General features: G+C 68.2%; 111 protein-coding genes (2 of these 111 cut by a window edge). 53 read left to right on the top strand and 58 right to left on the bottom strand.

The features are described 5' to 3' along the window. The 3 genes in view from ACP7AI_RS13560 to ACP7AI_RS13550 are tightly spaced (at most 54 nt apart) and all read left to right on the top strand, a layout consistent with a single transcriptional unit that may run on beyond the window. Positions 1–49, top strand: the end of a protein-coding gene (locus ACP7AI_RS13560; RefSeq protein WP_426168363.1) for a PQQ-dependent sugar dehydrogenase. It extends 1,286 nt beyond the left edge of the window; 49 of the gene's 1,335 nt are visible here — the last part of the coding sequence; its start codon lies off the left edge, out of view; it ends in the stop codon at positions 47–49. A gap of 52 nt (positions 50–101) precedes the next feature. Beyond that, positions 102–1,322, top strand: coding sequence for an acyl-CoA dehydrogenase (locus ACP7AI_RS13555; RefSeq protein WP_426168224.1), 1,221 nt, complete (start codon positions 102–104; stop codon positions 1,320–1,322). A 54-nt stretch (positions 1,323–1,376) separates the two neighbouring features. Beyond that, positions 1,377–3,059 (top strand): ATP-binding protein, encoded by a 1,683-nt coding sequence (locus ACP7AI_RS13550; RefSeq protein WP_426168221.1) that lies wholly within the window; start codon positions 1,377–1,379, stop codon positions 3,057–3,059. 30 nt (positions 3,060–3,089) lie between these two features. Here the strand turns inward: ACP7AI_RS13550 and ACP7AI_RS13545 are convergent, their stop codons facing one another. From ACP7AI_RS13545 to ACP7AI_RS13520, 6 genes are read right to left on the bottom strand one after another with little or no spacing between them, the layout of a single operon-like run. Then, positions 3,090–3,584 carry a DUF3598 domain-containing protein gene (locus ACP7AI_RS13545; protein WP_426168218.1) on the bottom strand — a complete coding sequence of 165 codons (495 nt, stop codon included), beginning with the start codon at positions 3,582–3,584 and terminating at the stop codon, positions 3,090–3,092. 2 nt (positions 3,585–3,586) lie between these two features. Next, positions 3,587–5,002: an alpha/beta fold hydrolase gene (locus tag ACP7AI_RS13540; RefSeq protein WP_426168216.1), complete on the bottom strand. Its 1,416-nt coding sequence runs from the start codon at positions 5,000–5,002 to the stop codon at positions 3,587–3,589. Further along, a complete protein-coding gene (locus tag ACP7AI_RS13535) occupies positions 4,999–5,907 on the bottom strand; it encodes a VOC family protein (protein WP_426168213.1) in 909 nt (302 codons plus the stop codon). The genes ACP7AI_RS13540 and ACP7AI_RS13535 overlap by 4 nt, the downstream gene beginning before the upstream one ends. Before the next feature lie 50 nt (positions 5,908–5,957). Further along, positions 5,958–6,482, bottom strand: a complete 525-nt coding sequence (locus ACP7AI_RS13530) for an LptA/OstA family protein (protein WP_426168210.1) — start codon at positions 6,480–6,482, stop codon at positions 5,958–5,960. A gap of 5 nt (positions 6,483–6,487) precedes the next feature. Next, on the bottom strand, positions 6,488–7,120 hold the full coding sequence (gene lptC / locus ACP7AI_RS13525) for an LPS export ABC transporter periplasmic protein LptC (protein WP_426168207.1): 633 nt from the start codon (positions 7,118–7,120) through the stop codon (positions 6,488–6,490). Between the two features lie 11 nt (positions 7,121–7,131). Then, on the bottom strand, positions 7,132–7,746 hold the full coding sequence (locus ACP7AI_RS13520; RefSeq protein WP_426168205.1) for a ribonuclease D: 615 nt from the start codon (positions 7,744–7,746) through the stop codon (positions 7,132–7,134). 205 nt (positions 7,747–7,951) lie between these two features. Between ACP7AI_RS13520 and ACP7AI_RS13515 the strand changes: the two genes are divergently transcribed. After that, positions 7,952–8,290, top strand: a complete 339-nt coding sequence (locus tag ACP7AI_RS13515; protein ID WP_426168202.1) for a hypothetical protein — start codon at positions 7,952–7,954, stop codon at positions 8,288–8,290. 89 nt (positions 8,291–8,379) lie between these two features. Beyond that, a complete protein-coding gene (locus tag ACP7AI_RS13510) occupies positions 8,380–8,736 on the top strand; it encodes a ribose-phosphate pyrophosphokinase (RefSeq protein WP_426168200.1) in 357 nt (118 codons plus the stop codon). Between the two features lies 1 nt (position 8,737). Here ACP7AI_RS13510 and radC read toward each other — a convergent pair whose 3' ends face one another. Continuing rightward, a complete protein-coding gene (gene radC / locus ACP7AI_RS13505) occupies positions 8,738–9,421 on the bottom strand; it encodes a RadC family protein (RefSeq protein ID WP_426168198.1) in 684 nt (227 codons plus the stop codon). A gap of 95 nt (positions 9,422–9,516) precedes the next feature. Between radC and ACP7AI_RS13500 the strand changes: the two genes are divergently transcribed. Continuing rightward, complete coding sequence (locus ACP7AI_RS13500; RefSeq protein ID WP_426168195.1) at positions 9,517–9,891, top strand: hypothetical protein; 375 nt, start codon at positions 9,517–9,519, stop codon at positions 9,889–9,891. Here the strand turns inward: ACP7AI_RS13500 and map are convergent. After that, a complete protein-coding gene (gene map, locus ACP7AI_RS13495; protein ID WP_426168361.1) occupies positions 9,879–10,712 on the bottom strand; it encodes a type I methionyl aminopeptidase in 834 nt (277 codons plus the stop codon). The genes ACP7AI_RS13500 and map overlap by 13 nt on opposite strands. Positions 10,713–10,805: 93 nt before the next feature. On the opposite strand from map, the gene ACP7AI_RS13490 reads away from it, so the two are divergent. The 8 genes from ACP7AI_RS13490 to ACP7AI_RS13455 all read left to right on the top strand — a co-directional run bounded on the left by ACP7AI_RS13490 (position 10,806) and on the right by ACP7AI_RS13455 (position 17,645). Further along, the gene (locus ACP7AI_RS13490; protein ID WP_426168193.1) at positions 10,806–11,570 is read left to right on the top strand and encodes a competence/damage-inducible protein A; all 765 of its coding nucleotides are present in this window, start codon (positions 10,806–10,808) and stop codon (positions 11,568–11,570) included. A gap of 68 nt (positions 11,571–11,638) precedes the next feature. Beyond that, on the top strand, positions 11,639–11,935 hold the full coding sequence (locus ACP7AI_RS13485; protein ID WP_426168191.1) for a hypothetical protein: 297 nt from the start codon (positions 11,639–11,641) through the stop codon (positions 11,933–11,935). Next, positions 11,932–12,612 carry an orotidine-5'-phosphate decarboxylase gene (gene pyrF, locus ACP7AI_RS13480; protein WP_426168188.1) on the top strand — a complete coding sequence of 227 codons (681 nt, stop codon included), beginning with the start codon at positions 11,932–11,934 and terminating at the stop codon, positions 12,610–12,612. Before ACP7AI_RS13485 ends, pyrF begins: the two co-directional genes overlap by 4 nt. Before the next feature lie 121 nt (positions 12,613–12,733). Beyond that, positions 12,734–13,369 (top strand): phosphoribosylanthranilate isomerase, encoded by a 636-nt coding sequence (locus tag ACP7AI_RS13475; RefSeq protein WP_426168185.1) that lies wholly within the window; start codon positions 12,734–12,736, stop codon positions 13,367–13,369. Further along, the gene (trpB, locus tag ACP7AI_RS13470; RefSeq protein ID WP_426168183.1) at positions 13,366–14,580 is read left to right on the top strand and encodes a tryptophan synthase subunit beta; all 1,215 of its coding nucleotides are present in this window, start codon (positions 13,366–13,368) and stop codon (positions 14,578–14,580) included. Before ACP7AI_RS13475 ends, trpB begins: the two co-directional genes overlap by 4 nt. Then, positions 14,577–15,410, top strand: a complete 834-nt coding sequence (trpA, locus tag ACP7AI_RS13465) for a tryptophan synthase subunit alpha (protein ID WP_426168180.1) — start codon at positions 14,577–14,579, stop codon at positions 15,408–15,410. Before trpB ends, trpA begins: the two co-directional genes overlap by 4 nt. Further along, positions 15,407–16,267 carry an acetyl-CoA carboxylase, carboxyltransferase subunit beta gene (gene accD / locus ACP7AI_RS13460; RefSeq protein WP_426168177.1) on the top strand — a complete coding sequence of 287 codons (861 nt, stop codon included), beginning with the start codon at positions 15,407–15,409 and terminating at the stop codon, positions 16,265–16,267. Before trpA ends, accD begins: the two co-directional genes overlap by 4 nt. A gap of 46 nt (positions 16,268–16,313) precedes the next feature. Further along, entirely contained in the window at positions 16,314–17,645 is a 1,332-nt protein-coding gene (locus ACP7AI_RS13455; protein ID WP_426168358.1) for a bifunctional folylpolyglutamate synthase/dihydrofolate synthase, read from the top strand. A gap of 116 nt (positions 17,646–17,761) precedes the next feature. Here the strand turns inward: ACP7AI_RS13455 and ACP7AI_RS13450 are convergent, their stop codons facing one another. From ACP7AI_RS13450 to ACP7AI_RS13440, 3 genes are all read right to left on the bottom strand, one after another. After that, positions 17,762–18,511 (bottom strand): PEPxxWA-CTERM sorting domain-containing protein, encoded by a 750-nt coding sequence (locus ACP7AI_RS13450; protein WP_426168175.1) that lies wholly within the window; start codon positions 18,509–18,511, stop codon positions 17,762–17,764. A gap of 253 nt (positions 18,512–18,764) precedes the next feature. After that, positions 18,765–20,975, bottom strand: coding sequence for a ribonuclease R family protein (locus ACP7AI_RS13445; RefSeq protein WP_426168173.1), 2,211 nt, complete (start codon positions 20,973–20,975; stop codon positions 18,765–18,767). A 58-nt stretch (positions 20,976–21,033) separates the two neighbouring features. Further along, positions 21,034–21,231, bottom strand: coding sequence for a hypothetical protein (locus ACP7AI_RS13440; protein WP_426168170.1), 198 nt, complete (start codon positions 21,229–21,231; stop codon positions 21,034–21,036). 106 nt (positions 21,232–21,337) lie between these two features. Between ACP7AI_RS13440 and ACP7AI_RS13435 the strand changes: the two genes are divergently transcribed. After that, on the top strand, positions 21,338–23,161 hold the full coding sequence (locus tag ACP7AI_RS13435; RefSeq protein WP_426168167.1) for an ABCB family ABC transporter ATP-binding protein/permease: 1,824 nt from the start codon (positions 21,338–21,340) through the stop codon (positions 23,159–23,161). 56 nt (positions 23,162–23,217) lie between these two features. On the opposite strand, the gene ACP7AI_RS13430 is transcribed toward ACP7AI_RS13435, so the two are convergent. The 4 genes from ACP7AI_RS13430 to ACP7AI_RS13415 form a co-directional block, all read right to left on the bottom strand. Beyond that, entirely contained in the window at positions 23,218–23,865 is a 648-nt protein-coding gene (locus ACP7AI_RS13430; protein ID WP_426168164.1) for a DsbA family oxidoreductase, read from the bottom strand. Between the two features lie 168 nt (positions 23,866–24,033). Beyond that, positions 24,034–24,873 (bottom strand): GNAT family N-acetyltransferase, encoded by an 840-nt coding sequence (locus ACP7AI_RS13425; protein WP_426168161.1) that lies wholly within the window; start codon positions 24,871–24,873, stop codon positions 24,034–24,036. Positions 24,874–24,940: 67 nt separating this feature from the next. Continuing rightward, positions 24,941–26,263, bottom strand: a complete 1,323-nt coding sequence (locus ACP7AI_RS13420) for an AmpG family muropeptide MFS transporter (protein ID WP_426168158.1) — start codon at positions 26,261–26,263, stop codon at positions 24,941–24,943. Then, positions 26,260–27,354 carry a sensor histidine kinase gene (locus ACP7AI_RS13415; protein WP_426168156.1) on the bottom strand — a complete coding sequence of 365 codons (1,095 nt, stop codon included), beginning with the start codon at positions 27,352–27,354 and terminating at the stop codon, positions 26,260–26,262. Before ACP7AI_RS13415 ends, ACP7AI_RS13420 begins: the two co-directional genes overlap by 4 nt. A gap of 231 nt (positions 27,355–27,585) precedes the next feature. On the opposite strand from ACP7AI_RS13415, the gene ACP7AI_RS13410 reads away from it, so the two are divergent. The 4 genes from ACP7AI_RS13410 (at position 27,586) to ACP7AI_RS13395 (ending at position 31,667) form a co-directional block, all read left to right on the top strand. Then, entirely contained in the window at positions 27,586–28,743 is a 1,158-nt protein-coding gene (locus tag ACP7AI_RS13410) for an aromatic ring-hydroxylating oxygenase subunit alpha (RefSeq protein ID WP_426168154.1), read from the top strand. Positions 28,744–28,856: 113 nt separating this feature from the next. Next, complete coding sequence (locus ACP7AI_RS13405) at positions 28,857–29,705, top strand: transglutaminase-like domain-containing protein (RefSeq protein ID WP_426168152.1); 849 nt, start codon at positions 28,857–28,859, stop codon at positions 29,703–29,705. A gap of 29 nt (positions 29,706–29,734) precedes the next feature. Then, positions 29,735–30,943, top strand: coding sequence for a toxic anion resistance protein (locus tag ACP7AI_RS13400; protein WP_426168149.1), 1,209 nt, complete (start codon positions 29,735–29,737; stop codon positions 30,941–30,943). A gap of 1 nt (position 30,944) precedes the next feature. After that, positions 30,945–31,667, top strand: coding sequence for a hypothetical protein (locus tag ACP7AI_RS13395; protein ID WP_426168146.1), 723 nt, complete (start codon positions 30,945–30,947; stop codon positions 31,665–31,667). A gap of 22 nt (positions 31,668–31,689) precedes the next feature. Here ACP7AI_RS13395 and dapE read toward each other — a convergent pair whose 3' ends face one another. From dapE to ACP7AI_RS13345, 10 genes are all read right to left on the bottom strand, one after another. Continuing rightward, positions 31,690–32,841, bottom strand: a complete 1,152-nt coding sequence (gene dapE / locus ACP7AI_RS13390; RefSeq protein ID WP_426168143.1) for a succinyl-diaminopimelate desuccinylase — start codon at positions 32,839–32,841, stop codon at positions 31,690–31,692. Next, positions 32,838–33,554, bottom strand: a complete 717-nt coding sequence (locus ACP7AI_RS13385) for a DUF1499 domain-containing protein (protein ID WP_426168141.1) — start codon at positions 33,552–33,554, stop codon at positions 32,838–32,840. The genes dapE and ACP7AI_RS13385 overlap by 4 nt, the downstream gene beginning before the upstream one ends. Then, positions 33,551–35,170 carry a M28 family metallopeptidase gene (locus tag ACP7AI_RS13380; protein WP_426168138.1) on the bottom strand — a complete coding sequence of 540 codons (1,620 nt, stop codon included), beginning with the start codon at positions 35,168–35,170 and terminating at the stop codon, positions 33,551–33,553. The genes ACP7AI_RS13385 and ACP7AI_RS13380 overlap by 4 nt, the downstream gene beginning before the upstream one ends. 55 nt (positions 35,171–35,225) lie before the next feature. After that, entirely contained in the window at positions 35,226–35,897 is a 672-nt protein-coding gene (locus tag ACP7AI_RS13375) for a glutathione S-transferase (protein WP_426168136.1), read from the bottom strand. Between the two features lie 163 nt (positions 35,898–36,060). Further along, on the bottom strand, positions 36,061–36,732 hold the full coding sequence (yihA, locus tag ACP7AI_RS13370; protein WP_426168133.1) for a ribosome biogenesis GTP-binding protein YihA/YsxC: 672 nt from the start codon (positions 36,730–36,732) through the stop codon (positions 36,061–36,063). Next, positions 36,729–38,519, bottom strand: a complete 1,791-nt coding sequence (gene yidC / locus ACP7AI_RS13365) for a membrane protein insertase YidC (protein WP_426168130.1) — start codon at positions 38,517–38,519, stop codon at positions 36,729–36,731. The genes yihA and yidC overlap by 4 nt, the downstream gene beginning before the upstream one ends. 71 nt (positions 38,520–38,590) lie before the next feature. Beyond that, positions 38,591–38,806, bottom strand: a complete 216-nt coding sequence (yidD, locus tag ACP7AI_RS13360; protein ID WP_426168128.1) for a membrane protein insertion efficiency factor YidD — start codon at positions 38,804–38,806, stop codon at positions 38,591–38,593. Further along, the gene (gene rnpA, locus ACP7AI_RS13355; protein WP_426168126.1) at positions 38,803–39,072 is read right to left on the bottom strand and encodes a ribonuclease P protein component; all 270 of its coding nucleotides are present in this window, start codon (positions 39,070–39,072) and stop codon (positions 38,803–38,805) included. Before rnpA ends, yidD begins: the two co-directional genes overlap by 4 nt. Before the next feature lie 163 nt (positions 39,073–39,235). Beyond that, positions 39,236–39,370, bottom strand: coding sequence for a 50S ribosomal protein L34 (gene rpmH, locus ACP7AI_RS13350; RefSeq protein WP_152577135.1), 135 nt, complete (start codon positions 39,368–39,370; stop codon positions 39,236–39,238). A gap of 107 nt (positions 39,371–39,477) precedes the next feature. Next, positions 39,478–40,557 carry a L,D-transpeptidase family protein gene (locus ACP7AI_RS13345; protein WP_426168124.1) on the bottom strand — a complete coding sequence of 360 codons (1,080 nt, stop codon included), beginning with the start codon at positions 40,555–40,557 and terminating at the stop codon, positions 39,478–39,480. A 64-nt stretch (positions 40,558–40,621) separates the two neighbouring features. Between ACP7AI_RS13345 and ACP7AI_RS13340 the strand changes: the two genes are divergently transcribed. Next, complete coding sequence (locus ACP7AI_RS13340; RefSeq protein ID WP_426168356.1) at positions 40,622–41,518, top strand: D-alanyl-D-alanine carboxypeptidase family protein; 897 nt, start codon at positions 40,622–40,624, stop codon at positions 41,516–41,518. After that, positions 41,515–42,735 carry a bifunctional glutamate N-acetyltransferase/amino-acid acetyltransferase ArgJ gene (gene argJ, locus ACP7AI_RS13335; protein ID WP_426168122.1) on the top strand — a complete coding sequence of 407 codons (1,221 nt, stop codon included), beginning with the start codon at positions 41,515–41,517 and terminating at the stop codon, positions 42,733–42,735. Before ACP7AI_RS13340 ends, argJ begins: the two co-directional genes overlap by 4 nt. On the opposite strand, the gene ACP7AI_RS13330 is transcribed toward argJ, so the two are convergent. Continuing rightward, positions 42,723–43,688, bottom strand: a complete 966-nt coding sequence (locus ACP7AI_RS13330) for a LysR family transcriptional regulator (protein WP_426168119.1) — start codon at positions 43,686–43,688, stop codon at positions 42,723–42,725. The genes argJ and ACP7AI_RS13330 overlap by 13 nt on opposite strands. A gap of 104 nt (positions 43,689–43,792) precedes the next feature. On the opposite strand from ACP7AI_RS13330, the gene ACP7AI_RS13325 reads away from it, so the two are divergent. Continuing rightward, positions 43,793–44,089, top strand: coding sequence for a hypothetical protein (locus ACP7AI_RS13325; protein ID WP_426168117.1), 297 nt, complete (start codon positions 43,793–43,795; stop codon positions 44,087–44,089). Between the two features lie 28 nt (positions 44,090–44,117). Here ACP7AI_RS13325 and ACP7AI_RS13320 read toward each other — a convergent pair whose 3' ends face one another. Continuing rightward, the gene (locus tag ACP7AI_RS13320; RefSeq protein WP_426168115.1) at positions 44,118–45,548 is read right to left on the bottom strand and encodes an ArnT family glycosyltransferase; all 1,431 of its coding nucleotides are present in this window, start codon (positions 45,546–45,548) and stop codon (positions 44,118–44,120) included. A gap of 121 nt (positions 45,549–45,669) precedes the next feature. Here ACP7AI_RS13320 and ACP7AI_RS13315 point away from each other — a divergent pair, with 121 nt between their 5' ends. The 7 genes from ACP7AI_RS13315 (at position 45,670) to ACP7AI_RS13285 (ending at position 52,509) form a co-directional block, all read left to right on the top strand. After that, positions 45,670–47,187: a hypothetical protein gene (locus ACP7AI_RS13315; protein ID WP_426168113.1), complete on the top strand. Its 1,518-nt coding sequence runs from the start codon at positions 45,670–45,672 to the stop codon at positions 47,185–47,187. Between the two features lie 88 nt (positions 47,188–47,275). Then, positions 47,276–47,965, top strand: a complete 690-nt coding sequence (locus ACP7AI_RS13310; RefSeq protein WP_426168111.1) for a class I SAM-dependent methyltransferase — start codon at positions 47,276–47,278, stop codon at positions 47,963–47,965. Between the two features lie 3 nt (positions 47,966–47,968). Then, positions 47,969–48,340 (top strand): GtrA family protein, encoded by a 372-nt coding sequence (locus ACP7AI_RS13305; RefSeq protein ID WP_426168109.1) that lies wholly within the window; start codon positions 47,969–47,971, stop codon positions 48,338–48,340. Beyond that, on the top strand, positions 48,337–49,302 hold the full coding sequence (locus tag ACP7AI_RS13300; protein WP_426168107.1) for a glycosyltransferase family 2 protein: 966 nt from the start codon (positions 48,337–48,339) through the stop codon (positions 49,300–49,302). The genes ACP7AI_RS13305 and ACP7AI_RS13300 overlap by 4 nt, the downstream gene beginning before the upstream one ends. Beyond that, positions 49,299–50,633 (top strand): hypothetical protein, encoded by a 1,335-nt coding sequence (locus ACP7AI_RS13295; protein ID WP_426168105.1) that lies wholly within the window; start codon positions 49,299–49,301, stop codon positions 50,631–50,633. The genes ACP7AI_RS13300 and ACP7AI_RS13295 overlap by 4 nt, the downstream gene beginning before the upstream one ends. Before the next feature lie 14 nt (positions 50,634–50,647). After that, positions 50,648–51,580, top strand: coding sequence for a glycosyltransferase family 2 protein (locus ACP7AI_RS13290; protein WP_426168103.1), 933 nt, complete (start codon positions 50,648–50,650; stop codon positions 51,578–51,580). A 17-nt stretch (positions 51,581–51,597) separates the two neighbouring features. Beyond that, entirely contained in the window at positions 51,598–52,509 is a 912-nt protein-coding gene (locus ACP7AI_RS13285; RefSeq protein WP_426168101.1) for a glutathione S-transferase family protein, read from the top strand. A gap of 140 nt (positions 52,510–52,649) precedes the next feature. Here the strand turns inward: ACP7AI_RS13285 and trxA are convergent, their stop codons facing one another. From trxA to ACP7AI_RS13245, 8 genes are all read right to left on the bottom strand, one after another. Beyond that, positions 52,650–52,970 carry a thioredoxin gene (gene trxA / locus ACP7AI_RS13280; RefSeq protein WP_426168099.1) on the bottom strand — a complete coding sequence of 107 codons (321 nt, stop codon included), beginning with the start codon at positions 52,968–52,970 and terminating at the stop codon, positions 52,650–52,652. A 14-nt stretch (positions 52,971–52,984) separates the two neighbouring features. Then, positions 52,985–56,413: a double-strand break repair helicase AddA gene (gene addA / locus ACP7AI_RS13275; RefSeq protein ID WP_426168097.1), complete on the bottom strand. Its 3,429-nt coding sequence runs from the start codon at positions 56,411–56,413 to the stop codon at positions 52,985–52,987. Beyond that, positions 56,410–59,370: a double-strand break repair protein AddB gene (gene addB, locus ACP7AI_RS13270; RefSeq protein WP_426168095.1), complete on the bottom strand. Its 2,961-nt coding sequence runs from the start codon at positions 59,368–59,370 to the stop codon at positions 56,410–56,412. The genes addA and addB overlap by 4 nt, the downstream gene beginning before the upstream one ends. Next, positions 59,357–60,127, bottom strand: coding sequence for a nucleotidyltransferase family protein (locus ACP7AI_RS13265; RefSeq protein ID WP_426168093.1), 771 nt, complete (start codon positions 60,125–60,127; stop codon positions 59,357–59,359). The genes addB and ACP7AI_RS13265 overlap by 14 nt, the downstream gene beginning before the upstream one ends. Further along, entirely contained in the window at positions 60,124–61,101 is a 978-nt protein-coding gene (locus tag ACP7AI_RS13260; protein ID WP_426168353.1) for an aminoglycoside phosphotransferase family protein, read from the bottom strand. Before ACP7AI_RS13260 ends, ACP7AI_RS13265 begins: the two co-directional genes overlap by 4 nt. Next, positions 61,098–61,562 (bottom strand): tRNA (adenosine(37)-N6)-threonylcarbamoyltransferase complex ATPase subunit type 1 TsaE, encoded by a 465-nt coding sequence (gene tsaE, locus ACP7AI_RS13255; protein ID WP_426168091.1) that lies wholly within the window; start codon positions 61,560–61,562, stop codon positions 61,098–61,100. Before tsaE ends, ACP7AI_RS13260 begins: the two co-directional genes overlap by 4 nt. A 36-nt stretch (positions 61,563–61,598) precedes the next feature. Then, positions 61,599–63,017 carry an adenosylhomocysteinase gene (ahcY, locus tag ACP7AI_RS13250; RefSeq protein ID WP_426168350.1) on the bottom strand — a complete coding sequence of 473 codons (1,419 nt, stop codon included), beginning with the start codon at positions 63,015–63,017 and terminating at the stop codon, positions 61,599–61,601. A 150-nt stretch (positions 63,018–63,167) separates the two neighbouring features. After that, positions 63,168–63,800: a choice-of-anchor C family protein gene (locus tag ACP7AI_RS13245; protein WP_426168089.1), complete on the bottom strand. Its 633-nt coding sequence runs from the start codon at positions 63,798–63,800 to the stop codon at positions 63,168–63,170. A 263-nt stretch (positions 63,801–64,063) separates the two neighbouring features. Here ACP7AI_RS13245 and ACP7AI_RS13240 point away from each other — a divergent pair, with 263 nt between their 5' ends. The 3 genes from ACP7AI_RS13240 (at position 64,064) to ACP7AI_RS13230 (ending at position 69,215) form a co-directional block, all read left to right on the top strand. Next, the gene (locus tag ACP7AI_RS13240; protein ID WP_426168087.1) at positions 64,064–64,891 is read left to right on the top strand and encodes a mechanosensitive ion channel family protein; all 828 of its coding nucleotides are present in this window, start codon (positions 64,064–64,066) and stop codon (positions 64,889–64,891) included. 76 nt (positions 64,892–64,967) lie between these two features. Next, on the top strand, positions 64,968–67,088 hold the full coding sequence (locus tag ACP7AI_RS13235) for a prolyl oligopeptidase family serine peptidase (protein WP_426168085.1): 2,121 nt from the start codon (positions 64,968–64,970) through the stop codon (positions 67,086–67,088). Between the two features lie 21 nt (positions 67,089–67,109). Continuing rightward, positions 67,110–69,215 carry a prolyl oligopeptidase family serine peptidase gene (locus tag ACP7AI_RS13230; protein WP_426168083.1) on the top strand — a complete coding sequence of 702 codons (2,106 nt, stop codon included), beginning with the start codon at positions 67,110–67,112 and terminating at the stop codon, positions 69,213–69,215. 69 nt (positions 69,216–69,284) lie between these two features. Here ACP7AI_RS13230 and ACP7AI_RS13225 read toward each other — a convergent pair whose 3' ends face one another. Genes ACP7AI_RS13225 through ACP7AI_RS13210 form a run of 4 tightly spaced genes read right to left on the bottom strand, consistent with a single transcriptional unit; the run spans position 69,285 to position 73,237 of the window. Next, positions 69,285–69,554 (bottom strand): hypothetical protein, encoded by a 270-nt coding sequence (locus tag ACP7AI_RS13225; protein WP_426168081.1) that lies wholly within the window; start codon positions 69,552–69,554, stop codon positions 69,285–69,287. An 11-nt stretch (positions 69,555–69,565) separates the two neighbouring features. Further along, entirely contained in the window at positions 69,566–70,492 is a 927-nt protein-coding gene (locus ACP7AI_RS13220; RefSeq protein ID WP_426168079.1) for an ATP-grasp domain-containing protein, read from the bottom strand. Further along, the gene (locus tag ACP7AI_RS13215) at positions 70,489–71,283 is read right to left on the bottom strand and encodes a hypothetical protein (RefSeq protein WP_426168077.1); all 795 of its coding nucleotides are present in this window, start codon (positions 71,281–71,283) and stop codon (positions 70,489–70,491) included. Before ACP7AI_RS13215 ends, ACP7AI_RS13220 begins: the two co-directional genes overlap by 4 nt. 19 nt (positions 71,284–71,302) lie before the next feature. Then, positions 71,303–73,237, bottom strand: a complete 1,935-nt coding sequence (locus ACP7AI_RS13210) for a M6 family metalloprotease domain-containing protein (protein WP_426168075.1) — start codon at positions 73,235–73,237, stop codon at positions 71,303–71,305. Positions 73,238–73,596: 359 nt separating this feature from the next. On the opposite strand from ACP7AI_RS13210, the gene ACP7AI_RS13205 reads away from it, so the two are divergent. From ACP7AI_RS13205 to ACP7AI_RS13195, 3 genes are all read left to right on the top strand, one after another. Beyond that, positions 73,597–74,769 (top strand): class I SAM-dependent methyltransferase, encoded by a 1,173-nt coding sequence (locus tag ACP7AI_RS13205; protein ID WP_426168073.1) that lies wholly within the window; start codon positions 73,597–73,599, stop codon positions 74,767–74,769. After that, positions 74,766–75,002, top strand: coding sequence for a hypothetical protein (locus tag ACP7AI_RS13200; protein WP_426168071.1), 237 nt, complete (start codon positions 74,766–74,768; stop codon positions 75,000–75,002). Before ACP7AI_RS13205 ends, ACP7AI_RS13200 begins: the two co-directional genes overlap by 4 nt. Before the next feature lie 281 nt (positions 75,003–75,283). After that, complete coding sequence (locus ACP7AI_RS13195; RefSeq protein WP_426168069.1) at positions 75,284–75,481, top strand: hypothetical protein; 198 nt, start codon at positions 75,284–75,286, stop codon at positions 75,479–75,481. A gap of 209 nt (positions 75,482–75,690) precedes the next feature. Here ACP7AI_RS13195 and ACP7AI_RS13190 read toward each other — a convergent pair whose 3' ends face one another. Then, entirely contained in the window at positions 75,691–76,470 is a 780-nt protein-coding gene (locus ACP7AI_RS13190; RefSeq protein WP_426168067.1) for an inositol monophosphatase family protein, read from the bottom strand. Between the two features lie 40 nt (positions 76,471–76,510). Further along, positions 76,511–77,680, bottom strand: a complete 1,170-nt coding sequence (locus ACP7AI_RS13185; RefSeq protein WP_426168065.1) for a CaiB/BaiF CoA transferase family protein — start codon at positions 77,678–77,680, stop codon at positions 76,511–76,513. Between the two features lie 54 nt (positions 77,681–77,734). Between ACP7AI_RS13185 and ACP7AI_RS13180 the strand changes: the two genes are divergently transcribed. The 5 genes from ACP7AI_RS13180 to ACP7AI_RS13160 all read left to right on the top strand — a co-directional run bounded on the left by ACP7AI_RS13180 (position 77,735) and on the right by ACP7AI_RS13160 (position 82,569). After that, entirely contained in the window at positions 77,735–78,478 is a 744-nt protein-coding gene (locus ACP7AI_RS13180) for a DUF72 domain-containing protein (RefSeq protein ID WP_426168063.1), read from the top strand. Beyond that, positions 78,475–79,200 carry a DUF72 domain-containing protein gene (locus ACP7AI_RS13175; protein WP_426168061.1) on the top strand — a complete coding sequence of 242 codons (726 nt, stop codon included), beginning with the start codon at positions 78,475–78,477 and terminating at the stop codon, positions 79,198–79,200. Before ACP7AI_RS13180 ends, ACP7AI_RS13175 begins: the two co-directional genes overlap by 4 nt. Positions 79,201–79,263: 63 nt before the next feature. Then, a complete protein-coding gene (locus ACP7AI_RS13170) occupies positions 79,264–81,495 on the top strand; it encodes a transferrin receptor-like dimerization domain-containing protein (RefSeq protein WP_426168059.1) in 2,232 nt (743 codons plus the stop codon). Beyond that, positions 81,492–82,073 (top strand): glutathione S-transferase, encoded by a 582-nt coding sequence (locus ACP7AI_RS13165; RefSeq protein ID WP_426168057.1) that lies wholly within the window; start codon positions 81,492–81,494, stop codon positions 82,071–82,073. Before ACP7AI_RS13170 ends, ACP7AI_RS13165 begins: the two co-directional genes overlap by 4 nt. Before the next feature lie 76 nt (positions 82,074–82,149). Further along, entirely contained in the window at positions 82,150–82,569 is a 420-nt protein-coding gene (locus tag ACP7AI_RS13160; protein WP_426168055.1) for a hypothetical protein, read from the top strand. Between the two features lie 298 nt (positions 82,570–82,867). Here ACP7AI_RS13160 and ACP7AI_RS13155 read toward each other — a convergent pair whose 3' ends face one another. The 3 genes from ACP7AI_RS13155 to ACP7AI_RS13145 all read right to left on the bottom strand — a co-directional run bounded on the left by ACP7AI_RS13155 (position 82,868) and on the right by ACP7AI_RS13145 (position 85,402). After that, entirely contained in the window at positions 82,868–83,158 is a 291-nt protein-coding gene (locus tag ACP7AI_RS13155; RefSeq protein ID WP_426168053.1) for a hypothetical protein, read from the bottom strand. 74 nt (positions 83,159–83,232) lie between these two features. Continuing rightward, positions 83,233–84,690, bottom strand: coding sequence for a coniferyl aldehyde dehydrogenase (locus ACP7AI_RS13150; RefSeq protein ID WP_426168051.1), 1,458 nt, complete (start codon positions 84,688–84,690; stop codon positions 83,233–83,235). A gap of 124 nt (positions 84,691–84,814) precedes the next feature. Further along, a complete protein-coding gene (locus ACP7AI_RS13145) occupies positions 84,815–85,402 on the bottom strand; it encodes a TetR/AcrR family transcriptional regulator (protein WP_426168049.1) in 588 nt (195 codons plus the stop codon). Positions 85,403–85,480: 78 nt separating this feature from the next. On the opposite strand from ACP7AI_RS13145, the gene ACP7AI_RS13140 reads away from it, so the two are divergent. Then, positions 85,481–86,386, top strand: a complete 906-nt coding sequence (locus tag ACP7AI_RS13140) for an SDR family NAD(P)-dependent oxidoreductase (RefSeq protein ID WP_426168047.1) — start codon at positions 85,481–85,483, stop codon at positions 86,384–86,386. Here ACP7AI_RS13140 and ACP7AI_RS13135 read toward each other — a convergent pair. Continuing rightward, positions 86,355–87,944, bottom strand: coding sequence for an amidohydrolase (locus tag ACP7AI_RS13135; RefSeq protein ID WP_426168045.1), 1,590 nt, complete (start codon positions 87,942–87,944; stop codon positions 86,355–86,357). The two genes, ACP7AI_RS13140 and ACP7AI_RS13135, sit on opposite strands and share 32 nt — an antisense overlap. A 139-nt stretch (positions 87,945–88,083) precedes the next feature. Here ACP7AI_RS13135 and ACP7AI_RS13130 point away from each other — a divergent pair, with 139 nt between their 5' ends. The 5 genes from ACP7AI_RS13130 (at position 88,084) to ACP7AI_RS13110 (ending at position 94,298) form a co-directional block, all read left to right on the top strand. Beyond that, positions 88,084–89,817, top strand: a complete 1,734-nt coding sequence (locus tag ACP7AI_RS13130; protein WP_426168043.1) for a class I adenylate-forming enzyme family protein — start codon at positions 88,084–88,086, stop codon at positions 89,815–89,817. A gap of 101 nt (positions 89,818–89,918) precedes the next feature. Next, complete coding sequence (locus ACP7AI_RS13125; protein WP_426168041.1) at positions 89,919–91,001, top strand: sensor histidine kinase; 1,083 nt, start codon at positions 89,919–89,921, stop codon at positions 90,999–91,001. Positions 91,002–91,316: 315 nt separating this feature from the next. Then, positions 91,317–92,690 (top strand): glutamine synthetase family protein, encoded by a 1,374-nt coding sequence (locus ACP7AI_RS13120; protein WP_426168039.1) that lies wholly within the window; start codon positions 91,317–91,319, stop codon positions 92,688–92,690. 40 nt (positions 92,691–92,730) lie between these two features. Further along, a complete protein-coding gene (gene fsa / locus ACP7AI_RS13115; RefSeq protein WP_426168348.1) occupies positions 92,731–93,384 on the top strand; it encodes a fructose-6-phosphate aldolase in 654 nt (217 codons plus the stop codon). Further along, complete coding sequence (locus ACP7AI_RS13110; protein ID WP_426168037.1) at positions 93,354–94,298, top strand: tyrosine recombinase XerC; 945 nt, start codon at positions 93,354–93,356, stop codon at positions 94,296–94,298. Before fsa ends, ACP7AI_RS13110 begins: the two co-directional genes overlap by 31 nt. Before the next feature lie 10 nt (positions 94,299–94,308). On the opposite strand, the gene ACP7AI_RS13105 is transcribed toward ACP7AI_RS13110, so the two are convergent. The 6 genes from ACP7AI_RS13105 to ACP7AI_RS13080 form a co-directional block, all read right to left on the bottom strand. Next, on the bottom strand, positions 94,309–94,803 hold the full coding sequence (locus ACP7AI_RS13105; RefSeq protein WP_426168035.1) for a hypothetical protein: 495 nt from the start codon (positions 94,801–94,803) through the stop codon (positions 94,309–94,311). A gap of 2 nt (positions 94,804–94,805) precedes the next feature. Further along, positions 94,806–96,149 (bottom strand): hypothetical protein, encoded by a 1,344-nt coding sequence (locus ACP7AI_RS13100; protein WP_426168033.1) that lies wholly within the window; start codon positions 96,147–96,149, stop codon positions 94,806–94,808. Between the two features lie 35 nt (positions 96,150–96,184). Beyond that, positions 96,185–97,102 (bottom strand): polysaccharide deacetylase family protein, encoded by a 918-nt coding sequence (locus ACP7AI_RS13095; RefSeq protein WP_426168031.1) that lies wholly within the window; start codon positions 97,100–97,102, stop codon positions 96,185–96,187. Beyond that, the gene (locus tag ACP7AI_RS13090) at positions 97,099–97,971 is read right to left on the bottom strand and encodes a polysaccharide deacetylase family protein (RefSeq protein ID WP_426168029.1); all 873 of its coding nucleotides are present in this window, start codon (positions 97,969–97,971) and stop codon (positions 97,099–97,101) included. The genes ACP7AI_RS13095 and ACP7AI_RS13090 overlap by 4 nt, the downstream gene beginning before the upstream one ends. 67 nt (positions 97,972–98,038) lie before the next feature. Then, positions 98,039–98,767, bottom strand: coding sequence for a PEPxxWA-CTERM sorting domain-containing protein (locus ACP7AI_RS13085; RefSeq protein ID WP_426168028.1), 729 nt, complete (start codon positions 98,765–98,767; stop codon positions 98,039–98,041). A gap of 87 nt (positions 98,768–98,854) precedes the next feature. Beyond that, positions 98,855–99,544, bottom strand: a complete 690-nt coding sequence (locus ACP7AI_RS13080; RefSeq protein ID WP_426168026.1) for an isochorismatase family protein — start codon at positions 99,542–99,544, stop codon at positions 98,855–98,857. A gap of 122 nt (positions 99,545–99,666) precedes the next feature. On the opposite strand from ACP7AI_RS13080, the gene ACP7AI_RS13075 reads away from it, so the two are divergent. Next, on the top strand, positions 99,667–100,734 hold the full coding sequence (locus ACP7AI_RS13075; RefSeq protein WP_426168024.1) for an alpha/beta hydrolase family protein: 1,068 nt from the start codon (positions 99,667–99,669) through the stop codon (positions 100,732–100,734). Between the two features lie 12 nt (positions 100,735–100,746). On the opposite strand, the gene ACP7AI_RS13070 is transcribed toward ACP7AI_RS13075, so the two are convergent. From ACP7AI_RS13070 to ACP7AI_RS13050, 5 genes are all read right to left on the bottom strand, one after another. Further along, entirely contained in the window at positions 100,747–101,907 is a 1,161-nt protein-coding gene (locus tag ACP7AI_RS13070; protein WP_426168022.1) for an aromatic ring-hydroxylating oxygenase subunit alpha, read from the bottom strand. Next, positions 101,904–103,271 carry a M20/M25/M40 family metallo-hydrolase gene (locus ACP7AI_RS13065; RefSeq protein WP_426168020.1) on the bottom strand — a complete coding sequence of 456 codons (1,368 nt, stop codon included), beginning with the start codon at positions 103,269–103,271 and terminating at the stop codon, positions 101,904–101,906. The genes ACP7AI_RS13070 and ACP7AI_RS13065 overlap by 4 nt, the downstream gene beginning before the upstream one ends. 69 nt (positions 103,272–103,340) lie before the next feature. After that, positions 103,341–104,405 carry a class I SAM-dependent methyltransferase gene (locus ACP7AI_RS13060; RefSeq protein WP_426168018.1) on the bottom strand — a complete coding sequence of 355 codons (1,065 nt, stop codon included), beginning with the start codon at positions 104,403–104,405 and terminating at the stop codon, positions 103,341–103,343. 97 nt (positions 104,406–104,502) lie between these two features. Further along, entirely contained in the window at positions 104,503–105,276 is a 774-nt protein-coding gene (locus ACP7AI_RS13055; RefSeq protein ID WP_426168016.1) for a molybdopterin-binding protein, read from the bottom strand. Then, positions 105,273–106,130 (bottom strand): cytochrome b/b6 domain-containing protein, encoded by an 858-nt coding sequence (locus ACP7AI_RS13050; RefSeq protein ID WP_426168014.1) that lies wholly within the window; start codon positions 106,128–106,130, stop codon positions 105,273–105,275. The genes ACP7AI_RS13055 and ACP7AI_RS13050 overlap by 4 nt, the downstream gene beginning before the upstream one ends. A 192-nt stretch (positions 106,131–106,322) precedes the next feature. On the opposite strand from ACP7AI_RS13050, the gene ACP7AI_RS13045 reads away from it, so the two are divergent. Next, positions 106,323–107,300 carry a magnesium transporter CorA family protein gene (locus ACP7AI_RS13045; protein WP_426168012.1) on the top strand — a complete coding sequence of 326 codons (978 nt, stop codon included), beginning with the start codon at positions 106,323–106,325 and terminating at the stop codon, positions 107,298–107,300. On the opposite strand, the gene ACP7AI_RS13040 is transcribed toward ACP7AI_RS13045, so the two are convergent. After that, entirely contained in the window at positions 107,297–107,653 is a 357-nt protein-coding gene (locus ACP7AI_RS13040; protein WP_426168010.1) for a hypothetical protein, read from the bottom strand. The genes ACP7AI_RS13045 and ACP7AI_RS13040 overlap by 4 nt on opposite strands. Before the next feature lie 56 nt (positions 107,654–107,709). Between ACP7AI_RS13040 and ACP7AI_RS13035 the strand changes: the two genes are divergently transcribed. Together ACP7AI_RS13035 and ACP7AI_RS13030 are read left to right on the top strand one after the other, a co-directional pair. Further along, positions 107,710–108,810 (top strand): serine hydrolase domain-containing protein, encoded by a 1,101-nt coding sequence (locus tag ACP7AI_RS13035; RefSeq protein ID WP_426168008.1) that lies wholly within the window; start codon positions 107,710–107,712, stop codon positions 108,808–108,810. Beyond that, the gene (locus ACP7AI_RS13030; protein ID WP_426168006.1) at positions 108,807–109,295 is read left to right on the top strand and encodes a UPF0262 family protein; all 489 of its coding nucleotides are present in this window, start codon (positions 108,807–108,809) and stop codon (positions 109,293–109,295) included. The genes ACP7AI_RS13035 and ACP7AI_RS13030 overlap by 4 nt, the downstream gene beginning before the upstream one ends. Here ACP7AI_RS13030 and ACP7AI_RS13025 read toward each other — a convergent pair. Then, positions 109,285–109,680, bottom strand: a complete 396-nt coding sequence (locus ACP7AI_RS13025; protein ID WP_426168004.1) for a hypothetical protein — start codon at positions 109,678–109,680, stop codon at positions 109,285–109,287. The genes ACP7AI_RS13030 and ACP7AI_RS13025 overlap by 11 nt on opposite strands. Before the next feature lie 53 nt (positions 109,681–109,733). On the opposite strand from ACP7AI_RS13025, the gene dcd reads away from it, so the two are divergent. The 3 genes in view from dcd to rarD are tightly spaced (at most 1 nt apart) and all read left to right on the top strand, a layout consistent with a single transcriptional unit that may run on beyond the window. Then, positions 109,734–110,288: a dCTP deaminase gene (gene dcd / locus ACP7AI_RS13020; protein ID WP_426168002.1), complete on the top strand. Its 555-nt coding sequence runs from the start codon at positions 109,734–109,736 to the stop codon at positions 110,286–110,288. A 1-nt stretch (position 110,289) separates the two neighbouring features. After that, positions 110,290–111,327 (top strand): acyltransferase family protein, encoded by a 1,038-nt coding sequence (locus tag ACP7AI_RS13015; protein WP_426168000.1) that lies wholly within the window; start codon positions 110,290–110,292, stop codon positions 111,325–111,327. Continuing rightward, on the top strand, positions 111,317–111,768 hold the 5' portion of the coding sequence (rarD, locus tag ACP7AI_RS13010) for an EamA family transporter RarD (protein WP_426167998.1). Its footprint extends 436 nt past the window's final position; the window shows 452 of its 888 coding nt (coding positions 1–452); the start codon lies at positions 111,317–111,319; the stop codon falls past the right edge of the window. Before ACP7AI_RS13015 ends, rarD begins: the two co-directional genes overlap by 11 nt.

The following is a 111,768-nucleotide window of genomic DNA, read 5'->3' as shown; positions in this document are numbered from 1 at the left end:
CAATGCCATCTGGCGCGTCAAGGCAGCGCAGACGGTGGCTTTGCGCTAGGGGGTGACGCATCGGCGCGGCGGGCGTATTCGAGGGGCACAGGAGTCCCGTCATGAACGTCCATCAACCGATCACCCCCGACACTCAGCATATGGCACCGAAATGGCCGTCGTTCGACTGGCAGGACCCGCTGCTGCTGTCGGCGCAGCTGACCGATGAGGAGCGCATGATCCGCGATGGCGCGCGGGCATTCTGTGAAGCCGAGCTGGTGTCGGCGGTCAAGGAAGCCAACCGCCACGAGCGTTTCGACCCCGGCCTGATGAAGAAGTTCGGCAGCGCCGGGCTGCTCGGCCCGACGATCGAGGGCTATGGCTGCGCCGGCACCTCCTATGTCGCCTATGGGCTGATCGCCCGCGAGGTCGAGCGCGTCGATTCCGCGTACCGTTCGGCGATGAGCGTGCAGTCGAGCCTCGTGATGTACCCGATCTGGGCCTACGGCAGCGAGGCGCAGCGCGAGAAATACCTGCCAGGCCTCGCCTCGGGTGAGCTGATCGGCTGCTTCGGCCTGACCGAACCCGATGCCGGTTCCGACCCCGGCGGCATGAAGACCCGCGCCAAAGCGGTTCCCGGCGGCTATGTCCTCAACGGTGCCAAGATGTGGATCACCAATTCGCCGCTGGCGGATGTCGCCGTCATCTGGGCCAAGTGCGACGATGACCGCATCCGCGGCTTTGTCGTCGAGCGGGGCGATGTCGGTTTCTCGACCCCCAAGATCGAGGGCAAGTTCTCCCTCCGCGCCGGCGTCACCGGAGAGATCGTGCTCGCCGATGTCCATCTGCCCGCCGACCGCATGCTCGCCGGCGTCGATGGCCTGGCCGGGCCGTTCGGCTGCCTCAACAATGCCCGCTATGGCATCGGCTGGGGCGCGATGGGCGCGGCAGAGTTTTGCTGGCACGCGGCGCGGCAGTATACGCTCGATCGCAAGCAGTTCGGCCGGCCGCTGGCGGCGACCCAGCTGGTGCAGAAAAAGCTCGCCGACATGCAGACCGAAATCACGCTCGGCCTGTGCACGGCGCTCGCCGCCGGCCGCCTGATGGACGCCCACCAGCTGGCCCCCGAGGCGATCAGCCTGCTCAAGCGCAACAACTGCGGCAAGGCGCTGGCCATCGCCCGTGAGGCCCGTGACATGCACGGCGGCAACGGCATTTCCGACGAATATGGTGTCATCCGCCACGTGATGAACCTGGAGGCGGTCAACACCTATGAGGGCACCCACGACGTCCATGCGCTGATCCTCGGCCGTGCGCAGACGGGAATTCAAGCTTTCTTCTGATTATGGTATCAGGCGTCGGCGGCGCGGGGGCGCGACCGCGACGCGAGGGGGCCGATGACCAATTTCAACGACGTGCGGGCAGGTGCGGCGAGCGCGGTCGCCATCGGGGTCATCGACGATGTCGGCTTCGGCTCGGCCGTCGCGCGGCTGTCGCTCAACATCATGGACACGCTGCAGGCGGAAACCGACCTGACCAAGCAGCGGTCCGGCAGCATCGGCAGCCATGTCAAGGTTCGCGTCGGGTCGCGCTGGCTGCTCGGCAGCGTCCGCGACATGCGGCGCGACCTCGCCGACAAGATGACGGTTGTCGTCACCATCGACTTCCTCGGCGAAGGCGACGCCGCCGGCGGCCGCAGCTTCGACAATTTTCGTCGCGGCGTGACGGCCTATCCGCGCTCCGGCGATCCAGTCATCGCCGCCGTGCGCGACGACCTTGCCGCCGTGTTCGCCACCGACCAGCGCCCGCATGTCGAGATCGGCACCGTCTATCCGACCACCGATGTGAAGGCCGCGCTGTTCATCGATGCCCTGTTGTCGCGCCATTTCGCCATCGTCGGTTCGACCGGCACCGGCAAGTCGACCGCCACCGCGCTGATCCTGCACCGCATTGTCGCGGCGGCACCACGCGGCCATATCGTCATGCTCGATCCGCATGGCGAATATGCCAAGGCCTTTGCCGCCACCGGTGTCATCTTCAACGTCGACAATCTCGAAATGCCTTATTGGCTGATGAACTTCGAGGAAACCTGCGAGGTCTTCGTCACCGGCGAAGGCGCCCAGCGCGAGGGCGAGAAGGACATCCTCGCCAAATGCCTGCTCGCCGCCCGGGCGCGCAACCCGGTCGCCGCCGGCCTGGCGAACCTGACCGTCGACAGCCCCGTGCCCTATGCCATCGGCGACCTGCTGGGGGAACTTCAACAGCAGATGGGCATGCTGGCGCAGGCCGACGAACTGCCCAAATACCTCCGGCTGAAGCGCAAGATCGAGGATATCCTCCAGGATTCACGCTATAATTTCATGTTCAGCCGCAAGCTGTCGAACGATACGATGGCGACGTTCCTGTCGCGCATCCTGCGACTCGACGGCGATGGCAAGCCGATCTCGATCATCGACCTGTCGGGCGTGCCGTCGGAAGTCGTCAGCGTCGTCGTCGCGCTGCTGTCGCGCATCGTCTTCGATTTCGCGATCTGGACCGACAAGGCCAAGCGCCGTCCGATCCTGCTCGTCTGCGAGGAAGCCCATCGTTATGTTCCGTCGAAGGAAATCGCCGCGGGCAGCGCCGTCCGCCAGATCCTCGAGCGCATCGCCAAGGAAGGCCGCAAATACGGCGTGTCGCTGGGCCTGGTGACCCAGCGCCCGTCCGACGTCGCCGAAGGCACGCTGGCGCAGTGCGGCACCATCATCGCCATGCGGCTGAACAATGCCCGCGACCAGGAATGGGTGCAGGCGGCAATGCCCGAAGGCGCGCGCGGCTTTCTCGATACCATCCCCGCGCTGCGCAACCGCGAGGCGGTGGTCTGCGGCGAAGGGGTCGCGGTGCCGGTGCGCCTGAGCTTCGACAATCTCGCCGAGAGTCGCTGCCCGTCGTCGGACGATCCGTCGTTCAGCCGTCGCTGGGCCAATGACGGCGACACCGCCATCGAGCTCGACCGCATCATTCGCGACTGGCGCAGCCAGACGACCGCGGACCCGGGGCCGGTGCTGCTGCGGCCGGTCTCGGCGCTGCTGCAGGGCTGAGGGGCAACGTCGGTCACGCCGGCGAAGGAGTCAAACCTTGCGCAGGGCCGGATCGAGGCTGCGCCAGTCGCGGGTGACGAAGGTCTCCTGGATCGCCGTCCGCGTTTCCAGCTGGCCGTTCCTGATCCAGTGCCAGGTGCGGCAGCGGTTCTGGCCGTCGTCCGAAATCTGGATCATCTCGTAGAGGTACAGCGACGGGTCGCCGGTGCGCTGCCAATACAGCATCATCGTGCGGCCCTCATGGTCCTGCGGCACTTCCCAGGCCGACCCGATGATCAGGTCGTTGTCCCACCAGATCCGCTTGTCGCGATAGGTCGCCGGGAAATCGCGCACATCAACCCGGCCATCGGGCCAGGTGTAATAGTTGGTCTGGTGATAGGGATGCACCGGATCGTCGCTGAACCGGCAGAACAGCCGCGACGTGTGCCGGTCGACCTCGACCCCGGCGGCGTTGAAATAGGTGTAGCTGCCGTCCCAGACGCCCTCGTGGCGGGCGAGCAGCGGCATGTCGTCGAGAATTCCCATTGTCAGTCTCCGATCAGGGCGAGAAGTTCGGGTACATGCCGCGCCCGCAAGGCCGCCAGGGCCCGGCGGTGCAGGCGGTGCGGTGCCAGCTCGGCGGGGTCGAAGCGCCGGGCATGGGCGGCGCCGGCGGCATCCCAGGGCGAAAAGCAGACCTCGGCGCGTGCCAGCGACCAGGCGCGCGCGAGGTGACTGCCGTGGCGGTCGGGGGTGAGGTCGGGCCAGCCGCCGTGCCGCAGCGACGGCGCCGGATCATGAGTCAGGCCGAGCCGGTTGGCGAGCATCGCCGCAAGCCGCGCCGAGGCGCCCTGCCCCTCGACCCGCGTCACCGGCCAGCGCGCCGCGGCGGCGACGAGGATGTCGACGACGTTGTCGAGCGCGATCGGCGGATCGGCGAGCGCGTCGCTGAGGCCATGGCCGGGCAGGTCGAGCGCCAGCGTGCCGGGCCGGACGACGAGTTCGGCGGCACCGCCCGGGGCGTGCAGCAGCAGCGTTTCGGCGTCGGGATCGCCGAGCCAGTGCAGTTGGCCGAAGCCCGCAACACCGACAAAGCCTTCGTCATCGGGGGCGGCCGGCGACGCGCTGCCCGGCGCCGGGTGGCGAAGCAGCCAGCCGCGCGCCGCCGTCTCCACCTCCGCATCGGTCGCCAGCTTATGCGCCTGCCAGCCCGTCGGCAACGCGCCCAGCCGGTCGATATGCGCCTGCAGCGGGTCGCCGTTGCGGCCCATGACCATCACCGGCGGCGTCGGCGCGCCCGGCGCCGGCAGGTCGCGCGGCGCCTGCAGCATGGCGGCATAGCCGGGGCCATAACTGGTGCCAGCCGCCATGACGTCCAGCACCGTCGCATGGACGACTTGGGGATTGTCATGCGCCATCGGCAGGCGGTGTGCATCGTCGGCGGCGTACCAGGGGAAGAACCAGCTCTGCTCGCGGATGCGGTGCCACAGCCAGGCCAGATGCTCGCCATAGGCGGTCGGTGCGAAGGGCGGTGTGTAGTTGCTGCCGAAATCGGCGCGCTCCGCGTCGGTCCAGACGGCATAGCCGTTGGCGGCGATGGCGCTGAAGCGCTGCGGCGCGCGCTTTGCCGCGGTGATCAGCGTGATCGCGCCGCTGTGCGTGCCATAGGCGCCGGCACTGCCGAGGCCGAGCGCATCCATGAACGCCAGCACCGCGTCGGCGAAATCATCGACATGCGGCTGCGCCATCGGCAGCGCCATCGATTCGCCAAAGCCCGGCGTGTCGGGGGCTAAGCAGGTGAAATCGGCCGCCCAGTCGTCGAGCAGGTGCTGATACTCGGCTGACGAGCGCGGGCTCTGGTGGATCAGCAGCACCGGCGGGCCCGACCCGGCACGCCGATAATGCACCCGCCGCCGGCTGCCATCGGCGTTGCGCACATCGACGACATGCCGCCTGGCGGTCATTGCGCCTCGATCAGCTCGATCAGCTCGCCCGCCGCACCGCGAACCACGGCACTGCGACGACCGGCATAGAGCGCGCCGTCATGGCGAGCCGGTGTGGCGAGGAACGGCGCCGTGACGGCATCGAGGCTGGCGGTGATGAAGCTGACCATCGCATTGCCCGGCGGCAGTTCCCCCGGTGGACCGGCGCGGGGCGTCGCGGCGGCGGGATACTGGTCGATCTCGCAGGCCGGCATGCGGCCGGTGCGGGTCATCGTCATGGCGGTAATGGTGTCGTCGGGCAGGCCGAAGCTGGCATTGATGACGCTGTACGGGATCGACCAGGTTTCGCCGATGGTGAAGCCCAGTGCGTCGCGGTGGAAGGCCAGCGCCGCCTCGCGATCGGGCGCGGCGAGGATGGCGATAAACATGTGGTCGACGGCTGCCGTCGTCATCGGCAGGTCGAGTTCCGCCATGCCCGCCTTCAGCACCTGGTTGAGGTACAGCACCTCGCCGTTGCGCCCGGTGACCTGGAACGGGATGAAATTGTCGAACCCGGGCACCAGCTTGGGCGCGCCGATGACGGTGAAGCCGCTGTCCTGCACGGCCGCGAATAGCGCATCGCAATCGGCGACGGTGTGTTCATAGGCGGCCCAGCCATGGCTGCGCAGCGGGCGATAGCCGGGGGTCGGCGTCGATTCGACGAGGCGGAGAAAGCCCGGCCGGGCATCGGCATGGCGCAACAGCGCACCGCGCCGGCCGGCGAGCGCCGGCGCCCCCCAGGCGGCGGCGAGACCAGCGGCGACCGGGCCTTCCTCGATGACCGACAGGCCCAGCACGCCGGTATAGTCCGCCAGCGTCGCATCATAGTCGGCAGCGGCGATGGTGCCGCACTTGATGCGGCCGGGCGTATCGAAGTCGTTGCTCACCCGGACAGTTTGTCCGGACAACTTTGCCGGCGCAAGAGGGGCCGGCGACTTTAGGGCTTCACCCCGCGCTGCGGCACGACGAAGCGCCCTGTCACCCGGCCAGGCGTCGCGCCCGGCGTCGCCGCCGTGCCGCCGGTGCGCCCGTCGAAACTGGTCTGGCCCGATACCAGGTTGAGCACCAGCCGTTGTCCGTTCAGGCGCGAACCGCCGCGGTCGAGCGTGACATTGCCGACCAGCGTGACGATCTTGCCGTTGACGTCGTAGATGCCGGTATTGCCGGTCGCCGTCTCGCTGGGGCTAATCAACCGCACGTTGCCGCGGGCATCGAGCCGCTGCATCTCGGGTGAACCGGTCGAGCGGGTGTAGAGCACCTTCACGCTGTCGGCCTTCAGCGTCATGCGGCCCTGCTTGATGACGACCGCGCCCGAAAACACCGCCTGGTTGTCGGCATCCTGGATCTCGATCCGCGCCGCATCGACATCGATCGGGGCGCCGGTGTCGAGGCCCTTCAGCGCCGATGTCTGGGCGGCCAAGGGTGCGGCGAGCAGGGCAAGGAACAGGACTGCGGATTTCATTGCGCTCATCTGCCCCTGCGACCATGAATCTGCAAGTGAACGCCGCCGTCGAGAACCAGGCGCCGGCCCTGGATATCGCCGCTCATCCGCGCTGCGTTGAAGTGGCCGATCGGCATTTCGCCGCTTACCGGCGCCACTGTCGAGACCTTGCGGCTGTTGAGATCGATGTCGACGGTCGACGAATCGAGGCTGTAGCCATTGGCCGAATCGAGCCGCACCGGGCCGTTGATCTGCAACCGGTCGGCATCGAGGAAATAGCGACCGGACGGCGCCACCACCGTCGCCGGGCCATCGGCCATGGCCAGCCGCGCCGTCAGCCGCTTCAATTCGACGATCGGCACCGCGCTGCTGCGCTGCACGGCACCGGCGGCGCTGATGTTGAAGGCCTCGCCCTTGGCCGTTTCGCCGCGATAGACCGCCTTGTCGACGCGCAGCCGCTCCTGCGCCATCGCGACCTTCTGCTTGTCGAGAAGGAAACTGAATTCCTGAACCTTGGCCAGCGGCCAGATGACGATCGCGGCAAGAACGATGAAGGCGAGCGCCGGCAACAGCCACTTGAGCAGCCCGAACAGCGTGTCGCGGCCGCTGCCGGGCAGCGCCGCGCGCTGGCGACGCGTCAGCGCCGGTGATGCTGCCACCGCGGCCGCCATCACATGTGCGCGAAAATGTCGGTTTCGTCCCAGCCGGCGAGATCGAGATCGGCGCGGGTCGGCAGGAAATCGAAACAGGCCTGTGCCATGGCGGTCCGCCCCTCTCGTGCCAGGCGTTCGACGAGCACGGCATGAGCGCGGTGCAGGAAGCGAACGTCGGAAGCTGCATAATCCTTCTGCGCTTCCGTCAGTTCCGCGGCGCCCCAGTCCGATGACTGCTGCGCCTTGGAGATGTCGACGCCGACGGTTTCGCGCAGCACATCCTTGAGACCGTGGCGATCGGTATAGGTGCGGACCAGCTTCGACGCGATCTTGGTGCAGAACACCGGCGTCGCGTCGACGCCGAGGTAATGCTTGATGACCGCGAGATCGAAGCGCGCGAAGTGGAACAGCTTCACCCGCGCCGGGTCGGCAAGCACCGATTTCAGAACCGGGGCGTCATACTGGCCCTTGGTGAAGCGCACCAGATGCTCGTCGCCGCGGCCATCGGCGAGTTGCAGCAGGCACAGACGGTCGCGGTGCGGGTGCAGGCCCATGGTTTCGCTGTCGACGGCGATCGGGCCGGGGGCGAAGACGTCGTGCGGCAGGTCGCCTTCGTGAAGATGGATGGTCATGCCATGGGCCTAGCAGGCCGGCGTTGGGCTGTCATCCATGGCGGACATTGCGCCCGGCGCGCTGTTGGTCGCGAAGCGACCCCGGCTGGGCGCGGCTTGACACCTCATTGGGAGCCTTTGCCGGGCCTGCGGGTATGGTCTCCATGCCAGCGTCACACTGCTGGACGTAGATGTTTTCGTACAGAGTTGTTCAGGAGTAGAAGCGATGAAGATGCTCATTGGCGGCCTTGCCGCCGCATTCATGGCGACCGCGGCTCTGGCCCAGACGCCCCCCGCCGACCCGATGGCCGGCAGTCCGTCGACGACGACCGGGCCCACCAATCCCTCGACCAGCCCGATGACTCCGGGGTCGCCCTCGTCGACAATGACGCCGACCGACCCCGCGACGGGCGCGCCCGCCGATTCGATGTCGAGCGCCGGCACGGCCAATACCACGGCCGCGATGGCGCCGAGCCTGACCAAGAAGAATGGCAAGTGGTGGAATGGCGACCGCCGGGCGACCAAGGACGAGATCGCGCAGTACCAGCGCGCCAATCCGCAGTAACGAACGGTTACCCGAAACGGGTCGCAGAAGGGGTCGCAGCCAAGGCTGCGGCCCCTTTTCGTTGGCCGATGTTGCGCTATGGTTCCGGCATGGCCATTGCCGACCTGTCCGACATCGATCACATCGAGGCATTGCTGCAGGCCTCGGCCCGCGCCGGCGCCGCGATGAGCTATTCCGAAATCCTGCTGGCGCTCGGCCATCGCTTCACGCGTCCCAAGATGCGGGCGCTGTGCAACGTGCTCGACGTGGTCGACCGACGCGCTGCGGCGGCGGGACAGCCCGAGCTGGCCGTGCTGGTGGTGCGGGAGGGCGACGGCCTGCCGGGCCAGGGCTGGTGGGTCGGGCGCGATGCGCCGGTGGACAGCTGGACCGGAGCAGCGGCCCGGGCGCTGGTTGCCCAAATCCAGCAGCGGGCGTTCGACTATTGGGGCAAGGCGCCCGCTTAGCTCAGATCAGCCCCTGGGCCCGCATGCTGACATGGCCGCCGCGGCCGATGATGACATGGTCGTGGACGGCGAGGCCCAGGTGCCGCCCGGCCTCGATCACCGCCTTCGTCATCACGATATCGTCGCGCGACGGTTGCGGATCGCCCGACGGATGGTTGTGGACCAGCACCACGCCCGACGCGGCGAGTTCCAACGCGCGCTTGACGATCTCGCGCGGATAGACCGGGGCGGCGTTGACGGTGCCCTGCCCCATCGCCTCGTCACGGATCATCACGTTGCGGTTGTTGAGATAGATGACCCGGAACTCTTCGGTGACGCGATGCGCCATGGCGGCGTGGAGATAGTCGGTCAGCGCCTGCCAGCCGCTGAGCACCGGCCGGTCGAGCGCCGCGGTGCGCAGCGAGCGTAGCGATACCGCCTCGACGAACTTCAGCGCCGCGATGGCGCCGTCGCCGAGCCCGTCGATGCGGCGAAGTTCGAGCGGCGTCGCGGCGAGCAGCACGGGCAGGCTGCCGAATTCGGCAAGCAGTTGCTTGGCCAGCGGCTTGGTATCGCGGCGCGGGATGGCGAGGCCGAGCAGATATTCGAGCAGTTCGTAATCATGGAAGCCGTCGCCACCGCCGGCGAGCAGCCGGGCGCGCAGCCGTTCGCGATGTCCGGCCGAATCCCCTGCGCTGTCGCTCACCTCGTCCCCACCGCTTGCCCCTGGCCCCGAAGCCCGGCAGTTTGCGGCGCTTCGCCGCCGCAAGCAACTGCGCCGGTCGTTCGGGGAGGTTCGCAATGCTCGGCATCGTCGTCGTGCTGATGGTCGGGGCGAATGTCGCCATCGGCGCGTGGCTGGGGCTGCAATATCTGAAAAAGGCGCCGCGCCAGCGCGTGCTGGTGGGGTTTCACCTGATCCTCGGCCTGTCGATGCTGGAGGTGCTGGCGGCGATGCTGCGCGGCACGCCCGACGGGGCGGTGGTCAGCGCGCGGACATTGGCAATCGCCGCGGCCGGGCTGATCGCCGCGGCGGTGCTGTCGGGGCTGGTGGCGCCGCTGGTCGGCCAGGCGAGGCCCAAGGTCATCGGGCCGTCGCTGGCGGTCCATGCGGGGATTGCGACGACGGCATTCGTGACGCTGCTGGCCTGGGCGGTAACCGCCTACAGCGCGTAGGGCGGCGCCGTCAGCCCGGTCGGCGAGGCGGTAAAGATCTCGTTGCCGGTCTCGGTGATGCCGATCGAATGCTCGAACTGGGCGGACAGCGAACGGTCGCGGGTCACCGCCGTCCAGCCGTCATCGAGCAGCTTCACCGCCGGGCCGCCGAGGTTGATCATCGGCTCGATGGTGAAGAACATCCCGGGGCGGAGCAGGACGCCGCGGCCGGGCTTGCCGAGATGGACGACATTCGGTGCATCGTGGAACACCCGGCCGAGCCCGTGGCCGCAGAAGTCGCGGACGACCGACATGCGCTGCTTTTCGGCATGGCTCTGGATGGCATGGCCGACATCGCCGAGGGTATTGCCGGGTTTTGCCATCTCGATGCCGCGCATCAGGCATTCACAGGTGACCTCGACGAGCTTTTTCGCCTTCAGCGGCACGTCGCCGACGAGGTACATGCGGCTGGTGTCGCCGTGCCAGCCATCGACGACGACCGTCACGTCGATGTTGACGATGTCGCCGTCCTTGAGCTTCCGCGCCGACGGGATGCCGTGGCAGACGACATGGTTGACGCTGATGCAGAGGCTGTGGCTGTAGCCGCGATAGAAGATCGTCGCCGAATTCGCCCCCGCCGCCCGCACGAAATCATAGGCCAGCCGATCGAGATCGAGCGTCACCGCATCAGGCACGACATGCGGCGTCAGCATGTCGAGCACCTGCGCCGCCAGCAGGCCGGCCTTGCGCATGCCCGCGAACGCCGCCGGCGTGTGCAGGCGGATGGTGCCCTCCGACGAATCGGCGACGGTTTCGTAATCGAGTGTGGCGGCTTCGGTCATGATGCGGGACAGATAGGCGCTGGTAGCGGTCAAGTCCATGTTGCGGAGTGTCGCCCCCTTCCCGCGCGCTACCGGCTGGGCTAACGCGGGATGATGACCAGCACCCCCGACGCCGATCGCATCTGGACTGCCGCCCTCCTCGTCATCGGTGACGAAATCCTGTCCGGGCGTACCCAGGATGCCAACATCGCCTATCTCGCCAAATGGCTGGGGGTGCAGGGCATCCGGTTGCGCGAAGTCCGCGTCGTCGCCGATGTGATGGACGACATCGGCGAGGCGGTGAACGCGCTGCGCACCAGATACGACTATCTGTTCACCACCGGCGGCATCGGGCCGACGCACGACGACATCACCGTCGATGCCATCGCCGCGGCGCTGGGCGTGCCGGTCATCGTCCACCCCGACGCGCGGGCAATCCTGTCGGGCTATTATGGCGACAAGCTGACGGACGCGCGCCTGCGCATGGCAAGAACCCCGCAAGGGGCAAGCCTGATCGAGAACCCGCGCACCAAGGCGCCCGGCATCCGGGTCGGCAACATCTTCATCATGGCCGGCGTGCCGATGATCACCCAGGGCATGCTGGCGGCGCTGGACGGCCAGTTGCAGGGCGGCGCCCCGGTGCAATCGCGCACCGTTGCCGCCTGGACGCAGGAAAGCGCCGCGGCGGCGACGCTGGCGGCGGTCGAAAAGGCGCATCCCGGCGCCCAGATCGGCAGCTATCCGTTCTGGCGCGAGGGCAAGACCGGAGCGAACTTCGTCATCCGCGCCACCGACACGGCGCTACTGGCGGATGTCGCGGCGGCGCTGATGGACGGGCTGAAGGCGGCCGGCATCGAGCCGGTGGACGGCGAACTGTAGCGCGGAGTCGCTTCGACGCTGTCACTTGTGTAAAGCGAATGCCAAAAATCGGGTTATTCGGAGCCAAAATGTCGATAGTCCGCTGGATTCTGCTGACGGCGCTGGCCGTGGCCTTCCTGCTGCTCGCCGTCGCCAACTGGACGCCGGTGCCGTTCCGATTGCCCGACGGCACGATGATCTTCATCCGCCTGCCGCTGCTGCTCGCCATCGCCTTTGTCGCGGGCTGGCTGCCGACATGGCTGTGGCATCTCGGCAGCAAGGCGACGCTGACCCGCAAGCTGGCCAAGTCCGGTAATGGCGAGGTGCGGACGTCGCCGCTGCCCTCGCAGGCCCAGCCGACCATCGTGCCGCCGGCGGGCGCGTGAGCCACAACCCGGTTTTCGTCGCCATCGACACGCCGCGGGTCGAGGACGCCGCCGCGCTGGTCGGCCGGCTGCTGCCCCATGTCGGCGGGGTCAAGCTGGGGCTGGAGTTCTTTTGCGCCAACGGTCCGGCCGGGGTGGCGATGATCGCGCAGCTGGGCCTGCCGGTGTTCCTCGATCTGAAGCTGCACGACATACCCAATACCGTCGCCGGGGCGCTGCGGTCGCTCGCCGGCCTGGCGCCTGCCATCGTCACCGTCCATGCCACCGGCGGCCCTGCCATGCTGGCGGCGGCGCGGGCGGCGGCACCGGCAGCGACGAAAGTCGTCGCGGTGACGGTGCTGACCAGTCTCGACGACGAGGACCTGGCGGCTGCGGGCGTCGCCGGCGGCGCAGCGGCGCAGGTGCTGCGGCTGGCGGGGGTGGTGCGCGGCGCCGGCCTCGATGGTGTCGTCGCAAGTCCGCACGAGACCGCGGCGGTGCGCGCCGCCTGGCCCGAAGCGACGATCGTGGTGCCCGGGGTGCGGCCGGCGGGCAGCGCCATCGGCGACCAGAAGCGGGTGATGACGCCGCGCCAGGCGCTGGACGCGGGTGCAAGCGTGCTGGTGATCGGGCGGCCGATTACCGGCGCGGATGACCCGGCGGCGGCGGCGGCGGCGATCGTGCGGGAATTGGTGTGATTAGTTCTGTCACCCCGGCGCAGGCCGGGGCCCAAGAATCACACATTTGCCAACCCGAGCAGCCATGTGCCGACAATAGTGGGCCATGGGCCCCGGCCTTCGCCGGGGTGACAGTCAAGCGATGACCGAAATCAAGTTCTGTGGCCTGTCGACGCCCGACAGTGTCGATGCCGCCATCGGGGCCGGGGCGCGCTGGCTGGGATTCGTCTTCTATCCGGCCAGCCCACGCCACCTGACACCGGAGCGCGCCGCCGGGCTGATCGCGCGGGTGCCGCCGGGGATCGGGCGGGTGGCAGTGCTCGTCGATGCCGATGATGCGGCGATCGATGCCGTCCTTGATGCGGGAATCGACACGCTGCAGCTCCACGGCAACGAAACGCCGGACCGCATCGCCACGCTGAAATCGCGCACCGGCAAGGCGGTGTGGCGCGCGACGGGCGTCAAGACGCGCGCCGATATCAGTGCCGCCATCAAGGCCGCCGGGCCCGCTGACCGGTTGCTCCTCGATGCAAAGGCCCCTAGTGATTCAGCGATTCCGGGCGGCAATGGCGTGGCCTTCGACTGGCGGTTGCTGCAGGGAATGGCGATGCCCCTGCCCTGGGGGCTGGGTGGCGGCTTGAACGCCGCGAATGTCGGGGCGGCGCTGGCGGCGGTACGGCCGGCGTTCGTGGATGTATCATCGGGAATAGAGGATCGACCGGGCGTGAAATCGCTGTTGAAGATAACCCAGTTCGCCGCCGCGGTGCGCCGGCCGTGAACATCGCCACGCCCTCGCTGCGCGCCGGCCCCGACGCCAATGGCCATTTCGGCGCCTTTGGCGGTCGCTATGTCGCCGAAACGCTGATGCCGCTGATCCTCGACCTGGAGCGCGCCTATGTCGCCGCCAAGGCGGACCCGGCGTTCAAGGCCGAATTCGACGATCTGCTGACCCATTATGTCGGCCGGCCGAGCCCGATGTATTTCGCCGAGAGCCTGACCAGGCATTTGGGCGGCGCGAAGATCTACCTCAAGCGCGACGAGCTGAACCACACCGGCGCGCACAAGATCAACAATTGCATCGGGCAGATTTTGCTCGCCAAGCGCATGGGCAAGACGCGGATCATCGCCGAGACCGGCGCCGGCCAGCACGGCGTCGCCACCGCCACCGTCGCCGCCCGCTTCGGCCTGCCGTGCGTCATCTACATGGGCGCCCGTGATATCGAGCGGCAGGCGCCCAACGTGTTCCGCATGAAGCTGCTGGGCGCCGAGGTCCGCGCCGTCGAAAGCGGCAGCCGGACGCTTAAGGACGCGATGAACGAGGCGCTGCGGGACTGGGTGACCAACGTCCACGACACCTTCTACATCATCGGTACTGCTGCCGGGCCGCACCCGTACCCGGAGCTGGTGCGCGATTTCCAGAGCGTCATCGGGACCGAGGCACGCGCGCAGATGCTCGAGGCCGAAGGCCGGCTGCCCGATATGCTGGTCGCGGCGATCGGTGGCGGCTCGAACGCCATCGGGCTGTTTCACCCGTTCCTCGACGACGCGTCGGTGAAGATGATCGGCGTCGAGGCGTCGGGCCATGGCCTCACCTCAGGTGCCCATGCCGCGTCGTTGGCGGGGGGGCGCGCCGGCGTCCTCCACGGCAACAAGACCATGCTGTTGCAGGACGAGGACGGCCAGATCGCCGAGGCGCATTCGATCTCGGCGGGGCTCGACTATCCCGGCATCGGGCCGGAGCACGCCTGGCTGCACGCCATCGGCCGCGTCGAATATCAGTCGGCCACCGATGACGAGGCGATGGCGGCGTTCCAGCTGCTGTGCCGCACCGAAGGCATCATTCCGGCGCTGGAACCGGCGCATGCGCTTGCCGCCGTCGCACGGATCGCGCCGACGCTGGCGGCCGACCAGCTGGTGGTGATGAATCTGTGCGGGCGCGGGGACAAGGACATCTTCACCGTGGCGGACGCGCTCGGGGTGACGTTGTGACCGACCGCCTCTCTACCCGTTTCGCCGCCTGCGTCGCCGAGCACCGGGCCGCGCTCGTCACCTTCGTCACCGCCGGTGACCCTGACCTCACGACCTCCGCCGCCATCCTGCGCGCGCTGGTCGCCAATGGCGCCGATATCGTCGAGCTGGGCATGCCGTTCACCGATCCGATGGCCGATGGCGCGGCGATCCAGCTCGGCAATATCCGCAGCCTGACCAGCGGCACGCGGCTGCGCGACCTGCTCGCCATGGTCGCCGATTTCCGCCGCGAGGATGATGCGACGCCGATCATCCTGATGGGCTATTTCAACCCGATCCTGGCCTATGGACCGGCGCGGTTCGCTGCCCATGCGCGGGCAGCCGGCCTCGACGGCACGATCGTCGTCGACCTGCCGCCCGAGGAAGCCACCGAGCTGGTGCCCGACCTGACGGCGCACGGCCTGCACCTGATCCGCCTGGCCACCCCCACCACCGACGCGGCGCGGCTGCCGCGCGTGCTCGATGGCGCCTCGGGCTTCCTCTATTATGTCGCCGTTGCCGGTGTCACCGGTGCCAATGCCGCCACCGCCACCGATGTCGCCGAGGCCGTCGCCCGGTTGAAGCGTTCGACCGACCTGCCGATTGCGGTCGGTTTCGGCGTCCGCACGCCGGAACAGGCCGCCGCCATTGCCGTCACCGCCGATGCCGTCGTTGTCGGATCGGCGATCGTCGACACCATCGGCGCCGCGGCGGCGGAGCGCGCCAATGACATTCCGGCCCGGGTCGGCGCCCTGGTTGCCGGCCTTGCCACCGCCGTCCGCGCCGCCCGCAAACAGGAAATCGCCGCATGAGCTGGTTGACCCGTACCCGCCAACAGTTGACCGGATTCATGTCGCGGCGCGAAACGCCCGACAATCTGTGGACCAAGTGCCGCAACTGCGGCGCCATGGTCTATACCAAGGAATTCGAGGAAAACCTGTCGGTCTGCCCGCGCTGCGACCATCACGAGCGCATCGGGCCCAAGCTGCGCTTCGCCCAGATTTTCGACGGCGAATACGCCACCGTCGCGGTCGCCAAGGTCGCCGAGGATCCGCTGAAATTCCGCGACCAGAAGCGTTATGTCGACCGGCTGCGCGCCGCCAAGGCCGCCACCGGCGAGCCCGAGGCGATGACGGTCGGCGACGGCCAGATCGGCGGCGTCCGCGCCGTCGTCGCCATCCAGAATTTCGCCTTCATGGGCGGATCGATGGGCATGGGCGTGGGAGAGGCCTTCCTGGCCGGGGCCCGGGCCGCCGTGGCGGCGGGCGTTCCCTTTGTCGTCTTCACCGCCGCCGGCGGCGCGCGCATGCAGGAAGGCATCCTCAGCCTGATGCAGATGCCGCGCACCACCGTGGGCATCGCCGAACTGAAGGAGGCACGGCTGCCCTATGTCGTCGTGCTGACCGATCCGACGACCGGCGGCGTCACCGCCAGCTATGCGATGCTTGGCGACGTCCAGATCGCCGAACCCAATGCGCTGATCGGTTTCGCCGGCCAGCGGGTCATCGAGCAGACCATCCGCGAGAAGCTGCCCGAAGGCTTCCAGCGCGCCGAATATCTGCTTGCCCATGGCATGCTCGACATGGTCGTGCATCGCCGCGAGCTGAAGGACACGCTGGCCAGGCTGCTCGCCCTGCTGACCGCGCGCCGCATCACCGAACCCGCCTGATGGCGAAGAACGTGCGATGGGTCGCCTGATGGCGACGACGGGGGCGATGATGCCGCGGGCGCGGTCCGACGATCCGGTGCTCGATGCCCTGCTCGGCGCCGCCTATGCGCTGCACCCGGCCGAAATCGACCTGACGCTCGACCGGCTGACCCGGCTGCTGTCCCGCCTCGGCAATCCGCACAGGAAGCTGCCGCCAGTGTTCCATGTCGCCGGCACCAACGGCAAGGGTTCCACCGTCGCCTTCCTGCGCGCCTGCGTCGAGGCGTCGGGCAAGCGCGTCCATGTCTATACCTCGCCGCACCTGATCCGTTTCAACGAGCGTATCCGGGTTTCCGGCCAGCTGATCACCAACGATGCGCTCGCCGAGCTGCTGCGCGAGATCCTGGCGAAGAACGGCGGCCAGCCGATCACCTTTTTCGAACTGACGACGGCGCTGGCCTTCCTCGCCTTTTCGCGCGAACCCGCCGATGCCGCGATCATCGAGGTCGGGCTGGGCGGCCGCATGGACGCGACCAACGTCATCGAAGCGCCGCTGGTCACCGGCATCGCGCAGTTGGGTCTCGATCACCAGCAATGGCTCGGCGACACCATCCTCGATATCGCCCGCGAAAAGGCCGGCATCGCCAAGCGGGGCGTGCCTCTCGTTGTTTCGCGCTATCCCAAGGCGGTGACGGCGCGCATCGCCGAAGTCGCCGGCGTCGCCGGGGCGGGCTTGCGCATCCGCGGCGATGACTGGGACGCTGCCTTGTACGAAGGCGCGCTGCACTATCGCGACGGCCAGGGCCGGGTGACGCTGCCACTGCCACGGCTGCCCGGCGCGCACCAGCTCGACAATGCAGCGCTCGCCGTTGCGATGCTGCGGGCGCAGACGGCGGTGCCGGTCAGCGACGGGGCGCTGCGGGCCGGCATGGGTTGGGCCGATTGGCCGGCGCGGCTGCAACGGCTGGACGCCGGGCCGCTGACGGCGCAACTGCCCGACGGCAGCGAGTTATGGGTCGATGGCGGCCACAACCCCGCCGCCGGGCGGGCGTTGGCGGACAATTTCAGCAAGTCGGGCAGCGCTGCTACGACCGGCCTGCCGCTCCACATCGTGCTCGGCATGTTGTCGGCCAAGGATGCCGCCGGTTTCATCAAGCCCTTTGCCGGCCGCGTCGCCCATGTCTGGACGGTACCGATCGACGACCATGCCGCGCATAGTCCTGCCGATCTCGCCGACATCGTGGCGGATGCGGGCCTCGCGGCGACGCCGTGCGCGTCGGTGGTCGACGCGCTTGCCGCGATCCGGGCGGCAGCGGGGCCGCCGCCGCTGGTATTGGTAACGGGGTCGCTGTACCTGGCCGGCGCCGTGCTCGCCGAAAACGGCCAGACTGCGGGATAGCAAGACCACGAAAAGAAGTGCCGGCGCACGCCCAGACGGGGGGGGTGCATGAACGTGCGCCGGTCGATCGGCGCGGTGGCGAACGGGGGGTCCCGCAACCGCGCCGAAGAGTCGCGCTAGGCTGTGACGAGCGGCATGCGCCGCCGCCGCAGGACAGCGCCCGTCAGGCCGAAGCCTGCGATGAGCATGGCCCAGCTGCCCGGCTCGGGAACGCCGGGAATGACGACCTGCCCGCGGATGCCGAAGCGCAGGTTGTCGATGGCGAAACCGGCCGGTTCGGAGCCGACGAGATCGAGGAACACGCCGGCGATCTGCGGCGTGCCGTCGGCCGCGACCAGGCCGAGGAACTCGATGCCGGTGCCGAGGTTGCTGACGGTGCCGAGCAGGTTCCCGTTGCGGTCGAAGGCGGTTATGCCGGTGCTGCCGATGGCGTTGAAGAAGCCGCCATCGAAACCGACGCCGACCTGATCGGTGTCGAACAGCACGGCGATCGGGCCATTGAAGGTCGGTGAGCCCGACAGGACCGGCGAGGTCGGATTGGCACCGTCGCCGGTGATGAAGGTTACCGGCGACGCGAGGTCGAGCGACAGCGGTCCGGTGGGGTTGCCGACGACACAGGCGCTGGCCGCAGCACCCGGGCAATCGACGCCGGGCGTGGCGCTGAGCGACTGGCCGGTGAAGAAGCCGGCGAAGCTGACATTGGGCGACCCGGCTCCGCCGCCGTAACTGGCGGGCGTATAGACCGGGTTCTCGGTCCCGCCGGCAAATTCGCTGAAGGTGATGACCCCCGAGCCGGCAATGAAGTCGTCGGCGTCGACACGAACGATTGCGGCCTGGGCAGCACTTGCCAGAAACGCAGCCGACACGGCCAATGCCAAAACAACACGTTGAGCAACCATAACACGCATCCTCACTTGTTACGCTGCCGAGCTATATTTGGCTTTCGGCAACAAATGAGCGACCTATCGGTATCAATGCAAAATTTGGGCCAATCCGTCGGGACAGGTCAAACAACTGAAATTCAAGACTTGAGGATTTAGGCCGTCGCAACGGATGTAAAATATTTCGACAGTATTTAGTTAACCCGGCGTAATGGGCCAACTGCTGGCGATGCGCCGACTACCGCCGCCCGCCACGCCGGACGCCGCTGGGCACGCGCGATTGCCCGGCGCGGCGACCGGTGCGGACCCGATCACGCCGGAACGGCTGCTGGCCTTCGCCGAGCGGCAGCTCGAAGCGCAGCGCGCCGGTAATCGGATTGGCTTCCGCCAGGCGCAACTCCAGCCGCATCCCGGCGGTGTAGCGGGTGCCGGTCTCGATGCCTTCGAGGACGCGCGTCGCATCGTCATAGACGAAGCGTTCGTCGCCCAGCGTCGATACCGGCACCAGGCCATCGCCGCCCAGGCCCACCACCTGGGCGAAGAAGCCGAACTTGGCGACGCCGGTGATACGGGTCGGCAGCACCTCCCCCACCCGCGTCGACAGGAAGGCGGCGACATAACGATCGGTGGTGTCGCGTTCGGCCTCCATGGCGCGGCGCTCGGTCATGCTGACATGGTCGGCGGTCTTGCCCATCGCGGCGGCATCGCCCTCCCCCAGCCCGCCGTCGCCGAGCTTGTAGGCGCTCACCAGCGCGCGGTGGACGACAAGGTCGGCATAGCGGCGGATCGGCGAGGTGAAATGCGCGTAGCTGCCCAGCGACAGGCCGAAATGGCCCTTGTTCTCGGGACTGTAGTAGGCCTGGGTCTGGGTGCGCAGGATCTGCTCCATGACCTGTTCGCTGTATTCCTCACCCTTTACCCGCTCGATCAGGCGGTTGAAGGTGGCGGGCTTGATGACCTGGCCCATGGCGAAGTTCTGGCCGAAGGTTTCCATATAGTCCTTCAACGCGATCAGCTTTTCGCGGCCCGGCGCTTCATGATCGCGGTACATGCACGGCGATTTCTTCACCTCCAGCGCCTTGGCGGCGGCGACATTGGCGGCGATCATGAAATCCTCGATCAACCGGTGCGCCGTCAGGTGCTCGCGCAGCTCGATGGCGGCGATGCGGCCCTCCGCATCGAGGCTGACGCGGCGTTCGGGCAGGTCGAGCGCCAGCGGCTCGCGGGCGTCACGAGCCCTGGCGAGCGCGCCCCAGGCGGCCCATAGGTCGTTGAGGATAGCGAGATAGTCGCCCGACTGGCTGTCGATGCTGGCCTGGGCTTCCTCATAGGCGATGTTGGTGACGCAGCGGATGACGGCGCGGGTGAAGTGCTGGCGCAAGACCTTGCCTTGCGGATCGATGTGCAGGTGGCAGGCAAGCACGCCGCGGTCCTGTGCCTCGACCAGCGAGCAGACGTCGGCCGACAGGGTTTCGGGCAGCATGGGGACGACACGGTCGGGAAAATAGACGCTGTTGCCGCGCTGGCGGGCCGAACGGTCGAGGCTGGTGCCCGGGCGGACGTAGAAGCTGACATCGGCGATGGCGACGATGGCGTTGAAATGCCCCTCGTTGTCGGGGTCCGGTGCCGCCCAGACGGCATCGTCATGGTCGCGGGCATCGGCCGGATCGATGGTCAGGAACGGCAGTGCACGCAGGTCCTCGCGCTCGCCGAGCGGTTGCCGGGCGACGGTTTCGGCCTGTTCGAGGGTGATCTCGTCGAAACGGTGCGGGATGCCCTTGGCGTGGATGGCGATCAGCGAGAAGGATCGCGGCGCGAACGGGTCGCCGAGCACCTCCACGACGCGGGCATATTGGCGCGGCGGGCGGCCGCCGGGTTCGGCGAGCACGAGGTCGCCGGGGGCGGCATCGCCGATTTCGGACACGGCCAGGTCGCTGCGGGCGCGCTTGTCGACGGGAACGAGGCGGTAGCCGAGTGCTTCCTTGCGCAAAATGCCGAGGACGAACTCCTCGGTCTTGGCCAGCGCCTTCATCGGGAAGGCACCATAACCGCTGCCCTGTTCCTCGATGCGGGCCAGCAAGCGGTCGCCGACCCCGAAGGCGGCGCGCTTGCGGGCCTCGATCAGCCGGATGCGCGGCGGCGGCGTCGGCTGGTCCCAGCGGTCGGGAATGGCGATCGGGCCCTCGTCGCCGGCCTCGATGATGCGGATAACGGTGACTTTCGGCAGGCCGCCACCCTTGTGCAGCGTCCGTCCGGGGCCCTGTTCGAGCTCGCCGGCGTCCTGCATTTCCTTGAGCAGGCCCTTCAGCGCGATCTTGTCCTGGGCGTGGAGGCCGAAGGCGCGGGCGATTTCACGCTTGCCGACGCTGGCCGGCTGGCTGCGAATGAAGTCGAGAATGGCCTGGCGGGTGGGCAGGCCGGGGTGCGGTGGTGGCGGGCGACGGGGCATTGGCGGACCATGGGGGGCGCGTGCGGCCGGCGCAAGGCTGGCACGACTCGCCGGGCGGTTAGCGCGAGGCGACCTGCACGCTCGGCTGGGCGGTTTCGCAACGCGCGGCAATCACCGGCCAGTCGACATTGTTCTGCTGGGGCAGCTGCTGCGCCATGGCGGCATTGCAGGCGGCGACGCTGGCATAGGTCGCCGGCAAGGTACCGACGCGCTGGCAGGCCTCGCCATCGTCGGCGCAACCCAGCAAAACCATCACGATCGCACCCGTAAGCATTGCTCGCCCTTTCGTTACCGATATGAACGTGCGGGGTGAGGCATCGGTTCCGATTGCACCGTGGCACCGGCGTCGCCACATTGGCGCGATGCAATCCATGGCCCACAACACGGCGGCGCCGCAGGGCAAGGCCGATTTCGGCACGCTCCGCCGCTTTCTCCCCTATCTCTGGCCGAGGGCGGAGCCGGCGCTGCGGGCGCGGGTGGTCATCGCCATGCTGCTGGTGCTGCTGGCCAAGTCGACATCCCTGGTGATGCCGTTCGCCTTCAAGGGCGCCATCGACCGCATGGCGGCCGGGGTTCCCGACGGTATCCAGATCGCGGTCGCGCTGGTCGCGGCCTATTCGCTGGCGCGGTTCGGCGGGGTGTTGTTCGACAATCTGCGCAATGCGATCTTCGAACGGGTCGGCCAGACCGCGGCGCGGCGGCTTTCGCAGGACGTCTTCGCCCATATCCATCGGCTCAGCTTGCGATTCCACCTCGAACGCCGCACCGGATCGCTGACCCGCGTCGTCGAACGCGGTACCAAGAGCATCGACACGATGCTGTATTTCATCCTGTTCAACATCTTCCCGACGGTGTTCGAGCTGACCGCGGTATGCGTGATCTTCTGGATCAAGCTGGGCCCGCTGATGGTCGGCGCCGTGCTGGTGATGGTCGTCGCCTATATCTGGTACACGCAAAAGGTCACCGACTGGCGGTCGAAGCTGCGCCGCGAGATGGTCGACAGCGACAACAAGGCGGTGGCGCGGGCGGTCGACTCGCTGCTCAACTATGAGACGGTGAAATATTTCAATGCGGAGGCCCACGAGAACCGCAACTATGGCCTCGCCATCAAGCGCTATACCGATGCCGCGACCAAGAACGAGGTGTCGCTGGCCTGGCTGAACATCGGCCAGTCGGTCATCACCAACCTGATGATGGCCGGCGCCATGGGCTATACCGTGTGGGGCTGGCACCAGGGGCGCTTCACCGTCGGTGACGTGGTGCTGGTCAATACCCTGCTGGCGCAGCTGTTCCGGCCGCTCGACATGCTCGGCATGGTCTATCGCGAGATCAAGCAGGGCCTGATCGACATGGAGGCGATGTTCGGGCTGATCGATACGCCGCAGGAAATTGCCGATGTTCCCGATGCGCCGGCGCTGGTGGTGACGGGCGGCCATGTGCGGTTTTCGCATGTCGAGTTCGGCTATGACGCGCGGCGGCAGATCCTCCACGACGTGTCGTTCGAGATTCCGCCGGGGCACAAGCTGGCCGTGGTCGGCCATTCGGGGGCCGGCAAGTCGACGTTGAGCCGGATCCTGTACCGTTTCTACGACATCCAGTCGGGTGCGGTGACCATCGACGGGCAGAATATCGCCGAGGTGACCCAGGATTCGCTGCGCCGGTCGATCGGGATCGTGCCGCAGGATACCGTGCTGTTCAACGACAGCATAGGCTACAACATCGCCTATGGCCGGCCCGGCGCCAGCCAGGACGAGATCGAGGCGGCGGCGCGGGGGGCGGCGATCCATGATTTCATCCTGTCGCTGCCCGATGGCTATGCGACGCAGGTGGGGGAACGCGGCCTGAAACTGTCGGGCGGGGAGAAGCAGCGGGTGGCGATCGCCCGCACCATCCTGAAGGATCCGGCGATATTGATCCTCGACGAGGCGACGAGTGCGCTGGATTCAGCGACGGAGGCGGACATCCAGTCGGCCTTGGGGACGGTTTCGCAGAGCCGGACGACGCTGGTCATCGCGCATCGGCTGTCGACGATCACCGACGCCGAGGAGATATTGGTGATGTCGGCCGGGCGAATCGTCGAGCGCGGGCGCCACGAGGCGCTGCTGCAGGCTGGCGGGGCCTATGCCGAGATGTGGACGCTGCAGCAGGCCGAGGCCGCGGAGGAGCAGGCGCTGGCGGCAGAGTAGGGCAAAGGCGTTGTCGTCATCCCTGCAGGTGGGGATGACGGGTTGGTTGGGGCGGCCTATCCCTCCGCCGCGATGCTGCGGATCGCCTTTTCGAAGGCCGCCACCGGTTGTCCGCCGCTGATCAGATACTTGCCGTCGATGATGATCGCCGGCACCGCGGTGATGCCCTGTTCGCGCCAATGGCGTTCGTCGCGGCGGACATCGTCGATATAGCGACCGGTTTCGAGCACTTCGCGCGCGGTTTCGGGGTCGAGGCCGGCGGCTTGTGCGGCGTCGACCAGCACCTGCGGATCCGAAAGGTCGCGACCTTCGCTGAAATGGATGGTGAACAGCGCCATTTTCAGTTCGGCCTGGTGCCCCTCTTCCCCCGCCCAGTGCAGCAGGCGGTGGCAGTCGAAGGTGTTCCAGATGCGGCTGTCGGGGCCGGTGTTCATGGCGAAACCCAGATTTTCGGCGGTGCTGCGGATGAGATCGCGGGTGCCGCGCGAGCGTTCGGGGTCGGCGCCGTATTTCTGGGCGATATGTTCGGCGACATTCTGGCCGGCGCGGGGCATTTCGGGGTTGAGTTCGAACGGCTGGAAGTGGATTTCCGGGGTGACGACGTCGTTCGCATTGGCCAGCGCCTGCTCGAGCGCCTTGAGGCCGATGACGCACCAGGGGCAGACGACATCGGAGACGAAGTCGATGCGCATGGGTTTGGGCATGGGTTGAGACTCGTGATGTTGCCGGCGCAGTATCGCGCGCCCTGTCCGTCGTGTCATCCCGGCGCAGGCCGGGACCCATGGCCCACCGGCTGTTGGTACCCGGGTGGCCACGGCCGGTGGTTCATGGGCCCCGGCCTGCGCCGGGGTGACAGTCGCTAGAGGTGCGCCTTACACCGCGTCGTTGGCGCCGCCGAAGCGCGCCGCATAGCGGCTGGTGATGCGATCGACCGGCATCACGACGAAAACATCGACGGTGTTGAACTGCCGGTCGACGAAACCGCCGTCGCCGACCATGGCGCCGACGCGCAGATAGCCCTTGATAAGCGGCGGCAGCGCGCGGGCGGCGAGGCGCGGGTCGATCATCGCGGCCGGCAGGCGGTCCATCGGCACGTGATTGCTGTCGTGGGCGCGGGCGCGGAGTTCCGGCGGGGCCAGGTGATGGTGATAAAGATACGACAATTCAGCACTATGCAGTAGCGGATCGGCGCCGTGGAGCGAGGCGCAGCCGAACATGTGGCCGATGCGATGCGCCTGCAGATAGGCGGCGATGCCGCGCCACAGCAGCGTGATGGTGGCATTGTTGCGCCAGGCCGGGGCAACGCAGCTGCGGCCGAGCTCGAGCAATTGCCCGTTTTCGCTTGAGTGCGCGATCAAGCGGGAAAGGTCGTATTCCGCGCCGGAATAGAAGCCGCGGTGCCGTTCCGCCACGTCCTGGCGCAGCAGGCGATAGGTGCCGACGACATGCGGGCGGCCATCGGGGCCATGGTCGACGACGAGAAGATGGTCGCAGACCGCGTCATAATCATCGATGTCGCGGCGCTGCCGGGCCATGGCGGCGGTCGGGGTCGCGCCCATTTCGTCGTAGAAGATCTGGTAGCGCAGCGCCTGGGCGGCGGCGATTTCCTCGTCCGACACCGCCAGCCGGACGTCGAGCTGGCCGACGCGGTGGATGCAGGGGGCGAGCCGATGGGCGGTGACGGCCGTCGGGCGGCTGAGAGCAAGACCCATGAGATACTCCACACGCGCCGGGCTGCGCGTCGCGCCGACCCTTAGCGCCGAAATATTACAGGCGGGATCATGCGGGACGCAACGCCGGCGGCAGCGCATCGTCGACCAGCCCGGCGCGCATCATGTAGAGGAAGATCAGGATGCCGGGCAGCGCCAGCACCGTCGTCAGCAGGTAGAAATCGACATAACCCATCGCCTCGATCAGCCCGCCGGCGGTCGACGCGCTGAACGTCCGCCCGACGACCGACGCCGCCGCCGACACCAGCGCGAATTGCGTCGCGGTGAAGCGATGGTCGCAAAGCGCGGCGAAATAGGCACCGACGGCGACGCCGCCGAACCCGCTGCTGAAATTTTCGAACGCGATGACGGTCGCCATCACGGCATTGGAATGCCCGGCCATGGCCAGCACGGCAAAGCCCAGGTTCGACACCGCCATCAGCACGAGGCTGGCCAGCACCGCCGCCTTCATGCCCATCGCCTTGTAGAGCAGCCCGCCGACGAAGATGCCGACCAGCAGCGCGACAAAGCCGATGCCGACGTCATAGCCGGCGATCTCGTCCTTGCTGAAGCCCAGGTCGGCGAACAGCAGGCGGAGCGACAGGTTGGCGACGGTATCGCCGATCTTGTGGAACAGGATGAACAGCAACGTCAGCCCGGCACCCTGGCGCCGCAGGAAATCGCCGAGCGGCGCCACCACGGCATCCTTGACGGCCGCCCAGCCGCGCTTGGCGGCGCCGACGATCGGCTGGCGCGCCGGTTCGCCGAGCAGCAGTGCCGCCGCCAGCGCCGGCAGGACGAACAGCGTCGCCGTCACATAGGCGGCCGACCAGCCGACGCGGCCGGCGAGCACCAGCACGGTCGAGGCGGCGAGCGCATTGCCGAGCCGCCAGCCATATTGGGTCATGCCCGACCCGGTGCCGAGCTGTTCGGGTGTCAGGTTCTCGATGCGATAGGCATCGATGACGATGTCGAAGCTGGCGCCGGCAAAGCCGACCGCGACCGCCGCCGCGACGACCATGCCGATGTCGACAACCGGATCGGCGACGCCCAGCCAGCTGACCGCCGCCATGACGCCCAGCGCCGTCACCAGCAGCCAGGCGCGACGGTGGCCGACAAGCCGCGCCAGCACCGGCAGCCGCCAGCGATCGATGACCGGTGCCCACAGCAGCTTCAGATTGTACATCAGCAGCGCCAGCGCAAAGGCCGTCACCGTCTTTTTCTCGATGCCGCTTTCCGCAAGCCGCGTCGTCAGCGTGGCGGCGATCATCGCGATCGGGAATCCCGACGCCATGCCGAGTAGCAGGCAGCCGACGGGCCCGGTTTCGAAATAGGGGCGGATCCACCCGGGAAGCGAATTGCGCCAGTCGGCGGCGGCAAGCTGATCGGTCATGCCATCCTTGTAACCGCCGCGCCGAGCCTGTCACGCCCGGTCTCGACGTCGGCCTCGGGGGCATTGTCGGATGCCATCGCCGGCAGCGTGATCCGGGTGACCGTGCCGCCTTCGGCGGCGGTGGCGATGGTGCCGCCGATCTGGCGCACCAGGCCGTCGACGATGCGTATGCCGAGGCCGCTGCTCTGCGACAGGGCAAAGCCATCGGGCAGGCCGACGCCATTGTCGCGGATGACGAACATCACCGCGCCATCGGCGCCGGTTTCGCTGGTGATGGTGATGCGGCCATGATCCCGCCCGGCAAAACCGTGCTTCAGCGAATTGGTGACGGTTTCGGCGACCACGAGCGACAGCGGCAGCAGCTGCGGCAGCGCGATCTGCAGATCGGGGACGTCGACCCGAACCTGGATGTGCGCCATGCCGGTCAGGCCGACGAGTTCATCGCACATCGCCTGAAGATGGCCGCCGAGCGCGCGATTGGCGGCGGCGGGATCATAGAGGCGGCGGTGCACGCGGCTCATCGTCCCGATGCGCTGCACGGCCTCGTCGAAGGCGCTCGCGACGCTGGCCGGCTCCGCGGCGATGCGGCGTTTCTGCAGCCGCAGCAGCCCCGAGATGAAGGCCATGTTGTTGGCGACGCGGTGCTGCAGCTCGGCAAACAGGCTCAATTGCTGGTCATAGAGCCGCGCCGTCAGCCGCCGTTCCTCCGACAGGCGATCGAGCGCGTCCTGCATGATGGCGATGAGCGTGATGTCGATGCCGGCGACGCCGACGAAGAACAGCAGCGGCATCACCGTGCCGTCGACGATCCGGAACGAATAATAGGGCGCGATCAGCACGAACCAGGCCGACAGCAGCGACAGCACCGTCGTCAGGATGCCCGGGCCGACGCCGGCCAGGTAGCTGATGATGATGATCGCCGGAAAGAACGTCAGGAACGGAAAGCCGGCCGGAAAGGCGTCGCCGACCAGGATACGGATACCCAGTGCCAGCACCACCGATGCGACGGCGAGGACATAGCCGACCGGGCGGCCGCGCAGCATGCCCGCCGTCAGCCTGCCGTCGGGGCCGGGATCCTTGGAAAGGTTCATAGGGTGGCGGTTCCGGCGGAAGGAACGGTCGCGCCAGGCGCAATCCGGACAGCGATGGGGATGGACTCCGGCCCCGCAGGGTCGGTCGGTCTTGATCCCCACGAATGCAGCATATGCGCCATTGTAATGCGCCCTTCGCCGATGTGAAGCCTCGTTCGGTTCGGCAACGCGCCGGGCCGGTCCCGATCGTCGGCAGTTTGCCGCGGGGCCAAAACGGCGTAGCATGGCGGCATGGACCTGCACGTCCCCTTCCGTCGGCCGACCCCCGGCCAGCTCGCCCTGGCACGATCGATCCCGGCGGCGGCGCAGCGCCCGGCGCCGGCGCGAACGACGACCCTGCCGGCCAGCGTCTATACGTGCCCCGATCGCTTTGCCCGCGAGCAGGACCGGCTGTTCCGCGTCCATCCGGTGATCCTGGGGCCGTCGGCGCTGCTGCCCGGGCCGAACACCAGCATCACCCATGACGGCTTCGGCATCCCCCTGCTGATCGCCCGTGACGGCAAGGGCGTGGCGCGGGTGTTCCTCAACGTCTGCCGGCATCGCGGCACGCGGCTGGTGGAGGGCTGCGCGCTGGCGCATGGCCCGGCGCTGGTCTGCCCCTATCACGCCTGGACCTATGCGCTGGACGGCCGGCTCAAGGGCCTGCCGCGCGCCGAGACCTTCCCGGGCCTCGACAAGGCAGAACGTGGCCTCGTCGAGATGCCCAGCGTCGAGGCCGGCGGGCTGATCTGGGCCGGGCTCGACCGCAGCCGCAGCTATGATTTCGGGCTCGCCCAGGGCCCGCTGGCGGCCGATTTCGACGCGCTCGATTTCGGCGGCCAGCATCTCTATGCCCGCGCCAGCCACGATGTCGCCGCCAACTGGAAACTGATCGTCGACGCCTTCAGCGAAAGCTACCACGTCGTCCGCCTGCACGCGGCGACGATCGCGCCCTATTTCCAGGATGGGGTCACCAGCGGCGACGAGATCGGCCCGCACAGCCGGTCGCTGGTGGCGCGGCTGTCGGCGCTGGAGGGTGATGTCGACGTGGACAGCATGGCGGAGCTGCGCCGCACCATGACCTTTGCCTATACGCTGGTGCCGGCGACGATCGTCGTCGCGTCGCCCGACTATATCAACATCATGACGCTGATGCCGCGGGCGGTCGATCGGACGATCGTCGAGGATTTCATGCTGATCCCCGAACCGCCGGCGACGCCCAAGGCCGAGGCGCACTGGGCAAAAAGCTGGAAATTGCTCGACCAGGGCGTGTTCGGCGCGGAGGATTTCCGCGCCGCCGCGCTCGGCCAGCAGGGGCTGGCGTCGGGGGCGGTCGACCATGTGCTGCTCGGCGGGTTGGAGCAGGGCGTGAAGCGGTTTCACGATGTCGTGGAGCGGTTGATCGGTTAGGCGTCGCCGGTCCGTCGCGCCACGCGAATATTGTCACCCCCCCGACGCGATTCCATGCGAAACGATCCGCCATCCGGCGCGTTCATAGCGCAGGTGCCAACCAGGAGTTTTGCGTGCGCGTTCAGGTCCAGTCCCGTCTTGCCTATGATTTCCCTGAACCCACTGAAACCATTGCCGCGATTCTTGCCGCCCATGCGCCGGGGCAGATCGTCGAGAGCGAAACCCTGTCCCTGTCGGACGGTATCAGGCTCGCCGAATCGACCGATCCCGTCAGCGGCGCCCGGTTGCTGCGCGGGCCGCTCAATGGCCGGGTGACGCTCGAATACCGCGCCGTCGTCCGCATCGCGCCGCGGCTGGAGCTGCCGCCGACCCTGCAGGTGGCGCCCTGGTCGCAGCTGCCGGTCGCCGTGCTGCCCTATCTGCTGCCCAGCCGCTATTGCCCGGTCGACCAGTTCCTGCGCTTTGCGGCGCGCGAATTCGGCCATCTGCAGCCGGGCGGGGCGCGGGCGCTGGCCATCCTCGACTGGCTGCACGTCAACCTCGACTATGTCCATGGCGTGTCGACCGGCACCACCAGCGCCGCCGATACCTTCATCGATCGCGCCGGCGTCTGCCGCGATTTCACCCATCTCGGGCTGACGCTGTGCCGCGCCGCCGGGATTCCGGCGCGCGCCGTCGCCGCCTATGCGCTGGCGCTCGACCCGCCCGATTTCCATGCCGTGTTCGAGGTCTTCCTCGACGGCGGCTGGTGGCTGGTCGATCCGACCCGGCTGGCACCGATCGGCGGCATGGTCCGCATCGCCCATGGCCGCGACGCCGCCGACATCGCCTTCCTGACCACCGCCGGCATGGTCACCCAGACCGAGATGTGCGTCACCGTCACCGATCTCGACGTGAAGCCACCCCTTGATAAAGCGTCCCAGCATCCTAACACAGTGGAGGAAGCGGCAGTGACCTGCTAAGGATGGCAGACCTGCGAAAAGGGACGAAGATGGCTGGCAAACCGACGATGACTGCAACCGAACCGGCAATTACGCTGGAGGCGCCGGCACCGGTCGCCGCAATCGCCCCGGCCAAGGCCGCCGGGCTGGTACCGCTGAAGACCGAACAGGTCAGTGAACTGGAGGCCCGCGTCGACAGCTATATCGACAAGTTGCTTGCCCAGGATGCGTCGAGCCCCGAGTTCGGCAAGGAGATCGACAAGCTGGCCAATCTCGGCGCCACGGAGATCGCGTCGGCGGCCGGGCAATCCAATCGCTTCCTCGACCGCCCGGTGCGCGCGATGGACAAGGAAAGCGGCATCGGCGCCGACCTGACCGCGCTGCGCGCCACCATCGAGGACCTCGACCCGTCGCGGCGCGGCGACATGACGACCAAGAAAAAGCTGTTCGGGCTGATCCCGTTCGGCGGCAACAAGCTGCGCGGCTATTTCGACAGCTACAAGTCGGCGCAGACGCATATCTCGGCGATCCTCGGCCGGTTGAAGGACGGCAAGGACGAGCTGCTGCACGACAATGCCGCGATCGACCAGGAGCGGGCGAATTTGTGGAACGCCATGGGCAAGCTGGAGCAGATGGTCCATGTCTCCAAGACGCTGGATTCCCGCCTGGAAGTGAAGGCGCAGGAGCTCGACTACAGCGACCCCGCCAAGGCTAAGGCGATCCGCGAATCGGCACTGTTCCATGTCCGCCAGCGCACCACCGACCTGCTGACGCAACAGGCGGTCAGCGTGCAGGGCTATCTGGCGCTCGACCTTGTGAAGAAGAACAATATCGAGCTGGTGAAGGGCGTCGACCGCGCCAGCACCACGACCGTCGCCGCGCTGCGCACCGCCGTGACGGTGGCCGAGGCGATGACCAACCAGAAGATGGTGCTCGAACAGATCGGTGCGCTGAACACCACCACCGCCAACATGATCGATTCGACGGGCGAATTGCTGAAGACCAACACCGCCGCCATTCACAGCCAGGCCGCGAGCAGCACCATCCCGATCGAGACGCTGCAGCGCGCCTTCCAGAACGTCTACCAGACCATGGACGCCATCGACACGTTCAAGCTGCAGGCGCTCGAATCGATGAAGACGACGGTCAACACGCTGACGACGGAAGTCGAGAAGAGCCGCGGCTACATCGCGCGCGCCGAAGGCGCCAACCAGGCCAAGCTGGAGAACAGCGCGTCGCCGTTCGAGGCGCTGAGCTAAGGTGGCGGACCCCGGCGAGATCATCGCGCGCAACGAGGAACGGCTGGCGCGGCTGTCGGCCGGCGAGGCGGCGCAGCGCGTACGTGCCCGTCGGCGCCAGCGCACCGCGGAACGGTTCGGCCGGCGGGTGAAACGGGCCACGTTGACCGCGGCGCTGATCATCGTGTCGCTGATCACCTGGGGCCTGATCAGCGGCGGCATCGGCACAACGGTGCTGATCCTCGCCATCCTGTTCGGCAGCATGGCGGTGATGGCGGCGGCGATTTCGGTCGGCGAGCCGCCCGAGCCGCGCAACCTGACCGACGCCCCGGCGGCGGCACTGCCCGCCGTCACCGAGCGCTGGCTCGACCGCCGGCGCAACGACCTGCCGCGCCTGGCGGCACCGCAGGTCGACGCCATCGCCGCCAAGCTGGCGACGCTGGAGGGCCAGCTGGCGCAGGTCGGCCCGGCCGACCCGGTGGCGCAGGACCTGTCGCGGCTGCTCGGCAAGCATCTGCCCGAGCTCGTCGAACGCTACACCCGCATCCCCGCCGACCAGCGCGCCCGCACGATCGACAGCGACGGGCGGACGATCGAGACCACGCTGATCGAGGGGTTGAAGGTCGTCGAGGCCGAACTGGGCCGGGCGTCGGACGAGCTGGCATCGGCGGACCGCGATGCGCTGCTGGTTCAGGGGAAATTCCTCGAGAACCGCTACCAGGGGGATGCGCTGCCGCCGGCGTGAGGCTTTCGGGCCCCTGGCCCCGTCAGTTCGGCAGCACCCTTTCCAGCACCCCGGCATAGATGTCGGCGAGCGCGGCGAGGTCTGCGACCGCGACGCTCTCGTCGGTCTTGTGCATCGTCGCGCCGGGCAGGCCGAATTCGACCACCGGGCACAGCCGCCGGATGAAGCGCGCGTCGGACGTGCCGCCGCTGGTCGACAATTCGGGGACCAGGCCGGTCACCGCCGTCACCGCCGCGGCGATATCGGCGGAAAAGGCGCCGGGTTCGGTCAGGAAGGCTTCACCCGAGATCTTCACCACCACATCGGCGGCCGGCGCATGGGCGGCGACGGTGGCGCGAATCCAGGCCTCGAGCGCCGCGCCGCTATGGCCGTCGTTGAAGCGGATGTTGAGCCGGGCATGGGCCTGGGCCGGGATCATGTTGGTCGCCGGATTGCCGACGGCGATGTCGGTGACTTCGAGGTTCGACGCGTCGAACCAGTCGGTGCCATGGTCGAGGCCGCGCGATTTCAGCTCGGCAAGGATGGCGACCAGACGGGTGACCGGATTGTCGGCGCGGTGCGGATAGGCGACATGGCCCTGGGCGCCGTTGACGGTGATCCAGGCGTTGAGCGAGCCACGGCGGCCGACCTTGATCATGTCGCCGAGCCGCTGGGCCGAGGTCGGTTCGCCGACGAGGCAGAGGTCGGGGACGAGGCCGGTATCCTCCAGCCAGTCGAGCATCTTCACCGTGCCCCAGGTCGCCGGCCCCTCCTCGTCGCCGGTGATGACCAGCGACAGGCGGCCGGTGAAGCCGCGCGCGACATGACGGCCGGCGGCGGTGACGAAGGCGGCGATGGCACCCTTCATGTCGTTGGCGCCGCGCCCGACCAGCCGGCCGTCGGCGACATGGCCGGCGAAGGGGTCGACGCTCCAGCCCGTCGCATCGCCCACCGGCACGACATCGGTATGGCCGGCAAAGGCGAAATGCGGGTGGCCGCTGCCGATGGTGGCGAACAGATTGTCGACAGGGCCATCGGGGGCATCGCCGAAGCGCAGGCGATGGACGGTGAAGCCGAGGCCCGCCAGCGCCGCCGCCAGCACGTCCTGTGCGCCGGCGTCGGCGGGGGTCACGCTGGCGCAGCGGATCAGCGCGTGCGCCAGCGCCAGGGTGTCCGGCGCAATCGTATCGGTCACTGCCCGCCGATCTTGGCGTAATAGTCGCCGATGCGCTTGGCGTTGACGCCGAGATCGCCCTTGCCCACGCGCGATTTCGACCGCACGTCGATGCGGGTGCCGGCGTCGGCGGGGGTCAGGCGCACGACGATATCGTCGTGGAAACCCCACCACGGCACGGTGTCGGTCGCCTCGATGCGGCCGCTGGCGGCGTCGCTGGCGATGATCGCCCAACCCATCGCCCTGGCGGCGCCGAGCGCCTTGTCGAAGGCGGCGTCGGGGGCATCAGTGACGGTCAGCGCCTGCAGCCGTGGATAGCCGGCCGCCTGCAGCGCGGCAAAGCTGGGGTCATAGGCCAGCGGCGCGGTGCCGGGGCCGCGCATCGCGGCGGTGATCGCCTCGAACGCCGGCGGGTTGGCGGTATCGGTGGTAATGTCGTTGATCGGCGGCACGCGGCGGCCCTCAGCGACGATCGCCGCCGGGATGACGATGGCGGCAAGGCCGGCGGCGGCCGCCAGCACCGTCAGCACATTGCCGCGGCGGCGGACCAGCATGACCAGGCAGAAGATGCCGCCCAGCCCGGCGAGCAATGCCGCCAGGACGAACAGGCCGAGGCCCGCCTGCCAGCCGAGCACGCCGAACTTGATGAACGGCCCGGCCAGCAGCACCAGCGCCGCCGCCACGATCGTCGCCCGGGCGATGCCGCGGGTCCATTTGCCGGTCGCCATCGTCATTTGCCCCCGCTGCGTGGTGCCTTTGGCGCGTTCGGCGCAAAGGTCGCGCCGAAATAATCGCCCTGGTACCAGCGCGGCCGGTCGGCACCGTCGGCGATCTGGCGGGCGATGAGGTAGTTGACGCGGGCGAACTTGGCGCCGGCGGCCCAGTCGATCGGCAGCTTCATGTCGTCGCTGGGCTGGTGATAGTCGGTCCTGAGGAAGCTTTCCCAGATCTTGTCGCCGCCATTGCCGAAGCCGGTGGCGAGCATGATCGCCGGCACGCCGCGCTTGACGAAGGCATAGTGATCCGACCGCACGAAGATGGTTTCGGCGGGCATCGGGTCGGGCGACAGGCTGACGCCGGCGGCCTTGACCGCGTCGGCAATGACCGGGCCCATCGTCGTGTGGTCGCCGCCAAAGGCGATGACATCGGAGAAATTGTAGAGCAGCAGCGGCATGTCGAGATCGACGGCGGCGACGATCCTTTCGGCCGGGATGCCCGGATCGGCGGCAAAGCCCTCGGCGCCGAGCAGGCCCTTTTCTTCCGCCGTATTGGCGACGAACAGCATCGACCGCTTCGGCGCGCCACTGGTCTGGAAGGCGCGCGCCACCTCCAGCATCACCGCGACGCCGGCGGCATTGTCGAGCGCGCCGTTGTTGATCTTGTCGCCCTTCTTGTCGGCCGAGGTGCCGATATGGTCGAGGTGGGCCATCAGCACGACATGTTCGGCGGCCAGCGCCGGGTCGCTGCCGGGCAGGCGCCCGACGACCTGGGGGCTGGTGATGCGCGACTCGGTCGATCGCGATTCGATGCGGGCGCTGGTGGCGAGGGCAAAGCCCCTGGGCCGGCCGCCCATCGTGTCGGCGAGCGCCAGCACGGCGGCGAGCGATTGTTTTGCGCCGGCAAAGATGCGTTCCGCGGCCGCCGGGCTGGCCATGGCGCGGCCACGCAAGGCGGCGCCGTCGTCGAACGGCTTGCCGTCGGACTGCAGCCAGGTCAGGTCGGGTTCGTTGGCGGTTTCGAGCCGGCGCGCCCAGCCGTACTGACGGATGCCGCGCAGCGTGTTGACCGCGATGACGCCGACGGCGCCGCGCGCCACCGCCATCGCCGATTTCTGCCGCGCCAGATGCGCCAGCACCTCGTTGGGCGGGCCGTTGGGGATGCCGTTGAGCATGACGACGATCTTGCCGCGGACATCGAGGCCCTTGTAGTCGTCGAAGCCCTGTTTCGGCGCGTCGATGCCGAAGCCGACGAAGACCAAAGGCGCGGTAACCTCGCCGGTCGGGTGGGCGAGCAGCGGATAGACGATGGTTTCGCCGCCATGGGCGAAATCCGCCGGGGCACCGCCGCCGGTGATGGTGACCTTGCCCGAGGCGAGCCGCGCGGCGGGGAAGGTCAGGGGCGTATACCAGCCGTTCCTGCCGGCGGGCTGCAACCCGGCCTTGGCGAATTCGGCGGCGACGAAGGCAGCGGCGATCTCGTGGCCGCGGCTGCCGGTGTCGCGACCTTCGAGCAGGTCATCGGCCATGAAGCCGACATCGGCCTTCAGCCGGTCGGCGGAGAACTGCGGCTCGGCCGCCATGGCCGGGACCGCGGCCAGCAAGATGGCGGCAGCGCAAAGCAAGGATCGCATCAAGGTCTCCGGTTTCGTTGCGGCGGACGCTAATGCGTCGCAGCGGGACGTCAAGTTACGCCGGCACGCCGCCCGGCACGGGGTAGAGGTCGTAGCGCAGCGTTTCCAGATGCGCGTCGGCGTTCCATTCCTGCAGCCAGGGGTGCGCCAGCATCGCATCGACATAGGCGCGCGCCGTCGGCGATACGGCCAGGTGATAGTGATGGATGCGATACACCACCGGCGCGAACATGATGTCGGCGGCGCCGAACGGCCCGAACAGCCAGGGCAGGTCGGTATCGCTGCCGAAGCGTTCCCGCGCGTCGGTCCACAGCGCGTCGATGCGGGCGACATCGGCCTTGACCGCGTCGCTCGCCTCGAAATCCGGAAACGCCGACTGCAGGTTCATCGGGCAGGCCTGGCGCAGCGCCGGGAAGCCCGAGTGCATTTCCGCCGTCATCGCATAGGCCAGCGCCCGTGCCGGCCATTCGCGCGGCCAGTAGCGATCATGGCCGCCCTTGTCCGACAGCCACAGGATGATCGCCATGCTGTCCCATACGGGCGTCGTGCCGTCGATGAGCAGCGGCACCTTGCCCGAGGGCAGGTCCTTTTTCGCCTCGCCACCCTGCCATTCGGGCGTGTCCATCTCGCGGCATTCGACGGCGAAGGGCAGCCCCGACTGTTTCGCCGCCAGCCAGCCGCGCAGCGACCAGGACGACAGGGTGCGGGTTCCGATGATGAGTTTCATGGGGGTGCGGCCTCCTTGGTTGCGGAGGGTGTATAGGCGCAGCGGCGCAAAGGGAACCGTCGTGGGCTGGAGCAAGTGTGGGCCGGGGTCTTTTGCGGCGACATGGATCGACCCCCACCCGCTCGGCCGCGCCGAGTCGCCTACCCCCTGAGGGGGAGGAGGGTTAGCGCTCTGCCGCCGTCAGCACCGCGGCCCGGAGTTCGGGGATGCCCCGGCCGGTTTCGGCGGAGGTGGCGAGGACCTCCGGGTAGGCGGCGACATGGGTTTTCGCGATCGCCTCGACGCCGGCGAGCGTTGCCACCAGCGCGGTCGGCTTGATCTTGTCGGCTTTGGTCAGCACCAGCTGGTAGCTGACGGCGGCCTGGTCGAGCATGGTCATGATCTCCTGGTCGACGGCCTTCAGCCCGTGCCGGGCGTCGACCAGCACCAGCACCCGTTTCAAGACGGCGCGGCCGCGCAGATAGTCGAAGATCAGCCGTTTCCAGCGCGCCACCAGGTCCTTGGGTGCCTCGGCATAGCCATAGCCTGGCATGTCGACGAGGCGGAACACCCGCGGTTCGCCGACATCGAAGAAGTTGAGCTCCTGCGTCCGGCCCGGCGTGTTCGACGCGCGCGCCAACCCCTGCCGCCCGGTCAGCGCATTGAGCAGCGACGACTTGCCGACGTTGGAGCGGCCGGCAAAGGCGATTTCCGACACGTCGGGGTCGGGGAGGTACTGCAGCGCCGGCGCCGACAGGCGGAACTCCACCGGCCCGGTGAAGCGCCGGCGCGCGTCCTCGATCAGCCAGTCGCGCGCCTTGGCGGCGGCGACGGGGTCGAGCTCGGTATCGCTCACTTGACGGCCCTGGGGGGCGTCTTCTTCGGCCCCACCGTCTTGGCCGTCGGCGTCACCGTGATCGGTTCGGGCGGCGTCGCCGGCATCGGGAACTTCTTCAGCATCCACCATTGCTGCCCGATCGAGATGATGTTGTTCGTCGTCCAATAGAGCTGCAGCCCGGCGGCGAACGGCGCCATGATGAACATGAACATCCACGGCATGATGGCGAACACCTGCTTCTGCACGGGGTCCATCGGCGTCGGGTTCATCTTCTGCTGCAGCCACATGGTGACGCCGAGCAGGATCGGCAGCACGCCCAGCGCAATCATCGCCGGCGGCTGCCAGTCGATGGCGCCGAACAGGTTGAGCGGGGTCAGCGGATCGGGCGCCGACAGGTCGCGCAGCCACAGCACGAACGGCTGGTGGCGCATCTCGATCGACACCATCAGCGTCTTGTAGAGGGCATAGAAGATCGGGATCTGCAGCACCAGCGGCAGGCAGCCGGCGATCGGGTTGACCTTTTCGGTCTTGTAAAGGTTCATCACCTCCTGCTGCTGGCGGACCTTGTCGTCCTTGTAGCGTTCCTGGATCGCCTTCATCTTGGGCCCGACGATCCGCATCTTGGCCATGGATTCATATTGCTTGTTGGCGATCGGGAACAAGGCGGCGCGGACGATGATGGTCAGCCCGATGATGGCCAGGCCGAAATTGTTGGTCAGCTTGAACAGCCAGTCGAGCAGGTGGAAGATCGGCTGGGCGATGATGATGAACCAGCCCCAGCTGACCGCCAGGTCGAAATGCGGGATGTTCAGCGAGGTCATGTAGCTGTCGAGGAGATTGATCTCCTTGGCGCCGGCAAAGAAGCGCGCGGTGGTTTCGACCATGCGGCCCGGCGCGACCGTGACGCCGCCGCCGAGATAGTCGGCCTGGTACTGATCGCCGGACGCCGCGGCAAAGCGGGTTTCGATACGCTGCTTCTGGTCGGGAACGAGCGCCGCCAGCCAGTATTTGTCGGTAAAGCCGATCCAGCCGCCGGTGCTGGCAAAGCGCTTGGCGCCATCGTCGCGCAGCGTTTCATAGTTGAGCTCGCGATCGTGCAGCGTGCCGTCGATGACGCCGACCGGGCCGACATGGAGGTTGTAGCTGTTGGCGTCGGGCCCGGTGCCGAGACGGGAGACCAGCCCCCAGGGCTGCACCGTCAGCGGCGTTGCGCCGAGGTTGCGCACCCGCTGCCGGACGGTGAACATGAAGTCCTTGTCGACGGCGACCACCTGTTCGAACACGGCGCCGGTCGGCGATGTCCAGTTGAGCGTCACCGGCGCCTCCGGCGTCAGCCGCGGCGCGCTCGCCGTCCACAGCGCATCGGCCGGGGGCGCGCCGGCGCCGGTCCAGCCGAACTGGCCGAAATAGGCATCCTTGCTGCCGCTCGGGCTGAGCAGGCGCACCGGCGGCGACGCCTTGTCGATGGTCTCGCGATAGGTCGGCAGCACCAGATCGTCGAAACGGGCGCCGCGCAGGTTGATGGAGCCCTGCAGGCGCGGCGTGACGATGACGAGGCGGGGCGAGGCGCCGAGCACGCGGCCGCGGTCGGCGACCGTTGCCGCGGCGGCGATGCCGGGCACGGCACCGCCGGCTGCTGTCGTTGCGACGGGTGCGATCTCCGGCGTCACAGTCGTGCTCGCCGTCACCGCCGGCCGCACGACCTTGGGCTGCGGGAAATAGCGGTCGCTGATGAGGGTCCAGCCGAGCAGCACGAGGGCCGACAGGACGACGGCCATGACCATGTTGCGGGTGTCTTGGTTCACGAAGGCTCTTCTTTGAATCGAGGCGGCGACGCCGGGCTTGCCGGGCCTATACCCGGAAAATCCGCAAAGTGTTAGGGGACCGGGTCATGGCCAGAGCCGCCCCAGGGATGGCAGCGGCAGATGCGCCGCAGCGCCAGCCAGCCACCCTTAACGACGCCATGCCTGCCCAGCGCCTCCACGGCATAATGCGAGCAGGTCGGGGTGAAGCGGCACGACGGCGGCAGCAGCGGGGAAAGGAAACGCTGGTAACCCCGGATCGGCACGATCAGTATGCCTGCGAGGCTCATCGCGCCGCCTTGGCCAGCGCCTTTTCGAGCTCGGCGTGCAGCGTGGCGAAATCGCGCTCGATGCCGGCTTCGCGGCCGATCAGGATATGATCGGCGCCGTCGATGCCGGCCTTGGGCAAAAGGTCGCGGGCGAGCGCGCGCAGCCGGCGCTTCATGCGGTTGCGAACCACCGCGTTGCCGATCTTCTTGGTGACGGTAAAGCCGGCGCGAGTCGCCCCGCCCGGCTCGTTTTGCTGCACCAGCAGGATGAAACCGGGTGTGACCACCCGCCGCCCTTTGTTGGCGGCAAGGAAATCGCGCCGTTGCCGGATGATTTCCATTCGCTATCGCAGTCGCGGTACCGGCCCGCGCCCCCGCCCGGCAACCCACTCAGGATAGTCCCGTTGGGTGGCCGGGCGGGGGCGCGGGCCGGTACCGCAGCCCAGCAAATTACGCAGACAGCTTCTTGCGGCCCTGCGCGCGGCGGTTGCGGATGACGTTGCGGCCACCGACGGTCGCCATGCGGGCGCGGAAGCCGTGGCGACGGGCGCGGACGAGCTTCGAAGGCTGATAGGTACGCTTCATGTTCAGTTCCAGCTGGCAGAGTTCGGACAGGGGGCCACGCGCGGCCCGAAATTCAAGAGGCGGCGCATAGGGGGAGTTGGGTCAGGAGTCAATCCGGCCGAAGAATCCTATGCCTTGCCCTTGGGCGTTGCGGCCCCGGTGAACGTCACCTTGGCGCCCTTGACCACCGCGGCGCCCAGTTCCTGCGCGTCCCAGTTGGTCAGGCGCACGCAGCCGTGGCTGGCGACCTTGCCGACAAGGCTGGGATCGGGGGCACCGTGGATGCCATAGGTATCACGGGTGAGGTCGATCCAGGTCGATCCGACCGGGTTGTTGGGGCCCGGCGGCACGGTCAGCTTGGCCCGCTTGGCACCTTTCGTCTTGAAGGTCAGCCGGCTCGAATCGAAGGTATAGCTCGGCCGCGGCGCGACGACGCGCACCGCCCAGACACCCGACGGCGCCGGCCGCTCGCTGCTGCCGACCGTCGCCGGATAGGCGGCGATCACCGTGCCGGCGGCATTGAGCGCGCGCAATTCGCCGATCGCCTTGTCGACGATGATCGACGCCACCGGTGCCAGCGGCGGGCGGGCGGTGTCGGCGATCAGGATCACGGTGCCGGCCTTCGTGAGGTCGGCGCCGGGGTTGAGCGTCTTGACCAGCGTCTCGTGCATGTGCGCCCGCTCGGCCAGGGCCTCCAGCGGTGAGGTCCAGGTCATCGTCTTGCGCTTCGACATCTGGATATAGTCGCCCGGCGTCACCGGATCGGCGAACGGCCCGGCGACGTCGTCGGCGGTGATCGTGTAGGTGCGCATGACCGCCGTGTTGTCGGCACCGACCAGCGCGTCCCAGGTTTTCTGATCGAGCGCGCCGGTGACGGCCATGCCCTGCGCACCCTGGAAGGCGCGGATCGCCAGCCGCATGTTGTCGCCGGCCTGGCCATCGATGACGCCGGGCGAGAAATGCCGGCGGTCGAGCAGCACCTGCGCCCGGGTCAGCACGCGCAGGCGAACCTGGGCATCTTCCGAAACCGCGAAATCCTGGCCGTTGATGGCCGTCGCCATCGGCGTTGCCTGGCCGTCGACGGGGGCCGGGACGGGCCTGGCAGCCTTGGGTGCCGCCTGGGGTGCAGCTTGGGGCGCCGATTGCGCGTTGGCCCCCGCCGATGCCATCGTCAGGGCCAGCGCAACGACGAGAGACGATTGCGACATGAATATTGTGCGATTTGAAACCATATCGGCAAAAGCCGCCAACCGTGGGGAAGTTCCGTTGCGGGTGTATATCTTTCTGGTCGCCTTCGCCGTGCCGGGCGCTGCTGCCCACGCCGCCGATTGCAGCGCCGGGCCGGCGGCGTCCGCCACCGCCAATGCCACGAGCATCGAGACCCTGGCCTTTGCCCCGTTCCACCGGCCCGAAATCGGCTGGGCGACCTATGCGCCCCACATTGCCGTCACCATCGGCAGCGCCTGCCCGTTCGTCTCGCCGGGCTTTGCCGCGGCGCTGGCGCGCTGGCAGGCGGCGCACAAGCTGCCGGCGACCGGCGTCGTCGATGTGGAGAGCTTTGCCGCGATGAACGGCGGCTGGACGCTGGCGCGCCCGTTCGTCCGCGCCACCCGCGACGGAGCCTGCCCGGAGCCGCCGGGCCCCGAGGCGCTGGCCACCGTCGCGCCGGGCGAAAGCTATGGCGGCAAGACGATCCAGCTGCGCCGCGATGCGCTCGACGCCTGGCGCGCCATGGTCACCGCGGCGCGCCGGGCGGTGCCGGCGGCAACCGCGAAGTCCGACTGGCTGCGCATCTATTCGGGCTTTCGCGCGCCGATCGACGATGATCTGCGCTGCGCCATCGAGAACAACTGCAGCGGGGTCGCCCGCGCCACCTGCTCGGCGCACCGCACCGGCACCGCCATCGATGCCTATGTCGGCCACGCCCCCGGCCTGCCGCCCGATTCGAGCGACGCTGCCAACCGCCGCGCCATGAGCCGCACCGCCGCCTATCGCTGGCTGGTCGCCAACGCCCGGCGCTTTGGCTTTGCCAACTATGTGTTCGAGCCCTGGCACTGGGAATATGTCGGACCGGCGCGCGCGCCGGGGACGCGGACGACCATAACGCGCACCACCGTCACCCGCACCACCTCGACTCGGCCGCCGGCGCGCGGCATGACGCCGGAATGATATCCCCGCTCGCCCGCCCCTTCCCCACCCTGCCCGCCATCGGCGGCGTCCGCATCGGCACCGCCACCGCGGGCTACAAGGCCTGGGTCCGCGCCGATGTCACGCTGGTCGAATTCAGCCCCGGCACCGCCGTTGCCGGCGTGCTGACCCGGTCGCGCTGTCCCTCGCCCGAGGTCGAGCTGTGCCGCGCCCGGCTGCCCGGCGGCCGTGCCCGCGGGCTGGTGGTGAACGCCGGCAACAGCAATGCCTTCACGGGGCTCACCGGCCGCGAGGCCGCTGCCGCCCAGACGGCGGCCGCGGCGACGCTGCTCGGCTGCGCGGCGGACGCGGTGTTCGCGGCGTCGACCGGCGTCATCGGCGTGCCGCTGCCGCGGGACAAGGCCGTCGCCGGGGTCCATGCCGCCCATGCCGTGCTGGGCCGCGCCGATTTCGAGGCGGCAACGGTCGCCATCGGCACCACCGACACCTTTCCCAAGGCGGCGACCACAGCGGCGATGATCGGCGAGACCCGGGTGACGCTTACGGGCATCATCAAGGGTTCGGGCATGATCGCACCCGACATGGCGACGATGCTCGGCTTCATCTTCACCGATGCGGCGGTCGCGCCGGCGTTCCTGCAGGACGTCCTGTCCGCCGCCAATGCGCGGACATTCTCGTGCATCACCGTCGATGGCGACACCTCCACCTCCGACACCGTGCTGGCCTTTGCCACCGGTGCCGCCGGGCACCCGGAGCTGACCGGCTGGGACAGCCCCGGCGCCGATGCCTTTGCCGCGGCGCTGGCCGACCTGTGCCGCCAGCTGGCGCAACTGGTCGTCCGCGACGGCGAGGGCGCGACCAAGTTCATCGCCATCACTGTCACCGGCGCCGAGGACGATCGTGCCGCGCATGTGATCGCGATGAGCATCGCCAATTCGCCGCTGGTGAAGACCGCGATCGCCGGCGGCGACGCGAATTGGGGCCGCGTCGTGATGGCGGTCGGCAAGGCCGGCGAGCGCGCCGAGCGCGACCTGCTGTCGATCCGTTTCGGCACCACCGAAGTCGCCGCCGGCGGCGCCGTGGTGCCGGGCTATGACGAGGCGCCGGTCGCCGCGCACCTGGCCGGCGAGGATGTGAGCATCGCGGTCGACATGGGCCTGGCGGATGGCCGCGCCACCGTGTGGACCTGCGACCTGACCCATGGCTACATCAGCATCAACGCCGATTATCGCAGCTGACCGACCGACGCCCGCCGGTCGAGGCCGGTAAGGGCGCCGGAGGCCACGGCCTCCTTCACATGGTCGATGAAGGCGCGCAGTTTCGGCGACATCTGGGCGTGGCCGGGATAGTGGAGGAACAGCCCGGGGCTGGTCGGCGCATAGGCATCGAGCACGCTTTCGAGCCGGCCGTCGGCCAGCTGGGCGACGACGAGCGGCTCGCTGATCTGGGCGAGGCCGAGCCCGCGTTCGGCAAGCGCCACCGCGACGAGATTGTCGTTGACGATGACCCGGCCGCGGCTCGCCACCTCGATGCTGCGCGTGCCGTCGGTCAGTCGCCAGGGCAGCAGCAGCCCCGAGCTGCTGATCCGCTGGCGCACGCAACTGTGCACCTTGAGGTCGGCCGGGACCTGCGGACGGCCATGGTCGCGGAAATAATCGGGGGCGCCGACAACGATGAAGCGGAACGGCGCGGACAGGCGGACGCTGATCATGTCGGCCTCCAGCAACTCGCCGATGCGGATGCCGGCATCATGGCCGCTGGCGGCCAGGTCGATGATCGCATCCTCGCCGATGATGTCGACATCGACATCGGGATAGCGCCGGCAGAAATCGGCGATGATCGGCTCGATGAGCACGGGCACGACGGCGCGCGGCATGTTCAGCCGCAGCAACCCGGTCGGGCGCTCGCCCAGGTTGCGGGCACTGTCCCAGCCGGCGACCAGCCCGGCCCAGGCCGGCGCCGCGCCGGCGTGGAACAGCGCGCCGGCCTCGGTCAGGCCAACGGCGCGGGTGGTGCGGATGAACAGCGGCACGCCGATCCGCGCCTCGAGCTGGCGCACCGCCTGGCTGACGGCGGACGGCGACACGCCGAGATCATCGGCGGCGCCGCGGAACGATTGCCGCGCCGCCACGCGGAGAAAGGCCTCCACGCCGTCGAGCAGGTTCCTCGGGATTGTGTAGTCAGGCTTCATGCACCGCCAACTATTGAAGTGATTATCTTTGGTCTGAGTGTCACTTAAAACAGCGGCATCGGCAAGGCACATCCTGCCCCGCCGAAACGCAAAGGACCCGAACCATGATCCGCCGCCTCAACATCGATCACATGACCCTGATCACCCTGGCGATGTTCGCCGCCATGCCGTTCATGGCCGCGACCCCGGCCGCCGCCGCCACCGCCGACTGCGAAGCGCGGTTCGAGACGGTTCGCGTCGAAGCCGCCACCGCCGAGCCCAAGGCCGCGGCCAAGGCGCTGCGCACCGCCCGGGTGGCGGTGAAGATCTGCGCCGAAGGCAATCATGTCGAGGCCGCCCGCAAGTTCGACGTGGCGCAGCAGCAGCTCGGCGACAAGCTGCAGGTCGCGGCGCGGAACTGATCCGCGTGTTCTGCCTGTCGGGCCGGGACTAGCGCCCGACGAGGACGCAGCCGCGGCCCGACCACAGCAGCGTGCCGCTGGCCGCGACGGCGACACGCAGGCCCGGATCGCACGATCCGACCAGCGGCCGGGCGGCGGCGGCGGCGACCGTCGCCAGTTGTTCGATCCGCCGGCCCGCGCGCGCCGCGCGCAGGATTTCGAAGCGCAGGACGGGCGCGTAATGCGCCGGGCCGGCCGCCAGCGCGACGCCGCCGTCGACGACCGCCAGCGCGGCCCCGGGCCGCAGGCGCGCCGACGCCGCCGTCAGATCGTCGAAAGCACGCGGCGGCGTCAGCGGCACCCAGGGTCGCACATAGCGGACGCGGACGGCATTGGCGGCGAGGCCGACGGGCAGGACGGCGTACAGCGACACCAGCAGCGCCGGCGTAATCCGGTACGCCGCCGATGCCCGATGGCGCCACACGGCAAAACCGGCGAGCGCAAGGCCGAGCGCCAGCCACGGATAGGCCGGCATCGCGTACCAGAAATATTTGGTCGCCGCCGACGAATAGACGGTGACGATGACCGCCACCTGCAGCACGGCAAGCCCGCCCAGCCGGCGCAGGCGCCCCGGCGGCAGCAGCAGCAGCGCGACGAGCAGCGGCGCCAGCATGCCGATCGGCTGCCGGGCGATCGAGCCGACATAGTAAAGCGGCCCGAACTCTGGCCCCAGGACATTGTTGTAGCGGCCGTGGAGCTCGTTGCCGGCGACCGCGGCGAGATAGGCCGGGTCGAGCGCACTGCGCAGCAGGTAGAAGCCGCCGCCGAGCGCGATTCCGATCACCACCGCCAGCGCATGGTCGGGCCAGTTGCGGATCAGGCGGCGCGGTGTCGGCACGATGGCGAATAGCGCGATGCCGACGCCGGGTACCAGGCCGGCGACACCCTTGGTCAGGATGGCGAGGCCGATGGCGAGGCCGGCCAGCACGGCGACACCGGGACGCCGCCGATCGCTGTCGAGCAGGGTGAACAGCGCAAGGCCATAGCCGGTGGTGAACAGCGTCAGCAGCGCATCGTAGTCGCCGGTCTGGCCGCCGTGATAACCGTAGAAGCCTTGCGCCGAAGCGAGGATGACGCCGGCGGCGATGCCCGTCCACCGCGACCGCGTCGTGCGTGCCGTGAACCACGCCAGCAGCACGACGGTGGCCGCCATGGCCAGCGCCGACGGCAGGCGCAGCGCGAAATAGCTGGGGCCGAGCAGCTGCATGGCGGTCGCCATCAGGTTGACCATCAGGGGTGGCTTGGTATTCCACAGGTCGGGGACGAAGCCATAGGTCGGGACCAGCCGGTTGCCGTTCGCCAGCATTTCGATGGCGTTGACCGCCAGTCGCGATTCGTCCCAGGTGTTGAGGTCGAGCCAGATGATGTCCGCAAGTACGAAAGCAAACAGTGCCACCAGTGACAGAACCGGGACCAGCATAGGCCGCAGCCGCGGCAATACGCCGGGCACCGTCATCGCGACGCTATGTTGATCGACCCCCATCGAGTCAAAAGTTAACGCAAGCTTTCACTTTGTTGCGGCGCTGTTAGGACCATTTTCGATGCGGCGAACGAGAACTGCCACCAATTCGGACATCGATCCTGGCCATCCGTCGGCCGGGCGGCTGGTCATCGCCGTGCTGGCGGCGGCGGTCATCGCCAATCTCGTCCGCGGCTTCCTGCATCTCGGTACCGAAAGCTTCATTCTCGACGAGCTGTTCACGGCCTGGGTCATCGGCCCTGGCGGCGACGCCGGTGCGATGTTCGGGCGTGCCCTCGCCGATACCCATCCGCCACTCTATTACACGCTGCTGTTCGGCTATGCGGAGCTTGCCGGGCGGTCGGAGGCGGCGTTGCGCAGCCTCAGCGCCATCATCGGCGTCGCCACCATGCTACTGTTCTGGCTCGGCACCCGGCGCTGGTTCTCACCCGCCGCGCGGCTGTTCGCCATGGTGCTCGCCACGGGTTCCGAATATTGGCTGTACCAGATGCAGACGGCGCGATCCTATGCGCTGCTGTTCCTGCTGGCGACGGCGCTGCTGGTGCTGGCGCTGGCGCTGTTCGCCGCCGAAGAGGATGGCGACACCCGCCGGGCGCGACGCTGCTTTGCCGCGCTGGTGGGCATCAGCCTGGTCGCCGGCTTCACGCACTTTTACGGCATGCTGACCGCCATCGCGGTGTTCGGCACATTGTTCTACGGCCTGCCGCGCTGGCGCTGGCCGGCGCTGGCGGTGGCGGTGGGCCTCGCCGGCGTGCTGCTCGCCTATGTCGTGCTGGTGATGCGGCCGTCGACCGAGTTCGCCACCACCGGCAGCTGGATCCTCAACACGCCGGCCTGGTATTACGCCCAGTCACGCATCGCCCTGGCGCGGCCGCTGTGGCCCGGCGCCGTGCTGGCGCTGGTCGTGCTCGCGGGACTGGCATTGTGGCGGCGGCCGCGGCTGGCCGGTCTGTGGCCACAACGGTTCGAGCCGCGGCTGATCACCGTCACCGTACCGGTGTTGCTGGCGCTGGCGGCGGTCGCCTCCTCGCTGCTCGTCTCGCCGAGCTTCACGGCGCGCAACATCCTTGTCGCGCTGCCTTTTGCCTGGGGGGCGGCGGCGCTGCTGTTCGACAGCGCCCGCATCGGCGACCGGCGGCGGCTGGCGCTGTTCGCCACCCTGTTCGCCGCGACCGCGTTGTGGAACCAGTGGCAGCCGCGGCCGCCGATGAAGACGCCGTTCCGCCAGAGCGCGCGCTGGCTGGCAACCGAGAGTGGCTGCGCCGGGCGTACCCTGCCGGTGCTCGTCGACGCGCCGATCTTCCGCACCCCGGCGATCGCCGCGCGCCAGGCCGAGGCCGACTATGGCCATTATCTGGGCGACGCGATCGACGTCCGCGGCTTCGCCCTCGCCGATGTGCTGGCGCGGCGCCCGGTGCCGGCCAGCGGCTGCCGCGTCATCGCCTGGGGGGCACATTACGTTACGCGCGCCAATGTCGGCGCGGTGGCGACGGCGCTGGCGGCGACCCAGGGCGGCACGGTGACGACGCTGACCTTTGGCGACCGCGCGCCGGCCTATGTGTTCCTGTCGGCGCCGTGACGGGACCGCGCCTTGTCGGGCGGCGGCGCGGCTGTTAGTCAGGCGCCGATTGGTCCGGTGTCACGGCGCCATGGACGGGAGTTGAGCGATGGACCGGGCCGAATTCGATCAGTTCGCTGACGAATATCTGTCGCAGCACCGCAACAACATCGCGGTGACCGGCGAAGACCCCGAATTCTTTGCCGAATACAAGATCGCCGTGGTTAGGAAGCTGCTCGATGCCGCCGCCGTCGTGCCGCGCCGGATCGTCGATTTCGGATCGGGCATCGGTGCGTCCATGCCGTTCTTCGGCAAATATTTCCCGTCGGCCGCGCTGACCTGTGCCGATGCCTCGCCGCGCAGCCTGGAACTGGCGGCGGCGCGTTTCCCCGACGGCGCCTTTGCCGAAGTCGCCGACAATCGCGTGCCCGCCGCCGACGGCAGCTTCGACCTGGCGTTCTCGGCCTGCGTCTTTCACCACATCGACCATGCCGAGCATGTCCATTGGCTCGGCGAGCTCAACCGTGTCACCGCACCCGGCGGCCGGCTCGCCATCTTCGAGCATAATCCGTACAATCCGCTGACGGTGCGCGCCGTCAACACCTGCCCGTTCGACATCAATGCCCGGCTGATCCGCGCGTCGAACCTCGTCAAGGCGGCAAAGGCGGCCGGCTGGAAGTCGCCGGAAATCCGCTATCACATCTTTTTCCCGCGGGCGCTGGCGGCGCTGCGCGGGTTGGAGCCGAGCCTGTCCTGGCTGCCGCTGGGCGGCCAATATTCGTTGCTGGCGCACAAATAGCCGATGCGCTTCGTGCGTTTCCTGATCGTCGGGGTGCTCAACAGCGCGGTCGGGCTGGCGCTGATCTATGCGGCGATGGCGCTGGGCGCCGATTATCGCGTCGCCAATGCCATCGGCTATGCCGGCGGCATCCTGATTTCCTTCGTCGTCAACCGCGGCTGGACCTTTGCGCACGATGGCGACTGGCGCGCCAGCTTCGCGCGCTGGCTGGTCGTCGTCGGCGTCGCCTATGCGGCGCAGTTCGCGGCTGTCGTCTGGCTGCACGGCCTGGGGGTCGACGCCCGCATCGCCCAGGCGCTCGGCGTGCCGATCTATACCGTGCTGGCGTTCCTCGGCGCCCGGCGCTTTGCCTTTCCCGACCGGGCTGCCGGATGAGCCTGCGCCCGCCGCCGAGTCTCGGCCTGGTCCTGCCCTGCTACAACGAGGCCGAGGTGCTGCCCGAAACGGCGCGGCAGCTGGCGGTGCTGCTCGATGCGTTGCAGGCCGAGGGGCGCATCGCCTCGGCGCGGGTCTATTTCGTCGATGATGGCTCGCGCGATGCGACCTGGTCGCTGATCGAGGACGTGGCCCGCGCCGACCCGCGCTTTTCGGGGCTGAAGCTGTCGCGCAACCGCGGCCACCAGAATGCGCTGATGGCCGGGCTGGCGACGGCGCGGCAGGATGCGGTCATCAGCCTCGATGCCGATCTGCAGGACGATCCGAACGTCATCGGTGCCATGGTCGACGCCTATCGCGGCGGCGCCGAGATCGTGCTCGGCGTGCGCAACGACCGGACTAGCGACAGCGTGTTCAAGCGGTCGACGGCGCGCGGCTATTACCGGTTCCTCCACGGGCTGGGCGTCGACATCGTTGCCGACCATGCCGATTACCGGTTGATGAGCGCCCGGGCGCTGCAGGCGCTGGCCGGCTATACCGAGGTCAACCTTTTCCTGCGCGCACTGGTGCCGCAATTGGGCTTCAGCGTCGCCACCGTGCCCTATCGCCGGGCCGAACGCTTTGCGGGGGAATCGAAATATCCGCTCCGGAAGATGCTCGGTTTTGCCTTCGAAGGGGTGACGTCGTTCTCGACGCGGCCGCTGCGGCTGATCACCATGATCGGCATCGCGGTGTCGAGCGTGTCGTTCTTCCTGGCGCTGTGGGCGCTGGTCACCGCGGTGTTCATGCGCTCGACGGTGCCGGGCTGGGCGTCCACCGTGGTGCCGATCTACTTCATCTGCGGGGTGCAATTGCTCTGCGTCGGCATCATCGGCGAATATGTCGGCAAGATCTATCTGGAGACCAAGCGCCGGCCGCGCTTCATCGTCGATCGCAACCTCGACGATGGCCCCGGGGCATGACGCGGCTCGAACGCTGGCTGGCGGCGCGCGAGACGCTGGCGCTGTGGAGCATCCTGGTTGTCGGCTTCGTCTTCCGCCTCGGCTGGCTGTTCCTGCGGCCGGAGGAGCGGCTGCGCCCGCATGAATCCGAAATGTGGCGCGTCGCGGTCGCCTTTGCCCGGACCGGCACGCTCGCCGACGCCTATCGCCCGGGCAGCGGCATCAGCAGCCATGTCGGGCCGTTCAACACCATCCTCGCCGGAATGGTCTATCGCGTCTTCGGCGTCGGCACGCTGCCGTCCGAGCTGATCATGGCGGTCGGCGCGGCGGCGGTGGCGGCGGCGCTGTTCTGGGCGCTGTACCGGGTCGCCGCGGAGCTGGGCATTCCCATCGTGCCGCGGCTGGCGGCGCTCGCCTTCCTCAGCCTGCTGCCGCTGAATTTCTATTTCGAGGTCGTCGACTTCCGCATCCGCGAGGCGGCGTTCGGCGCGATGATCGCCGCGGTCGGCCTGTTGTGGCTGCTGCGCATCGACAAGGCCTGCGCCGCCGGCGTGCCGCTGACGATGCGGTGGCTGGCGATATTCGCGCTGCTCGCCGCCTTTGCCTTCCTGATCAATCCCGGCCTGTCGCTGGGGCTGTATGCCGGCATCGCGATCGTCGCGCTGCGCCACTTGGCCGTGCGCGACTGGCTGCCCGGCGTCGCTGTCGGCCTGGCTGCGCTGGTCGTCATCAACGGCGCCTGGGTGATCCGCAACTGGGAGGTCTATCACCGCATCATGCCGTCGCGCGGCAATTTCGGGCTGGAACTGGCCATCGGCAACCACCCGGCCGCGGTCACCCCCGCCGATGCCCGCGCCGTGTTCAATGCGCGGATGCAGGCGATCCATCCGGCGTTCGGCGCCGGGGCGCTGGCCCGGCTGAAGAGCTATCCCAGCGACGTCGCCTATTTCGACGTCGTCGGCGCCGAGGCCAAGGCCTGGATCGCCGACCACCCCGGCGATTTCGCGCGGCTGTCGCTGCGCCATCTGCGCGAGCTGTATTTCCCGCCGGCCTGGCAATGGAACCTTTATGCCGACAGCCCGGCGCGCGGCGTCGTCGTCAAGCAGGCGCTGAAATGGGCGATCGCCGCGCTCGGGCTGGCGATGCTGCTCGTCGGGCTGTTCGAACGGCCGCGGCAATGGCTGTTCGTCGCCTTTGCGCTGGCCTTTCCGACGGCGCTCTACATGATCGTGCAGCCGACATTGCGCTATCGCTATGTGCTGGAGGGGCTGCTGGTGTTTCTCGCCGCCGCACTGGTCTGGCGCCTGGTGTCGGTGCTGGTCACGCGGCTTGCGCCGGCGCGGGCGGCGTGACATCGCATCATCCCATGTTGCGTATCGCCGTCATCATCCCCTGCTATAACGAGGAAGCGGCGATCGCCCGGACGGTGACGGATTTCCGCGCCGCGCTGCCCGATGCCGAGGTCTATGTCTATGACAACAACTCGTCGGACCGCACCCGCGAGGTTGCCGCCGCCGCCGGTGCCGTCGTCAGGACCGAACGTCAGCAGGGCAAAGGCGCCGTCGTCCGCCGCATGTTTGCCGATATCGATGCCGATATCTATGTGATGACCGACGGCGATGCGACCTATGAGGCCGCCGCCGCGCCGCGCCTGGTGCAATTGCTCATCGACGAGCGGCTCGACATGGTCGTGGGTGCCCGGCAGACCGACGCCGACGCCGCCTATCGCCGTGGCCACCAGTTCGGCAACAAGCTGCTGACCGGGCTGCTGACGCGGATGTTCGGCCGCTCGTTCAGCGATATCCTGACCGGTTACCGGGTATTTTCGCGGCGTTTCGTCAAGAGCTTCCCGATCCTCACCGCCGGCTTCGAGATCGAGACCGAGATCAGCGCCCATGCGCTCGAACTCGCCATGCCGACCGCCGAATTGCCGACAGCCTATGGCGCCCGGCCCGAAGGATCGGTGTCAAAGCTGAACACCTATGCCGATGGCTGGCGCATCCTCAACACCATGGTGACGATGTACCGCGCCGAGCGGCCGGTGATCTTTTTCGGCATCATCGCCGGGCTGCTGCTGGCGGCGGCGGTGATCCTCGCGGTGCCGCTGGTGACGACCTATCTGGCGACCGGGCTGGTGCCGCGCTTCCCGACGGCGATCCTTGTCACCGGCATCGTCATCGTCGCGGTGCTGGCGTTCTTTGCCGGGCTGATCCTCGACACGGTGACGCGCGGCCGGCGCGAGATGAAGCGCCTGGTCTATCTGCAGCAGCCGGCCCCCGGTGACCCGGCGCCGCGCTGAACGAAGGCGATATCCCGATGACCCCGATCCTTCACCATTACGCCGCCTCGCCCTTTGCCGAGCTGGTGCGCGTCGGTTTCGGCGTGAAGGCCATGGCCTGGCAATCGGTCATCGTATCGAACATCCTGCCCAAGCCCGGCCAGGCCGAGCTGACCGGCGGCTATGTCCGCACGCCGGTGCTGCAGATCGGCGCCGACATCTATTGCGACACCGCCGCCATCCTGCCGGCGCTGGAGGGGCTGCAGCCCGACCCCAGCTTTTACCCGGCGCCGCTGGGCACGCTGCACAAGGTCATCGCCAGCTGGGCCGGCGGGCCGCAGTTCATGGCGCACGTCGGCGCGGCGATGGGGTCGATGCCGGCCGGCGCGATGGGGGAAGGCTTCATCGAAGACCGCAAGCGGCGCTTCGGCCTCGACATGGCGCAGCTCGGCAAGGCGACGCCGCACCTGACTGCACAGGCAATGACGGCGGCGTGCTGGCTCGACGCGACGTTGTCGGATGGCCGGGCCTTTGTCGGCGGCGACGCGCCGGGCCATGCCGACCTCGCCCTTTACGCCAACATCTGGTTCGTCCGCGCCATTCCCTTTGCCCGGGACGCTGCCGACGGCATGTTCGCGCTGCCGGCGCTGGCCGCCTGGTTCGCGCGCGTCGAAGCCATCGGCCATGGCACGCGCACCGAGATTTCCGAAGACGACGCCATTGCGATCGCGGCGGCGGCCGAACCGATGCCGGTCAGTGGCCGGATCGATGCGCCGTTCACGGCGGGCCAGACTGTGCTGGTCAAGACCGATGGCTCGGGCGACCCGCCGGTGGCCGGGCGACTGGCACGGCTCGACCCGACGGGCATCGTCGTGCTGCGCGAAGGCGCCCAGTGCGGCACGGTCGCGGTGCATTTCCCGCGGCTGGGGCAGATGGTGCTGCCGGGTTAGCGCGGGGGCGAAGCTGGCATTCTAGACCTGCTACCCCGGCGTAGGCCGGGGTGACGGTGTCGAGAGTGTGCGCCCTTGCGGGCAAGGCAACCATCACGCTGCCTGCGCGACGCCCTGGCAGCACGCAGGCCGCCCGCCTGTCAGCCCAGTTCGCCCTCGAGCCAGCTCTTCAGCTGCGATTTCGGCGCGGCGCCGACCTTGGTGGCCACCGGTGCGCCGTTCTTGAACAGGATCATCGTCGGGATACCGCGCACGCCATAGCGGGTCGGCGCATCGGGATTGTCGTCGATGTTCAGCTTGACGATCTCGACGCCATCGAGTTCGGCGTTGATCTCCTCCAGCGCCGGGCCGATCTGGCGGCAGGGGCCGCACCATTCGGCCCAGAAATCGACGAGCACCGGCTTGTCGGCGCTGATGACATCGGCGTGGAAGCTGGCGTCGGTGATCTGCTTGGCGGCCATTGGGGAATCCTCTTCTATTCCGGTGAAATAGGCGCGGCGTCGGCGCCGTTCAACACAACATCGCCTTGGGGCGCGTGAAGCGCAACCATCGCATCGGGCAATTCGATCAGCGCCGGGCCTTCGGTATAGAGCAGCGCGGCGCGCACCGGCTTGCCCGGGAACACCCGCTGCAGCGCCGCGACATAGGCCGCCATCTGCTTCAGATGGTAAGGTTCGACCGCTTGTGCATCGGCCGGCACGCGGCGGCCGGTCTTGAAATCGACGACCAGCACATCATCGCCGATGACCAGCCGGTCGACGGTGCCGGCGATGACGGTGCCGCCGACAACCGCGGCGATCGGCGCCTCGGCCAGCGCGTCGGCGGCGAACACCGGGGCAAAGCGCGGATCGGCCATGATGCCGAGCACGGTGCCGGTCAGCTCGGCAGCGTCGAGTTCGGGCACGCTCATCCGGCACCAGGCTTCGCCGGCCATGCGGCGGCGATCGGCGGCGATTTCGGGCAGGCGTTCGAACAATGCGTGCAGCGCCTGGCCGCGGCGGGCGGCGGCGCGCGCCGCGGGTCCGGTCGGCGGCGCGGCGACATCGTCGGCGGCGATGGCCGACGGCGACAATGGCCGCGGCGGGCGGGCCTCCTGCGGTGCCGGCGCCACGGCCCAGTCGGGCAGGCTGCGGGCGTCGTCGGGGGTGATGACAGGCGTCACCGTCATGCGCGGTGCCGGGCGCCCCCGGGCATGGACCAGCGACGGCCCGTCCCAGGGGTCGAGATCGTCCTCGGTGGCGCCCAGCGTCTCCATCGCCGCCTTGATGTGGTGGTACCAGCTGTCCTCGGACGGCTCGGTCTGCTTGCCCGACAGCGCGCCGCCGACATACAGCAGGTCCTCCGCCCGGGTCAGCGCGACGTAGAGCAGCCGGCAATGCTCGCGCTCGGCGTCCTCGTCTTGCGCGTCGACGGCCGCGGCGAGCCGGCCGGTCAGATTCTTCCGGTCGGCGAGGAACACCGGCAGCGGCGGGCCGCGATCAAAGCTCATCATGACAGGCGCCTCGCGTTCCTTGCGGCGCGGCTTGCAGGTATCGGCGAGGATGACGACGGGCGCCTGCAGCCCCTTGGCGCCATGGACGGTCATCAGCCGCACCGCATCCAGCGGCGCATCGGGATCGCGCTTGATGTCGATGTCGTCGGCCTCCACCCAGGCGAGAAAGCCCTGCAGCGACGGCGCATTGGCGCTTTCGAAGGCCAGCGCCTGGTCGAGCACGGCGTCAATGGCGTCGCGCGCCTCCTCCCCCAGCCGTGCCAGCAGTTTCTGCCGTCCCTGCAGCGGCCCGGAAAGGATGCGTTCGAAAAATTCATAGGGCGCGGTGAAATCGGCGAGGCCGAGCACCTGGCCCAGCCATTCGGCGGCGGCGACCACCTGCGGATCGGCGCTGTCGCGAACCCGGTCCCACAGCGGCCCGGTGCGGCCATCGGCGAGCGCGAACAGTCGGTCATGGTCGAGCGCGACAAAGGGCGAGACCAGCAGCGTCGCCAGCGTCAGGTCGTCGCCCGGCTGCAGCGCGAAGCGGGCCAGCGCCAGCAGGTCGGCGACGGCGAGCGGATCGGTCAGCTTCAGCCGGTCGACACCGGCCACCGGCACGTCATGTTCGTGAAGCGCGGCAACGAGCGCGCCTGAAAAGGCGCTGCGGCTGCGCACCAGCACCAGGATATCCTGTGGGCCGACAGGCTTGCCGGTCGACGGCACCAGCATCGGCGCTGCCGGATCGAGCCAGCCGGCGATGGCGGCGGCGACATTGTGCGCCATGGTGATTTCCGCCTTCGGCGCCGGGCCGGACTCATCGTCGTCACCCTCCTCGTCGCCGGCCGGCAGCACCGGCGGCCACAGCGTCACGCGCCCGGCCTGGTTCTCGCGGTGCGGCTTGTGCGGCAGCACGCCGGCGCTGTCGAACGCCTCGGCCCCCAGCGTTTCGATAACGCCGTCGACGACATCGAGGACGGCGGCGACCGAGCGGAAATTGATGCTGAGGTCGACGATTTCCAGCATGTCGCCGGCGTCGGTGGCGAGGAGGCCGAAATCGTCGCGCTTGTCGCGGTAGACGGTCGGGTCGGCGCCCTGGAAGCCGAAGATCGATTGCTTGTAGTCGCCGACGACGAACAGCGTCCGCCGCGTGTCGCGGGCGCCGACGCCGGCAAAAAATTCGCCGATCAGCGCACGGACGATCTCCCATTGCCGCGAATTGGTGTCCTGCGCCTCATCGACCAGCACATGGTCGATGCGCTGGTCGAGCTTGTAGCGCACCCAGTCGGCGGCACCCGGGGCCAGCAGCAGGCGCTGGGCGGCGACGATCATGTCGTCGTAATCGACGACGCCTAGCCGCGCCTTGGCGACCTGCCAGTCCGCCGCCAGCCGTTTCCCGACGCGCAGGTGGCGGGCGGCATGGGCAGCGGCGGCATAGAGGCGCTGTTCGGCGCGGATGGCGATCAATTGGATTGCGAACTCAGTGTAGAAATCGTCAGCCCATGGGTCGCGGAGTGCCGCTTCCTTGCCCGGCATCTTGTCGCGAACGGTCTCCTTCTGGGTGAGGAATACATCGACCAGCGTATCGAGCGACGCGACCTTGTCGGTAGAACCCAGCCAAGCGAGCAACGAGACGAGCTTTGTAGTGGCGTTCTTGTGCCCATGCTCCATTGCGCCGGCCAGCCGGACCAGCCCGGCCATGTCGAAGCCCGCGACATGCGCCGCCAGCGCCGCCGCGCCATCGCCATCGGTCGGCAGGCCGAAACCCCTTCGCAGCATCGGCTCCATGCCCGGCGTCGCCAAACCGGCAAGCGCCTCGCCATGGCCCATCAGGCGGGCGGCAACCGCGCCCATGCGCTGTTCGCCGCCGGCGATGCTGATCTCGGCAAGGTCGGCGAGGAACGCGTCGTCGCCGTCGCGTGCCGCCGCTTCGATGGCCTCCGCCAGCAGCCGCCGGCGCAGCGCCATGCCGCCGCGATCGTCGAGGGTCGCAAAGCCCGGCGCCACCCCCGATTCGACCGGGAAGCCGGCGATCAGCCCCTGGGCAAAGGCGTGGATGGTCTGCACCGCCAGCCCGGCCGGGGCATCGAGCACCTGGGCGAACAACCGCCGGGCGCGGGCGACGGTGGCGTCGTCGGTGGCGGCACCGAGCGCGGCCAGGTCGCTCGCCAGCCCGTCGGCGTCGCAGCGCGCCCAGCGCGCCAGCCGGTCGAGGACGCGCTTCTGCATCTCGGCGGCGGCGAGTTTCGTAAAGGTCAGGCACAGGATCGCGTGCGGCGGCGTGCCGAGCAGCAGCAGGCGCAGCACCCGCGCCGACAGCACCTGGGTCTTGCCGGTGCCCGCCGACGCCGCGACCCAGGCGTGCAGGTCCGGCGTCGCGCCCAGCGCCTGTTCGCGTTTCAATGGCAGCAGTGCCTTGACGGGGCCGCTCATCGCCGCCGCCTCGGCCGGTCCTGCCATTCACGGACGCGCGCCAGATGGTCGAAATCGGTCCAGCCCATGCCGGGCACCACCTTGGGCCGGAAGGGGGTTTCGGCGAGCAGCAGCTCGGTCGTCAGCCGCTCGGCACCGTCCAGCACGAAGTCCTTGAACTGTTCGGCCGACATCGGCGGCTTGCCCTTCAGCGGGTCGACGATCTTGCCCGGGTCCTTGCCGCCCGACAGCTTCCAATAGGCGACCTCCTGCGGGTGACCCTTCACGACGCGGGTGCCGTCTTTCGTCCCCAGCCAGCCGCCGGCCGCCATCGCCAGCAGCAACCCCAGCTGGCTGGCAAAGCCGCCCTTCACCTCGGCGGCGGTCGGGGTCCGCCCGGTCTTGTAGTCGATGACGGCGAGGCCGTTGTCGTCGTGGCGGTCGATGCGATCGGCGCGACCCTTCAGCTCGATGCCGTTGGGCAGCGGCATGGTGCCGGCCGCCTCCGCCGCCGCCGGATACCAGCCCTCCGCCTCCCGCGCATGGACGGCAACGCCGGCCCAGAGCAGTCCGCGCCGGGCGCGCGGCGCCCACAGCGCGCGCAGCAGCGGGAACTGCTTCCCCTCCGCATCAAGCATCGCATCGGCGAGGCGTTCCAGCCGTTCGAGGCTGCCGCCGCCGCTCTTGATCCAGTCCTCCATGACGTCGTGGATGCGGTTGCCGCGCGTCGCCGCGGTCGGATCCTGGTCGAGCGGATCGAGCGGCTGCAGCCCGAGCATGCGCCGCGCATAAAAGGCGAAGGGATCACCCCTCAGCGTATCGACCTCGGTGACGCTGAGGCGGTGCGGGCGCCGGGCCAGCGGCGGGTTGGGCGCCGGCGCCTCGATGCGGGTGCGGACGCCGCGACTGTCGAGCCGGCGCGCCAGCAGCAGAAGGCGATCGTCGGCAGCGATTTCGGCAAAGGCGGTGAGCCGCAGCCAGAAGCGCGAGGCGACCAGCGGCGCGCTGGCGTCGCGGCGGGCGCGGGTCAGCAACACCTGCGCGGCGCCGAGCGCGCCGGTGAAATCCTGCGCCGCCAGGCCGATGGAGCGCGCCAGCCCGGGCAGGCCGAGCCGGTTGCGGATCGCCGGCGCCAGCCACGGGTCTGGCGACGGCCGGCCGGGCCAGGTGCCTTCGTTGAGGCCGCCGAGAATCATCAGGTCGGCGCGCTGCAACCGCGCCTCCAATGGCCCCAGGATGGCAAGGCGCGGATGGCCGCCATAGGCCGGGCGGACGGCGATGTCGGACAGCAGCGCGGCGACCAGTGCCGGGGCATCGTCGACCGGGAAGCGCCCGAAGCTGGCGCCGCCGCTTTCCAGCGCCTCCACCAAAGTCGCCAGCGCGCGCCCGTCGGTGCCCGCCCACAGCCGGTCGCCGCACAGCGCGTCGCCGACCTGGCGCAAGGCGCCGGCGAGCAGCGGCAGGTCGATCTCCGCCCGGTCGGCCAGCACCGCCAGCGGTTCAAGTTGCGTCGCCGCATCCTCCCACCAGGCGTTCAGCGCCGGGGCATCGTCGCGGCGGGTGTCGGCGAGCCAGCGGTCGAGCTGTTCCCCGATCGCCTCCAGCCCCGGCGGCGGCCGCACGCCGCGCACCGCCCGGTCGAGCAGTCGCACCGACCGCAGCCAGGGCAATCGCGGGTCGCCACTGTGGACCAGCGGGTGTTTCAGCACAGCCAGCAGTGCGACGGGGGCAAAGCCCTGCGCCATCGCCTCCACCAGCGCCAGCGCCAGCGCGCCGGGCGGGGTGATGCGCAGCGGCGTGCCGGCCGAATCATCGACCATCATGCCCCAGCGCCGGCAATGCGCCGCCACGCGCCGGGCGAGGCCGCGATCCGGGGTGACGAGCGCTGCGGTCTTGCCGGGCGTCGCCAGCGCCTCGCGCAGCGCAAGCGCGATGACCTGGGCTTCCTCCGCCGGCGTCGCCGCCTCGACGGCGCGGACAGTTTCGAAACCCGTGGTGGCGGTGCCGCCTGACCAGCCGTCGCCGGCATCGGCGGGTGCCATCGCCGCCATCACCTGGGGGGTGCGTGCCGCCGGCCCATCATTGCCGCTGGCGACACCCCAGTCGCGGACATCGGCGCGTTCCAGCGCCAGCCGCGCCAGCAGCGCCTTCAGCGCATATTGCGGATGCTCCTCGCTCTCCCGACCCTCATCGCCGGTGGCGCGGCAGCGGATCGCCGCCCAACGATCCTCGGCCGCCTCGGACAGGTCCATGTCGAGGCCGGGCAACACGATCATTCCGGCAGGCAGGCGCAGCACCGCGGCCAGCAGGCGCACCAGCGGCGGCGAGCTGCCGGTGACACCGGCGGCGACGACTAGCCCCGTGGGCGGCGTCGTGGCCCAGCGCGCCACCAGCGCATCGATCATCGCCGCGACGCGCGTGCCGCCATCGCTGCCGCCCACGGCATCGCGCGCCGGCGGCCAGTGGGTGATGACAAGATCGAGGAAGGCCAGGGTTTCCTGCCAATGGGTCGCCAGATCGGCATCCTCGACGACGGTGCGCAGCCGCTCGGGATCGATTTCCTCGGACAGCAGCGCGTCGAGCGTCTCGCACAGCGCATCGCCGAGGCGCAGCGCCTCCACCGCGCTGCGACCGATCTCGCGGCCGCCGGGCATGGCGCGGACGAGGCGCGCCAGCTCCAGCCGCCGCTGCAGCGGCGGCACCGCAGGCGCGATCGGGGTCTCGCCGCTGGCGAAGCGATCGAAGCTGTCGTCGCCGATGTCGCCAACCGGCGTCATGCGCGGCAACAATATGCCGCCATCCCCCGACAGGCGCACGAACGCATCGGTCAGCGCGCGGGCGGCCCGGCGGTTGGGGAGCAGCACATGGGTGCGGGCCAGCGCCAGCGGATCACCGGCGCAACGTGTCAGCAACCCCCGGGCCAGCGCGTCGACGAACGCGACGTGCGGGGGAATGGCAAAGATTTCAGGCTGTCGCAAGCAGCCCTTCCGTCTCGCCGACGCTGGCCGGCGTGCCGACATGGAACCACAGGCCCTGGTGGACGGCGCCGTACAGGCGATCCTGGGCCAGCGCCTTGTTCCAGGCGCGCCACACCGAGAAGGGCTCGGCGGGTTCGCCGTCGAAGAGGTGCTTCGCGATCAGCTGGATGCCCGAATAGACGAAGGGCGCGATGCGGAATTCGCCGCGCGGGCTGACGACGCCGGCCGGATCGAGATGGAAATCGCCGCGGCCGTCATAGCCGGTGGCGCGCGCCAGCGGCACCAGCAGCAGCAGCGCGTCCATCGCCGCCGGGTCCCAGCGCTGCGCCAGCAGGCGCAGCGTGTCGGCCGAACCGTCGATCCACATGTTGTCGGCGTTGATGACGAAGAACGGATCGGCATCGATCAGCGGCAGCGCCTTGACGACGCCGCCACCGGTTTCGAGCAGTTGCGCGCGCTCATCGGAGACGCGGATCGACAGCGGCCCTGGGCGAGCAGCGACCGCGGCGTCGATCTGGTCGGCGAAATAATGGGCGTTGACGACGGCCTGGGGAATGCCCGCCGCCTCCACCCGGTCGAGGGCGCGATCGAGCAGCGTGCGGCCGGCGACCTCCACCAGCGGCTTGGGCCGGGTCGCGGTCAGCGGTCGCATGCGCTTGCCGAGGCCGGCGGCCAGCACCATCGCGCTGCCCGGCATGGCGACATCGATGCGCGGGCGGATCGCCAAAGGAATCCTGGGCGGAACCCGCGTCGTCATGCGGCCACCTGGACACCATGGCGCGCCGACGGCGGCACATGGGCGGCGAACCACTCGGCGACCGGAACCAGCGCCGGACGTGACAGGTTGCGCGTCACCAGTTCCCACAGCCGCGGGTGGAAGGCGGGATAACCGGCCTTGCCGTCGCGCACGTACAGCCGGGTGAAGACGCCGAGGATCTTGATGTTCCGCTGGGCGCCGAGAATGTCATAGGCGGTGCGAAAGGCGGCTTCGTCGAGTTCCGGTCGCGCCGCGAGATAGCGGTCGAGCATCGCGGCCTCCAGTTCCGGCGACACGATGCGGCGAATGTCCTGCAGCAGCGAGGCCAGGTCATAGGCCGGGTGGCCAGCGAGCGCATCCTGGTAATCGAGCAGCCCCAGGCCACGCAGGCCGGGCCGGTCGATGACCATCAGGTTATCGGCGTGATAGTCGCGCAGTGTCAGCACGCGCGGGCCGGCGAGCACCGCCGGCCACAGCGATGCCCAGGCATCGTCATAGCCAGGCGCTTCACCCTCCTCGACGGCGGGCAGATACCAGTCCGGAAACAGCCGCGCCTCGCGCAGCAGTTCGGCCTCGTCATAGGGCGCCACGTCGACGGCGGGGTGGCGGTGCAGCGCGGCGAGGATATCGACCGCGGTTTCATAGACGGCGCGTTCGCGCGCCGGCGCGCGCGCCAGCAGCGGCGCGGCACGGTCGTCGCCGAAATCCTCAAGCAGGATCAGGCCCTGGTCGAGGTCGGTAGCGATGGGCTGGGGCGCCGAAAAGCCCAACGTGTCGAGCTGCTTGCCGATGGCGAGGAAGGGCCGCGAATCCTCCTTGTCGGGCGGGGCGTCCATCAGCACGGCGGTGCCGCCATCGGCGCCATGGACGCGGAAATAGCGCCGGAACGAGGCATCGCCGGCGAGCGGCGCGATGCGCGCACCGCCCCAGCCGTGCCGGGCCAGGAAGGCCGGTGCGGTTTCGGGCGGGATCATCTTGGGAGGGGTGGTGGCCACCGGCCCTCCCAAGCCTTGGGGGCGTTCCAAGTCAAGTGGCGAACAGCATCACCGCTGCCCGAAATGTGCAGCCGCAGCGCCTCGGCAGGCAGTCGGGCGCCCAGCCGCTCGGGCCATTCGATGACCAGCGCCGCATCGGTTTCGAACAGCCCGAGCGCGTCCGCATCGTCCGGGCCGTCGAGCCGGTACAGGTCGACATGCCAGACCGGCACCCGCACATCGGGTGGATCATAGCTTTGGACGAGCGTGTAGGTCGGTGACGGCACCTCCCCCGGCCAGCCGAGCGCCGCGATCAGCGCGCGGGCAAAGGTGGTTTTTCCGGCGCCGAGGTCACCGGAGAGCGCGACGACGTCGCCGGGGCGGAGCGCCTCCGCACATGAAAACGCCAGCGCGGCCATGGCGGCCTCGCTGGCGATGATCATTTCGGCATTGCTGGACATCCGCCCCGCCTATCTCGGCGGCGGGGCCGAGACAACTCAGTAGCGATAGTGATCCGGCTTGAACGGGCCGGTGGTGGGCACGCCGATGTAGCCGGCCTGCTTTTCGCTGAGCTTGGTCAGCTTCACGCCGAGCTTTTCGAGGTGGAGCATCGCGACCTTTTCGTCGAGATGCTTGGGCAGGACATAGACTTCGTTCTTGTAGTTCTCGCCCTTGGTCCACAGCTCGATCTGGGCCAGCACCTGGTTGGTGAAGCTGGCCGACATCACGAACGACGGGTGGCCGGTGGCGCAGCCGAGATTCACCAGGCGGCCCTTGGCGAGGACGATGATCTGGTTGCCGTCGGGGAATTCGACGATGTCGGTGCCCGGCTTCACTTCGGTCCATTTGTAGTTCGACAGCGCCGAAATCTGGATCTCGCTGTCGAAGTGCCCGATGTTGCAGACGATGGCATTGGGCTTCATGTGCATCATGTGCTCGGCGGTGATCACATCGGCGTTGCCGGTAGCCGTGCAGAAGATGTCGGCGCGGCTCACGGCGTCCTCCATGGTGACGACTTCAAAGCCCTCCATCGCCGCCTGCAGCGCGCAGATCGGGTCGATTTCGGTGACCATGACGCGGGCGCCGCCGTTGCGGAGCGACTGGGCGCTGCCCTTGCCGACATCGCCGAAGCCGGCGACGCAGGCGACCTTGCCGGCCAGCATGACATCGGTGGCGCGGCGGATGGCGTCGACCAGCGATTCCTTGCAGCCGTACAGGTTGTCGAACTTCGACTTGGTGACGCTGTCGTTGACGTTGATCGCCGGGAACGGCAGTTCGCCCTTCTTGGCGATCTCGTACAGGCGGTGGACGCCCGTGGTGGTTTCTTCCGAAACGCCCTTCAGATTCTTGACGGTGTCGGTCAGATAGCCGGGGCGCGCCTTGATGAACGCCTTGAGCGCGCGCTGGAATTCGACTTCTTCCTCGTTTTCCGGCTCGCCGAGCTGGTGGCCGGCCTCGAGCTTGGCGCCCCACAGCGCGAACATGGTGGCGTCGCCGCCGTCGTCGAGGATGATGTTGGCGGTCTCGTCACCCCAGTCGAAGATGCGGCCGACATAATCCCAATAGTCGGCCAGGCTCTCGCCCTTGATGGCGAAAACCGGGATGTTCGACGCGGCGATCGCGGCGGCGGCATGATCCTGCGTCGAAAAGATGTTGCAGGTCGCCCAGCGCACGTCGGCGCCCAATGCGGTCAGCGTTTCGATCAGCACGGCGGTCTGGATCGTCATGTGCAGCGAGCCGGTGATGCGCGCGCCCTTCAGCGGCTGCGACGCGCCGAATTCCGAACGCAGGGCCATCAGGCCGGGCATTTCGGTTTCGGCGATCTGGATCTCGCGGCGGCCGAAACCGGCAAGCGCCAGGTCGGCGACGACATAATCGTTGAAATCGGTCTTGGTCTGGGTGGCCACGGCGCACATCCTGTCGATGGGGGGAGTGGCCGTGACATAGGCGGCGGCACCCGCCGGGGCAAGCATAAAGATATCTTTATATGATTGCGGCGGCTTTGGCCGGATCATCTTGGCGGCTTTGGCCGGCGGGGACGGGGGGCGCCCCGCCGGCCATGGGGCTCAGGCCGCGGCGGTTCGCTGCCGACGCCGCGAACTGACCCCGACCAGGACCATGCCGACGAGCAGCATCGCCCAGGTTTCAGGCTCCGGGACGGCTGCGATCGTGACATCGTCGATTGCCGGGCCAAAGGCGGTGCTGGTGCCGCTCGCAAAGGCCAGGTTCGACGTCGTGTCGAAGGCCGTGAAGCGATAGCTGAAACGTTGCCACAGCATGGTGGCGCGGCTGTTGGCGGCACCGACAGGATATGTAAAGTTCGCCGGGATGCCGTCGGAGACCGACACGATCGCCGACTTTGTCCCCAGGCCGCCATCGGGATTGCCGGACAGCGAGAAGTACACCTTGTAGTCGCGGCCAGCCTCGGTCGCGATCGTTTGCGACACGCTGCCCGGGCCACCGCCCGACAGGTCGACCGAGCGCGTGCCGGCAGCGGCCTGCCAATAGGTGCCGATGTAATCGACGCCTGCGCCGCCGACCGTCCAGCCGGCGATTGTGAAGGTATTGCCCGTGGCGACCGTGCGGAAACCGCCGGGCGCGATCTCTTGCCCGGTTTCGAAACTGCCGTTGGTGATCGTTACCGCCGATGCCGACGTCGCGACACAGCAGGCCAGGATTGCCGAAAGAAACGTCTTCATGCTCGCCCTCCGCTGGCTGCCGGGGCCCGGCAGCACGCCATATCGCCCGCGGCGATATCGACACCGGACAGTAACAAACCCGGGTCGGCAGGGCATCGGCGCATAAGTTTAGACGAATCCGGGACATGGAACCCTCCTTTCGGGTGCCACGACTGCCAAACGGACGGGGGGCAGCCAGTCGCGATTACAAAATCGACGAAAATCGGATATTTGGAGTTGGGGCCGCATGCGATGCGGCAAGGCACGGGAGGGGACCTGATATCATGGACATCAACAACTGGTGGGTGACCGCCGTGCCGATCGTGACCGCGGTGGGCCTCAAGATCATCGGTGCCATCGTCCTGTACATGGTCGGCCGCTGGCTGATCTCCTTTGCGGTCAGCCTGATGTCGCGGGTGCTGACAGCGCGCAACTTCGATCCGACACTGCAGCGTTACCTGGCCAACATCGTCGGCGTGCTGCTCAACATTGTCCTCGTCGTCGCCATCCTGGGTTATTTCGGCGTCGAGACCACCAGCTTTGCGGCGCTGCTTGCCGGTGTCGGCCTCGCCATCGGGGCGGCCTGGTCGGGGCTGCTCGGCAATTTCGCCGCCGGCGCCTTTCTGATCATCTTCCGCCCCTACAAGGTCGGCGATTATGTCGTCGCCGGCGGGGTGGAGGGCACGGTGACAGAAATCGGCCTGTTCAACACCGTCATCACCAGCCCCGACAATGTCGTCACCATCGTCGGCAACGGCAAGGTTTCGGGCGACACCATCAAGAACTTCAGCGCCCATAACTACCGCCGGGTGGATCGCACGGCGCAGCTCGCCTTCGGCGTCGATCCGCTCGATGCCATTGCCCGGCTGAAACCGCTGCTTGCCGGTATCCCCAATGTGGTCACCGAGCCGGCCCCCGATGTGGAGATCATCGATTTCAACGAGCGCGGCACGCTGCTCGCGGTGCGGCCCTATTGCCATACCAGCCATTACTGGCAGGTCACTTTCGACACCAACAAGCTGATCGCCGCGACGTTCGGCGCCGCCGGTTTCCCGCCGCCGTTCACCGTGGAGCGCCGGACGCTGGGCGAGGATGGCGCGCCGGCGGCATAGGGGTACGGCCCCGGGCTTCCCTTGCGGCGCGAACATCGTAAGGTGCGCGCCGCACATCCCTGCCCTTTGGAGCCCCATGCGTATCCCCCATGTTGTCGCTGCTGCCATGGTCACCTTGACGCCGGGGGTCGCCGCCGCCGCACCGCCTGCCACCGCCGGGCCCTACCCCGTCACCGCCACCGTCGCGCAGAGCGATGTGCTGCATGGGCAGACGGTGAAGGACCCGTATCGCTGGCTGGAAAACGACGTCCGTACCGATCCCAGGGTGGCGGACTGGGTGGCGGCGCAGAACCAGGTGACCGATGCCTATCTGGCGACGCTGCCCGGGCGCGACGCGATCAAGGCGCGGCTGACGCAATTGTGGAATTACGAGCGCTTCGGCATCCCTCGCCTGCGGGGCACGCGGCAGTTCTACACGCGCAATTCGGGCCTGCAGAACCAGGCCGTGCTGTATGTGGTCGAGGGCGATGCGGCGCCCAAGGTGCTGGTCGACCCCAATCCCTGGTCCAAGGACGGCGCCACGGCGCTGGCGGAATGGGAGCCATCCAACGACGGCAGGTATCTGCTCTATGGCGTTCAGGACGGCGGCACCGACTGGCGGACGCTGAAGGTTCGCGATGTCACCACCGGCCAGGACCTGCCCGACAGCATCGAATGGGCGAAATCGACGGCACTGGCGTGGCGGCACGACGGCTCGGGCTTCTTCTATTCGCGTTTTCCGGCGCCCGCCGATGGCCAGAAATATCAGTCGGTCAGCCTCAACCAGCAGCTGTTCTTCCATAAACTGGGCACGCCGCAGAGCGCCGATACGCTGGTGTTCGCGACGCCGGAGCACCCCAAGCGCGGCCATTATGGCCAGGTCACCGACGACGGCCGCTGGTTGCTGATCGTCTCGTCGGAGGGCACCGACGACCGGTATGAGGTGCATATCGCCGACCTGGCCAAGGGCGAGGCACCGCGCACCCTGGTCAAGGGGCTGGAGCATAGCTGGGATCTCGCCGGCAGCGACGGCCAGACGCTGTATTTCGTCACCGACAAGGACGCCCCGCGCTATCGCCTCGTCGCCATGGACGCGCTTTCGGGCGCGCTGACCGAGGTGGTGCGGGAGGGCAAGGACACCATCACCGGCGCGGCATTGGTCGGCGATCGCTTCGTCGTCGAGACGCTCGCCGACGCCAAATCGGCCGACCTGCTTTACGAACGCTCCGGCAAGCTGGTCGGCGCGGTGCCGCTGCCGGGCATCGGTACGGCCGCGGGCTTTGAAAGCGGCACCAGCCCGGTGACCTATTTCAGCTATTCGAGCTTTGCGACGCCGGGTTCGATCTGGTCCTATGACAGCCGCACCAACCAGGCGACGCAGGTGCGCGCCGCCAAGGTGGCGTTCTATCCCGACGACTACGTCGTGAAACAGGTGTTCTTTAACTCGAAGGACGGCACGAAAGTGCCGATGTTCGTCAGCCACCGGAAGGATCTCGACCCCAAGCAGCCGCATCCGACGCTGCTGTACGGCTATGGCGGCTTCAACATCTCGCTGACGCCCGGGTTTTCGCCGCGCTGGCTCGGCTGGATGGACATGGGCGGGGTGTTCGTGTCGGCGAATCTGCGCGGCGGCGGCGAATATGGCGCCGCCTGGCACGATGCCGGCCGGCTCGCGAACAAGCAGAATGTGTTCGACGACTTCATCGCGGCGGGCGAGGCGCTGGTGAAATCGGGCGTCACCACGCCGCAGATGCTGGCGATCAACGGCGGTTCCAACGGCGGTTTGCTGGTCGGCGCCGTCGTCAACCAGCGGCCGGACCTGTTCGCCGCGGCGCTGCCGGCGGTTGGCGTGATGGACATGCTGCGCTTCAACCGCTTCACCGCCGGGCGCTATTGGGTCGACGACTATGGCGACCCGGGCAAGGCGGCGGATTTCAAGGTGCAGTATGGCTATTCGCCGTATCACAATATCACGTCGGGCAAGGCCTATCCGCCGATTTTGGTCAGCACCGCGGACACCGACGACCGCGTCGTGCCGGGCCACAGCTTCAAATACACCGCGGCGCTGCAGGCGGCGGATGTCGGCGACAAGCCGCATCTGATCACCATCGAGACGCGCGCCGGCCATGGCAGCGGCAAACCGACCGACAAGCAGATCGCCGAAACCGCCGATGCCTGGGCCTTTGCCGGGTACTGGACCGGCCTAACTCGTAAATAGGCCCCGCAAGTAAGGACCAAGATGCACCGCCCGATCACGTTCCTCGCAGCCCTGGCAATCCCCGTCATGACCGCCGCCGCCCCGATTATCTACCCGCCGACCGCCACCGTGCCGCAGGCCGACACCAGCTTCGGCACGGTGGTGCAGGACCCGTACCGCTGGCTGGAGGGTGACGTGCGCACCCAAAAGCCGGTCGCCGACTGGGTGGCGGCGCAAAACCGGGTGACGCAAGCCTATCTGGCGACGCTGCCCGGCCGCGACGCCATCAAGGCGCGGCTGACGCAATTGTTCGATTACGAGCGGGTGACCTTGCCCGAAGCGCGCGGCAACCGGGTGTTTTTTCGCAAAAACTCGGGTTTGCAGAACCAGTCGGTGCTGATGGTGCAGGACGGCAACGCCCCGCCGCGGCCGCTGATCGACCCCAATACATGGGCCAGGGACGGCGCCACGGCGCTCGCCGAATGGAGCGCGTCGGAGGATGGCAGCAAGGTCGCCTATGCCATCCAGGACGGCGGCAGCGACTGGCGCACCATCAAGGTGCTCGATGTCGCCAGCGGGACGGTGCTTTCGGACGATCTCGACTGGGTGAAGTTCTCGAAAATCGCCTGGAAGGGCGACAACAGCGGCTTCTTTTACAGCCGCCACCCGGCGACGCCCAAGGGAAAGGACTTTGTTTCAGCGGTTTATGACCATGAAGTCCATTTCCACCGCATCGGCACGCCGCAGTCCGAGGACGTGCTGGTATACACGTCATCGCCGGCAAAACGCGGCTATTACAACGAAGCGGAGACGAGTTCCGACGGAAACTGGTTGATCGTGCGATCAAGCACGGGCAGCGACGATACCTACGAGATCCGCGTGCAGAAGCTCGCCGATCCCGCAGCGAAGCTCACCACTTTGGTGTCCGATCGCAAGTTCGACTGGCGCTTCGCCGGCGCCAGCGGCACGACGCTCTACTTCGTCACCAACGCCGGGGCGCCGCGCTATCGCGTCGTGGCATTCGACAATGCAAGCGGCAGCCCCCGCGAGGTGGTGCCGGAAGGCCAGGCCACCCTCACCGGCGCCAGCATCATCGGTGACCGGCTGGTCGTCGCCACCCTGCAGGACGCGCGATCGGTGGTGCGGCGCTACACGCTGACGGGCAAGGCCGATGGCGAGATCGCTCTGCCCGGCCTCGGCACTGCCGCCGGCTTCGAGGCGGTGCCCGGCACGACGACGACCTATTACAGCTTCACCAGCTACAATGTGCCGACGACGCTCTATCGCTATGACGCCGCGACCAACACCAGCACGGTGTTCAGCGCGCCGAAAGTGGCGTTCAACCCCGCCGATTTCGTCGTCGAGCAGAAGTTCTTCACGTCGAAGGACGGCACCAGGGTGCCGATGTTCGTGGCGCACAAGAAGGGCCTGAAGACCCCGGCGCCGACGCTGATGTACGGCTATGGCGGTTTCAACATCAACGTGCTGCCGGCGTTCCAGGTCGATGCGCTGGCCTGGATGGAGATGGGCGGCATCTATGCCGAGGTGACGCTGCGCGGCGGCGGCGAATATGGCGCCGCCTGGCACGACGCCGGACGCCGGCTGAACAAGCAGAATGTCTTCGATGATTTCATCGCCGGCGGCGAATATCTGATCAAGTCGGGGCTGACCCCCAGGGGTGGCCTCGCCATCCAGGGCGGTTCCAACGGTGGGCTATTGGTGGGCGCCGTCGTCAATCAGCGGCCCGACCTGTTCGCCGCGGCGCTGCCGGCGGTCGGCGTCATGGACATGCTGCGCTTCCCGCTGTTCACCGAAGGCCGGACCTGGACCGACGACTACGGCGACCCGGCCGACGAGGCGCAGTTCAAGAACCTGCTCGGCTATTCGCCCTATCACAACATCAAGAGCGGCAAGGACTATCCGGCGATCCTGGCGACGACGGCGGACACCGATGATCGGGTGGTGCCCGGGCATAGTTTCAAATATGCGGCGGCGCTGCAGGCGGCGCAGATCGGCGACAAGCCGCACCTGATCCGCATCGAGACCCGCGCCGGCCATGGCAGCGGCAAGCCGACATCGAAGCAGATCGAGGAGACGGCGGACCTGTGGAGCTTCATCGGCTATTGGACCGGGTTGACGCGGAAGTAGCCGGGGATCCCAACGCTGCCCGTCACCCCGGCGTAGGCCGGGGTGACGGGCTTGATCGACGAGGGCGCTCTACTCCTCCGCGAAACTCCGGCCCGGGCCGACCTTCTTCACCCGCAGCCGCACATTGGCCGACTCCGCCGTTGCGGCGGCGCTGTCGTTGCGGGCGTGGACGCTGATCGTCTGGCCGATATCGTGGCAGAACAGGTTCGGCGAATTGCCGACGTCATGGGCATCGTCGACCCTGATGGTCAGCACGACAAAGCCCGGCAGCGCCGGATCGGGGGCGCTGCCGATGATGGTGCCCGAGATTTCGGCGTGATTTTCGATGATCTGGACCATTGCCTGCTCCATCATGGGTCGCCCGCCAGCAGCCGCGCCAGCGCCCACGACATCGGCTGGCCGGCCATCTCCTCGAAATAACTATACGCCGGCGACGGGTTGACCTCAAAGCAATACCAGTCGCCGTCGGGCGTGCGCTTCAGGTCGATGCCCGCCATGGCGAGGCCGAGCGATTTCGTCAGCGCGACGCAGCGGGCGGCGATGTCGGGCGGCAGCTCGGTCGGCATCATTTCGGTGTCCCGGCCCTGCCGGTCGGCATAGCGATAGTCGATGGCGTCGGACGTGATGGCGCTGGCGAACACCTCCTCGCCGACGACATGGGTGCGGATGTCGGTGCCCGGCACCAGCGCCTGGAACTGGGTCGGCAGGCGGGCGACGGCGGACAGGTCGGTGCCCGGCCGAAGCTCCTGCACGATCGAGCGTACCGCCGAGATCGATTTGTAGACGACGCGGCCGTGCTCGGCCTGGAAGGCACGGATGGCGTCGGGCTCGTTGCTGACCAATGTGGGCGGGGTCTTCAGGCCATGAGCGGTGATCAATTGCGCCTGGCCGGGCTTCGACATGTTGCTGCCCATCGCCGACGGCCGGTTGACGACGGTGCCGGGGAACACCTCGAGCAGGTCGTCGAACAGGCCGCACATCGCCGTGGCGCGGGCCAGCGCCGCCGGATCGGGCGGGGTGCGGCCGCGGGCACGGTGCTCGGGCAGCACGCCGACATCGGCCATGCGGGCGTAGATGCCGGTGATGGCGCCGAGGTCGATCGGCGAGCCGCCGAGCGCGATGGCGCCCGAAAGGCCGCCGGCGCCCCATTCGAGGCGCAGCTGGCAATGGGCGGCGTGGCGCTGGTTGAAGACGATGTGCGGTAGCCTGAGCGTTTCCGCGGCGGCGATGGCGAGCGCGATCGGCGCCTCCGACGGGATGCCGGCGAACAGGATCATGCGGCGCGGGCCGCGATGAGCGCGGCCAGGGCATGCAGCGGTGCGCCGTCGGTGACCAGCGGCGCCGGGTCGGCGGCGACGAAGCGCCAGGGGCCGGAACCGGCCTGCGCCAGTGTCAGCGCCAGGACCGGCGTGCTGCGCGCCGCCGACAGCGCCAGGCAGGCGGCGCGGGTGGCGGCACCGGGGTCGATGGCGCCATGGACGGCATCGCCGATGACGAGCAGATCGCAGGTGGCGGTGACGGCGGCGGCATAGCCCGTCGGCGGGTCGGCAAGGCCGGGCGGCATCGGCGCGACCAGCCCGGCCTGGGCGACCGCGCCGCGCGGCGCCGGAAGCAGCCGCGGGCTGGTCGTGGCGCCGGCGGGGTGGACGCCGAGCCCCGCCGCGGCGGCCGCCGCCTGCCACAGCCAGGGTCGATCGGCGGGGCCGCAGAGGTCGCTGCCGGACGGCGCGCCGACGACGCGGCGGCCCAGCGCGCTCAGCCAGCTGACCAGCAGCGCCAGCCATTCGGCCTGGCCATAGCCGCGGTCGACCGCCGACCAGCCGCGAAAGGCCAGCGCCTGCACCGGGCCCAGCCGGTTGAACACCACATCGGGCGCCCCGATGGCGATGCCGTCGCTGTCGACCTGCGTCGTCACGCTGCCGTCGGCGGCGAGCCGGTGCTGCCAGCGCGCCGCCGCCAGGCCGGTGATGTCGCGGCGGACGACCTGGCAGCCGCCGCGCCGATCCAGCGCGGCGGCGACGGCATTGGCGGTCGGGTCGAGCCGGTGGCCGAGGACCAGCGCCAGCATGGCGGGTCCCGCGGCGCGCTCAGCCGTGCCCGCTGTCGAACAGGCGCTTGGCCTGGCCCGATCCGGCGGCCATGGCGGCGTTCAGCCCGCTGGCATCGTCCTCCGCCGACAGTGCACCTTCGCTGAGATCGGGGCGGAGCTCGCTGCCGATGAAGGGCCCGCCCTGCTGGCCGTGGCCGTCGTTGCCGCCGACAGCCGCCTCCAGCGCGGCGATGCGGGCGAGCAGTTCGCCGACGACACCCTGGCCCGGATTGCCGCCGCCAAGGCCGCCGCCCAGGCCGCCACCCAAGCCGCCGGGCCGGCCCTCGCTGAACTTGCCGTCGCCCAGCTTGTTGTCGGACAGCTTGTTCTCGATCAGGCCCTTGTCGGGCAGCCGCTTCTCGTTGAGCTGCTTCTCGATTTCCTTGAATTCCTTTATTTCCTTGATCTCCTTGAACTCCTTGCCTTCCTTCTCCTTGAATTCCTTGCCTTCCTTGAAATCCTTGGTCAGCTCCTTGCGGATTTCCTTGTCCTTGATGACGTCCTTCTTCAGTTCCTTGGCGGTCGCCTTGCCGCATTTGACCTGCAGCGTCGCCGTCATCGTCGCCGCCGATGCCGAAATGCCGGTCACCGCCACGCAGGTCGTGGCACCGGCATAGGATTTCGAATTGGGTGTCGACGTGGCGTTGAACGCCGTGTTGTTGGCGGTGCCCGGCCAGCAGTCGCCGCCATCGCCGCGATTGTGGTTGAGCTCCAGGTCGCGCTTGCCGTCGGCCTGCATCAGCGCGACCCAATAATGGTTCTCGTCGCGGTTGTTGGTCATGTTTTCGTCGACATGCCAGATCAGCAGGCCCGAGGCCGGGATGGAGCCGTCGAACGGCCCGGTCTTCTGGCGGTTCTCGACGAGGAAATATTCCTTGCCCGGGGCGCCGTCCTTCCACATCCGGTAGACGGTGTGGCTGGTCTTCACATCGGGGATCGAGATGGTGGCATTGGTCGTCCGGTTGTCGATCGTCACCCAGCCCTGGTTGGCCTTGCACCAGGCGCTGGGATGGGTCGGCGCGTCGCCGCCGCCGCCCCAGCTGCCGCTGGCCATCAGGCACCAGTTGCCGATGCCTTCGGAGCTGTTGTCGGTGTCGTAAAGGTCGGGAAAGCCGAACAGCAGGTGGCCGAGCTCGTGGGCGCAGACGCCGATCTTGCAGTCTTCGGGCACGGTCAGATAGGCGAACACCTTGGTGGCATCGACGGTCTGGGCGCCGCCTTCGACGACCCACTTGTGCGACCAGATATCGCCGGGGTTGCTGTTGGTCTCCGCGCCGGTGCCGGCATGGACGACGATGAAGGCATCGACGAAGCCGTTGCCGTCATTGTCATAGGGGGTGAAATTGACCGTCGGGTTGGCGGCGTTGAGCGCATGGCGCGCCATCGTCTGGGCGTTCGGCGAGGCTGCGCCAAGGCCCGAGGCACCGTTGGCATATTCCGACAGCTTCTTCGGCAGGCGGAACGGGCCGACGACATCGCCCTGGATGTCGACAAGGCCGTTGGTGACCTCCTTGAAATAATCGCGGACGCTTTTCTTGGGGCCGCCCAGCTTGAAGAACAGGTCGCGGAAATGGGCCTGGGTGGCGGTCATCGGCTTGTCGCTGAAATCGGCGAGGACGACGATGACGCGCAGCGTGCCGTGCAGCGGCGCCCGGTCGGCGGCGGCCGACTTGATGACGCTGGGCGAGGTGCCGAGCGGAAACTCCTCGGGCGGGAAGATGACGCCGTCGTTGAGGCCGAGCGCCCGCGGCTCTGCCATGCGGAATGAAAAACCCTCGTTGTTGCCTAGGCTTTCCTGCGCCGCCTTCAACGCTTCGTTGAAGCGTTCGCGCGCGTCGGGCGCCATCGAGACGGCGCAACGGTGGCCGTCGTCGCTCTCGCGGGCGGCGGCGAAGATCTTGAGGGTGTTCTCGAGAAAGGTCTGATCGGTCACGGCAATTCTCCCCAGGAAGAAACTGTGGCGCGACTCGTTTTCTTTTCAGGCTAGGACCGGGGACGGGTGCGAGTCAATGTCGCATCCGTTACATTTTCCGCATATATTGCCATGATACTTGCAATTTTGTTAAGATCTAGGATGTCCGGCACATTTTTACTGTCAACCCGGCAAAGGCGGGGGCCCATGAACTGCAAATTTCGTCAAGGATGGACCAGCGCTGTCTCGGTGGCTTCAAAGCTGGCGGTGTATTGGCCCCGGCCTGCGCCGGGGTGACGGCTGGTGGGCACCGATAATTTGTCCGGACAGATTGCGCCGCGCGCCGTTATTGCCATGATAGCCGCAGGAGGATCGCTATCATGACCCGTCTCGTCACCCATGACCTTGCCGTGCGGCCGACGCGCGACGAGCTTGCCGCCCAGGATTTCACCTCGTCGCTGCGCGGCCATGTCCTCAACCACATGGCGGCGACGATGAAGGCGCGGTTCGAGACCGAGATCGCGCCGCGGTTGCCGGAACCGCCCGCCGATGGTCGCGCCGTCCATGCCGCGATCCGGCCCGACCCCTATTTCCGTTTTTATTCGGCGCTGCGCGTCGGCGCGCAGGAAATGGTTTGGGCCAGCGTCAATGCCGCCGTCGATCGCGATGCACCGCGGCTGGCGGAAACCGCGCGGGCGCTGGCGGCGACGGGTGGCGGCCAGCTGACGCTCGATCCGACACTTCAGGTGCCGCGCAACGTCGCGGCGATCGATGTCCACCACATGCCCGGCAGCTATGCCGCCGAAGCCGGCGCCGACGACCTGACTGCCGGCGCCACCTATGAAAATGGCCTGTCGGTGTTCTCGTTCGGGCTGATGGGCCGGAACCTCGACGATATCGGGGAATCGAGCGCCTTCTGGCTGCGCCATCGCCACCCCGAATTCGCACCCGCGGCCATTCTCGATCTCGGCTGTTCGGTCGGTCACCAGACGCTGCCGTGGAAGCGCGCCTATCCGGATGCCCATGTCACCGGCATCGATGTCGCGGCGCCGTGCCTGCGCTATGCCCATGGCCGGGCGCAGTCGCTGGGCGTCGACGCGGATTTCGTCCAGGCCAATGCGACGGCGCTGCCGTGGCCCGATGCCAGCTTCGACCTCGTCTATTCCTCGATGTTCCTCCACGAATTGCCGCTGAAGGACATCAAGGCGGTGTTCGCCGAGATCCGCCGCGTGCTGAAGCCGGGCGGGCTGATGCTGCATTACGAGCTGCCGCCCAACAACCAGCTGTCGGCGTACGACGGCTTCTATCTCGACTGGGACTGCTGGTACAACAACGAGCCCTATTACAAGGGCTATCGCGACCAGGACCCGGCGACACTGTGTGCGGAGGCCGGTTTCGCCCCCGACGGTTATTTCCAGACCGTGGTGCCGTCGCTGGCCTGGTATGGCGAGGCGGCGGTGGCCGCGGCGCTGCAGGGCCCGGCGCAGATCGGCGGCAACACCGGGCGGCTGGCCGATGGCGTGCAGTGGTTCGTCTATGGCAGCTGGGCGTGAGCGAGGCGCGCGGTACCAGGCCGCAACTGTTCGACGATCCGGCGATCGACGCGCTGGTCAAGATGCTGCTCGAACTCGCCAGCGAGACTTGGGTCACCCGCGCGCGCCTGGCTGCGCTGGAGGCAAAGCTGGGTCCGGTCGAGGATTATGTGCTGCCGCCGGAAATCGAGGCGCGACTTGCGGCCGATCGCGATGCCTTTGTGCGCAAACTGTTCGGCGTACTCGAGCGCTAGTCGTTGCGTTCGTGCATCGAGTATCGGCAACTAGTGATGCTCCCGATATGAAATCGATAGCGATACGGGAAGATCGATCATTGCGATAATACAATGACAACGCATTCCGGGATTTGAAGAGAATTGTTAAATCAATTAAGCGGCCTGATGAATCCGATTGCCATCAGCCACATGGCGTATATTATTTAGGTCATTGCGTGTACAGTTCCGTACACTCACCTAACGACCACATGGAGCGGGGGCAGTTACTCCTTGTGGTCGGGTAGACGGGGGATCTGACGATGGAACATCTGAGCATCTGGGCGGGCGTCATTCAGGTCAACCGTCAATACGGCCGGCAGGCGCTGGAGATCGCGTCGATGCGCTGCGAAACGCTGCTCGCCGAACAGGACCATGAGGGCTATGCGATCTGGCGGCAGATCCATGAAAAGTTGTCGATGCTCGGCCAGCCCGGGCCGACGCCACCGTCGATTCACTAGGCTCGCTTCGCTGATCGTCATGCTGGCCAGCGCCAGCATCCCCGGTCGGGCAAAGGACCAACAGGGGAACGATGGGTCACCCCGGCGTAGGCCGGGGCCCATGGACCACGATCTTCGGCGCGCCGGTGCTCAGATTGCCAAATCTGTGGTTCATGGGCCCCGGCCTACGCCGGGGTGACAACGAATTAAGGCCGCCGCAAGCCGCCGGTTCAGCCCAGCAATTCCTGCACTGCCGCGGCAACCCGCGCATCACCGGCCGCGATCACCCGGCCATCGCTGCCGCCGCCGTCACTGTCGCGGCGCAGCGCCTTCCCGGCCCAGTCGGTCATCACGCCGCCGGCGCCGGTGACGACGGGCACCAGCGCCGCCCAGTCATGGACCTTCAGCCAGGATTCGACGACCAGGTCGAGATGGCCCGAGGCGACCAGGCCGTAATTGTGGCAGTCGCCGCCGTACAGGCTGTCGGCGACGGCAGCGCGCAGGGCATCGACCCGCGCCAGGTCGGCAGCGTCGAACAGGAACGGCCCGGTGGTGCCGAGTCGCGCCGCATCCAGGCTGTCGCAGTCGCGAACATGGGCGCGGCGGCCGTTGAGGGTGGTCGGTTGGTCGCGGCCGCCGATCCAGCGATCACCGATGATGCACTGGTCGATCAGCCCGAGCACCGGCACGCCGTCCTCCATCAGCGCGATCAGCGTGCCGAACAGCGGCCGCCCGGCGACGAAGGCGCGCGTGCCGTCGATGGGATCGAGCACCCAGACGCGCGACCGGTCGGCCCGGTCGTCGCCATATTCCTCGCCGATGACCCCGTCGTCGGGGCGGTGTTCGGCGAGCAAGGCGCGGATGGCGGCCTCCGCCTCGCGATCGGCGATGGTGACCGGGGAAAAGTCTTCCTTGGTCTCGACGAGGAAAGGCCGGCGGAACCAGGGCCGGATCGCAGCGCCGGCCGCGTCGGCGAGGATATGGGCAAGGGCGATGTCGTCGGGGGTCACGAGAAAACCACCCCTTTAAGTGGGAGGAAAAAATTACCCTTCACAACCCCAGTTCCTTCAGGATCGCAGCCCGATCCGCATCCAGCGCCGGCGCGGCGGCGCGGACTGTCGGGTCGGCATGGCCCGACAGCTTGACCGGGTTACCGGCCGCCAGCAGCGGCGTGCCATCGGGAAACGCCGTCTCGATGACCATGTTCCGCGCCCGCACCTGCGGATAGGCCAGCGCCTGGGCGACGTCGTGGAGGGGGCCGCAGGGGACGCCGGCGGCCTCGAGCTTCGCCAGCCAGTGCGCCGGCGGGGCGCCGGCCAGCCGCGCCTCCAACAGTTCGGCGAGCGCCTCGGCATGGTCGGTGCGCGACGCGTTGCTGGCAAAGCGCGGATCCGACAGCAGCGCCGGCAGCTCCAGCGCCGCGGCCAGCGCGCCGAACAGCGCGTCGTTGCCGGCGGCGATCACCACATGCCCGCCTTCGCAGGCATAGGCGGCGAACGGCGTGATACTCGGGTGGCGGGCGCCCAATGGCCCCGGCGCGACGCCACTGACGGCATAGCGCGCCACGGCATTTTCGAGGATGGCGATCTGGCCGTCGAGCATGGCGACATCGACGAACTGGCCCTGCCCTGTCCGCGCCCGATCGTGCAGCGCGCTCAATATCCCGATGACCGTGAACAACCCCGCGGTGATGTCGCCGACCGACGTGCCGACGCGGGTCGGCTTGCCGCCGGGCCAGCCGGTGACGCTCATGATGCCGCCCATCGCCTGGACGACCATGTCGTACGCCGCCTTGTGCGCATCGGGGCCGGTCTGGCCGAAGCCGCTGGCGGCGGCATAGATCAGCCGCGGGTGGCGGGCGTGCAGCACGTCCCAGCCCAGCCCGAGCCGCGCCATCGCGCCGGGGCGGTAGTTTTCGACGAGCACATCGGCGCGGGCGAGCAGCGCATCGAAGATCACCCGGTCGCCGGCGTCCTTCAGGTCGAGCGCGATCGATTGCTTGCCGCGGTTGATGCTGGCGAAATAGGCGCTCTGGTCGCCCCCCGAATCGCTCGACCTGAAAGGGCCGATGTGGCGGCTGTCGTCGCCGAGGCCGGGCCGTTCGACCTTCACCACCCGGGCGCCCAGGTCGGCCATCACCATCGTCGCATAGGGGCCGGCGAGCACCCGCGACAGATCGACGATCAGCAGGTCGTCGAGCGGGCCGGGCATATTGGTCATCGGACAAGCGATAGCCGCTGGCTTGCGTCCCGCCAACCGGGCTAGGTTCGCGGCATGGCAAAAGGCAGCATCCGCGTCGGCATCGGTGGCTGGGATTTCGATCCCTGGCGCGGCACCTTCTATCCCGATGGGCTGGCCAAGACGAAGCAGCTCGACCATGCCGCCCGCCACCTGACCGCCATCGAGGTCAATGCGACCTTCTACAGCCGGCAGAAGCCGGCGACCTTTGCCAAATGGGCGGCGGCGGTGCCCGACGGCTTCAAGTTCAGCCTCAAGGCCTCGCGCTATTCGGTCGCGCGCAAGAAACTGGCGGAGGGCGAGGCATCGATCGCGACCTTCCTCGACCAAGGCTTTACCGAGCTTGGCGACCGGCTGGGGCCGATATTGTGGCAGTTCGCGGCAACCAAGGTGTTCGATCCCGACGACATCGCCGCGTTCCTGCAATTGCTTCCGGCGACCAAGGACGGGCTCCCCCTGCGCCACGCGCTGGAGCCGCGGCACGAGAGCTTTCGGGATCCGGCGTTCCTGGCGCTGGCCAAGGCGGCCAATGCCGCGGTGGTGTTCGCCGATGCCGAAGATTATCCCTGTATCGACGCCGACACCGCCGATTTCCGCTACGCCCGGCTGCAGCGCGCCGTCGAGGATTGCGCGACGGGCTATGACGACAAGGCGCTCGACGACTGGGCAAGGGCAGCGCGCGGCTGGGCAAAGGCCGGCGACGCCTATGTGTTTTTCATCTCGGGGGCCAAGGTGCGCAATCCGGCCGCGGCAACGGCGCTGATCGCGCGGCTGGGTTGACCGCCGGTGTGTACGTCGGCACCGCGGCCTGGGCCGTGCCGCGGCCGCTTGCCGACCGCTTCCCGGCCGAAGGCAGCCAGCTCGAACGCTATGCCGCCCGGCTCGGTGCCGCCGAGATCAACTCGTCCTTCTATCGCCCGCATCGGCGGCAGACCTATAAACGCTGGGCGGCGAGCGTGCCGGAGGCGTTCCGATTTGCGGTGAAGCTGCCCAAGGCGATCTCGCATGCGCCTTCGCTCGCCGGCCACGATGCAGCGATCACGGCCTTTGCCGAACAGGTGACGGGCCTCGGCGACAAGCTCGGGGCGCTGCTCGTGCAGTTTGCGCCGCGCCGCGCCTTCGCTGCCGACGCCGATGCGCTGTTCGACCGGCTTGCCACCCTGCCCTGCCCAATCGCCTGCGAGCCGCGCCACGCCAGCTGGTTCACGCCCGATGTCGACGCCTGGCTGGCGGCACGGCGCATTGCCCGCGTCGCCGCCGATCCCGCCCGGGTGCCCGGCGCCGACGTGCCCGGCGGCTGGCCGGGCCTGCGCTATTTCCGGCTGCACGGATCGCCGCAGATCTACCGGTCCGACTATGACGATGCGGCGCTGGCGGCGTGGCAGGCGGCGGTCGCCGTGGCCGCTGCCGGCGCCCCGACCTGGTGCATCTTCGACAACACCACGGCCTATGCCGCCACCGGCAATGCCCTTTCGCTCGCGGCGGCCCTCGCTATCAAATAGCGGCTTTCAGGCCCGGCCCGTCTTGTGCCACGGTGGTTGCACTTTCTTTCAGGGGTTCGGCACATGACATTTCGCACTCTGGCGCTGGCCGCGCTGCTGGCCAGTTCGGCCATGGTTTCCGCCCAGGTTTCGCCGCAACACGCCGCCCGCGAAAAGACCTTCGATGCCAGCATCAGCAGTGCCGATCAGATGGCCTGGCTGAAGCAGATGGCGTCCGCCCCCAACCATGTCGGCGCGCCGCACAACAAGGCCAATGCCGAGTTCATCCTCGCCCGGTTCAAGGCCTGGGGCTGGGATGCGAAGATCGAGGAGTTCGAGGTGCTGTACCCGACGCCGATCTCGACCACGCTCGAACTGCTCGGCGGGACGCCGGTGACGCTGGGCGGCCAGGAGCCCGGAATTCTGGAGGACAGCACCAGCAACAATCTCGCCGGCGCGCTGCCGCCGTACGTGGCCTTCCAGGGTGACGGCGATGTCACCGCCGATGTCGTTTATGTGAACTATGGCCTGCCCGCCGATTATGCGGCGCTGGCGCGGCGCGGCATCTCGGTGAAGGGAAAGATCGTCCTCGCCCGCTACGGCGGCGGCTGGCGCGGGCTGAAACCCAAACTGGCGCAGGAACAGGGTGCCGCCGGCTGCCTCATCTATTCCGATCCGGCCAACGACGGCTATGCCACCGCCGCCACCTATCCCGATGGCGGCGCGCGGCCGCCGGCCGGGGTGCAGCGCGGCTCGGTCGCCGACATGACGACCTATCCGGGTGATCCGACGACGCCGGGCTATGGCTCGGTGAAGGGCGCCAGGCATCTGGCCCGCAAGGATGCAGTGACGATCCTGAAGATCCCGACGTTGCCGATCTCCTATGCCGATGCGACGAAGATCTTTGCCCGGATGGGTGGCCCGATCGTGCCCGATGGCTTTCGCGGCGCGCTGCCGATCACCTATCGCACCGGCGGCGATGGCAAGGTGCGGCTGCGCCTGGCGGTCAAGTCCGACTGGTCGCTGAAGCCGCTGTACAATGTCATCGCCACGATGAAGGGCAAGGACCGCCCCGACGAATGGGTGGTGCGCGGCAACCACCATGACGGCTGGGTGTTCGGCGCCGCCGATCCGCTGTCGGGCGATGTCGCCATGCTGTCCGAAGCCAAGGCGTTGGGCGAACTCGCCAAGACCGGCTGGCGGCCGTCGCGGACCATCGTCTATGCCAGCTGGGACGGCGAGGAGCCGATGCTGCTGGGCAGCACCGAATGGGCCGAGACGCACATGGCCGAGCTGCAGAAAAAGGCGGTCATCTACATCAACACCGACGGCAACGGCCGCGGCTTCCTGGGGGCAGAGGGAAGCCACCAGTACCAGCATCTGGTCAATCAGGTTGCCGGCGACGTCACCGATCCGCAGACCGGCGCCAGCGTGCTCGACCGCGGCCGGGCCAAGGTTCGCGCCGACGCATTCGACGGCGGGCGCACCGATGAAAACGACCTGAAGGCGGCGGAGGCCGGGGGCGACCTGCCGCTGGGGCCGCTCGGATCGGGCTCCGATTATTCGTCGTTCCTGCAGCATCTCGGCGTGCCGTCGCTCAACCTGGGGTTCGGTGGCGAAGGGGAATCGAACGGGTCGTACCATTCGATCTACGACAGCTATGACCATTTCGTCCGCTTCGACGATCCGGGGCTGGTCTATGGCGCGGTGCTGTCGAAGGTTGTCGGCCGGGTGGTGCTGCGCATCGCCGATGCCGACACGCCGCCGGTGCGCTTCGGCGACCTCGCCACCACGGTGCGGAGCTATCTGGGCGAGGTGAAGACGCTGGTCGATACCCGGCGCAAGCAGGACGACAAGCGCGCCGCGCTGCTCGGCGGCAATGCCTTCACGCTGGCAAGCGACCCCAAGGCGCCTGTCGCGGCCCCCCTGCCCGAGGCCCCGACCCCGGTCATCGAGCTGGCGGCGCTTGAAAATGCCGTCGGCAAGCTGGAGGCGAGCGCCAAGGCCTATGATGCCGCCTATGCGGCGAAGGGGGCGGCGCTCGATACGGCCAAGCGCGCCCGGCTGAACGCCGCGCTGATGGGCATCGACCAGGCGCTGCTGATCCCCGAAGGCCTGCCCGGCCGCGACTGGTACAGGCATTCGCTCTACGCCCCCGGCCGCTTCACCGGCTATGGCGCCAAGACACTGCCGGGGGTGCGCGAAGCGGTGGAGGAGCGGCGGTTTGCCGATGCGAACCTGTATGCAAGCCGAACTGCCGCGGCGATCGAGCGGCTCGCGGCGCGGCTGGACGCGGCGGCGAAGATCATCGGGTGAAGCTCCTCGCCTCGCTGACCTCGCCCTATGCCCGCAAGCTCAGGGTGCTGGCGCATGAACTGGCGCTGCCGGTGACGCTGGTGGAGACGGCGCCGATGGAGGATGGGCCTGCGCTGCTGGCGGCCAATCCGCTCGGCAAGGTGCCGGTGCTGGTGCTCGACGACGGCAGCAGCATCGTCGATTCGCGGGTCATTGCGGCGTATCTGCTGGCGCAGGCACCGGGCCAGACACTGCTGGCGACGGCCGGTCCGGCGCATTGGCACGGCCTGACGACCGAGGCGATTGCCGACGGCATCCTCGATGCGGCGATCAACCTGCGCTTCAACGCAGGCCAGGGGGTGACCGAAGGCGCCTGGCCCGACCGCCAGCGCCGCGCCATCGCCCGGGCGCTGGCGGCGCTGGCCGGGCGGATCGGCGCCGAGCCCGGCTATCCCGAAATCTGCATCGTCATCGCCTGCGAATATCTCGATCTGCGGTTTCCGGACATCGACTGGCGGGCGCATGGCGCGTTGCGGGGGCTGCAGGCGGCGCTCACCGACCGGTCATCGCTCGCGGCGACGCGGCCGCCGCAGGCATAGCCCGCGCGATTAAGAAGCGTGATGATGGATATTAGCGGACATTGCCAATCATCCTCCACCCGCCCAACCTGCGGCCATGCATTCCAAAACCGTTCCGCCGCTGTCCTTGATCGTTGGCAGTTCGCTAACCGCCGTCGTGGCGTGTGAGTTCGACTGGGCCTTCGATTTCACGGGCGGCTTTAACATTGTAGCCGAGAGCAGCCACTGGCGGCTTCGTCGCGAACACAGGGTCATCATCACCGACGAAGATCATGGGCAGATTTTTGGGCACAAGGCGCCTGTGGATGCCGGGGCGGTCGTTCGGGGACAGCTCCAAGAGGCGGCGATCACAGGTGCCGAGCTTTCGATTGTATCGGATCTTTTGCCGTCGTTCGCCGGCGGCTGCGTCCTTGAACTACTCGTTAGCTCGAGCGGCTATGAAAACTGGCATGTATATGGCCATGACAGTTCCCATACCTGTGCGACAGGGGGTGGTGAGGTCTGCCAGTTGGGATGAATGTCGCAACTGGGCGAAAGCGACCCTTCCTCCCCCTCCCCCCACCGCCGCAGGCGGTAGAGTGGGAGGGTTGGGGTGGGGGTCGTCTTGCCGGCAGGTCTGCTCGTTGCTTTCACGACCCCCACCCCGACCCTCCCCACTCTATGTCCGCTACGCTCACATGGGGGGAGGGAGCAGACGGACCGCCACCCGCCTGAGCCGTCGCGCCCGCGCGGCAGCCGCACGGCGCCGGCCGGAGCGGCAACCCAAGGGTGGCGGCTGTCCTCCAAGACCGCGCCGCAATGGCAGCGGGCGGCGGTCATGCCGGCACGGGCCGGAATGCCAGCCACGCGACCAGGACGAGCGGCAGCAAGCCGACCAGATCGGCAATGGCGATCGTGCGCAACGCCGGCGGCCGTCCGGCCTGGGCATAAAGCACCAGAAAACCCACCATGCTGATCGCTGTCGCGACAGCAGCGAGGCGCCTGACAGCCGGATCGGCAATCGCCCAGCAACAGATCACCACGACAACGAGAAACAGCGCAGCGCGATGGTGAAGCAGCAGGAAACCGCTACCGCCCGGCGCCACACCGTAAAGCCGGGTGATCATCGCCGGCCGCAGCAGGGCCAGCGCCGGCAGCGCGTGGATCGCCGCCAGCAGCAGTCAGGCGAGACGTTCCAGCATCAGGCCTTCAATTCCCGCGCCAGCGCCTTCCTTGTCTTGTCGCCATAGGGCGGCTTGAAACCCGCCAGCCCGGCGAGGTCGATCTTGGGCTGGGTGTAGATCGCCTTGGCGTGGCTGAATTCCTTGAAGCCGTCATGGCCGTGGTACGACCCCATGCCGGCGTTGCCGATGCCGCCGAAGGGCAGTTCCTCCGCCGAGACATGGAAGATCACGTCGTTCACCGTCACACCGCCCGAGATGGTGCGATCGAGCACGCGGCGCTGTTCGGCATCGTCCTGGCCGAACCAGTAGAGGCCGAGCGGCCGGTCGCGGCGGTTGACCTCGTCGATGGCGCCATCGGTGGTCGCATAAGTGCGGATCGGCAGCAGCGGCCCGAAGATTTCCTCCTGCATCACCGTCATCTCGTCGGTCGGGTTGCGGATCAGGTGCAGCGGCATCTTGTTGGTGTTCGCCCGCGAAAAGTCCTCGTTGGCCGGGTTGATCACCTCGATGGTGGCGCCCTTGGCGCGGGCGTCCTCGACATGGGCCTCCAGTCGCTCGCGGTGGCGCGCGCCGAGCACCGAGGTATAGTCGGGGTTCGCCAGCAGCGTCGGGTACATTTTCGCGGTCGCGGCCTTCAGCCCTTCGACGACGGCGCCCTCGCTCTCCTCCGGCACCAGCAGGTAATCCGGCGCCAGGCAGATCTGGCCGGCGTTCATCATCTTGCCCATGGTGATGCGTTCGGTGGCGACGCCGATGTCGGCGCTGCGGCTGATGATGGTCGGCGACTTGCCGCCGAGCTCGAGCGTCAACGGCACCAGGTTCTTCGCCGCCGCCATCATGACATGGCGCGCGATGCCGGTGCCGCCGGTGAAAACCAGGTGATCGAAGGGCAGTTCCGAAAACGCCTTGCCGGCCTCCGCCCCGCCGGTGATGACGGCGATCTCGGTGGCGTCGAAGGCGGCCTCCAGTATTTCCTTCATCAATTGCGACGTGACGGGGGTGAACTCGCTCGGCTTGATCATCGCGCGGTTGCCCGCCGCCAACACGCCGGCGAGCGGCGCGAAGGTCAGGTTCACCGGGAAGTTCCAGGGGCTGATGATGCCGATGACGCCCTTGGGCTGGAATTCGACCCGGGCGCGGGCGCCGAGCAGCTTCATCGGGAAATCCAATGGCCGGCTTTCGGGCTTCATCCAGGCATCGAGATGCTTGATCGCGTGCTTCAGCGGCTTGACCGAACCCATGATGTCGGTGACCAGCGACATCTCGTTGGACCGATGGCCGAAATCTTCGGACAACGCCGCGACCAGCCGGTCTTTGTTGTCGAGCACCACGGCGAGGGCGCGTTGCAGACGCGCCTTGCGGGTGGCGGCGGTGACCGGCAGCTCGGCGGTGAAGGCGGCGCGCTGGCGGTGCAGGATGTCGAGCATGGCCGCGGCGTCACGGGCGTCCCAGGCGGTGGTGGCAGTGCTGGCCATGTCGTTGTCCCCATCGTGTTCGGCGTGCAGATTTGAGCGCACCTTAGATGTTGTTGCGGCGCCTTAGAAGCGTTTCGTGGGTAGCGGCGGTGGGGACAGGTCTGTCACCGGATACCGAAAAGTGCTAGGCTGCGAACCCGGCCAGCAGCGCCGCGGCGCCGACGCCGGCGAGGTGCAGGGTCCGCTCCCGGCCGCCGCCATAGCCGTCGATGGCGAGGATGCCGAGGCCGTGGGAGAAGCTCCACAGGCTGTGGGCGGCAGCCTCGGGGGAGACCGACAGCGGGCCGAGCGCGGCGATGAGTTCGGCGAGCTTGGCGGCGGGCAGCGCGGCGGCGGCGGCGAGGCCCGGATGGGCGGCGCGGTCGGCGAGCTCGGGGCCCTTCATCAGGCGATAGAGCTCGGGATTGTCGAGGATGAAGCCGACATAGGCGCGGGTGCCGGCGACCAGCGCCTCAGCAGCGTCAGCGCCGGTGCCGGCCAGTGCCGCCAGCTTTACGGTGTACAGCCGCTCGAAACCGCGTTGCGCGACGGCGGCGACCAGCGCGGCGCGATCGGCAAAGTGGTGATAGGGCGCCATCGGACTGACGCCGGCGGCACGGGCAACGGCGCGCAGGGTCAACGCCGCGGCGCCTTCGGCCTCCACCAGCGCCAGCGCCGCATCGACAAGGGTGCTGCCGAGGTCGCCATGGTGATAGCGGGCGGTACTGGCCATGGGGCGATGTTAGCTTGACCAAGGCCGGCAAGGCAAATTATACGGTGTAAACTTACACTGTACAGATTGGGGCCGGCGATGACGGTGATCGTGATGACCGGGGCGACGACCGGGATCGGCGCAGCGGCGGTGGCGCATTTCGGCGATGCCCGGCTGATCGTCGGCGCGCGTGGTGGGCAGGTGCCGGGGGCGACGATGCTGCCGCTCGATCTCGCCAGCCTGGCCAGCGTGCGCGGCTTTGCCGAGGCGGTGGTTGCGGCGCTGGACGGGGCGCGTATCGATGCGCTGGTGCTCAACGCCGGTGGCCAGCGGCCCGACGTGGCGGCGCGATCGGCGGACGGGCATGAGCTGACCTTTGCCGTCAATCACCTCGCCCATTATTTGCTGGCGCGGCTGCTGCTGCCGCAGCTGGCGCCGGGCGCGCGCATCGTCATCACCAGCAGCGGCACCCATGATCCCGCCGAAAGGACGCCGGTGCCACCGCCCCGCCATGCCGATGCGGCGTGGCTCGCCAACCCCGACGCCGACCCGCACCGCGACGCCGGCGCCACGACCGCGGGCATGCGCGCCTATTCGGCGTCGAAACTGTGCAATTTGATGACGGCGCGCAGCCTGGCCGCCCTGCCCGAGGCGGCCGCCAATGGCTGGATCGTGACCGCCTATGATCCGGGGCTGACGCCGGGAACCGGGCTGGTGCGCCACCAGATGTGGCCGGTGCGGGCGCTGGTCTGGCCGCTGCTGCCGCTGCTGGTGCGGTTCCGGCCCGGCATGAACAGCCTGGCCGATGCCGGCGCCGGGCTGGCGGTGCTGACGACGACCGCGCTGCCGCCGGCGGGCCGGGTCTATGCGTCGCTGCGCAAGGGCGTGCTGACCTGGCCGGAGCCATCGGTGCTGGCGCGCGACGATGCGGCGGCGGCGAAGCTGTGGGCCGACAGCGCGGCGCTGGTGGGCCTTATTTCCCCACCGGCACCGAGGGCCATTTGATGCCGAGCTGTTCCAGATAGGTCCCGTATTTCGCCGGGTCGTAGTAGAATTTGGCCATCGCCGGCCGAAACTCCGCCATCTTGTCGGCGTTGATCTGGATCTGCGGCTTGTCGGTTGCCGACAGCACCGGCTGATATTTCTGGTCCTTGGTCTGGACGTCCTTGAAGTACGCTCGGGCGGCTTTCAGCAATTCCGGCTTCATCAGCAGGTCAACGAGCGTCATCGCCTCGACCTTGGCGCCGGCGATGATGCCCTTGTGGGCGATCGGCGTTGCCATCGCGATGGCATTGGCCCAGTTGTGGCCCGGCAGGCCCGGGATATTGGCCGGATAGCGGATGGTGATCGTTGGCATGATCCAGCTGATGTCGCCGATGTCGTCGCTGCCGCCGCTTTCGGGCTTTTCCTTGGGCGGCTTCATGCCCTCGATCTTCGTCGCCAGCCCGTCCTGCTTGTCGGACTTGATCGACAACTGGACGGCGCGGGCGAGCGTTTGGTCGGCGGCGTCCCATATCGGCAGGCCGACGGCGGCGATGTTGGCGGCGGCGGCCTCGGCCATCGGCTTGTTGAAATGCTGCGGGGCGGCGGTGCCGATGATGTCGCGGTCGACGGTCGTGTCGGTCATCATCGCCGCGGCGTCGGCCATCTTGTTGCCGATGGCGAAATTGGCGGCGATCCGGTCAAAGCTCTGTTCGCGGAAGAAATACCAGACGCTGGCTTCCGACGGCACGACATTGGGCTGGTCGCCGCCGTCGGTGATGACATAGTGCGATCGCTGTTCGGGGCGCAGATGCTCGCGGCGGAAATTCCAGCCGACGTTCATCAACTCGACGGCATCCAAGGCACTGCGGCCGACCCAGGGCTTGCCGGCGCTGTGCGCGGACGAGCCATGGAAGCGATAGCGGACCGAGACATTGCCGGTGCCGTCGGGCTGGCCATAGCCGACCGACAGATTGTCCGCGACATGGGTGAAGATCGTCGCGTCGACGCCGGCAAAGACCTTGTCGCGGACCATGTACGCCTTGCCGGCGACGAGTTCCTCGGCGACGCCGGGCCACAGCACCAGCGTGCCGGCGATCTTGTGCTTCGCCATCAGGTCCTTCAGCGCCAGCGCCGCGACGATGTTAAGCGCCTGGCCGCTGTTGTGGCCCTCGCCATGGCCGGGGGCGCCGGGCACGATCGGGTCGCGGGTGGGGACGCCGGGTTTCTGCGACGCCTTGGGGATGCAGTCGATGTCGCTGCCCAGCGCGATGACCGGGCCCCCGGTGCCTTGCGTCCATTTCGCCGTCCAGCCGGTCGGCAGCCCGGCGACGCCGCGGGTGACGGTGAAGCCGGCTTTTTCGAGCACATCGGTCAGATATTTTGACGTCTCGACCTCCTGGAAGGCCAGTTCGCCGAAGCTGAACACCATGTCGTTGATGACCTGGGCCTGCTTGGCCCGCGCGGCGACGCCGGCGACGGCCTCGGCCTTCAGCGCGGCGATGCGGGGGTCGTCGGCGGCGAGGGCCGGGGCCGCCAAAAAGGTGCCCGCCAGCGCGGCGGCGATTGCAGTGCGTGTCATCGATCGGCCCCTTGTTTTCGCGGCCAGCCTAGCAGCGGGGGAACCGCCTGCAAGTGTGTGATTGCGGGGGGCTGGCGCGGGGCGGCATCTTGGGCTTTCATGGCGCACAAGCAAAAATCACAAGCCCGGGGACCGATCGATGACGCTGCCTGCCGATTTTCCAGCGATGAGCATTGCCCAGGCCCATGCGCTGCTGACGGCGCCGGGATCGGTGCTGGAGATGGAGACGGTGACCATCCGCGGCCGGCCGACGCGGACCTGGAAGAATGCGCCGCCGACGCTGCGCGACGTGTTCCTGGCCGGGCGGGCGCATGGCGACAAGATCTTCATCGTCCATGAGGATGAACGGGTCAGCTTCGACGCGTTCGGCCGCGCCGTGCTGCGGCTGGCGGCGCAGCTGGTCGCCGATGGCGTGCAGAAGGGCGACCGTGTCGCCATCGTCATGCGCAACCTGCCCGAATGGCCGGTGGCGTTCTTTGCCGCGACGCTGACCGGTGCCATCGTCACGCCGCTCAACGCCTGGTGGACCGGCGGCGAGCTGGAATACGGCCTGTCCGACAGCGGCACCAAGGTGCTGCTCTGCGACAACGAGCGGCTGGCGCGCATCGCGCCGCATCTGCCCGAGCTGCCCGAAATCGAGCGCATCTATGTGACGCGCAGCACCGAGGAACCGATGGGCGACCCGCGCGAGGTGCAGCTGGAATCGATCATCGGCCACCCGAACAGCTGGGCGAGCATCGCCGATCGCGCGCTGCCGGTGGCCGAGATCGGCCCGGAGGACGACGCGACGATCTTCTACACCAGCGGCACCACCGGCAAGCCCAAGGGCGCGCTCGGCACGCATCGCAACATCGTTTCCAACATCATGGCATCGGGCTTTGCCGCGGCACGGTCCTATCTGCGCCGGGGCGAGATGCCGCCGGCGCCGGACCCGCAGGCGCCGCAGAAGGCGACATTGCTCAGCGTGCCGTTCTTCCACGCCACCGGCTGCCATGCCGTGCTGTCGCCGTCGCTGTTCGCCGGCGCGAAGCTCGTGCTGATGCGCAAATGGGACGTCGTCGAGGCGATGGGCCTGATCGAACGCGAGCGCATCACCGGCTGCGGAGGCGTGCCGACCATCGCCTGGCAGATCATCGAGCATCCCGAGCGCGGCAAATACGACCTGTCGAGCCTGGAGACCGTCAGCTATGGCGGCGCGCCGTCGGCGCCCGAGCTCGTCCGCCAGATCAAGAAGGTGTTCGGCAAGGCCCAGCCCGGCAACGGCTGGGGCATGACCGAGACCAGCGCCACCTTCACCAGCCATGTCGGCGAGGATTATGAACTTCGCCCCGACAGCTGCGGCCCGGCGTGCGCGGTCTGCGACCTGCAGGTCCGCGACCCCGACGGCAAGGTGCTGGCACCGGGCGAAGTGGGCGAACTCTATGGCTTCGGCCCCAATGTCGTGAAGGAGTATTGGCGCAAGCCCGAGGCGACGGCGGCGACCTTCATCGACGGCTGGGTCCGCACCGGCGACCTGGCGCGCATCGACGAGGAAGGCTTTTGCTTCATCATCGACCGCGCCAAGGACATGCTTATCCGCGGCGGCGAGAACATCTATTGCGTCGAGGTCGAGAACGCCCTGTACGAGCACCCGGCGATCATGGACGCGGCGCTGGTCGGCCGGCCGCACAAGACATTGGGCGAGGAACCGGTGGCGTTCGTTACGCTGAAGCCCGGCGCCGAGGCCGGGGAGGATGAACTGCGCAGTTTCGTGGCCGCCCGGCTGGCGGCGTTCAAGGTGCCGGTGGCGGTGACATTCTCCAACGAGCCGCTGGTGCGCAACGCCAATGGCAAGATATTGAAGACCGAGTTGAAGAAGCTGGTTGGCGCATAACAACGCGTTGCCGGCGGCGCCCACCGGCCGATGTTTGCCAAGGCGCGGCCGCCTGCTGTATGGCGACGGGCCGCGCTCTGGACGCCCGGCAGGAACAGTGCATGGCCAATGACACCGACGGTCGCCTCGACGCCCCGATCGACGCGGCAGCAATTGCCGGCGTGATGGAGGAGGACCGCTTCAAGCAGTTCCTCGACAATATTCCCGTCGCCGTCGCCGTTTCCGAGCTGAAGCCGTCGGAAGTCGTCACCTATGCCAATCTGGAGTTCCAGCGGCTGACCGGCCGCAACGCGTCGGACATCACCGGCAAGAGCTGGCGCGCGCTGCCGGGCATGGCGACCGACGACGGCGACGAGCGACTGCTGCGCGACGCGGTGCAGGACGATTCGGAATATATCGGCGTGTTCACCATCGCTCGCGAGGACGACAGCATCGATGTCGATGTCTGGTCGAACACCATCGAGAACGAGGACGGCGAGCCGATCTATCGCCTGGTCGCGATGAGCCGGGCGCTGCAAGAGGAAGGCGACGCGCGCAGCGCCGCCGCTGTCGCATTGCGGGAAAAGGAAATCCTGCTGAAAGAGCTGCAGCACCGGGTCAAGAACAACCTGCAGATGATCACCTCCCTGATCCGCATGGAGGCGCGCAACGTTGCCGGCGACGAACAGGCCGAGGGCTTTGCCCGGCTGGCCGGCCGCATCAATGCGCTGGCGACCCTGTACGACGCGCTCTCGCGCGACGAGAGCGACAACCAGGTCGATCTCGGCGCCTATCTCGGGCAGATCGCGGCGGCGGTGATGCAGGCCCATGCCGTGGAGGGCATCCGGCTCGACACCCGGATCGACACCTGGCCGGTGTCGGTCAACGTCGCCATGCCGGCGGGGCTGGTCGTCAACGAGGTGCTGACCAACGCGCTGAAGCACGGCTTTGCCGGCCGCGACCGCGGCGTGATCCGGCTGGAGAGCCTGATCGACGACGACGGCTGCCACATCACCGTCGCCGATGACGGCGTCGGCCTTCCCGACGGCGCAAAGTGGCCGCAGCCGGGCCGCCTCAGCGCCATCATCGTGCAGTCGCTGAAACAGAATGCCGGCGCCCGTATTTCGGTCGAGACCGACCCCGGCAAGGGGGTTGCGGTGACCATCTCCTTTGCGAGGCCGACGCCTGCACGCGCCGCCGCCTGAACCGGGCCGTTCGTTAACCGGCGGGAACCCCCTGCCTGTCCAGTGGTTGTGGCACCTGCACAACGACAAGGACATCATCATGGGCAAGGGCTGTATTCTCTGGGCGATCGGGATCCCCTTGCCGATCATCATCCTGCTGTATCTGTTCAACGTGCTTTAGGGTCCCGGCTTCTCCCGTCGATGCTGGTTTTGTCTATACCCTCCGTGGTCGCCTTGCGTAGTGGTGCCAACGAATCCGCAACCGGCTCTATTGGCGACTCGGCTCGCATCCCCTGACGCCTTGCGGCGGCCAATGCGCCGCGCTAACCCCTGCCGATGAAGCGTCCCGCCACCGCCGCCGACCCGGCCGAACTCGCGGCCTTCCTCGTCGCCAACCCGGGTATCGCCTTCCTCGACGTCTATTACACCAACCTCGCCGGCGTGCCGCGCGGCAAACGGCTGCGCGCGCACGAATTTCTGTCCGCGTTCGAGACCGGGCGCTACCTGCCGGGATCGGTGCTGGTCGTCGATATCACCGGGCTCGACGTCGAGGAATCGGGGATGGTGTGGGAGGATGGCGACGCCGACCGTGTCGCCTGGCCGGTGCCGGGCACGCTGACGCCGGCGCGCTGGCTGGGTGACGACAGCGCCGAAGTCATGCTCGCCATGCACGAGACCGATGGCCGCGCCTGCGACCTCGATCCGCGCCGGGTGCTCGCCAATGTCATCGATCGCTTCACCGCCGACGGGCTGACCCCGGTGTTGGCCTGCGAGCTGGAATTCTACCTCGTCGATGCGCGACGGACGCCGGACGGCGGCATCAGCGTGGCCGCCGGCGCCGACGGCCGGGTGCCGGCGCACCGCCAGGTCTATGGCCTCGACAGCGCCGATCTCGATGGCGATTACCTGCGCGCGCTGTGGGCGGCGTGCGATGCGCTGGGGCTGCCGACCGGCGCCGCGATCGGCGAATATGCGGCAGGGCAATATGAGGTGACGCTGGCGCACAAGCCCGATGCGCTGGCCGCCGCCGACGACGCGGTGCGCTTCAAGCGGGCGGCCAAGGGCGTGGCCGACACGCGCGGGCGAACGGCGACGTTCATGGCCAAGCCCTTTGCCGAGCTGTCGGGTTCCGGGCTGCACATCCATGTCTCGGTCAACGACGAGCGCGGCCGCAACATCTTTGCCGATACTCGTCCGCAGGGATCGGTGGCGCTGGGCCATGCCATCGGCGGCTGCGCCAATCTGATGCCGTCGAGCATCGCCGTGTTCGCGCCCAACGCCAACAGCTATCGCCGCTTTCGGCCCAACAGCTATGCCCCGGTACGCGCCGGCTGGGGCGTCAACAATCGCACTGTGCCGCTACGCGTCCCCATCGGGCCACCGGCGTCGCGGCATCTCGAGCATCGCCTGTCGGGCGCCGACGCCAATCCGTATCTGGCGGTCGCCGCGGTGCTGGCCGGCGTCCATCACGGGCTGACGCACGCCATCGACCCGGGCCCGGCGGTGACCGGCGACGGCTATGCCACCGGCGAGCGGCTGCCGACCGACTGGTCGCACGCGCTGGCGCTGTTCGAGGGTTCGCGCTTGCTCAGCGATTACTGGGGCGGCCGCGCGGCGGAAATGTTCGCGACGGTGAAGCGGGTGGAGCAGGAACGCTACAACAGCGTCGTCACGCCGCTGGACTATGATTGGGTGCTGCGTTCGGCGTGAGCTTCCGGTAAGGGCGGTGAAACTCCACGAAAGCCGCGCCATGAAATTCTTTGCCGACACCGCCGATACCGCCGAAATCGAATCGCTGGCAGCGACCGGGCTGTTGGATGGCGTCACCACCAACCCGTCGTTGATCGCCAAGTCGGGCCGCAATTTCCTGGAGGTGATCCGCGAGATCGCCGCGCTGACGCCGGGCCCGGTGTCGGCCGAAGTCGTCGCCAGCACCGCCGCCGACATGCTGCGCGAGGCCGAGGTGCTGAAGAAACTGGGCGACAATATCTGCATCAAGCTGCCGCTGACGCTGGATGGGCTGAAGGCGTGCAAGGCGCTGAGCGACGAAGGCACGATGACCAATGTCACCCTGTGCTTTTCGGCCAACCAGGCGCTGCTGGCGGCCAAGGCGGGGGCGACCTTCATCTCGCCGTTCGTCGGCCGTCTCGACGATGTCGGTTACGACGGCATGCAGCTCATCGAAGACATCAAGATGATCTATGACAATTATGCCTTCGAAACCGAGATCCTGGTCGCCAGCGTGCGGCATCCGGTCCACGTCCTGCAGGCGGCAAAGCTGGGTGCCGATGTCGCGACGATGCCGCCGGCGGTGATCCGCGCGCTGGCCAGCCACCCGCTGACCGACAAGGGCCTCGCGGCGTTCACGGCGGATTGGGCGAAGACCGGGCAGAGCATCCTCTGAGCGCACCCGCCAGCCTTTCCGCCCTTACTCGCCTCTGGCTCGCCAGCCTCGAAAATGCCCGGCGACTGTCGCCCCACACCGTCCGAGCCTATGCGGCGACGCTGGAGCGTTTCGATGACTTCCTCGTGCCCCACATCGGCGGCACCGCCACGCCCGCCGCTCTCGCCGCGCTGACGCTCGCCGATTTCCGCGCCTTTCTCAGCCAGCGGCGCGGCGATGGGCTCGCCAACGTCTCGGTGGCGCGCGAGGTGTCGGCGCTGAAGACCTTCTTCGCCTGGGCCCGCCGCCACCACGGCATCACCTGCGACGGCATCGCCGGGCTGAAGTCGCCCAAGGTGCCGCGCCGGGTGCCGCGGCCGGTGTCGCCCGCCGATGCCGCCGGGCTGATCGCCGCGGTCGGCGACGATGCCCGCCGACCCTGGACAGCGGCGCGCGACACGGCGGTGCTGCTGCTGCTGTACGGCGCCGGCCTGCGTATCGCCGAGGCGCTGTCGCTGTCGGGCGCGGTGCTGCCGCTGGGCAACACGATCACCGTTACCGGCAAGCGCAACAAGACCCGCGCGGTGCCGCTGCTGCCAGTCGTTGCCGAGGCGATCATGGCGTATGTCGCGCTGGCGCCGTGGCCGCCCGACCGCGAGGCGCCGCTGTTTCGCGGTATCCGCGGCGGGCCATTGGATCCCGGCATCGTGCGCAGCGCCATTCGCGCCGCCCGCCCGGCGCTGGGCCTGCCCGATACCGCGACCCCGCACGCGCTGCGCCACAGTTTCGCGACGCATTTGCTGGCCCGCGGCGCCGACCTGCGATCGATCCAGGAACTGCTCGGCCACGCCAGCCTGTCGTCGACGCAGATCTATACGGCGATCGATGCGGCGCAGCTGCTCGATGTGTACCGCAACGCCCATCCGCGGGCGTGATCCGGGGCGGTCAGGCCGATATGTCGGGCGCGAACAGCGTGGCCATTTCAAGCCGGCCCTCGGCCGACAGTTGCAGATGCAGGGTCGCATCCCCGACCGGATATTTGAGCCAGCGCGGTATCGGGCGTTTCAGCACGGCGCTCATGCCGCCGCCGCCGCTGCTGGCCGGGGGCCCGAGCTTTGCCACGATATCAGCCTCGGCATCGCCCAGCGCGATCCCGCCCGGCAGGTCGCCCTTGAAGCCGGCATAGCCTTCATGGCCTTCGCCATGCAGGTGAAAGGCCGAAACATGGAGTTCCTGCGCGTCGGCGACCTCCTGTGCAGGAATCAACCATGGCGCTTCCTTAAACACCGCCTCGACACCATCGACCTTGTATTCCAGCGAGCCATAATATTCGTCGCGCGTTATCCTGGCGATGTCGGTGCCGAAATAGTCCTGCACGACAACATCGTTGACCGATCGGCGCAGCACGCTCGCCATGTCGCCGATAGTGAATTCAGGCACCGTCAATTGCCTCCTGCGGCTCTGCGTATCGCGGCTGCTGCTGCTTCGGCGGCCGCCCGATCGGCAGAGCTTGCACCATTAATCATCGCCTGTGAATCGCGCAAAGCTGCGGCACCCGGATTTGCTGCATCCGCCCTGATCCGGGCGACGGTATTCCTGCCGCCGAATGTCGGGCTTTGGGTTCGATGCCAGTTTTCGGGGACGGCAACCACCATGCCTTCGTCGCGAACCAGCGCACGCTCGGCTGCCGTCAGCGGACGGCCGAGTTCCGCCTCGGCGCGCGCCAGGTTCGACGCACTCGACGGCTGGTGGTCGAGATCGAGCCGGTCGCCCGTCAGGGACCGCTGGCGCAGCTCGCGATAGGTGCCGACTTCATAGGGCGCTACGCCACCTTGTGCCGCTGCGCCCGCCGCGGGGCGGTTCGCGGCCGCCTGCGTACGATCGTTGAGATAGCGATCGTTTCGCGACGCCTGCCGATTGGTCGCCGCAGGTTCCGACGCCCCCCGCCCGCCGCCACTCGACTGGCCACCGCCACCCCCGGTGTTCCGTTCCCTGATGATCCGCCGCGCCAGCCAGGCCATGAAGACCGCACCCCCCAGGCCGACGAACGCCTTGGCATATTGTTCCCCGGCACGGTCGAGATCGGCGTCGGACTTGGCGTCGATCACCGCCAGGGTCGTGGTGACCAGCAGGCCCAGCGCCTCGATGCCGGCGCTGCCGGCGAGGTAGAAAACCATGATCAGCATCGCACTGTCGAACACCGCCGCCGACAGCGGATTGGTGTTTGCCAGCGCGCCGGCGATGATGAAGGCAGCCATGACCTTCAGATTGTCGAGAGTGAACAGCTGCAGGAACGCGTTGGCGAGTTCCGGCCCCATGTACTTCGCCGATCGCTGCAGCCCCGCCGTGACCTTGTCCGTCATGTCCATCGCGGCGACGGCGGCATCCAGTTGCTGCGCCGGGGTCAGCGTGATGCCCGGCGGCGATTTGGCGAAGGCCGCGCGGCCCGTCGGCGCCGGCGGCACCGTCACCGTCGCCACCGCATCGTCCATTGCCAGCACCAGCAGGCGACGGCTGGCCACGGCGCGCCGGACGACCTGCATCAGCTGGTGGTCGTCGAGCCCGCGGATGTTGCTGCCGAGGTCGCTGCGGCCGGGCCAGGTGCGGATCCGCGCCAGGGCGCCGTCGTCGCGCGCCAGCATCGCCAGCGCCGCCCGCTGGCCGAGATCGGCAACGCGCTGCACGGCCGCCGGAAAGCTGGCGGTGCGGCCGAGGATGAGCCGGCCGCGCGCCGTGCGAATGACCAGATGTCCCGAGATCGCCGCCCCCTGTGCCCTGCCCGGCATTCTGACATCATTTCGGGGCGATTCGCCACCGGCGGTCAGACCTGGCTGGCGGCAACCACCTCGTCGGCGCGGGCGAACCAGGTGCCGGGCTGCGCCGCCAGCCAGGCAATCAACCCCGCGATGGCGTCGATGCGATAGGGGAGCGCGCTGATATAAGGGGTCAGGTGGATGGGCAGCATGCGGCCGCCGTGGCGGTCGACCTCGCCATCGAGCCACAAATACGCGTCGCGCAATTGTTCGGCATAGCTGTCGGCGGATTGCTGGCAGGTGGCGATGACCTGGCGATCGCTGAGTTCATGGTTGAGCGGCAGGTTGACGATCGACCCGGCCGGCGTCGTCATCCGATAAGGCAACTCGTCGTTGACCCAGTCCATGCAATAGTCGAGCCCGGCCGCCGCCAGCAATCGCGGCGTGTTCCAGCTTTGCGAGCGGGCGATCGACAGCCAGCCGGTGGGGCGCTGGCCGGTGACGGCGTGAAGGCCGGCGAGGCTGTCGGCGATCAGCGCGCGTTCGTCGGCCTCCGCCAGCCCCGTCGCGATAGTGCCGTTCATGTCGGTCGAATGGGCGATCACCTCGTGGCCGGCGGCGACGATGCTGCGCGCCAGATCGGGAAAGCGTTCGGCCCAGCGGCTGTTCATCGCAAAGCTCGCGTGGGCGCCGACCGCCGCCAGCGCCTCGACCAGCCGCGGCACGCCCAATCGCGAGCCGTAATCACGCGCGGTGAAGTGCCGGTAGTCGGGAAACGCCGTCTGCATGTGGCCGGGGGCGCGGAACGGCGCGTCGACGGGCGTCAGCGGGAAGAATTCGCAGGAGATGACGATGACGACGGCGACGCGCTTGCCATCGGGCCAGGAGATCGGCGGCCGCTCGGCGATGTTCGACCAGGGGTAGAGGTCGTGGTCCATGCCGCGGCCACGGCGGGGATATTCGAGATAGGACGGATCGAGGCTCATATCTGCCCGCGATACGCATCGGCGATGGCCCCGGCCGTGGTGATCCAGGCGCGGCCATCGCCGGCGATATGCTCGAGCACGCGTTCGAACGGCCCGATGCGGTGCGGCTGGCCGATGAGATAGCTGTGCAGCGGGATGCACATGACGGTGCCGCTGGCTTCCCCCTCCCGCGCCAGCCGATCGTACTGGCGGATCAGCGCGTCGGCGTAATCGCGGGGACCCATGTTGTAGATGAAGAAACCATAGTGGTCGTTGACCTCCAGGCTGTAAGGCATCGAGATCAGGTCGCCGGTCGCCGTGCAGACCCGGCCGGGGCGATCGTCGTGGTACAGGTCGCAGGTATAATCGAGGCCATAGTCGGCGATCAGATCCATGGTGCGGACGGTGTGGGTCAGCGCCGGCGCCAGCCAGCCGCGGATGCGCTGCCCGGTGGCGCGCTCGACCGTGGCGATGCTGTCCTCGATGATGGCGCGTTCCTGGGCCTCGTCCATGTCATAGGCGTAGCGGGTGTTGTAGATGCCGTGGCTGAAGAATTCCCAGCCGCGCGCCACGCCATCGGCAACGACATCCGGGATATGGTCGCACAGCGCCACCGACAGGCTGACACTGCCCGGAAATCCGTGCCGCGACATGGCATCGGCCATCCGCCAATGGCCGACGCGATTGGCATGGTCGCGGTGGCTGTAGCCGACGACATCGGGGTGCGGCCGCGCCCAGCTTTTCCGCCGCGGATGCGCCGGCGGGTCGAGCTCGTAGTATTCGAGGTTCGGCGCCACCCAGACCGCACAGGTCTTGCCACCGGGCCAGCGCAGCGGCGGGGTGGGGGCATCGGGGGCGTAAAGGCCGGGATCTTGAGGCGCTGCGGACATTTGTCCGGACAATAGCGGCTCGGCGCGGCCTGGGGAGGGTGTTTTCGCGGCTCCCCGACCCGCAAAATCAGGCGAGGACGTCGCGGGGGCCGCGGCGGCGCAGGTTGATGCCGACCATGGCCATGCCGGCGATCAGCATCGCCCAGGTCGTCGGCTCCGGCACCGTGCCGACCGCCAGCCCCGGCTCCGGCATGATGGCGGCGGTGTTGCCGGACGGTCCCGGTTGTCCGGCATCGACAGCAGGTGCCTCGATGGCTGCGGGTGCCTCGGCGGGCGGCACGAAGACGACGGCTTCGCCGCCGGACAGGGCGACCGAGTCGAACCCCGATGCTGCTGCGGACGCGGGTCCGAAGCCGAGGCCGTCGGACATCGGCGGGGATGCAATGCCGCCGGCCGTGGCCCAGGGATCGGCGGGTTGCAGGCTGCGCAGCGCCGCCGCCGCAGCCAGTGCCGCGGCATCGCTGTCGGTGCTGCCGACACCGGCCAGCGGTTCGATGCTGCCGGCATCGACGATGCCGTCGAACGGCGCGGCGCCGCCACGGCCCGACACGGGCAGATGGGCGGGCTGCAGCTTGATGACCAGCGGGCGGACATCGCCGGCCTCTGCCATCGATGAAAAGTGCACCGCGTCCGGCGCCGCGCGGCGCGCCGTCGGCGCAGCGGCACCGAGGCGGGCGGCGGTGTTGAACGCAGCGCCGTCGCCGCGCGCCGTGGCCGGGCCAAAGGCCTGAAACAGCGAAAGGCTGGCGCCGACGATGGCGACGGCAAGGGCAGGCTTGGTGAGGGCGGTCTTCATCGGCGTTCTCCCGGACGGTTCATCCAGGGTCACGGCCGGTCCTCATTAAGGTTAACAGCGGGCCGGAAAAATAATTCGGGCGGCCGGTTAACCTTGGCGCCGGGCGAACCAGTCGTCGACCTCCGACACCGCCACGACATCGGCATATTTCAGCTGGAGATCGGTGAGGTTGGCCCAGTGATAGCTGGCCAGCTTGTCGGCGGTGGTTTCGATCGGGACGATGGTGCGATAGCCGCGCGACAGCGCATCGACGGCGGTGGCGCGCACGCAGCCCGAGGTGCTGCCGCCGGTCACGATCACGGTATCGACGCGGTGCCAGACCAGCAGCGATTGCAGCGGGGTTTCGAAGAACGCCGACGGCATGCGCTTGGTGAACTGGGTGTCGCCGGGGTGGATGTCGCAGCGCTCGTCATAGGCATGGCGGTCGCTGCCGTACTTGATGTTCTGCAGGCTGTCGGGCGTGTCGGTGCGGGTGCCCCAGACGCCGGCGTCGCCGGCATCATCGGCATAGCCGACGCGGCTCCACACCACCGGCAGGCCAGCGGCGCGGGCAAGGCCGGAGATGCGGTTGACATGCTCGATCTGGCGCGGGTCGGTCTCGTACGCCGTCTTGTAGCGGTCGATGCGGGTATAGGCGTTCTGGAAATCGACGTTGACGATGGCCAGCCGGTCACCAAAGCCGAAGCGCGCCCGTGCCGGATTGGCCATGACATCGTCGAAGACCTGGCGCGCGGTGCGGCCGTCGTCGTGCATGCGGGTGCCGATGATGTCGGGCATGGGCGCGTCTCCTGTGGCGCCGGGCATAAATCGCCGGCGGCGGCTTGTCATCCCGCGTGCCCCCATCTTGCCAACCGGGCCGATCCCGCGCCAGCATGGGGCTTGTCCTTCCCCGAGGCGTCATGAAGCCCCTCCTCCTCGCCCTCTGCCTCCTCGCCCAGGCCCCGGCCGCCGCGCGTGGCCCCGACACCGGCACCATCGCCGGCGCGGCCTATCGCATCGACACGCCCGACCGCTGGAACGGCGATCTCGTAATCATCTTCCACGGCTATGAAGTCCCCGGCGAGCCGCGCGGCCCGCTGAAACTGTCCGCGCTCGGCCAGGCGCTGTTCGACCGCGGTTATGCCGTCCTGCAGAGCGGTTATGCCGAACAGGGCTGGGCCGTCGCCGGGGCCATTGCCGACACACGCCGCGCCCGCCGCAGCTTCGTCGCCGCGCATGGCAAGCCGGGCCGCGTCTATGCGCTCGGCGGGTCGTTCGGCGGCCATGTCGCGCTCGCGTCGGCAGAGCGGGGCGATCGCTATACCGGGGTGCTGAGCTATTGCGGCGCCAACGTGCCGACGGCGACGATGTTCGGCCAGGCGTTCGGCCTGCTGGTCGGTTTCGACACGCTGTTTCCGGATGTGCTGCGCCTGGGGCCGGGTCGGCTTGCCGATGCGGCAGCACCGGCGATGCTCGACGATCCGACGATGGACCGGGTCGTCGCGGCGCTGGCAGGCGATCCCGCCAAGGCGCAGCTGCTGGCTGACAAGGCCGAGCTGCATGTCGAGGACGTCGCCGGCACGCTGTGGCTTTATCATGCGGCGCTGCGCGACATCACCGCCCGCGCCGGCGGCTTCCCGCTCGACAATCGGGGCGTGGTCTATGCCGGCTATGGCGACGATGCGGCGTTCAACCGGGCGGTGCATCGCTATCGCGGTGCCCCGGCGGCGATCAAGCGGCTGGCGCGCGACTTTGCGCTGACCGGCCGTATCACCCAGCCGGTCATGGCAATCGCCAACGCCTATGACGACGTCATCCCGGCGTCGTTCACGCCCGTCTATGCCGGGCTGGCGGCGAGGGCCGGGCAGGCACAGCATTTCGTGCAGTTGCCGCCGGTCGGATCGGGACATTGCCGGTTCCAGCCCGCGCAGCTGGTGGCCGCGTTCGGACGGCTGACGGATTGGGCGGAACGCGGTCTGCGGCCGTAGCGGGTCGACGCTTCAGCCCCTGAACCACCCCGGCGCCGGCGCTGTAGGTGACCGTGCCGCCGGGATTGCCTCGCGCAGCTTGCCGGCAAAGGCACGCAGGCAGACTTCGCTCTCCCCCAGCGGCCCTTGGGTGTAGGAGGCCGACGCCATGCCGGCCTGGACCCGCGTGACCAGCGCCGTATCCTCGGCATTGACCAGCCGGTTGATGCGCCAGTTGAGATAGCGCGCCGCCTTCATTTCGCGGCGGTCGTCGGGCAGCGCATAGCTGATCTCGCGGATCATCGTCTCGGTGGCGGATATCGGCAGGAATTGCATGAAATCGACCTGGTCAGGATAGATATCGAAGGCGACATTGGGCCAGAGCTTGAAATACAGCCAGCGATCCTGCGCGGCATCGCCCAGATGGTCGGCGCGCGGGCGCAGGCGGCGATAGGCGCGTTCCGACCAGCTGCCGCTGCCCGGGCCGATGTCGCCCCACATCCTGTCGACATGGGCGCCGGCCTCGATGCCATAACTGTTGCCGAACAGTCGCTTCAGCCCGGGATGAGCGACCGGGATGTGCAGGCCGTCGCTGTAATTGTCGGCGATGATCTTCCAGTTGCACGCGCGCGGCCGCAGTGTCACCCGGCCGAGCGGGCGCACGTCGGCGAAGCGATGGGGCTGCACCTCGGGCAGATGATCCTGCATCATCGTGGCCACAGACGGCCCGCGGTTCTCCAGCCGCACGAAGACGAAGCCCTGCCAGATTTCGAGCGCGACCGGCGCCAGGCCATGATCCTCCAGCCGCAGCCCCGGATAGTCGCTTCGCCCGGGCAGCGCGGTCAGCCGGCCGTCGCGGCCATAGGTCCAGGCGTGATAGGGGCAGACGAGTTTCGACACGCAGCCCGAGGCGCCATCGACCAGCCGCGCGCCGCGGTGGCGGCAGACGTTGGTGAAGGCGCGGATTTCACTGTCGTCGCCGCGGATGACGATGATCGATTCGCCGAGGAATTCGAGCGTGTGCCAGTTGCCCGGCGCGGCGATGTCGCTGACATGGCAGACCACCTGCCAGGCGGCGCGCAGCACCAGCGCCCGTTCGGCGGCGAAGAATTCGGGGTCGCGATAGGTCCAGGCCGGCAGGCTGAGGCCGGCGTCCGGGTCGGCTGCGGGAACGGATCGCAGCCGGGCGGTCACCTGGCCAGTTCCGTCAGCAGCACCCGCCAGTGCACCAGCGCCGGGGCGATGGCGGCGACCGGGATGCGTTCGTTGAGGCCATGGGCGAAAGCGTCGCTTTCCTTCATGAACAGCCCGCTGACGCCATAGGACGGGATGCCGAGCGCGCGATAATAGACGCTGTCGGACGCGCCGGCGTCCATTGCCGGGGTCGGGGCAATGCCGGGATGGGCGGCTGCCACCGCCTTGGCCACGGCGGCGGTCACATCGGGGCGCAGCGGCGATGCCGGCGTGCTGACCCATTCCTGCCCGATCGCTACCTTCACCAGAGGATCGGCAACCGCCCGTTCGAGATCGGCGCGGACGCTGGCCACGGTCACGCCCGGAAAGATGCGGCAATTGACGGTAAGCACCGCCTTTTGCGGCAGCGCGTTGGGGGCATGGCCGCCGCTGACCATCGTCGGCACGCAGGTCGTGCCGATCTGGCCGACGCTGCCCGAATCGGCGCGCAGTACGGCGATGGCGGCGGCATCCTGGGGGTTGGCGACAAAGGCGCGCATGGCATCGCCCAGCTTGCCCGGCGTTTCCCGGGCGGCGGCGACCAGCGAGGCGCGGGTGATCTCGTTGATCTGCGCCGGGAACCGATAGGCGGCGATGCGCGCCGTCGCCGCCGCCAGCGTGGCGATGGCGTTGGTCGCCGTCGGCCGGCTGCTGTGGCCGCCGGGATCGACGACGGTCAGCTGATAATCGGCATAGGTCTTTTCGGCCGCGGACAGCGAATAGCCGACGGGCTTGCCGGCCGCGTCGAGGCCGCCGCCGCCGCCGTCGCTGTTGAGCAGGATCTCGACGCCGGCCGCCTTGGCCTGCTTGGCTTGCAGGTCGGCGGTGACGCCTTCGGTCTCCTCGTCGCCCGACAGGAACAGGTGGATGTCGCGGCCCGGCTCGAAGCCTTCGGTCTTCAGCGCGACCAGGGTCGCCACCACCATCGACACGTCGAACTTGTTGTCGCCGGCGCCGCGGCCAAAGACATAGCCGCCCTCCTCCACCGCGGTGAACGGATTGCGGATCCAGTCCTTGGGGTCGGCCTCGACCACGTCCATATGGCCGGCAACGGCGATCGGCGGCTTTTTCCCGCTGCCCTTCCAGACCAGATGCAGGTTGGCGGTTTCGCCCACCGGCTCGATGGCGATGTCGCTTGCCGGAAAGCCGCCGTCGACGAGGGTGGTCTTCAAGAAGGCGGCATAGGCCGGGACCTTGCCGCGGCCCTTGACGGTGTCGAAGGCGACGCCCTTTTTCAGCAGGCCCCTGGCAAAATCGGCGTCGCCGGGGGCCGCAGCCGCCGATGTGGCGAGAAGGATGGACAGCGCCGCAGCGAATATTTTCATGGGGGACGACTCTAGACGAGTTGCAAGCGCCGTCAAACGCCGCCACCGCACCGAGCCGGCGCGACGGCGCTAGGGTCGCGCCTCGAGCACCATGTTGAACGGACCCTCCGTTGCCCGGCGGACGCGGGTGAAGCCGGCGTCGGACAGCAGCGCCGACAGCCGGGCCTCCCCGGCCTGGGCGCCCAGTGCCTCGCCGACTTCCTGCGCCAGCGATGTCGGCACGCAGATCATCGTCGAGGCATTGTAGTAGAGCCGGCTGACCGGGTTGCCGATATTCGCGCCCGGCGTGTCGGCGGCGATGGGTTCGACCAGCATCCAGCGGCCATCGGGCTTCAGCAGCGTGCGGATATGCGCCGCGCAGCCGCGCGGATCACCCATGTCGTGCAGGCAGTCGAACATCGTCACCAGGTCGAAATCGCCATCGGCAATGTCCTTGGCAGCGACGGTTTCGAAGCGCACCCGGTCGGCGAGGCCATGCGCCGCGGCATGGGCATTAGCCTGCTCGATCGAGGGGCCATGAAAATCATAGCCGATGAAGTGACTCTCGGGAAACGCCCGCGCCATCAGCAGCGTCGAAAAACCGACACCGCAGCCGATATCGGCGACGCGGACGCCGCGTTCCAGCGCCGGCACGATGTCATCCAAGGCCGGCAGCCAGGACTGGACGATGTCGTTGACATAGCCCGGCCGGAAAAACGCCCCCACCGCGCAGAACAGGCAGCCGGCGCTGTCGCCCCAGGCGACGCCTTCGCCGGTGCGGAACGCCGCCTCCACCTTGTCCTGCCCATCGACCATGGCGGCGGCGAGATCGAAGGCGCCGGCGAGATAAACCGGGCTGTCCTCGTTGACGAAGACCATCGCCCGTTCGGGCGACAGGCTGAAACGCTGCGCCGCGGCGTCATGGGCGATATAGCCGTTGGCGGCCTGTGCCATCGCCCATTCCCGCACATAGCGTTCGGCAAGGCCGGTACGCTGCGCCAGTTCAGTCGAGGTCAGCCCATCCGCCGCGCGCAGCGCCTTGAACAGGCCGAGCCGATAGCCGATGCGGACCGTCGGCACGCTGAAGGCGCCGCCGAGATCACCGAGCATCTTGCCAATCAGCGCATTGAGCACGTCGCCATCGAGTTCGGCCATGTCGCCACCTCGTCGCTGCTGCGGCCACCACGGCGTCGATCGCCGGTGCCGGGTGCGTGATTATGCGCCCGCAGCGGCCCCGATGGCAAATCGTCGACTAGATCCCCGCATACCATTCATAGCCGCGGTCTTCCCAATAGCCGCCCTTGCCGCTGCCATAGCCGGCGAGCGACGACACCACGTCGATGCCCATCACATATTTGGCCTGCTTGTAGCCGAGCTGGCGTTCGATCCGCATTCTGACCGGGGCGCCATGGCCGACGCTCAGAGGCGCGCCGTTCATGCTGTGCGCCAATATGGTCTGCGGGTGGAAGGCGTCGACCAGGTCGGTGCTCTCGTAATAGATGGACTTCGACTGGGCGCCGCCCTTCGACACCTCCCCGCCGTAATTGTCGGCGCAGCGGAAGACGACATAGCGGGCATCGGTCCGCATGCCGGCGGCCTTCAGCAACAGGCCGAGCGGCACGCCGGTCCATTGCCCGATGGCGCTCCAGCCTTCGACGCAATCGTGGCGGGTGATCTGGGTCCGCGTCGGCAGCCGGCGCAGTTCGTCGAGGCCGAGTGTCATCGGATTGGCGACAAGGCCGGTGATCGCCAGCCGCCAGTTGGCGAAATTTTCCGCCTTGTGCCGCTGGTAATCGGCCTCCATCGGCTCGCGCGTGCCGTTGACCTTGAACACCGGCGACAGGTCGGCCGCGCTGAATTCGGGCGCCAGCGCGTCGCGGCCGACCAGCCGCTGCCAGCGCAGCGAGGCGGCTTCGGCCGACTGCACGATCGTTTTCAGCTTGCCGGGGGAGGCGAGCTGGTCGCAGCCGGCCAGCAAAAGCCCGCTGCCGGCGGTGAACAGCCCGCGCCGCGACATGCCGCTCATTTCGCCACCTCCGGATCGACGCGGAACTTGCCGGTGATCATCGACCTGATCTCGTTGTACGGCCCGGCCAGCACGACCATCAGCAGGTGGACGACGGTGAACAGGACGATGAAATTGGCGATGATCCAGTGGAAGGATCGCGCCGATTGCCGCCCGCCGAACAGGTCGAGCAGCCAGGGCCAGGCGGCGTTCATCGCCGGCGACATGGTGAGGCCGGTCAGGATGATGCCCGGCACCAGCACGACGACGACGCCGACATAGGCGAGCTTCTGGAGGATGTGATAGCGCTTGGCGTCCTCCCCCCTGGGGAATTTCAGCCGGGCGTGCTGGACGATGTCATGGCCGATGTTGCGCGGCGACAGCTCGGCGAGCCGGGGCAGCAGGTCGCGGCGCAGGTGGCCGCTGGCGAGGCTGTAGCCGAGATAGAGCAGCCCATTGAGGATCAGCAGCCAGGCGAAGAAGAAGTGGAAATTGCGCGCCGTGGCGAGGTCGCGATAGCTGGGAAATGTCGCCCAGGACGGATAGGGGATCGCCTGCGGCCGGCCATCGGCGCCGGTCGAGACGCCGAGCACGCCCGTCGTTCGGATGGTGATCCCGCTGATACGGACAAAGCCCTGCGGCTGCGTACCGCCGGTGGCACCGATCTCCAGCCAGCGGCGCTCGCTGTCGCTGTTGGCGCCATATTTGCCCCAGTAGAGGCTGGGATGGGCGTTGAAGATGTTGAGCCCGGTACCGATCAGGAAGACGATGGCGAGCGCGTTGATCCAGTGGGTGACGCGCACCGCCAGCGCGTGGCGGTGGAACAGATAGGGCGCCGCCGGCACCGGTTCGTCTGTCGCTGCAATACTGGCCATCACTGTCCCCTCGACATCCGCGCTTATACGGTGGCGACGGCCGACAGGTTACAGGCGAAGTGAATCCGACGCGCGTCGCCAGTGTCGCAACATGAAATTCCGGCAGGGTTGCAGGTCGCGCGGCGCGTCGGCTTCGCTTTCGGGCGCGCAACCGTTAAGCCCGGGCAGCCATCGATCGACAAGGAAGCCTTCATGCTGCGCGTCTTCACCCCTGCCGGGGCCGGACTGCTGACCGAAATCGCCGCCGCCGATGCGAACCTGCCGGCCGGCACGGTGTGGATCGACATGCTGAACCCGAGCCGCGACGAGGAACTGTTCATCGAACGGGCGACCGGCATCGACGTGCCGACCCGCGAGGAAATGGACGAGATCGAGACCTCCAGCCGGCTCTATACCGAACGCGGCGCCATCTACATGACCGTGGTGCTGGCCACCGGCATCATGAAGGAAAATGCCGAGACCAGCGCCGTCAGCTTCATCCTGACGCCGGCGCACCTGATCACCCTGCGTTATGTGGAGGCGCTGTCGTTCGATCGCTTTGCCAGCCAGTCGGAACGCATGCCGGCGCTGTGCGAATCGGCGCCGATGGCGCTTGTCCACCTGCTCGATGCCGTGGTCGACCGGCTGGCGGACAGCATCGAGCATGTCGGCAAGGACGTCGACGCGATCTCGCGCCAGGCGTTCAAGCGCGTCCGTACCAGGGAACAGCAGCGCATCTCCAACCTGGCGCTGCAATCGCTGCTGCTGCGCCTGGGTTCGGCGCAGGACGCCCTGTCGAAAGCGCGGGAGTCGGCGGCCAGCCTGTCGCGCGCGCTCGGCTATCTGGCCTTTACGGTGCCGCGGCAGGCCGAGCTGGGGCCGCACATCAAGAGCCTGACGCGCGACGTCGCATCACTGACCGACCATGCCGGCTATATGGCGAGCACCATCACTTTCCTGCTCGATGCGGCGCTGGGGCTGATCTCGATCGAGCAGAACGCCGTGCTGAAGATCTTTTCGGTCAGTGCGATTGTCTTCATGCCGCCGACGCTGGTCGCCGGCATCTATGGCATGAACTTCGTCCATATGCCCGAGCTGCAATGGCAGCTCGGCTATCCCTGGGCGCTGGTGCTGATGCTGTTGTCGGCGGTGCTGCCGTATTTGTTCTTCCGCTGGCGCGGCTGGCTCTAAGGCTTGTCGAGGGCACAGCCATATTCGGGATCGAAGGTCGCGATGCGGCTGGCGAGCAGCGGCACGCTGGCGGTGACGCGGCGCTTTTCGATGTCGTCGGCGATGCGCACGATCTCCGTGCCGGGTTCGCGGTCGGTGAGGCAGCTCGGCATGTCGCGATTGCCGACATAACGGCACGAGCAGACGACATGGGCGATATAGCCCGCGGCGAGGTCGGCGCGCTTGCCGGTGGTGCTGTATTTCAGCCCGAGCCAGGCGCCGGCGACGAGGCACAGGACCAGCGGCAACCAGAACCACCAGCGCCGCAGCAGCCGCGCCTTGCCGCCATCGGGGACCGCCGTGCTTGCGTTCATGTGGCGCCCCCTTCTAACGTTGCAGCATGCCGGGGAAACGAGACGCCATCAGCGCCATGCGATCAAGCCTGTTTCTGGGCGCTGTCGCCGTGGCGGTGTCGATCGGCGTCGCGCTGGCGGTGCCGGCGGACGCCGCGGTACCGGCACCCGCTGCGCCGACGGCGGTGCCGACGGCCCTTGCGGACGCCTTTTTCACCGATCCCCGCCTCTCCGAAACCCGCGCGCTGATCGTCATGCAGGACGGCAAGCGCATCTATGAACGCTATGCGCCCGGATATGGCCCCGGCAATCGCTTCGTCAGCTGGTCGATGGCGAAGTCGCTGACGGCGACGATCATCGGGGAACTGGTCGCCGACGGCAGGCTGGAGCTCGACAGCCCGGCGCCGGTGCCGGCCTGGCACCAGACGCCGAACGACCCGCGCGCGGCGATCACATTGCGCCAGCTGCTGCACATGTCGTCGGGGTTGAAGCATATCGAATCCGACCCGCCCGAATTGGCCGACACCAATCGCGCGCTGTTCGCCGACAAGAGCGGCGACATCGTCGCCCATGCGCTGTCGGCCCCGCTGGAGTCCAAACCCGGCACCAAGTACCAGTATTCGACGCTGACGACGCATATCCTCGCCGATATCGCCGTCCGCACGCTGGCGCCGACGGCAAAGACCCCTGCCGAGCGCCGCGCCGCGACGCGCCGGTTCATCATCGATCGGCTGTCGGGCCCGGCCGGCATGCCGTCGCTGCTGTGCGAATATGATCCGGCGGGCACACTGCTCGGCGGCTCGCTGTGCCACGCCTCGGCACGCGACTGGGCGAATTTCGGGCAATTGTACCTCGATAACGGCATGGTCGCCGGCCGCCAGGTGGTGGCGCCGGACTGGGTGCGCTTCGTGCGGACACCGGCGCCCACCGATGGCGGCTATGGCGGGCATTTCTGGCTCAACCGGCCGCGCCCGGCGGGCAGCGCGGCGGCGCTGTTCCCGGCGGCCGGGCCGCCCGATGCCTATGCGGCGATCGGGCACCTTGGCCAATATGTCATCATCGTGCCGTCGCGGCGGCTGGTCGTCGTCCGCCTCGGCAAGACGCAGGACGACCGGCTGGCACCGCTGCGCACGGCGCTCGGTCGGCTGGTCAACGGCGTTCCGGCACCCGCACCGTGAGCGCACCCGATTACCGCATCGTCGACATCAAGCTGGATGAACGCACCATCCTGTGGCGCAACGCCGATATCGAGCAGGAACGCCGCGTCGCCATCTTCGACCTGCTCGAAGGCAATGTCTTCCAGCCGGTCGGGCTGGAGGCGCATGGCAACCACGGGCCGTACAAAGTCATGCTCGGGGTCGAGGAGGGCCGGCTGACCGTCGCCATCAATGGTGCCGACGACAGCGAGCTGGAGGCGTTCGTGCTGCCGCTGGCGCCTTTTCGCCGGACGGTGCGCGACTATTTCGCCATCTGCGACAGCTATTACCAAGCGATCCGCCAGGCGACGCCGCAGCAGATCGAAACCATCGACATGGCCCGGCGCGCCATCCACAACGACGCCGCCGAGGCGTTGAAAGAGCGGCTGGAGCCCAAGGTCATCGTCGATTTCGATACCGCGCGGCGGCTGTTCACGCTGATCTGCGTGCTCCACATCAGGGGTTGAACAGCCATTCGGCGATGTCCTCGGCGTCGCGTTCGGTCCGCAGCAGAATGCGGACCTCGTTGCCGCCGTTGGGCTCGTCGAGCAGCCGTTCGGCGAATTTGGCCCGTGCCTTGTCGGCAAGATCGGGGTCGGCGCGCAACGCCGGCTGGCGCAGGTAGAACAACAGGCTGTTCTGGTTGACGACGACGGCGAAGGGCTGGTTGCCGTCGGGCTGGCGAATCTGCAGTTCGCGGATCGCACCCTTGGGCCGCGGGATGACCTGGTAGCCGACACGCAGAGCCCCCATGACGATCGCCAGATAGGCGCGGCGCAGATCGCGCGAGCCGCAATGATCGAGATTGGCGAGATGTTCGTCGGTTTCGCTATACAGCAACGAATCGGTCATCGCTTTTCCCCCCCCCCACAATGTTTAACAGTTCATAAACGAGGTCGCCCCCGATGTCAGTCCTGTCCGACCGCTGGATTCGTGAACAAGCCGTAACAACCGGCATGATCGAACCTTTTGTCGAGCGCCAGCAGCGCGGCGGCTGCATCAGCTATGGCCTGTCGTCCTATGGCTATGACGCGAGGGTGGCCGACGAGTTCAAGATTTTTACGAATGTCGATTCGGCGATCGTCGACCCCAAGGATTTCAAGGCCAACAGCTTCGTCGACCGGAAGACCGACTGCTGCATCATCCCGCCGAACAGCTTTGCGCTGGCGCGGACGGTCGAATATTTCCGCATCCCGCGCGACGTGCTGGTCATCTGCCTGGGCAAATCGACCTATGCGCGCTGCGGCATCATCGTCAACGTGACGCCGCTGGAGCCGGGCTGGGAAGGCCATGTCACACTGGAATTTTCGAACACGACGCCGTTGCCGGCCAAGGTCTATGCCAATGAAGGCGCCTGCCAGTTCCTGTTCCTGAAAGGCAACGAGCCCTGTGAGGTCAGCTATGCCGATCGCGCCGGCAAATACATGGGGCAGCGCGGCGTGACCCTGCCCAAGCTGTAGATTGGTCGCGGGCGGCACCATCCCGGCGCTGCAATCGCTGCGCGGCATCGCGGCGCTGGTGGTGCTGCTGCATCATGCGTCCTTCGTCTTCGCGACGTCGCCGTGGCTTCGCGGCGCGCTGGAGACGGCGCTGAATGCCCATGCTGCGGTGGTGCTGTTCTTCGTCCTCAGCGGCTTCGTGCTGTGCCGCTCGCTGGCCGCGCGGCCGCTGACACCGACGGCAACCGCGCGCTTCTGGTGGCGGCGGGCCTGGCGCATATATCCGGCGGTCTTTGTCGCGGTGATGCTGGCGGCCGCCGTGCTGGCGCTGCTGGCGGGGGCACCGACCCCCCATGCGTCGGCGTGGTATATGGCGATGCTGGCACCCGCGCAGCCTGATCCGTCAGGGATCGCGTTGAACCTCGCGGTCCTGAAGACGACGCTGGTGCCGCCTTTATGGTCGGTGCGGGTGGAACTGATGATGTCGCTGCTGATGCCGCTGGTCTGGCTGGTGGCGCGCGGGCGGCTGCTGTGGCCGCTGCTGGCGTTGGCGGCGGCGCTCTGCCTGGGGCTCGGCGACCGCCACGCCGTGCTGGCCAACGGCCTGGCCTTTGCATTTGGCGCGGCGCTGGCGCGCAACGATGCGCCGGTGCCGGGCCCCGTGCCCGCGATCGCGGCGACGATCGTCCTGCTGCTGTTCCGCCGCCTCGACCCGGCCTGGCGGTTCGAGATGGATTTCGGCGCCGTCGTGCCGACCCTGGTCGAAAGCCTCGCCGCCGCGGTCATCGTCGGCCATCTCGCGCGCGCCGAGCCGCCGCGCTGGTTGGTGGCGGCACCGCTGGTCGGGCTCGGCGACATTTCGTACAGCCTTTATGTGCTGCACTTTCCGATCCTTGTCGCGCTGGCGACGCTGCCGCTGTTCGCCGGCCTCGCCCCCGACCCGGCGGCCCTGCTGCTGATGGCGCTGACGCTGGCGGCGACGCTGCCGTTGGCGATGCTGTCGTACAGCTGGATCGAGCGGCCCGGCATCGCGATCGGTCGGGGTCGCCATGCCGGTTGAAACCCGCAACGGGCTGGTCGCCGGCTTTTTCGCCTATCTGTTCTGGGGCCTGATGCCGCTGTACCTGCGGCTGCTCGTCGGCCTGCCGGCGGCCGACGTGCTGGCGCATCGCATCTGCTGGTCGGTGCTGGTCGCCGCCGCCGTCGTCGCCATCAGCCGCGGCGGCGGGCGGCTGCGGGCGGCGCTGGCCCGGCCGCGGCTGCTGCTGCTGCTGACCGCCAGCGCCATCTGCATCGCCGCCAACTGGCTGGTCTATACCTGGGCCATCCTCAACGGCCATGTCCTCGACACGAGTCTCGGCTATTTCATCAATCCGCTGATCAGCGTCGTGTTCGGCGTCGCCCTGCTCGGCGAGCGGCTGACCGTGCTGCAATGGCTCGCTGTCGGCTGTGCGCTGGCCGGCGTGCTGGTGCTGACCATCGCGCACGGCGACCTGCCGCT

Source organism: Sandarakinorhabdus sp. DWP1-3-1 (assembly GCF_049896705.1).
Classification (GTDB): domain Bacteria; phylum Pseudomonadota; class Alphaproteobacteria; order Sphingomonadales; family Sphingomonadaceae; genus Sandarakinorhabdus.
Note: the sequence above shows the minus strand (reverse complement) of the source record. Positions and strands in the feature narration are given on the sequence as shown.

Excerpts from the sequence above, each read along its gene's own strand:
- ACP7AI_RS13375 (WP_426168136.1), bottom strand. The coding sequence starts at position 35,897 with ATGAAACTCATCATCGGAACCCGCACCCTGTCGTCCTGGTCGCTGCGC.
- ACP7AI_RS13075 (WP_426168024.1), top strand. The coding sequence starts at position 99,667 with ATGAAGCCCCTCCTCCTCGCCCTCTGCCTCCTCGCCCAGGCCCCGGCC.
- ACP7AI_RS13420 (WP_426168158.1), bottom strand. The coding sequence starts at position 26,263 with ATGACCGATCAGCTTGCCGCCGCCGACTGGCGCAATTCGCTTCCCGGG.
- dcd (WP_426168002.1), top strand. The coding sequence starts at position 109,734 with ATGTCAGTCCTGTCCGACCGCTGGATTCGTGAACAAGCCGTAACAACC.
- ACP7AI_RS13550 (WP_426168221.1), top strand. The coding sequence starts at position 1,377 with ATGACCAATTTCAACGACGTGCGGGCAGGTGCGGCGAGCGCGGTCGCC.
- ACP7AI_RS13090 (WP_426168029.1), bottom strand. The coding sequence starts at position 97,971 with ATGTCCGCAGCGCCTCAAGATCCCGGCCTTTACGCCCCCGATGCCCCC.
- ACP7AI_RS13315 (WP_426168113.1), top strand. The coding sequence starts at position 45,670 with ATGCGGCGAACGAGAACTGCCACCAATTCGGACATCGATCCTGGCCAT.
- ACP7AI_RS13300 (WP_426168107.1), top strand. The coding sequence starts at position 48,337 with ATGAGCCTGCGCCCGCCGCCGAGTCTCGGCCTGGTCCTGCCCTGCTAC.
- ACP7AI_RS13130 (WP_426168043.1), top strand. The coding sequence starts at position 88,084 with ATGACGCTGCCTGCCGATTTTCCAGCGATGAGCATTGCCCAGGCCCAT.
- ACP7AI_RS13485 (WP_426168191.1), top strand. The coding sequence starts at position 11,639 with ATGTCGATAGTCCGCTGGATTCTGCTGACGGCGCTGGCCGTGGCCTTC.
- ACP7AI_RS13025 (WP_426168004.1), bottom strand. The coding sequence starts at position 109,680 with ATGACCGATTCGTTGCTGTATAGCGAAACCGACGAACATCTCGCCAAT.
- ACP7AI_RS13380 (WP_426168138.1), bottom strand. The coding sequence starts at position 35,170 with ATGCGATCCTTGCTTTGCGCTGCCGCCATCTTGCTGGCCGCGGTCCCG.
- ACP7AI_RS13040 (WP_426168010.1), bottom strand. The coding sequence starts at position 107,653 with ATGAACGCAAGCACGGCGGTCCCCGATGGCGGCAAGGCGCGGCTGCTG.
- ACP7AI_RS13185 (WP_426168065.1), bottom strand. The coding sequence starts at position 77,680 with ATGACCAATATGCCCGGCCCGCTCGACGACCTGCTGATCGTCGATCTG.
- ACP7AI_RS13035 (WP_426168008.1), top strand. The coding sequence starts at position 107,710 with ATGCGATCAAGCCTGTTTCTGGGCGCTGTCGCCGTGGCGGTGTCGATC.
- ACP7AI_RS13140 (WP_426168047.1), top strand. The coding sequence starts at position 85,481 with ATGACGGTGATCGTGATGACCGGGGCGACGACCGGGATCGGCGCAGCG.
- ACP7AI_RS13490 (WP_426168193.1), top strand. The coding sequence starts at position 10,806 with ATGACCAGCACCCCCGACGCCGATCGCATCTGGACTGCCGCCCTCCTC.
- ACP7AI_RS13500 (WP_426168195.1), top strand. The coding sequence starts at position 9,517 with ATGCTCGGCATCGTCGTCGTGCTGATGGTCGGGGCGAATGTCGCCATC.
- tsaE (WP_426168091.1), bottom strand. The coding sequence starts at position 61,562 with ATGTCCAGCAATGCCGAAATGATCATCGCCAGCGAGGCCGCCATGGCC.
- ACP7AI_RS13265 (WP_426168093.1), bottom strand. The coding sequence starts at position 60,127 with ATGACGACGCGGGTTCCGCCCAGGATTCCTTTGGCGATCCGCCCGCGC.
- ACP7AI_RS13155 (WP_426168053.1), bottom strand. The coding sequence starts at position 83,158 with ATGATCACCCGGCTTTACGGTGTGGCGCCGGGCGGTAGCGGTTTCCTG.
- ACP7AI_RS13475 (WP_426168185.1), top strand. The coding sequence starts at position 12,734 with ATGACCGAAATCAAGTTCTGTGGCCTGTCGACGCCCGACAGTGTCGAT.
- ACP7AI_RS13385 (WP_426168141.1), bottom strand. The coding sequence starts at position 33,554 with ATGACGATGGCGACCGGCAAATGGACCCGCGGCATCGCCCGGGCGACG.
- ACP7AI_RS13235 (WP_426168085.1), top strand. The coding sequence starts at position 64,968 with ATGCGTATCCCCCATGTTGTCGCTGCTGCCATGGTCACCTTGACGCCG.
- ACP7AI_RS13180 (WP_426168063.1), top strand. The coding sequence starts at position 77,735 with ATGGCAAAAGGCAGCATCCGCGTCGGCATCGGTGGCTGGGATTTCGAT.
- ACP7AI_RS13430 (WP_426168164.1), bottom strand. The coding sequence starts at position 23,865 with ATGCCCAAACCCATGCGCATCGACTTCGTCTCCGATGTCGTCTGCCCC.
- ACP7AI_RS13245 (WP_426168089.1), bottom strand. The coding sequence starts at position 63,800 with ATGAAGACGTTTCTTTCGGCAATCCTGGCCTGCTGTGTCGCGACGTCG.
- rpmH (WP_152577135.1), bottom strand. The coding sequence starts at position 39,370 with ATGAAGCGTACCTATCAGCCTTCGAAGCTCGTCCGCGCCCGTCGCCAC.
- ACP7AI_RS13325 (WP_426168117.1), top strand. The coding sequence starts at position 43,793 with ATGATCCGCCGCCTCAACATCGATCACATGACCCTGATCACCCTGGCG.
- ACP7AI_RS13060 (WP_426168018.1), bottom strand. The coding sequence starts at position 104,405 with ATGGCCGAACTCGATGGCGACGTGCTCAATGCGCTGATTGGCAAGATG.
- ACP7AI_RS13425 (WP_426168161.1), bottom strand. The coding sequence starts at position 24,873 with ATGGGTCTTGCTCTCAGCCGCCCGACGGCCGTCACCGCCCATCGGCTC.
- ACP7AI_RS13095 (WP_426168031.1), bottom strand. The coding sequence starts at position 97,102 with ATGAGCCTCGATCCGTCCTATCTCGAATATCCCCGCCGTGGCCGCGGC.
- ACP7AI_RS13515 (WP_426168202.1), top strand. The coding sequence starts at position 7,952 with ATGAAGATGCTCATTGGCGGCCTTGCCGCCGCATTCATGGCGACCGCG.
- ACP7AI_RS13085 (WP_426168028.1), bottom strand. The coding sequence starts at position 98,767 with ATGAAGACCGCCCTCACCAAGCCTGCCCTTGCCGTCGCCATCGTCGGC.
- ACP7AI_RS13205 (WP_426168073.1), top strand. The coding sequence starts at position 73,597 with ATGACCCGTCTCGTCACCCATGACCTTGCCGTGCGGCCGACGCGCGAC.
- ACP7AI_RS13545 (WP_426168218.1), bottom strand. The coding sequence starts at position 3,584 with ATGGGAATTCTCGACGACATGCCGCTGCTCGCCCGCCACGAGGGCGTC.
- ahcY (WP_426168350.1), bottom strand. The coding sequence starts at position 63,017 with ATGTGCGCCGTGGCCACCCAGACCAAGACCGATTTCAACGATTATGTC.
- ACP7AI_RS13540 (WP_426168216.1), bottom strand. The coding sequence starts at position 5,002 with ATGACCGCCAGGCGGCATGTCGTCGATGTGCGCAACGCCGATGGCAGC.
- ACP7AI_RS13305 (WP_426168109.1), top strand. The coding sequence starts at position 47,969 with ATGCGCTTCGTGCGTTTCCTGATCGTCGGGGTGCTCAACAGCGCGGTC.
- ACP7AI_RS13230 (WP_426168083.1), top strand. The coding sequence starts at position 67,110 with ATGCACCGCCCGATCACGTTCCTCGCAGCCCTGGCAATCCCCGTCATG.
- ACP7AI_RS13240 (WP_426168087.1), top strand. The coding sequence starts at position 64,064 with ATGGACATCAACAACTGGTGGGTGACCGCCGTGCCGATCGTGACCGCG.
- ACP7AI_RS13260 (WP_426168353.1), bottom strand. The coding sequence starts at position 61,101 with ATGATCCCGCCCGAAACCGCACCGGCCTTCCTGGCCCGGCACGGCTGG.
- ACP7AI_RS13160 (WP_426168055.1), top strand. The coding sequence starts at position 82,150 with ATGCATTCCAAAACCGTTCCGCCGCTGTCCTTGATCGTTGGCAGTTCG.
- yidD (WP_426168128.1), bottom strand. The coding sequence starts at position 38,806 with ATGAGCCTCGCAGGCATACTGATCGTGCCGATCCGGGGTTACCAGCGT.
- ACP7AI_RS13135 (WP_426168045.1), bottom strand. The coding sequence starts at position 87,944 with ATGACACGCACTGCAATCGCCGCCGCGCTGGCGGGCACCTTTTTGGCG.
- ACP7AI_RS13100 (WP_426168033.1), bottom strand. The coding sequence starts at position 96,149 with ATGCCGGGCAGGGCACAGGGGGCGGCGATCTCGGGACATCTGGTCATT.
- ACP7AI_RS13345 (WP_426168124.1), bottom strand. The coding sequence starts at position 40,557 with ATGTCGCAATCGTCTCTCGTCGTTGCGCTGGCCCTGACGATGGCATCG.
- ACP7AI_RS13455 (WP_426168358.1), top strand. The coding sequence starts at position 16,314 with ATGATGCCGCGGGCGCGGTCCGACGATCCGGTGCTCGATGCCCTGCTC.
- ACP7AI_RS13445 (WP_426168173.1), bottom strand. The coding sequence starts at position 20,975 with ATGCCCCGTCGCCCGCCACCACCGCACCCCGGCCTGCCCACCCGCCAG.
- ACP7AI_RS13510 (WP_426168200.1), top strand. The coding sequence starts at position 8,380 with ATGGCCATTGCCGACCTGTCCGACATCGATCACATCGAGGCATTGCTG.
- ACP7AI_RS13410 (WP_426168154.1), top strand. The coding sequence starts at position 27,586 with ATGGACCTGCACGTCCCCTTCCGTCGGCCGACCCCCGGCCAGCTCGCC.
- ACP7AI_RS13195 (WP_426168069.1), top strand. The coding sequence starts at position 75,284 with ATGGAACATCTGAGCATCTGGGCGGGCGTCATTCAGGTCAACCGTCAA.
- ACP7AI_RS13080 (WP_426168026.1), bottom strand. The coding sequence starts at position 99,544 with ATGCCCGACATCATCGGCACCCGCATGCACGACGACGGCCGCACCGCG.
- addA (WP_426168097.1), bottom strand. The coding sequence starts at position 56,413 with ATGAGCGGCCCCGTCAAGGCACTGCTGCCATTGAAACGCGAACAGGCG.
- ACP7AI_RS13145 (WP_426168049.1), bottom strand. The coding sequence starts at position 85,402 with ATGGCCAGTACCGCCCGCTATCACCATGGCGACCTCGGCAGCACCCTT.
- ACP7AI_RS13170 (WP_426168059.1), top strand. The coding sequence starts at position 79,264 with ATGACATTTCGCACTCTGGCGCTGGCCGCGCTGCTGGCCAGTTCGGCC.
- ACP7AI_RS13555 (WP_426168224.1), top strand. The coding sequence starts at position 102 with ATGAACGTCCATCAACCGATCACCCCCGACACTCAGCATATGGCACCG.
- ACP7AI_RS13415 (WP_426168156.1), bottom strand. The coding sequence starts at position 27,354 with ATGAACCTTTCCAAGGATCCCGGCCCCGACGGCAGGCTGACGGCGGGC.
- fsa (WP_426168348.1), top strand. The coding sequence starts at position 92,731 with ATGAAATTCTTTGCCGACACCGCCGATACCGCCGAAATCGAATCGCTG.
- ACP7AI_RS13225 (WP_426168081.1), bottom strand. The coding sequence starts at position 69,554 with ATGGTCCAGATCATCGAAAATCACGCCGAAATCTCGGGCACCATCATC.
- ACP7AI_RS13310 (WP_426168111.1), top strand. The coding sequence starts at position 47,276 with ATGGACCGGGCCGAATTCGATCAGTTCGCTGACGAATATCTGTCGCAG.
- ACP7AI_RS13065 (WP_426168020.1), bottom strand. The coding sequence starts at position 103,271 with ATGAAAATATTCGCTGCGGCGCTGTCCATCCTTCTCGCCACATCGGCG.
- accD (WP_426168177.1), top strand. The coding sequence starts at position 15,407 with ATGAGCTGGTTGACCCGTACCCGCCAACAGTTGACCGGATTCATGTCG.
- ACP7AI_RS13320 (WP_426168115.1), bottom strand. The coding sequence starts at position 45,548 with ATGCTGGTCCCGGTTCTGTCACTGGTGGCACTGTTTGCTTTCGTACTT.
- trxA (WP_426168099.1), bottom strand. The coding sequence starts at position 52,970 with ATGGCCGCCAAGCAGATCACCGACGCCAGCTTCCACGCCGATGTCATC.
- ACP7AI_RS13045 (WP_426168012.1), top strand. The coding sequence starts at position 106,323 with ATGCTGCGCGTCTTCACCCCTGCCGGGGCCGGACTGCTGACCGAAATC.
- ACP7AI_RS13120 (WP_426168039.1), top strand. The coding sequence starts at position 91,317 with ATGAAGCGTCCCGCCACCGCCGCCGACCCGGCCGAACTCGCGGCCTTC.
- ACP7AI_RS13290 (WP_426168103.1), top strand. The coding sequence starts at position 50,648 with ATGTTGCGTATCGCCGTCATCATCCCCTGCTATAACGAGGAAGCGGCG.
- ACP7AI_RS13150 (WP_426168051.1), bottom strand. The coding sequence starts at position 84,690 with ATGGCCAGCACTGCCACCACCGCCTGGGACGCCCGTGACGCCGCGGCC.
- ACP7AI_RS13330 (WP_426168119.1), bottom strand. The coding sequence starts at position 43,688 with ATGAAGCCTGACTACACAATCCCGAGGAACCTGCTCGACGGCGTGGAG.
- map (WP_426168361.1), bottom strand. The coding sequence starts at position 10,712 with ATGACCGAAGCCGCCACACTCGATTACGAAACCGTCGCCGATTCGTCG.
- ACP7AI_RS13220 (WP_426168079.1), bottom strand. The coding sequence starts at position 70,492 with ATGATCCTGTTCGCCGGCATCCCGTCGGAGGCGCCGATCGCGCTCGCC.
- ACP7AI_RS13435 (WP_426168167.1), top strand. The coding sequence starts at position 21,338 with ATGCAATCCATGGCCCACAACACGGCGGCGCCGCAGGGCAAGGCCGAT.
- ACP7AI_RS13285 (WP_426168101.1), top strand. The coding sequence starts at position 51,598 with ATGACCCCGATCCTTCACCATTACGCCGCCTCGCCCTTTGCCGAGCTG.
- ACP7AI_RS13520 (WP_426168205.1), bottom strand. The coding sequence starts at position 7,746 with ATGACCATCCATCTTCACGAAGGCGACCTGCCGCACGACGTCTTCGCC.
- ACP7AI_RS13125 (WP_426168041.1), top strand. The coding sequence starts at position 89,919 with ATGGCCAATGACACCGACGGTCGCCTCGACGCCCCGATCGACGCGGCA.
- ACP7AI_RS13215 (WP_426168077.1), bottom strand. The coding sequence starts at position 71,283 with ATGCTGGCGCTGGTCCTCGGCCACCGGCTCGACCCGACCGCCAATGCC.
- ACP7AI_RS13295 (WP_426168105.1), top strand. The coding sequence starts at position 49,299 with ATGACGCGGCTCGAACGCTGGCTGGCGGCGCGCGAGACGCTGGCGCTG.
- ACP7AI_RS13530 (WP_426168210.1), bottom strand. The coding sequence starts at position 6,482 with ATGAAATCCGCAGTCCTGTTCCTTGCCCTGCTCGCCGCACCCTTGGCC.
- ACP7AI_RS13055 (WP_426168016.1), bottom strand. The coding sequence starts at position 105,276 with ATGAGCGGCATGTCGCGGCGCGGGCTGTTCACCGCCGGCAGCGGGCTT.
- argJ (WP_426168122.1), top strand. The coding sequence starts at position 41,515 with ATGATATCCCCGCTCGCCCGCCCCTTCCCCACCCTGCCCGCCATCGGC.
- ACP7AI_RS13050 (WP_426168014.1), bottom strand. The coding sequence starts at position 106,130 with ATGGCCAGTATTGCAGCGACAGACGAACCGGTGCCGGCGGCGCCCTAT.
- ACP7AI_RS13400 (WP_426168149.1), top strand. The coding sequence starts at position 29,735 with ATGGCTGGCAAACCGACGATGACTGCAACCGAACCGGCAATTACGCTG.